Source organism: Mesorhizobium sp. CNPSo 4671, assembly GCF_057784245.1.
Genome location: NZ_JBWLUW010000009.1, coordinates 163,210 through 274,825, shown reverse-complemented (window position 1 = coordinate 274,825; position 111,616 = coordinate 163,210). Strand labels below are relative to the sequence as shown.

The window sequence follows — 111,616 nt, the reverse complement described above, 5'->3', positions numbered from 1 at the left end:
CGAAATGATCGCGGACTATGGCGACAGGTCGCTAGCCCGCACGATGGAGCGCGTGATGCTGGCAGCGCCCGGCCATTGGCACAGCCACTATCATGGTGATGAAGCGAGCCTCCATCTGCAGCGGCATTACAGCTACAGCGACCGCATTCGCTACTACTGGACCAACCCTGCCGCCGGCGTTGCCGTAGGCCGTCTGCTGGAGGTGCTCAACGGCGTCAACATTCCCGAAACGCTGATGCGGCAGTTCCTGCCGATGGTGCCGGCCGCGCTCGGGCCGGCGGGAGATCCAAACGCCATTCTTCACGACGCGATCGGTCAGGTGCTGGCCGATTACGAAGCGGCTTGCCGCGGGCACATCGCCTGAGTCCTTTTGCCCCGTCCTCTCGTCGACTTCACGAGGGAGGCGCCATCACCCCTCTGCTGCCCGCGCCAGTACTTTGTCCCGAGTTGGTTCGCACGGCTCGCCCGCCGGCGCGGCGGGTTTGTCGGCGGCCGGCCGACGGCCAAGCGATCCCGCGGTCAGCAGGCTGAGGATGATGAACGGTATGCCGATGCCAAAGGCCGAGCGGATGCCCCAATGGTCGGAGACGAAGCCAAGCAACGGCGGGCCGAGCAGGAAGGCGATGAAGGAGATCTGCGACAGCGCCGCTACATTGATCGCCGCCGGCCGGTCCGTCCGCTGGGCGGCGGCCGAGATCGCCAGCGGGAAGAGCGCGCTGGTGCCGATCCCAAGAAGAGCAAAGCCCAGCATGGACACGAACGGCATGGGCGAGAAGAAGACAAGCATCACGCCGGCCGCCATCAACGCCAGTAGCACCCGCGCCACGCCGTTTGGCGAATGGCGATCAACGAAACTGTCGGCGAAGAAGCGCGTGGTTGCCTGGGAAAAGGCGAACAGCGCCACGGTGAAGCCGGCGACGAAGGGACCTGACTCGAACACTGTGCGCATATAGATCGCCGACCAGTCGATGCTGGCGCCTTCCATCAGCATCGCCGAGAGCGTCACGGCGACAAGGACGAGGATCGGCAATGTCGGTCTTGCCAGCACGGGTGCCTTCTCGCCGGTGCCGGCAAAGCGGCTCGGCGCCGGCTGGTAGCCGCCGAGGAACAGCGCCATCGAGATCGCTACGATCGGCACGATCAGCGCCAGATGCAATTGCGGCGATATGCCGAGATGCGCAAGTGCCGCGCCGAAAAGGCCGGCGCCGAAAAACCCCATGCTCCAGAACGAATGTGCGCGGTTCATGATGCGGCGCTTGACCAGGAATTCGGTCCGGTCAGCCTCGACATTGAGCATGATCTCGACGCTGCCGATCATCAGGCCGACCGGAAAGAGCATCAGGAACAGCGCCAGCGGCCCCGGCGCATGCACCGCGATCGCATAGGCAAGCGCCAGCAGCGGGACCAAAGCGAGCAGCGCACGGCGGAAGCCGACGCGCTCGAGCAGCGGCGTTGCCAACGTCAGCGCCGTCAAGGTGCCGATCGGCGTTCCGATCAGGCTGAGGCCGAGCGTGCCGTCCTCGATGCCCATGGCCTGCTTGATATCGGGCAGCCGCGGAAAAATGTTGCCCATGGCGAAGGAATAGATCGCGAACCCGGCATAGACGCGGTGTTGCGGGGCAAGGTTGAGGGCGAAGCGCATCGCGGTGCTTTCAAAGGAAGAGAGGCGAGCTTGTCCGGCAGCCCGGTTGGTCACTCCTTGCATAAACGTGCAGAACATGCAAGAACGTGCAATCGGAAATAGGAGCAGGCAATGCTGACCGACCAACGGCACCAGCTTATCCGCGACCGCCTCGCGGCGGAGGGGAGTGTGCTGGCTGGCGAGCTGGCGAGCCGCTTCGGCGTTTCGGAGGACACGGTGCGCCGCGACCTCAGGGAATTGGCGAAAGCCGGGCACTGTCGCCGGGTCTATGGCGGCGCGGTTGCGGCCGCCCCCTTTGCCGCGGCCCCCATCGGTCTGCGCGGCGGCCATGCGGTCGAGGAGAAGGCGCGGCTTGCAAACACGGCCGTGGCGTTGCTCGCGCGCGGGCAAGCCCTGTTCATCGATGGCGGCAGCACCAACGCCGCCATCGCCAAGGCCATTCCACGCGACCTCGAATTGACCATCGCGACCAATTCGCTCGGTGTTGCCTCGGCGCTGTCCGATCATCCTCTCGTCGAACTGACCGTGCTCGGCGGCAGGTTTGTTCGCGACCTCGGAACGTGCGTCGGCGCCGACACGCTGGCCGCCATTGCGCAGCTTGGCGCCGATCTGTTTTTCCTTGGCTCGTGCGGCCTGGATGCCTCACGCGGTGTGACGGCATTCGATTCTGCCGAGGCCGAGGTTAAGCGGGCCATGGCCAGGAACAGCGCCGGCATCGTCATCGCCGTCACCAACGACAAGCTGGCCACTGCGGCGCCTTATCGCGTCGCCGGGGCGGAGGCGATCCGCCATCTGGTGGTCGAGAAGACAGCATCGCCCGTGATCCTTGCCGATTTCGAACGCCAGGGCGCCGAAATCCACTTCGCTTGAACACTTGGCGGCATCCGGGCACCGGGATCGCCTGCTTGCCTTGACAAAGCCGGTCTCTCATGCGCTTTTCGCGCAAATTTTGGGCCGGGCTTGATGCTTTGGCCTGCCACCCAGCATCCCGGACTTTACCAATGACAATGCACCGTTACCGCAGCCATACCTGTGCCCAGTTGAGAAAGAGCGATGTCGGCTCTTCCGTTCGCCTGTCGGGCTGGGTGCATCGCGTGCGCGATCATGGCGGCCTGCTGTTCATCGATCTGCGCGACCATTATGGCCTGACCCAGATCGTCGCCGATCCCGATTCGCCTGCCTTCAAGGTCGCCGAGACCGTCCGCGGCGAATGGGTCATCCGCGTCGACGGCGAGGTCAAGGCGCGCTTGCCCGAGACCACCAACGCCAATTTGCCGACCGGCGAGATCGAGATTTTCGCCCGTGAGATCGAGGTCCTGTCGGCGGCCAAGGAATTGCCGCTGCCGGTGTTCGGCGAGCCGGACTATCCCGAGGATATCAGGCTGAAATACCGCTTCCTCGACCTGCGCCGCGATACGCTGCACAAAAACATCGTGGCGCGCACGAAGATCATTGCCGAGATGCGCAAGCGCATGACCGATGTCGGCTTCACCGAATTCTCGACGCCGATCCTGACGGCTTCGTCGCCGGAAGGCGCGCGCGACTTCCTGGTGCCTTCGCGCATCCATCCCGGCACCTTCTACGCGTTGCCGCAGGCGCCGCAGCAGTACAAGCAGCTGATCATGGTGTCGGGCTTCGACCGCTATTTCCAGATCGCCCCCTGCTTCCGCGACGAGGATCCGCGCGCCGACCGTCTGCCTGGCGAATTCTACCAGCTCGATCTCGAAATGAGCTTCGTCGAGCAGGACGACGTGCTCAATACGATGGAGCCCGTCCTCCGCGGGGTCTTCGAGACCTTCGCCAACGGCAAGCCGGTGACGCAGAAATTCCAGCGCATTCCCTATGATGTCGCCATGCGCAAATACGGCTCCGACAAGCCGGACCTGCGCAACCCGATCGAGATGCAGGCCGTCTCCGACCATTTCCGCGATTCCGGCTTCAAGGTATTCGCCAACATCCTGGCCAACGACCCGAAGGCCGAGGTGTGGGGCATTCCGGCCAAGACCGGCGGCAGCCGCGCCTTCTGCGACCGCATGAATTCCTGGGCGCAAGGTGAGGGTCAGCCGGGGCTGGGCTATATCTTCTGGCGCAAGGAAGGCGAAAAACTCGAAGGCGCCGGTCCGCTGGCCAAGAACATCGGCGAGGAGCGCACCGAGGCGATCCGGCAGCAGCTCGGCCTTGCCGATGGCGACGCCGCCTTCTTCGTCGCCGGCGATCCGAAGAAATTCGTTTCCTTCGCGGGTGCCGCGCGCACGCGTGCCGGCGAGGAGCTGAACCTTGTCGACCGCGAACGCTTCGAATTGTGCTGGATCGTCGACTTCCCGTTCTTCGAATGGAACGAGGAGGAGAAGAAGATCGACTTCGCCCACAACCCGTTCTCGATGCCGCAAGGCGGCATCGATGCGCTGAACGGCGAGGATCTGCTCGGCATCAAGGCGTTCCAGTACGACATGGTCTGCAACGGTTTCGAGATCGCCTCAGGCGGCATCCGCAACCACCTGCCCGAAACCATGGTCAAGGCGTTCGAGACGGTCGGGCTGGACCGTGCCACGGTGGAAGAGCGTTTCGGCGGCCTCTACCGCGCCTTCCAGTATGGCGCGCCGCCGCATGGCGGCATGGCAGCCGGCGTCGATCGCGTCGTCATGCTGCTGGTTGGCGCCAAGAACCTGCGCGAGATCACCATGTTCCCGATGAACCAGCAGGCCTATGATTTGCTGATGAACGCGCCGTCGGAAGCGAGCCCGCAGCAGCTTCGCGAACTGGCACTGCGTGTCGCGCCGACCAAGAAGGACGCCTGATCGCGAGTTTCTGCGGTACTTTAAAAAACCGGCAGAACCGATTCTTTCGATTCGATAATCCAAAAAAAAGCCCGGCATCGCTGCCGGGCTTTTTCTTGATCTTGAGGTCGCTTCGCTCAGTCCTCGTTCGCCTTGACGCTGACACCAAGCGTCTTCGGCAGGTCGAGCGGGTTGGACATGGCGCCCGCCATGATCAGCGCGAACGGCACCGATGCCGGCGGTTCGGCCGAGATTTCGAGGCTCTTCGGATCGTCGAGATATTTGCTGACCGCCGCAGTCACCTGCGCCGTCAGTTCCGGATTGTTGAGCTGCGCCATGCCGAACGGCACGATCGCCTTGGCCTGGTTGGCGATGTCCTTAGCCGACATGCCTTGCTGCTTGCCGACATAGTCCAGCACCTTGCCGGTCAGCGAATCGTCGTCGAAGCGGATCGAGGCGCTGTTGAAGGAAAGCTGCTGCAACAGGCCGAGCATGGCCATGCCTTGCGCCGAATTGTCGGCGCCTTCCGGCTGCGCGGCCATCTTCTTCTGCATTTCCTGCAGCGACTTGATGAAGTCCATCGTGTAGCCGCCGAGGTCGAAGGTCATGCCGAGCGTGCCGGCATTCTCGACGGAGATGTCGTATTTCGACAGCTCCATCTTGCCGTCCGAAGGCTGCCAGTTGCCGGCCATCTCAAAATTGCCGGAGATGTTCTGGTAGCCGAGCGCGTCGATAACTTCCTTGGACTTGGGATCGTCGACCAGCGACAGATCGGCGGTGAACTTTTCCGTGTTGCCGGTGAATTCCATCGCCTTGCCGTCCGCGGGCGGCGTGATCTGGATGGCAAGCCCGTCCATCGAGAAGGCGGTCTTGTCGGCGACCTTGACCGTCATGTTGGAGAGTTCAGCCGATTTGTACATCATCAGCGAGCCCAGCGGGCCGGTGGCGCCATCGGCCGGAACGGTCATGTCGTGGATGACGAAGGGGCTGAGATTGAGGGTGACGCCGTCCTTGCTGTGTTCGAAGGCCGAGGTCGAGACGGTGCCGATGTCGAAGCCGCCATTGGCCGCGGTCACGTTCTCGAGCTTGACGTCGCCGATGGTGAGGGCTTCCTTTTCCGCCGCCGGCTTGATGGCGACGCCCTGCAGCACCATGCTGGTGTTGTCGCCGGTGACGCCGGTCCAGGAGATGTCGACGCCCTGGGCTGCCAGCGCCGCCTTAAGCCGGTCGGCAACCGCGGCATCCTGGGCAAGGGCCGCATTCAGCGGCAGGGTGAACAAGAAGGTCGAAAGAGCGAATTTCCGGAGAGTTGAGCGTTTGATTGTCATCGCAAGGTCCCTGAGAGTGTCCTGAAATTGTTTTTCAATTCTTCGCGCCATCACCATTCCGTGACGAACTGGACGGGAAAAAGGCGTGTCCCGGCACAATGGTCAAAAATCGCGGTGAAAGGCAAACCCCATCCGAATGCTATTGGAGAATGCAGTGAATTTGGCATGAAGGTCGGGCCGTAGAGCGTTACCGTGCTTCGCAATAGATGTGGCATGTAACAGACTGATGTTGGCCGGCAAGCTCGACTTTGCTGTTTCCTGTTGCAGAACAGCGCACAAGTCGTCCGGTCCTGTGCGCGCCTCTTGCCGCGAATCACCCGCTCGGCTAGTCCCAGCCCATGGGAAAAAGGCTTTTGCCGCCTCAAGATGGCGGTGGCGATCACATTGAACCGGTCGATCTTAAGAAGGCGCTGGAAGAGCGCTATCTTGCCTATGCGCTGTCGACCATCATGCACCGGGCGCTGCCCGACGTTCGTGATGGGCTGAAGCCGGTCCACCGCCGCATCATGCACGCCATGCGCCTGCTGCGCCTCAACCCTGATCAGGGTTTCGCCAAATGTGCCCGTATCGTCGGTGAGGTGATGGGCAAGTTCCATCCGCATGGCGACCAGTCGATCTATGATGCGCTGGTGCGGTTGGCGCAGGATTTTTCGATGCGCTACCCGCTGGTCGACGGGCAGGGCAATTTCGGCAACATCGACGGCGATAACGCCGCCGCCATGCGCTACACCGAAGCACGCATGACCGACGTGGCGACTGAACTGCTCGCCGGCATCACCGAGGACGCCGTCGACTATCGGCCGACCTACAATGAAGAGGACGAGGAGCCGGTGGTGCTCCCCGGCGCCTTCCCGAACCTCCTGGCCAACGGCTCGTCCGGCATTGCGGTCGGCATGGCGACATCGATCCCGCCGCACAATGCGGCTGAACTCTGCGACGCGGCATTGCACCTGATCGAGCATCGGGACGCCCCGGTGGCCAAGCTGATGGAGTTCGTCCAGGGCCCGGATTTCCCGACCGGCGGCATCATCGTCGACAGCCGCGCCTCCATCCTCGAAGCCTATGAGACCGGACGCGGGGGTTTTCGCGTGCGGTCGAAGTGGAGCCAGGAGGATCAGGGCAGGGGCACCTGGAGCATTGTCGTCACCGAAATCCCTTATAGCGTGCAGAAGGCGCGGCTGATCGAGAAGATCGCCGAGCTGTTGATGGCGCGCAAGCTGCCGCTGCTCGAGGACATCAGGGACGAAAGCGCTGAAGACATCCGTGTCGTGCTGGTACCCAAGAGCCGTTCCGTCGATCCGGGTATCCTGATGGAATCGCTGTTCAAGCTCACCGAGCTTGAAAGCCGCTTTCCCCTCAACATGAACGTGCTGTCGCGCGGCAAGGTGCCTAACGTGCTGTCGCTGAAGGGCGTGCTGCAGGAATGGCTCGATCATCGCCGCGACGTTCTGATCCGCCGCTCGAAACATCGCCTGGGCGAGATCGAAAGACGGCTGGAGATCCTTGCCGGCTACCTGATCGCCTATCTCAACATCGACGAGGTGATCAAGATCATCCGTGAGGAGGACGAGCCCAAGCAGGTGATGATGGCCCGCTGGGATCTCACTGACACCCAGGCCGAAGCCATCCTCAACATGCGCCTGCGCGCTTTGCGCAAGCTGGAAGAGTTCGAGATCCGCAAGGAATTCGACGGCCTCACCACCGAGAAGAAGCAGATCGAGGCGCTGCTGGCGTCCGATGCCAAGCAATGGTCGACGATCAAGTGGGAAGTCACCAGCATTCGCGACAAGTTCGGCCCGGAAACCGAGCTCGGCAAGCGCCGCACCCAGTTCGCCGATGCGCCCGAGCACGATCTGACCGACATCGCCCACGCCATGATCGAGCGCGAGCCGGTCACCGTTGTCGTTTCGGAAAAAGGCTGGCTGCGGGCGATGAAAGGCCATCTGGCCGATCTCTCGACGCTGACCTTCAAGGAAGGCGACAGCCTCAAGCTCGCCTTCCACGCGCAGACCACCGACAAGGTGCTGGTCTTCACCACCGGCGGCAAGTTCTACACGATCGGTGCCGACCGGCTGCCCGGCGGGCGCGGTCATGGCGAGCCGATCCGCATCATCGTCGACATGGACAACGACCAGGACATCGTCACCGCCTTCGTTCATGATCCGAAACGCAAGCTGCTGCTGGCCTCCTATGACGCCAACGGCTTCATCGTGCCGGAGGAGGAAGTGGTCGCCAACACCCGCAAGGGCAAGCAGGTGATGAACGTCAAGGCGCCGGACGAAGCCAAGCGCTGCGTACCGGTGACCGGCGATCACCTCGCCATCGTCGGCGAGAACCGCAAGATGCTGGTGTTCGCGCTTTCGGAAATTCCCGAGATGGGCCGCGGCAAGGGCGTGCGGCTGCAGAAATACAAGGATGGCGGCCTGCTCGATCTCAAGCCGTTCACCTTGGAGACAGGCCTGTCCTGGCAGGATTCGGCCGACCGCACGTTCACCCGGTCGCGCGAGGAACTGGCCGAATGGATCGGCGCCCGGGCCTCGGCGGGGCGCATGGTGCCGAAGGGTTTCCCGAGGACGGGGAAGTTTGGGTAGCGGCCGTCCTTTCCTCCTCCCCTTGTGGGAGAAGGTGGCCGAGCGAAGCTCGGTCGGATGAGGGGTGCTCCAGGGAACACCAACGTCTCACTCCGCTGGAACACCCCTCATCCGTCTCGGCGCTAACGCGCCGATCCACCTTCTCCCACAAGGGGAGAAGGACGCTGCACATCATCATTTGGAGTATCGTCACGATTGCTGCACTATATCAGTGCATAACGGGGAAGGGTGTTTGAGAGAGACGGGCGTTTGAAGGAATCCAAAATCCAGAAACCGGAACGGCAGCAGCGCCTGTTCGGCCTGTCGACGCCGCTGCGGTCGGCTGTCATTCCGCCGCTGTCGGCGGCGCGCTGGCTGCTGGTGCTGATCGTCGCCGCCGGCGTCTATTTTTTCCACGGCTTCCTGTTCCCGGTGCTGGCCGCACTGGTCATCGCTTTCGCCAGCTGGCCGCTTTACCAGCGGCTGCTGGCTGGTGTCGGCGGCAACCGCACCATCGCCGCCACTCTGGCTATCCTGTTCATCCTTGCGTTCCTGGTGATACCGATAGCGCTTGCCGGCACCTATGCCATCAACGAGGTGCGCGAGTGGGTTGGCTGGGCGATCGAGACCAATCGGCACGGGGCCGTGACGCCGCACTGGATCGCGACCATGCCTGTCATTGGCGACTGGCTGAACGAACAATGGACGACCAATTTTGGTCATCCCGGCGGCATTGGTGAGCTGATCCAACTGGTCAGCGGCGCCAATATCGGCAGCATCTATCGCGGCGCGCTCGCCGCCGGCGGCAGTGCCTTTGGGCTGCTGCTGACGTTGCTGTTCATGATGATCGCCCTGTTCTTCGCCTATCGTGACGGCGAGCATTTCGCCGGCCAGGTCGACCGCCTCGGCGAGCGCATCCTGCCGACGCGATGGGAGCGGATTTCGCGTGTCGTGCCAGCGACGATTTCCTCGACGGTGACGGGCATGACCGTCATCGCCATCGGCGAGGGGTTGGTGCTGGGCATTGCCTACTGGCTGGCAGGCGTGCCGTCGCCGGTGACGCTTGGCGCCCTGACCGGCGTCATGGCGCTCATCCCCGGCGGGGCGCCTTTGTCCTTCACCCTTGTCTCGATCTACCTCGCCGCCAGCGGCTCGCCCATGGCCGGTCTGGCGCTGTTCCTGTGGGGCGCGGTAGAACTGTTCATCGTCGACAAGACACTGCGCCCGAAGCTCGTCGGCGGGCCGATAAAACTGCCCTTCCTGCCGACTTTTTTCGGCCTGATCGGCGGCGTCAAGACGATGGGTTTTCTCGGCCTGTTCATCGGCCCGGTGCTGATGGCGCTGCTGGTCGCCATCTGGCGCGAGTGGCTGCGCGAGGTGGAACTGGTCGACGAGATCGCAGCCGACTCGGCAGCCGAGATCGAAGCCGGTCCGCAGATCGAGATCCTGCCGGAACCTGGCGTGGCGAAGAAGGCCAGCGCCTGATCCCGAAAGCTTTGTTCTAGACTGGATGATGCACCGCGAGATCGGGTCGGCGCCTGCGGCCATCATGCAACTGCCAGAGCGAATGGGCGACCAGCGTGACGATCAGGATCGCGCCGCCGATCAGGCTGTTGCGGGTCGGTGCCTCGGCAAAGATCATCCACACCCAGACCGGCGCCAGCACGGTTTCGAGCAGGTAGAACATCGCCACTTCCGGCCCCGAAATGTATTTCGGCCCGGCGGCAAGGCAGAAGAACGAGATCGGCATGATGACGGCGCCGTTGAAGATGATCCACCAGGGCGCGTTCACGTGAAAGCCTTCGCCTGACACCATGAGGGCGGCGAGCGCCATCGGCAGAAGGACGCCGACCAGCGAGGTGAAGCCCATGTCCTTGCCGCTGGCGCGCGAAATGGTGATGGCGACCGCGATGAAGAAGGCCGAGCACAGCGCCATGAAATCGCCGAACAGCTTGCCGGTGCCGACCGACCCGCCGACGATGACCAGCACGCCGAGGATCATGATCGACATGGCGATGATCGTCACCAACTGCGGCCTCTCCTTCAGGAATAGCCAGGACAGCAAGCCCGCGAACACCGTGTTGAAGGCCAGGATGAAGACCAGATCGGCGGTCGAGGTGTGATAGACGGCGGTAACGAAGGTGATCCCGGTCAGCCCATAGCAGATCGCCACGATCAGGCCGGACCAGCCGGGGATGAGCGGCGGGGCGTTGCGGCTGAGCGCCCGCCAGACCGACCAGATGACCATGGCGGCGACGAATGTGGTGCCGGTGCGCAGCAGCATGATGGTCCATGCGCCACCATCGGCGAGGCGGATCAACGGTATGTCGACGGTCAGCGTCAGCCCGCCGATCGCGGTTATCAGAAGGCCCTTCTGGTGATCATGGTGAGCGGACATGCAGGAACTTTCGCAATGAAATGCAGGCCGACGGCTGACCGGTGCAATGGCGCACTCTCTGCAGCCAACCGGCTGAAAGACCAGCATCCCCTGCCTTGAAACAGTTTTAAGCGCGGATCGTGGAAAAACTCAGCGTGAAACCGCTTCGTTGGTGTAGCGCTCCCAGCCCTTGGGGCCGAGATGCTCCTGCGGCATGAAGCGCATCTTATAATTCATCTTGCGCGAGCCGTTGACCCAGTAGCCGAGGTAGACATGGGGCAGGCCCATCGCCCTGGCGCGGGCGATGTGGTCGAGGATCATGAACGTACCGAGCGAACGCTCCTCGAATTCGGGATTGAAATAGGAATAGACCATCGACAGGCCGTCGGCCATCTTGTCGGTGAGCGCCACCGCGATGAGTTCGCCCTGACCCTTGCCGGTGATGAACGTGTCGGGTCCGCGCCGCCTGTATTCGATCACCTTGGTGTCGACATGGGTGTCCTCGACCATCATGGCATAGTCGAGCACCGTCATGTCGGACATGCCGCCGCGGCGGTGTCGGGCATCGAGATAGCTGCGGAACAGTGAATATTGTTCGGTCGAGGGCTCGGCATTGTGCATGGCGCCGACGAGATCGGAATTGTGCTGCAGCACGCGCTTCATATTGCGGCTGGGGACGAATTCCTGGGCCAGGATGCGCACCGAAACACAGGCGCGGCAGGTCTCGCAGGCTGGCCTGTAGGCGATGTTCTGCGAACGCCGGAAGCCGCCTTGCGTCAACAGATCGTTCATCTCCGACGCCTTGTCGCCGACCAGATGCGTGAACACCTTGCGCTCGAACTGGCCGTCGAGATAGGGGCACGGCGACGGCGCGGTCAGGAAGAACTGCGGCGACTGGGTCGGATGCTGCGTCATCTAAGTCTTGGAAACACTCCTTCGAGTCGCTCTACCTTTGGCGCGGAAAGCGAAAAATTCAACAGGATTGTGAAGGTGCGGGCAATCGGATGCCTTCACATTTGCGCCGACGAGGCAGGAGCGCTCCCGAAAACCGCCTTTAACGGCCGCTGCGGCTGACCACCGTGCCGAGCAGAAGGTCATGCAGCGTGCGCTTGCGGTCGGAGAACAAGGTCACCAGCAGGACCAGCGGCGACAGGATTACGTTGCCCGCCCAGAACAGCACCGAATGGACGACCGCGGTCAGGCCGTCGATCGGCCGGCCGTCGAGACGGTCGAGGCGGATACCCATCATCTTCATGCCCGTGGTCGCCTGGTCGGCGCTGCCCAGCGTGTTCCAGATGTAGAGGATGGCGACGACCGGCACCAGGATGCCGAACAGCATCCAGCCAAGACCGAGGGTCAAAAGCCCGAGGAAGAACACCAGTATGGCGAAGGGAATGGTGAGCAGGGCGACGATGATGTAGTCGAGCACGAAGGCCAGGATGCGCCTCGTGCGCACGCCTTCATAGGCCCTGACATCGTCAAGCCTTGTGTTGATGATTTCACCGTCGAGAACGCGCGCGTTCATGTCATTTCCTCGTAACAGGGCCCGACTTAGGGTGCGGGCCGCTCGATGATGAAATGGTGAAGGCCTGTGCCGGAATCAAGGTCGGCGCTTTTGGGAGCGCAGGGATCGAGCGACGCAAGACACAATCCGAATCGGTTGAATTTGCCGCGCGGATGGCATTAGCTTGTTGCGGCGCAACAAAAGCACTCTGAAGCAGAGGCAGGGGACGGGGAAATATGGACTACGACATGCTGGTCATCGGCAGCGGCCCCTCGGGCCGCCGCGCCGCGGTGCAGTCGGCCAAGCTCGGCAAATCGGTGCTGGTGGTCGACCGCGGCCGGCGTCTCGGCGGCGTCTCCGTGCACACCGGCACCATCCCCTCGAAGACGCTGCGCGAGACGGTGCTCAACCTTTCCGGCTGGCGCGAGCGCGGTTTTTATGGACGCGGTTACAGGGTCAAGCAGGATATTTCCGTCGGCGACCTGATCGAGCGCCTGCACAAGACGCTCGATCATGAGGTCGAGGTGCTGCAGCACCAGTTTATGCGCAACACCGTCAAGAGCGCCCGCGCGGCGGTAAAATTTCTCGGCCCCAACAAGGTCAGCCTGACATCGGACAATGGCGACTACAGCGAAGTCGGCTTCGCCAATGCACTGATTGCGGTCGGCACCAGGCCACACCGGCCGCGCGACGTGCCTTTCGACAAAACCCGCGTCTTCGACAGCGACGAAATGCTGGAGCTTGACCGCCTGCCGCGCACGCTGACGGTGATTGGCGGCGGCGTCATCGGCGTCGAATATGCGACGATCTTTTCCGCGCTCGACGTGCCGGTGACGCTGGTCGAGCCGCGCAACTCCATCCTCGATTTCGTCGACCGCGAGATCGTCGACGATTTCATCCACCAGATGCGCGATCGCGGCATGACGATAAGACTGGGCAGCGCGGTGAAGGAAATCCGCTCCAAGCCCGAAGCCGCCGAGGTGGAACTGGCCGATGGCCGCACCATCCGGTCGGAGGTCGTGCTCTACGCCGCCGGCCGCACCGGCAATGTCGGTAGCCTGGGCCTCGACGTGGTCGGCATCGACGCCGACTCCCGAGGCCGTATCAAGGTCGATCCGCAGACCTTCCAGACCAGTGTGCCCAACATCTATGCCGCCGGCGACGTCATCGGCTTTCCGAGCCTCGCCTCAACCTCGATGGAGCAGGGCAGGGTGGCCGCCTGCCATGCTTTCGGCGTGACGTTGCCGCCGCCGCCGGAAACATTCCCCTATGGCATTTACGCCGTGCCGGAGATTTCAACCGTCGGCCAGTCCGAGGAACAGGTGCGTGAGAGTGGGGCCGCCTATGAGGTTGGCGTGGCGCGCTTTCGCGAGACCTCGCGCGGCCACATCATGGGCGTCAATACCGGCTTCCTGAAGCTGCTGTTCTCGATCGAGACACGCCGTCTGCTCGGCGCGCATATTGTCGGCGAGGGCGCCACCGAGCTCATTCACATCGGCCAGGCGGTCATCAATCTCGGCGGCACCGTCGACTTCTTCGTCAACAACACCTTCAACTATCCGACGCTGGCGGAAGCCTACAAGATCGCCGGGCTCGATGCATGGAACCGGATGGGGCGAGGGTAAGCCTTAACTGTCCATCTGGGCGAGCAGCGCAAGCATCACGTCGGCCGACGGCATCGGCAGCACCGCTTCGATCTCTGCCGGTCTGACGCCAGCGATGGCGTCGGCGTCACCCGCAACGGTGCCGAGCGGCCCGCGGAACCCGTGCTTGGACCAGGCGAGCTGTTGCAGCTTCGGGCTGGTCAGCGCCTCCAGCAGCCTGTCGACCGCCGAATCGATGACGATCAGCGGATGCGCGGAGTAGACGGTCGGTCGGGGATAGAGGATTTCCGGCTTGGCGCCAGCGCCGTCCTGCACCCTTTGCCAGCGTGCCGGGTCGGCGAGCGCCCATTCGACCAGCTGGTTTTCGTAGCCGACCACCATCGGCTCGGCGCCAAGGCCGCCGGCAATGTACTGGTCGAACAGTTTTCCCGACGACGACGATTTCAGCCCCATGCTGCGGAAGATCGCCTTGGCCTGGTCGCCGTGCTGCGCAAGCAGCTCCTGCGTCGCTACGTCGCCGCTCATCAGGCTCAGCACCAGGCCGGCGAACATGAAGCCGGAATTGGAGCGGTTGGGGTCGGTGGAGACGATGCGTGCCCGGCCATAAAGCTCGCCGATGCCGAGATCCGACCAGTTCTTGCCGGCCAGAATGGCTTCGAGAAAGGCCTTGAGGTCGAGTTGGTTATAGCCGCCCTTGGCGGCGACCGTGACCAGGCCGCTCTTCTTCAGCCCTTCGACAACCGGTCCCCAGGTATAGATGACCAGCGGCGAGTTCAGCACCACCTGGTCGTTGCGGATCGCGACACCGCTCTTGCGGGCGAGATCGACCATGATCGAGGAGGATGGCCACAGGAATTGCGGTTTCTGCGACAGAAGTGCTGCTTCCCGCACCATCTCGACCGAACCGGCGACACGTGCGTCCAACTCCAGCCCGTAGCCGCCCAGTGCATGGACAACATCCGGATCGACCAGGAACGCCTGCTTCTCGCCACCGATGAAGCCGAACAGATGCGCCTTGTTGCCTAGATAGCCGCGGAATTCGGGGCGGTCCTTGAGTGTCAGATAGCCGCCGGTGCCGGCGGCGGCCGCACCCAGCAGACCCAGTCCAAAGGCGCGGCGCGAAATGGCCATCAGCGACCAATATCCTCTTTGAGCGACTCCTGAATGAGTCGCAGGTCCACGTCGAGCGTGCCGAATTCGGAGTCGGCGAGGCTATCGGCATAGTGCACGAATCCGTCCTGAAGCTTGGTGATCACCGCGCCGACATTCGCCAGCCGCGCCTGACTGGGCGCGCGTCGGTTTGCCAGCGTCGCATAGCCCTCCGCCACCTCTGCCGCCTGCGGCACGTAGTAGGTGAGGAACCTTCGCACCGAAGGCGCGCTGTCGGGCTTGGCCTCGACCCTGGAAATCACATCGGCGGCGATGTCGGAGAGGTTCTTTACCTTCGCTTTCATCTCTTTGTCGGCAATCGTGCCTGCCGCCGCGGCAAGCCTATCCGCGGCCGGTTGGGCCTGTGCCAGAAGCTCGCGGGCGAACGCCACCCGGCTGCCGCCGATCGAATTCAGATCGAGGCCTTCGAACAGCTGGCGCGGTGCCAGCACGAACACCAGCCCGGCAAAGACAAGTGCTGCGATGATCGCCGATACCAGGAACGGAAAATGGGTGAGCAGGCTCAGCCCGACCAGCAATGCCGCCGAGACGAGGCCCGCCACGATCCAGTTCCAGTCGTTGCCGAACAAGCCACGCATCCTAGCCGCGCATCTCAGTTGTAGCCGCGGGCGGCGCGGAAGGCGCCCGCCAGATCGCCGCTGCCATCGAACACGCGTGCCGAAGTTGCCTTGGCAAGACTGTCGAGCTGGCTCTTGTCGGCATCGCCGAAGGTGATGCCGAACACCGGCACACGCACCGGTGCGTTGCGCCATTGCTGAAGGAAGAAGTCGGCGCTGCCATCCGTCCTGCCATCGGTCATGATGATGATCGCCGGCAGGTATTTTGGCAGATCCGGTGTCGCGGTGATCTGCTGCAGCGCCTGCTGGGCGCAGGCATACATATCGGTGCCGCCGCCCGCGCGCTGGTCGGCGACGGCAGAGAGCAACTGGGCTTGCCCGGCCGCATCGCCGGTTGCTGCGAAATTGGCGCGCACGACGCTGTCGAACGGCAGCACGAAGATGTGGTCGGACGGCGTCCACTGCACCAGCACCTCGCTGGCCTTTTCCGGCGTGAACAGGAATTGCGCGGCGGCCTGCAACTGCTTCTCGCCCTTGTCTTCCATCGAGCCGGAGAAGTCGAAGCACAGCGCCGTAAGCGACGGTTTGCGCAGGGCCTCCTGATAGAGGTCGAGCGCCTTGCGGATCACCGCCGGCTCCGGCATGCGGATCGACGTCACCAGTTTGCCCGGGTCGAAATTCCAGTCGGGTTCGGCCGCGGCCTGGATGGCCGAGCCGCCAAGCGGCAGCCGCCGGCCGGTGTCGGCGATGCGCTTGCGCACCGCGTCCGACTGCAGATAGGCGAGCAGATCGGTGAAGAATTTTTCGACGTCCGGGCCGCGCCCATGGTCGATGAAGCCGAGCGGCGAATCGCCGACCGCGACGCCGTCGGCCGGATAGACGGCGTAGAGCGGCTCCTTGCCCATCTGCTTCAGTTTGTCGTTGGTCTCCTTCAGCGTCGCCTCATAGTTCCACATCGCGTCGTAGACGGTGCCCTTGCCGGCGCTGTCGACATAGAGATCGGCAAGCCAGCCCGACGAGCCGGATGAACGTTCGACGCCCTGCAGCAGGGCGCTCACCGTTTCGCGCACGTTGGGATTGTCGAGATCGCCAGGCTCGATCACTTCCTTGCCGCCGAGTGCGCTGGACAGCATGGCGAGATAGGCACTGGCGCCGGAATTGGACTGCGTCGCCGACGTCATCAGGAATTTGAGCTGTCCGTCTTTCACCGCCGCCAGGATGTCCTTCATGAAGACCGGCTTGCCGACCCAGCCGAGCTCCGCGGCCTTGGATTTGCGCACGCCCACAATGACCGGCATCTGCGCGATCGAGGTCAAATTGCGCACTCTGCGGCCGCTATCGAACAGGTCGACCCAAACGCTCGAGGCCGGCCAGACCGCATCCTGGTCGAGGCCGGCAGGTCGTTGCAGGCCAAGGCCGATGTCGAGCGAACCTTCATAGGCAAAGGTGCAGGTCACGCCCTGCTTGGCGCAGAATTCCTGCACGATCGGCTCCAGAACCGTGTTCTCGGAGCCGGAGACGATCGAGAACTTGACGTTGCTCGAGTTGCAAGCGGCCAAAAGCACCGCGAAGACCAGCAACAGAACGGACGTCAGCGTCTTCGGCATGGCGGTTCCGATCAGCCTTGAGTCAGCGCTTTCTTCAGATCGAGCGTCATCTGGTCCATTTGCTTTTCAGCGTCGGCCCGCTTATGGCGGCCCTCCTGCTGGACCTTCAGCACACCTTGCACCGTATCGATGAGGTCGCGATTGGCCTGCGCCAGCGTCTCGACATCGACGATGCCGCGCTGCGCCTGCTCCTCGATGGAGATCGCCTGATCCTTCATCATCTTGGAGGTCTGGCGGATCATCTCGTTGGTGGCGTCCGTCACCGTCTTTTGCAGTTCGAGCGCCGATTTCTGGTTGGTCAGCCCAAGCAGGATGACCATTTTCTGCTTCCAGGCCGGCACGGTCAGCGCCGAGGTCGCCTGCAGGTTCTCGATCAGGGTCTCGTCGCCGGACTGGACGATGCGGATCTGCGGCAATTGCTGGATGCCAAGCTGGCGCGCCTGCACGAGGTAGAAGACACGCTTTTCCAGACGATCCAAAGCTTGCACCGCGTCCTGATAGGTCTGCGCCTCCAGCGTGCCGCCGACATCACCGCCGGTCTTATCCGCCGCGGCCTTCAGTTTCGGCAGTTCGTTGGTGCGATAGTCGTCGACGAATTTCTTGCCCGCCTGCACATAGGCATCGAGCTTGAGGATGGAATCTTTCGTCTGCTCGTGCAGATCGTCGAGCACGGCGATGTCGCGCCGCAGCGTGTCCTTGTGACGGTCGAGCTCGAGGCCGATGCGGTCGATCTGCCCGGCCACGTCCGCGTATTTTTCCTTGAAGCGCTCGAGCCGCGCCTTGAACGAGGAAAACAGATTGCTCAAAAACCCCTGATCCTTCAGCGAGGCCGGATCGAGGTTCTTGGCCTTCATGATGATATCGGTCAGCAGGTCGCCGGTGTCGCCGAGGTCACGGTTGCGCAACTGGGACAGGATCTTGTCGGCATAGTCGCTGACGGCCTGCTGGGCGCGGTCGCCGAACACCGAAATCGCCGCCCGGTCGCGCACGTCGATGCTGTTTTCAATCCTGGCGATCTCGGCCGGATTGGCCGCGATGACAGGCAATTGCGACGTGTCGTCGAGCAAAGTGACGCTGTTCTTGTCGGCCATGCAGACCTCCCCTCAGTGAACAGCATCTCGATAGACCGGATGTAACAGGTATATGTCGCCGCTGTGGACAACTGAAGGCCCGGGCCATTTCGTTGGTGAATAGTTGCTTTTGTCGCACTTATTCTGTCGCTTCCGGTCCCGAAACAGCCTGCCAGGCTCACCAGCGGCTCTGCCTATGCCGCGGCCGTCGATCCAGCCAGCCATTGCCTGACGATGGCGGCGTCCGGGTCGCCGATGTCATGGCCTGAGGGAATGATCCGGGCGTCTATCTCGGCGCCATGCTGGCTGAGCAGCGTCACCAGCGCTGGCGCGAAGGGCCCGTAAGTCTCGTCGGCGGCGCCGGCGATGATCAGCGTCCGTGTTCCCGCGAGGTCGATCGCCGGTAGCTGGTCTAGCACGGGCATTGGCCTGAGCAGCGCCGCCCTGCGGACGATGCCGGGATGGAGCAGCATTAGGCTGGAAACCAGATTGGCGCCGTTCGAATAGCCGAGAAATGTAGCACGGGTAAGATCGAGCTTGTGGCGCCTGGCGACTTCGCTTGCGAATGCCGCGAAGGCAGCGGTTTCGACGAGGATGCTCTTTTGCTCGAAGCGTGTCGGTGTGATGCGCTCGAACCAGCGGAAACCGCCGTCCTGGGGGATACGGCCACGCACCGCGACCAGCGTGGCGCCGGGTGCGATCCGTCTTGCCAGCGGCACCAAAGTGGTCTCGTCGACACCCGATCCGTGCAGCAGAAACAGGCATTCACGGCTGTCTTTGCCGGTGTCGTGAACGCGATAAGGAAAGGCCAGATCCTTGAGCAGCGGGCCGTTTTCGACGCTGTCGCCAGTCATCCCGCATCCTCTTGATTATATGAGGTTCCGCTGAATTTGCCGGCTTCAAAACGCAATATTTTCGTGCTCCGCGAAAGTTGATTGAACCAGGCGCATTCCGGCCCGTTTCTGCGCCGATACACTCCACGTGGAGGAATCGGAGCGGTGCGCCGGGGGTCGCATTGCTGGACATGAACAACCAGCTTTGAGGCCTTTTGTCGATGACTACCCCTGTTTTGTCGGATCGCAATTTGCGTATCCCGGATCGCAATTTGCGTATCCCCGAACGCGATACGCGTATCGATGTACTGCGCGCGCTCGCACTGTTCACCATTTTCGTCGACCATGTGCCGGGCACCGCGTTCGAGACCCTAACCTACAAGAATTTCGGCTTTTCGGATGCGGCCGAGGCGTTCGTGCTGATTTCCGGCATCTCGGTCGCGCTTGCCTACGGCACCAAGTTCCGGCCGGGTGGCCGGCTTCTGGCCACATTGAAGATGTGGCGGCGGGCGGGCATGCTCTACGTCGCCCATGTCGTCACGACGATGGTGGTGATCGCATTGTTCTGCGCCGTGGCGGTGTTCACCAGGCGGCCGGAACTGCTGAAGCTGATCAACATCGAGCCGCTGATGAAGAACACGCCGGAAGTGCTGGTGGGCATCGTCACGCTCGGCCATCAGCTTGGCTACAACAACATCCTGCCGGTCTATGCCGCGCTGCTTTTGATGGCCCCGGTCTTCGTACTGTTCATCAGCTATCGGCCCGTCGCTGCCCTGGTCGCGTCCGGTGCGCTGTGGCTCATCGCCGGCATCTGGCAGATCGCCCCGCCCAACTATCCCGAGCCCGGCTTCTGGTTCCTGAACCCTCTGTCCTGGCAGTTCTTGTTCAACATCGGCTTGGCCGCCATGCTGCATGTCAGGCGTGGCGGCGTCATTCCGGTCAACCGCTGGCTGGTCGGCGCGGCCGCGGCCTATGTGGCGACGGCGCTGGTCTGGGTGCACAGCCCGCTCTGGGGGCAGATTACCTGGTTCAAGCTGCCCGTGGTCATCGGCGGCTTCGACAAGACCTTCCTGTCGTTGCCGCGTCTGTTGCACATCCTGGCGGTCAGCTACCTCGTCGTCGCCTTGCCGGCGCTGTCGAACCTGTTTCGCACCAGCCCGGACCATCCGCTGGCGATACTCGGCAAGCGCTCGCTGCCGGTCTTCATCGCTGGCACGGTGATCGCCATGGTCGCTCAGGTGATGAAGCTGATCAATCCGGGTGGGCTTGCCTACGACACCTTGCTCCTGTCAGCCGGCATCGCCATGCAGTTCGCGCTCGCCTTCTATCTCGAATGGCTGTCGACGATCGGCGGCGCGGGTAAGGTCCGCGCGGCGCAAAAGGAAGTCGCGCCGGTGCGTGCGCCTTTCGGCATCTCCGCCGTGGCGAGGGTCAATCGCTGAGGCGCGTGCGGTTTCAGCCGCGAGGCGAAGCCGACGAGGCGCGCACGATCAATTCGACCGGCAGTTGCCGGCGATTTGTCGTGCCGTCATTTTCCAGAATCGCCTTGACGGCGAGACGGCCCATCTCGGCAATCGGTTGGGCGATGGTGGTCAGTGGTGGCTCGGATGCTGCGGCTTCCGGAACGCCATCGAACCCGACGATGGAGACGTCATTGGGGACGTTCAGCTTGCGCGCGCTCAGCCATTCGAGCGCCGCCAGCGCCATTCTGTCCGACATCGCCAGGATCGCCGTCGGGGGGTGGGCAGAGCCGAAGATGATCTCGAGTCCCGCCTTTGTGCTGGCCGCATCGTTGGCGGTTGCGTAGACGGGCACACTGGATGTGTCGATGCCGACCCGCGAAAGCTCTTTGAAATAGCCGGTGAGGCGGTCGCGCGTTCCCGCATAAACCGCGGTCTGAACCTGCTCGGGTGAAACCAGGCCTGTCCTGCCGTCGACAAAGGGCAACGCCAGCACGGCAAAGCGGCGGTGTCCAAGATCGGTGAGATGGCGCGCCGCCATGGCGGCACCGGCGACGTTGTCGATGCCGATCGCAGCGACGGCGCCATCCTCGGAGTCCAAGTCGAGCGCCACGAAGGGCAATTTGCGCTCACGTGCAAGTTCCACCAGGCGCGAACCGCCTTCGATGCAGAAGACGATAAAGCCGTCGACCAGGGCGCTCTGGATGTTCCAGGCGAGCTGTTCGTTGTTGGCGGCCGAAACCAGGGAGATGCCGGCTCCCGTCGCGTCGCAGGCCTGCGAGATGCTCGCCATCATGACGCGGGCGAAGGGATCGTCGAAGAAGTAGGAGAGGGGCTCGGCCGTGGCGACGCCGATGGCATTGACCTTGCCCGCCCGCAACAGCCGACCCTTGGGATCCGGCCCGCCATAGCCCATTGCCTCTGCCGCCGCCTTGACCCGTTCGCGGACTTCCTCGCGCACGATCTCGGGGCGGCTGAAGACATTGGATGCGGTGCCGTGCGAAACCCCTGCCGCCTTGGCTATGTCGGCCAGCCGGACGGGTCTTCGATTGCCTGCGGTGAGTGACGCCATTGTGCGTGCCTCCTGACATGCATTTAGCACGTTCCGGATTTGCATCTAGCACTTTCGTTGGATCGATTCAAATTTTGCTTGACTGGAGATGCTTGGAGGTCTAGGTTTGAATCGATCCAAAGTGGTGGATTTGTTCTACGAAACGACCTAGGCGAGGTGCATCCCGGCAATTATCTGTTCGAAGACATCTGTCGCAACGACTGGAGCATCGGGTCGGGTACCAACAGGTCCAGACGCCGGGGCAGGACCGACCCATGGATTCGCGACCTTCGCTTCCTGGTGGAGCGCAAACGAAACTGATCGACGCGTTATTTTCTCGCCGATTGGATCGATTCAATGGAGAAAAACCATGCATCCCATCAAGCATCTGTTCGAGGACATCTATCGCAACTACTGGGGCATCGCGCCGGCCGCCGAGCGGCCGGTGGTGCGGCGCCTGACGAAGCCGGCCGCGCGCAATCGCGATCTCTGGGTTCGCGCTGAACGTCCGAGGGACTGATCCCAGCGGATTTGGCCTTAGGGGCGCGGACGGGCCAGGGCAGAAATAGCTATCCCCAGCCAGCCGGCGATGAGCAGGGTGCCTCCGATCGGCGCCGACATCGGAAACAGTCTCGATCCCAGGAAATCGCGGGCGAGAAGGTCGCCCGCGAAAAGCAGAAGCCCGGCAAGCAGGATGACGCTCGCGATTCGCAGAAAGCGATTCGCGCCGATGAGGCCGATGGCCAGGAAAACCGGCGCGTGCATCAGGAGGAACGACGCCGCTGTGCCGATGAAGGCACCGCCGAGATGCGCGGCCGCCGCCGACAGCGCCACGCCCGCCGCGCCGACGAGACCGCCGGCAAACACGAGGACACGGCTGGGTTCGGCGGAATTCATGTCGGCTGGTTCCCTCTTGCAACGATCTGGAGCCTCTTAAGGCTCACTCGCTTCCAGCGCCATATGGCGTGTGCGCCGCGATTGGACAATCCAGTTGTAGACGGCGCCGCCGGCCATCAGCACCGATGTGGCAAGAAATACCGAGCGCATGCCGAAATGACCGCCGACGAAGCCGCCGGTCAACGGTCCCGCAACCTGCCCGACATATTGCGCCGAGATCGCCAGGCCAAGCACGTTGCCGCCGACGCCATCCGGGATATTGTGGCGGATGACGCTGGTGATGCAGGGCAGCAGGCCGCCGAGCGCCAGGCCCATCAGGAAGCGCAACCCGATCAACTGCCAGCCATTGGTGACGAAGGCTTGCGGAATGAGGAGCAGGGCAGAGACGGCCAACGCCCCGACGACGACGTTCCAGTGGCCGACGCGGTCAGCAAGCTTGCCGAGCCAGGATGCCGACAGGATGGTGCCCAGCGCTGCCGCCGACATCACCACGCCGGCGACCATCGTCACCCGGCTCTGATCCTCGATGAACTGCTGCACATAGACGGTGATGATCGGCTCGATCGACATGGTGGCGAAGGCGAGCAGCGTGCCGGTTATCAGCATGGCCACGACCGGTCGCTTGTCGGGGATCTGCGACCAGCCGCTTTTCGGCTTCGCCGCCGACGCGGCTTTGGCCGGCTTCGGGCGGGGGGTCTCCTTGATCAGGAAGGTCGTTGCCAGGAAAGCCAGGAAGATCACGCCGCCGGACAACAGGAAGGTGGCGCGAATGCCGATCACCGGCGGCAGCGCGCCGCCCAGCAAAGGGCCGACCAGCGAACCGGCCGTGATCCCTGCCGACAGGACGCCCAGCGCCCAGCCGGAGCGCTCCTTCGGCGTCTGCATGGCCACCAGTATGGTCGACCCCGACGAATAGCCGCCGGCAAAGCCGATCAGCAGGCGCAGCAGCACCAGTTGCCACACCGTCTCGACCATGCCCGTCAGCGACATGCAGATCGCCATGCCGAAGCTGGCGCGCACCAGCATCACCTTGCGGCCGTAGCGGTCACCCAACCGCCCCCACAGCGGCGCGACCAAGGCTGCGGCGAAGAAGGTGGCGCCATAGGCGATGCCGGACCACTGCACGATCGCCGCATGGCCCTGCGCGCCGAGCTGTTCGACATAGAGCGGCAGGAAGGGCAACAACAGCGTCATGGCGATGAGCGTGCTGAACGAGCCGGCGAAGCAGACGGCGAGATTGCGTCGCCAGTGGATGTTGTAACCGCTCTGTTGCGTGTCTTCCTGTGCCATGTCCTGCCTGCTCGATATCAGCGCTTGTTGCGGATACCATTTTGGGATACCAGATTGGTATCCGTCATGAACTCCAACCCGGCTGCTGTCAATGCGGCTTCGGAATAAGGAAGCGCGATGTCGCAGATGCAGAATGTCGAACGACAGTTGCGCGAGATGATCCTCGGGCTGGAGATCGGTCCAGGCGAGAAACTGACCGAGCGCTGGATCGAAGGTCGCTTTGGCGCCTCGCGCACACCGGTCAGGGCAGCCCTGCTGCGGCTGGAGACCGAGGGGCTTGTGAGCAGGGATGGCCGCGGCTGGACGGTGTCGCCCATCAATCTCGCCGAACTCGAACAGATCGCGGTCTATCGCGAAGCGGTCGAGGTCGCGGCCCTGCGGCTGACATGCACGCACGCCGACAGGAGCGCCATCGACGTTATCGAGGCGATGCTCGATTCCTGCGACGAAAACACTGCGCGGGAGGAATGGCATCGTGTCGGCATGGATTTTCACATCGAACTGGCGCGCCTGTCGGGCAATGAATTCCTCTTCAGGGCCGTGCGCGATGCCATGACGCGCCTGTCGCGCGCCCGCTGGCTGGAGGTGCGCGACGAGGCAGCCCTTGGCCGCGCGTGGGCCGAACATCGCGCCATTCTTGCGGCCACGCGCCTTGGCGATGCCGAGGAAGCGGCGCGTCGGCTCTCAGCCCATATCGTCGGCAGCCGCGATCGGCTGGTGACGTCGCTCGCCAACGACCGACGCGGTCTTCGCGCCAGGGGCTTTGCCGTCGTGGCCGCTTAACGCAGGTGCAAGGGCAGGGCGCTCGGCGGGCAAAAGAGGCGGCGTCTGACGCGAAGCACACTTTCGGCCTCGCTTCGCGGATGCCGATGGCGTAAGAGCGGCGATGGAAAACAACCGATTTGAAACACCCGTGACCGTCAAGTCCGTCACGGCAGGAAGCACCCAGCTCCTGCGCACGGCCCGTGAGGCTTCCGATTACCTGCTCAACAGCTGGCCCGGCAAGCGCAGCCCCAAGCATCGCGCAGCGCTGCAGGCCTGCCACGACGCGCTGGCCGGCGACAAGCCGGCGATGAACGCCCGCCGCGCCTTCATCGCCGCGGCGCGTGAAGTGGACGTTTTTGTCAGCGACAAGGCGCCCGCCTGACGCAGGGCGACAACCTGGATTGAGGCAAGGCCCGCATATGCGGGCCTTTTGCCGTCATTCCGCGGTTTCGGTCTCGACCTCGCCCTCGGGCTTTGAACGTTCGCGCTGGGCAACCTTGGCCGCCAGCTTCTCGGCCTTCTTCGCCGCCTTCTGCCGGTCGCGTTCCTTGCGTTCCTGATCGTAGTTTGGTGCTCGCGCCATATCGGCTCCTTTTGTCCTGCCTTGCGGCTCTGACCCTGCCTAGGAGCATTAGCCGTCAAACACAACAGCTGAAGCGACAGTGCGGGCGCAGCCTCGGAAATCCGAGGGGGGGCTTGCCAGATCGGCGCCACAATGATGTAGGAAACGCCGGGCGCCAGCGAGTTGAGAGCTGCCTGTTTGTTTTTATCAAAGTGAATCATGGCCTCAATCGCGCGAACGTCGGCAAAGGTTTTCTATTATGCGCGAAACGCCGCGCGCGATATCGTTCCACAAGCCCTGTTCCGCCGCAGGCTGGCCGTTCGCCTGGAAAAGGCGAGGCTTTGCGATGAAGCGGCGCGCCGACGGTTGAATTACTACAACAAGCTGCAGGATGGTTTCGCGCCCAGCGCCAATGCCATGCGCATCAGCAAGCTGCCCTTCACGCCGACCATGTACTATTACGACCTGAAGGAATTCGCTCGCTACTTCGACCCCGGATTGCTCATCGACATCGAATTCGGCGACGTCAGGAATGTGCCGAAGGTGCCGACGATCGTGAAGGACCGGCCGATCCGTGATGACGACAAGAACGCGGTCATCATGAAGCTCGACAAGTTTCGTCACTTCCAGATGCCGGCCGACGCCATCCCATTCGGTGACAAACTGCCTGCGGTGGTCTGGCGCGGCGATCTCAACAATCCGATCAGGACACGGTTTCTGCAAGCGGTGCGCGACCTGCCGTTCTGCGATGCCGGCTCGCACAAGCCCAACGCGCCGGCCGAATATGCCAAGCCCTTTCTCAGCATCGGCCAGCACCAGCGCTACCGCTACATCGTCTCGCTCGAAGGCAATGACGTGGCGACCAACCTCAAATGGATCTTGAACTCGAAGTCGCTTTGCCTGATGCCGCCGCCGACCTACGAGACATGGTTCGCGGAGCGGCAGCTCGAGGCCAATGTCCACTATGTTCCGCTCGAACCTGATTTCTCCGATGTTGCCGAACATGTGGCCTATTTCGAACGGAACCCGGCCAGGGCAGAACGCATAATCGCGGCCGCGAATGCCTATTGCCGGACATTCGCCAACGAACAGACCGAACAGGCGATCTCGCTTCTGGTGCTCTACAAATATTTCGTTCTGAGCGGCCAGCTCAAACCGGATGCCGAGGTCTGGCGCTATATAACTGGCTAGTTGCCGGTCCCCTCGTCGAAGCGGGTCGTCATGCGCTGGATGACGACGCGGCCGGTGCAATACCTGGCACAACGACGCGCGAGCGTGGCGCGGGAACAAACTCGGCCGTCGCGTGTTTTGGTCGCGTTTGTCCTGATCAACGTGAACCATGGTCAGCCTGAAACGAACGACGCAGAAGGTTTTCTATTATGCGCGAAACGTCATGCGCGATGTCGCCCCCCAGGCACTCTTCCGACGAAGGTTGGCCGGCCGCCTGGAACAGGCCAGGCTCTCGGACGAGGCCGTGCGCCGGCGGTTGAACGACTACAACAAGCTGCAGGCCGCCTTTGCGCCCAGCCCAGATGCTGTGCGCATCGACAACATGCCGTTCGAACCGAGCATGTACTATTACGACCTGAAGGAGTTTGCCCGCTATTTCGACCCGGCATTGCTCCTCGACCTGGAGTTCGGCGACGTCATCGGGGTGCCGAAAGTGCCGACGATCGTCAAGGATCGGCCCATCCGTGACGACAACAGCAACGCGGTCATCCTGAAGTTCAACAAGTTCCGCCACTTCTACATGCCGGCCGACGCAGTCACCTTCGCCGACAAGCTGCCGGCCGTGGTCTGGCGCGGCGATCTCAACAATCCGATCAGGGTGCGGTTTCTGGACGCGGCGCGTGATCTGCCGTTCTGCGATGTCGGTTCACACAAAAGAAGTGCACCGGCCGAGTACGCCAAGCCCTTTCTCAGCATCAGCCAGCACCTGCGCTACCGCTACATCGTCTCGCTCGAGGGCAATGACGTGGCGACCAACCTCAAATGGATCATGAATTCGAACTCGCTCTGCCTGATGCCGCCGCCGACTTACGAAACGTGGTTCGCGGAGAGCCAGCTCGAAGCCAATGTCCACTATGCGCCGCTCGATCCGGATTTCGCTGATCTCGGCGAGAAAGTGCGCTATTTCGAACGGCATCCCGCCGCCGCTGAGCGCATCATCGCCGCGGCCAACGCCTATTGCCGGAAATTTTCCAATGAGCGAGACGAGCAGGCGATCTCCCTGCTCGTGCTCTACAAATATTTCGTGCTCAGCGGCCAGATCGAACCCGATCCCGAACTCTGGCGCTTCATCGAGGGCTAACGCTACTCCGCCTAATGATCAGATGACGCTGCGGTCGAGAACCATGTCGGCGGGGCCGAAGCGATCCCTCGCCGTCAGCTGCTGGTGCCAATAGGGGTAGAGTACGGGCGGTCGGCTGACCGCGTCGAGGCGCCGGCGTTCCTCAGGGTTGAGCCCCAGGCTTGCGGCCGCGAGATTGTCCTTGAGCTGGGCGTCGTTGCGGGCGCCGATCACCAGCGAGGAGACGGCGGGGCGGCCGAGCAGCCAGGCAAGCGCCACCTGTGCTGCCGACACGCCGCGGGCCTTGCCGATCTCGACCAGTACATCGACGATCCGCCAGAGCCGGTCCTCGTCGCGGATCGGCGGTTCCGACCAGCCGGCGAGCTGCCGTGCGGTCGGGCTGTCGCGGTGGTATTTGCCGGACAGCAAGCCGCCGGCGAGCGGGCTCCAGACCAGCACGCCCAACCCCTGGTCGACTGAGATCGGCAGCAACTCGTATTCGGCCTCGCGGGCCTCCAGCGTGTAGTGGATCTGCTGGGTGACGAAGCGCTGCTGGTGACGGCTGTCGCTGATCGAGAGCCCCTTCATCATCTGCCAGCCGGACCAGTTGGAGCAGCCGATATAGCGCACCTTGCCCTGGCTGACCAAAGTGTCGAGCGCGGCGATGGTTTCCTCGACCGGAGTAAGGCCGTCCCACTGGTGGACGAAATAGATGTCGATGACGTCGGTCTTCAGCCGCTTCAGGCTCTTCTCGCATTCGCTGATCAGGTGGTGGCGCGACAGACCTTCGTCGTTGGGCCCGCTGCCGATCCGCATGCGTGCCTTGGACGCGATCAGCACGTCGTTCTTGCGCTTGCCGCCGAGTGCCTCGCCGATGATCTCCTCCGACAGCCCGTTCGAATAGACATTGGCGGTGTCGATGAGGTTGATACCGGCGTCGATGCACATGTCGATCATGCGCTTGGCTTCGGTAAGATCGCTGTTGCCGACCGCAGCGAAGGGCCCGGTGCCGCCGAAAGTCATGGTGCCCAAAGTCAGCGTCGAAACCTTCAGGCCCGAACGGCCAAGGGTGCGGTATTCCATGTCGGTCCTCGCGATTGTGTTGATGGGGGGCGCCGCCCAGGGCGCCCGAATGCGACCAGGCATTTGTAGGACAATTTGGTCGCCTTGTCGCCATGCCAAGACGACGGATCGATCGTACCTCGCGGGATTTGTGGCGGCGGCAATCGCGCTTGGGCTGCAATAAAACCGTCACTGCCTGCCTATATTGAATTCGGCTAAGGTGTTTCCATTCCCGGCCGCAGGCCAGCAGTTTGGGGTGCCGGACATCAACCGACAGGCTTGCAAGCGGAGCGACCGATATGACCGAGCTAAGACAGAATTCTCCCGCGAAAGACTGGCTCGAAGCCGAGCTCGCAGACACGCTCGACGAAGATTACGAACTCGAAATGTCGGAGCCAGCGCTGTCGATGGAAATCGCCAAGATCTACAAGAACGCGCATCCGCCTTCGATCGACCGCATGCAATATTTCCGCGACCTGATCACCTTGCAATCCGAGCTGATCAAGCTGCAGTCCTGGGTCGCCTACCACAAGAAGAAGCTGGTGGTGATTTTTGAGGGCCGCGACTCCGCCGGCAAGGGCGGCGTCATCAAGCGCATCACCCAGCGGCTCAATCCGCGCATCTGCCGCGTCGTGGCGCTGCCGGCGCCGACCGAGCGCGAGAAGTCGCAATGGTATTTCCAGCGCTATGTCCCGCATCTGCCGGCAGGCGGCGAGATCGTGCTGTTCGACCGCTCCTGGTACAACCGCTCCGGCGTCGAGCGGGTGATGGGCTTTGCCGATGCGGGCCAGGTCGAGGAATTTTTCCGCGACGTGCCGGAATTCGAGCGCATGCTGGTGCGCTCGGGCATCACTGTCGTGAAATACTGGTTCTCGATCACCGACGAGGAACAGCAGATGCGCTTCCTGATGCGTATCCATGACCCAATGAAGCAGTGGAAGCTGTCGCCGATGGATCTTCAGTCGCGCGTGCGCTGGGAGCAGTACACCAAGGCCAAGGAAGAAACCTTCGCCCGCACCAACATTCCCGAGGCACCCTGGTTCATCGTTGAGGGTAACGACAAGAAACGGGCACGGCTGAACTGCATCGATCATCTGCTCAAGCAGATGCCGTATGAAGAGGTGCCGCACGAGGAGATCACGCTGCCGGAGCGCGTCTTCAACCCCGAATACGAGCGCCAGACGCTGCCGCGTGAGCTTTACGTGCCGGAGAAGTATTGAGCACTTTTTCTTGCTCCCCGTTTCACGGGGAGAAAGAGCTGTAATTACGTCCGCTTGATCACCACATGCGTGGCAAGTGCCGTCGCCACCTGCTCGGTGCATTGATAGCCAAGCTTCAACATATCCAGGCCGGCGAAAAGGTGCTCGCCCCTGCCAAGCAGCACCGGCGAGATTGCCAGATGCATCTCGTCGATCAGCTTCTCCTGCAGATATTGCCGGATGGTGGCGACGCCGCCGCCGATCCGTACATCCTTGCCGCCGGCCGCCGCCTTCGCCTGTTCAAGCGCCGAATGGATGCCGTCGGTCACAAAATAAAACGTCGTGCCGCCTTCCATCGTGATCGGCGCCCGCTTGTGGTGGGTCAGCACGAACACCGGCACATGGTAGGGTGGGTTGTCGCCCCACCAGCCTTTCCAGCTGTCATCGGGCCATTCGCCGCGGATCGGCCCGAACATGTTGCGGCCAAGGATCCAGGCGCCGACATTTTCGAAACTGCGCGCCGCGAACCCCTCGTTGATATCGGTGGTGCCACCATCTTGCCCGAGCACCATCTTGCGGAAGGTGGGGGTGTCGACAAACCACTTGTGCAAGGATCCCCCACCGATGCCGAGCGGGTTTTGCAGATCCTGATCGGGACCGGCACCATAGCCGTCGAGCGACAGGGTGAAAGCGTTGACGCGCAGCTTGGACATGAAAGCCTCCTCGATAGCCAGTTGTATTTTGCAATTGGTCGTTTCTAGCAAACTGATTGCGAATTGCAAGCAGTATCTTGGTGGTGAACGGAGCGCGTCAACACTTCGCCGCCAGGCGATATCAGGACTGTTTCGTGGCGATCGGTTCGGATGACAATTGGCGGCCGCGGGACGGCCGCGCCGACGAACGGGTCGATGACTTCGACCGTCAGCCGTCCGTCCAGGCCGGGCCTTCATATTGCGGTAGTCCTTGCCGGTGCGGGCTGCCGGCCGCCTGTCAGCGCAAAAAATCGCCGGTTGGCAAATGAAAAGCTATTCCATCGACAGGATGAGATTGCGCACGACGGGATAGATCTCGCGCTCCCAACGCTTGCCGTTGAAGACGCCATAGTGGCCGACATTGGCCTGCAGGTGATGGCGCTTCAGATGCGGGCGCAGCGATCGGCACAATTCATGGGCGGCCGAGGTCTGGCCCAGCGCACAGATGTCGTCACGCCCGCCCTCGACAGTGAGCAGCGCGGTGTTGCGGATCGCGCCCGGATCGACCCGGCTGCCACGGAACGTAAACGCACCGGTGGCCAGTTCTGCCTTGTGGAACACACGGTCGATGGTTTCGATATAGAATTCCTCGGTGAGGTCGAGCACGGCCAGATACTCGTCATAGAAAGTCTTGATCTTCTCGGCCTCGGCGATCTCGCCGGCCACCAGATGGTCATGCAGTTTGCGGTGGGCTTTGGTGTGTCGATCCATGTTCATGGCCATGAAGGCGGCAAGCTGCAGAAAACCTGGATACACCCGGCGTCCGCCGCCGGCATGGCGCCACGGCACACGTGAGATGACGGCGCCTTGAAACCAGGCTAGCGACTTGCTGACGGCGAATTCGTTGACCTTGGTCGGGCTCTCCCGCGGATCGATCGGCCCCGCCATCAGCGTCATCGAGCGCGGTGTCGCCGGGTGCCTGTCCTCGGACATGACCGCGACGGCAGCAAGCGCCTGAACGCAGGGCTGGCAAACCGCCAGTATATGCGCGCCCGGGCCAATCGCCTGCAGGAAGCGGATGATGTAGTCGACATAGTCGTCCACCCCAAAGCGGCCGGCCGCGAGCGGCACGTCGCGAGCATTGGCCCAGTCGGTGATGTAGACCTCATGGTCAGCCAGAAGCGTTTCCACCGTACCGCGAAGCAGCGTCGAGAAATGCCCCGATAGCGGGGCAATCACCATCACCGGGGGCTGGCGTGTATCCATATCCTTGGCGAAGCGCAGAAGCTTGCCAAACGGCAGGTCGAGGGCCGTCTCGACGCTGACCGGCACGTCGCGATTGCCGACCCTGACGGATTTGATATCGAAATTCGGTCGCGCATGGGTGAGCTTGAAGCGGCCGATCATCTCCAGCCCGGCGGCCAGGCGCTGTTTCACGCCGTGGCCTGAAAACATGCCACCCATCGTCACGCGCATCAGATCGGCAAAAAAGCGCGTCGGACCGATCAGATCGTCCTGTAGCTGGTAGGCCTGGTACAGCATCGAATACGTCCCATTCCCAGCGGCCATGCGGCAGTGCAAAAAAACTAGTGCAAAATTTTGTGCATTGCGAGAGGATTGTTGCCGGCAAAGGGCTCGGAGGGTCGACGGCATGACGAAGGCGGCCAAGAACAAGGTGGCCATGAGTAAGGCGCCCGTGGCAAAGGCGACCACGGCGACATTGACGATTTCGTCGAAGAATTATTCGTCCTGGTCGCTGCGTGGCTGGCTGCTTTGCCGCATGGCCGGGATGGAGTTCGAGGAGAAGCGCATCGATATCGATGATCCCGTGCAGCGGCAGGAATTGCTCTTGTTGTCGCCATCGGTGCTGGTGCCGCGGCTGACCCATGACGGAGTGACGGTATGGGACACGCTGGCGATCGCCGAATATCTGGCCGAGACCATGCCCGGCGCGGGGCTCCTGCCGGCCGACCGCGTGGCGCGCGCGCATTGCCGCGCGGTGTCCGGCGAGATGCATTCAGGCTTTCATAATTTGCGCTCGGCGCTGCCGATGAGCCTGAAAGCCAGGCACAAGAGCTTCAAGATCTTTTCCGGCGCGCGGCCGGATGTGGAGCGGATCAAGACGATCTGGTCCGAATGCCTCGATACCTATGGCGGTCCCTGGCTGTTCGGCGCGTCGCCGACGGTGGCCGACGCGATGTACGCGCCGGTCTGTACCCGTTTCCGCACCTATGCGGTCGAACTCGAAGCGCCGCTCACCACCTATTGCGACACCATCTTCGCTTGGCCGCTGATGCAGGAATGGACGCAAGACGCCTTGGCCGAGCCCGAGGACATCATCGAACTGGACGTGGAGTTCTGAAGCCAACCGGGCCGTTGTAGAGCGGGGCCGGGCTGTATAAGGGCGCGCTGCTACCCCTTCAGCATCTGCGCCACCTCAGGCGCGAAATAGGTCAAGATGCCGTCGCAGCCGGCACGCTTGAAGGCGAGCAGCGATTCCAGCATCGCCTTTTCGCCGTCGATCCAGCCATTGGCGCCCGCCGCCTTGATCATCGAATACTCGCCCGACACCTGGTAGGCGAAGGTCGGCATCTGGAATTCGTCCTTCAGCCGGCGGATGATGTCGAGATAGGGCAGGCCGGGCTTGACCATCAGCATGTCGGCGCCCTCGGCAATGTCTTGCTCGGCCTCGCGCACCGCCTCGTCCGAATTGGCGTGGTCGATATAATAGGTCTTCTTGTCGCCCTTGAGCAGGCTGGCGGTGCCGACCGCCTCGCGATAGGGGCCGTAGAAGGCGGAGGCGAACTTCGTCGCATAGGACATGATCGCCACGTCCTGAAAACCATTGGCGTCGAGCGCGTCGCGGATGGCGCCGATGCGGCCGTCCATCATGTCGGACGGCGCGATGATGTCGGCGCCCGCCGCCGCCTGGATGACGGCCGCCGCCGCGACCTGTTCCACCGTTTCGTCGTTGACGATGATGCCGTCGCGCAGGATGCCGTCATGGCCATGGCTGGTGAACGGGTCGAGCGCGGCGTCGGTGATAATGCCGATCCCGGGCACCGCGTCTTTGATCGCGCGGGTGGCGCGGTTGATGATATTTTCCGGGTCAAGGATGTGCGAGCCGGTCTGGTCACGCAGGCCCAAGTCGACATTGGGGAAGGTGGCGAGCGCCGGAATGCCGAGCTTGGCCGCGCGTTCGGCCTCCTTGACGGCAAGGTCGACAGACAGGCGGAAGACGCCGGGCATGGCTGCGATCGGCTCGCGCACATTTTTGCCCTCGACGACGAAGATCGGCCAGATCAGATCGTCGACGGTGAGCCGGTTCTCCTGCACCAGGCGGCGCGACCAGTCGGCCTTGCGCATGCGGCGCAGGCGGCGGCTGCCGGTGATGTCGTCGACGCTACGCGCGCCGGCTGGCTTTGTCGGGGTGAATTTGTTCATCGCCAAAAACTCTCTTTCGGCGGCTTTTACCACGAGCCCTTGGTGCTGACCAATGCGACACGATTGTGCCAGGCCGGCAGAAGGGACGCTGTCCCGCCAGCCTATCCGTTCAAGGCCGGCCATTGCCGGAAAGAATCTGTGCAGCACCTCCGATTGCCACACGGAATGCCTCGTCGAAGCTGACGCCGCGGACCTGCCAGCGATAGGTCTTGCCGTGATCGGCCAGCCGCCAATCGGCGATCCAGCCGAGTTCCTTGTCACTCCAAACGATGCTGCCGGCGAGTGCCTGCGCGCCACCGGCCTGTTTGGCCAGCAGGTCCAGCCTTGCCATGTCGTCGGTGCGCAGTGCATTTTCGTTCAGATCGGCCAGCTGTGCTGCCTTCGGAAACACCACATGCATCAACAGCGGATCGGTGGCATTGGCGAAAGACTCGCGCATCGTCTTGCCACGCTCCTCCTCTACGCTCAGCACGAAATGCCGGGCGCCCTGTTCGGTGGCGAGAAAGACGGCGAGCGTCGGTCGCTCGCCAAGCCAGGGCTTGCTGCCGAGCGAAGCCAGCAGCTTGTCGACCGTGGCGGGCTTGTAGAGACAGGTCAGATCATGCGGCCGGTCATGCGTGCCTTGCTCGTCATGGATCGGGATGCCCTCCAGCCGGTCGTGGTAGCGGAAAGAATCGACGAAACTGCCGGCCTTGTCGCGCAGAGCGGCCATTTCGGGTTTCTCTAGCAGCCGTTGGTCGCCTGAAACCCTGATCAGGACCCGGTCCAGGCAATCCCTGAAGCCTATCTGGCGGTTCACCTCGCCCTGGCCGGTGACTATGGTCTGCGACTGGTAGAGTTCGTCGGTCGTGACGGCGACTGCCGGGCGCGATGCAAGGCCGAAAATTATCAGCCCGATCGTCAAGAGTGCGGCACGAAGAAATCCGGGCATGGCCAACTGTCCCCCGAAGCCGCCCGCGCCGCCGTATCGGCGTGTCGCTTGCAACGGTGGTGATCTTCGTAGCATCGGGCACCACTGGCCGCCAAGACTGCGGGAACAGGCTGCTGCCATTGACGCACCCATGCGCCGCCTTTAGCACTTCAGTCCCGCAGGCGCGGGGGAGGGATTCTCTGGCGATGGATTTTGGTGGAGGCGACGAAATTCGCTTCGAGCGATTGGGTCGAGCCGGTGTCGTCACACTGACGCGGCCGCAGGCGCTCAACGCCGTCACCCATCGCATGGTCCAGTCGCTGGGCCAGGCCCTGTATGCCTGGGAGCGCGATGACGGCGTGGACGTCGTCATCGTGAAGGCCGAGGGCAGGGCGTTTTCGGCCGGCGGCGACATCCTGCACATCTATGAGGCAGGCCGGGCTGGAAAGCCGCCGGTGGAGTTCTTTGCCGACGAGTATCGGCTAAACGCCCGCATCAACAGCTTCAAGAAACCCTATGTGGCACTCATCGACGGCATCGTCATGGGTGGCGGCGTCGGCATTTCCTTCCACGGCTCGCATCGGGTGATGACAGAAAATGCCCAGTTCGCCATGCCGGAGGTCGGCATCGGCTTTTTCCCGGATGTCGGCGCCAGCCATCTGCTGCCCGACCTTGGCGGTTCCTTCGGCATGTATCTGGCCCTGACCGGCAACCGCATCCGCTATGGCGACGCGCTGTGGTCGGGGCTGGCCACCCACACCATCAAGGCCGAAGACCAGGCAAGCTTCCTCGATCGGCTGGTGCTGACCGGCGATCCGGAGTCGGTGCTGCGTGGTTTCTTCGTCCAGGCAAAGCGGGAGACCGACAGGCCGGCGCTTGAGGCGATCTCTCGCCATTTTAACCAGCCGTCGCTGCAGGATGTCGTCCACAGTCTGGATCGCGCGGCAAGCGCCGATGAATTCGCGGCCAAGACGCTTGCGACGATCCGTATGCGCTCGCCCACCAGCCTTCGCGTCGCTTGGCGGCAGATCAGCGCCGGGCAGACCTTGTCGATGGACGAATGCATGAAGATGGAGTTCCGCATCCTCAACCGCATGCTTGCCGGTCACGATTTCTACGAAGGCATCCGTGCCGCCATCATCGACAAGGGATCGAAGCCGCAATGGCGGCCGGCAAGTCTCGATGCGGTCGGCGATGCGGACGTCGAGGCCTATTTCGCCCCGCTCGGTGAACGGGAACTCCAGCTATGAGCGAGGTGACGTCGCGACGCGTCGTACTGCAGCCCTCGACGGTCGAGGTCATCTTCGCCTGGTTCCAGCGCGTCATCGCCGGCTACTGCCTGCTCTTCGGCATCCTGTACTGGATCAAGCTGATCGGCTTCTACCCAGGCCCGCTCTGGCGCTTCGACCTGATGCCCGTGCATTGGCAAGTGGCGGCGGTGATGCTCGCCGTGTTTTTCCCCTTTGCCGCGGCGGGGCTCTGGATGCTGGCCTCCTGGGGCCCGGTGATTTGGTTCATCTGCGCGGTCACCGAGACCGTGATGTATGCCGGTTTTCCCGAACTTTTCGGCCATCGCCTGCTGATCGTCGTCTCGCACGCGGCGGTGGCGGTGCTCTACATCGTCTTTCGCGTCGTCATCTGGCTGCAGAAACGCCCCGTTCGGCACTAAGCCGTTGAAGGCATTGACGCCTTGGCAAGCACCGGATTTAAGCCCCGCGAAAGGTGCCTAAGCCTTTAGGTTAATTATCCTTACTCGGGTGACCGTTCGTTAAGCCTCTTTCGAAACCTCTTACCGGTAAGCTCTTGTTAGCCCTAGCGTTTAAGTCGAATTTTATGAGTATTCGATAGTGTCGCGATCAAGGTGAAAAACAAAAAATCACCAGGGCGACAAACGAGAGGCAAAGACAATGATCAATTCGCGTCCGGCGGCGAAGACCGCTAACGTTTCCGACGATCGCCGCGAGGCTATCCGTTCCCTGTACATGGAATCGCTGCAGCTGGTCGAGCGGTTGCACCGCCGTCTGCTTGACGTGATTAAGGACGAGTTCGACCGCAACGGCCGTTCCGACATCAACGCCATCCAGGCGCTGCTGCTCTTCAACATCGGCAATTCCGAGCTGACCGCCGGCGAGCTGCGCTCGCGTGGCTACTATCTCGGCTCGAACGTCTCCTACAATCTGAAGAAGCTGGTCGATCTCGGCTTCATCAACCACCAGCGTTCGCGCATCGACCGCCGTTCGGTCCGCGTCTCGCTGACCCCGAAGGGCAATGAGGTGGCCGACGTCGTCGCCGGTCTCTATGAGCGCCATGTCGGCTCGATCGAGCAGGTCGGCGGCATCAACACCGACGAGTTCAAGCAGATGAACCGCGCCCTGCAGCGGCTCGATCGCTTCTGGAACGACACCATCGCCTACCGGATGTAAGCGATCCACGAACGGCAGCCGTGCCGCAGAAGCACGGCCCGAACAGCGACCTTCAGTCAGGGGCCGGTGCCGAAAAGCACCGGCCCTTTTTCTGATCATGGATGGCCGGCCAGGCGTTCAGCGGGTCGTCACTTGAGCAATGCCGTTGCACCCGGAGCCCGTCGGCCTCGACTTCTGCCGCACGCTTTGCTTTCGTCCCCGCAATGCCTAATGTCGCCGCCCAAGGGAGCAAGATGGGTCGAAGGTGCTTTGTCAAAATCTGTTCGGTCGCTGCGGTGCTCTTGCTGGCGCCGGAAATGGCCTTCGCTGAGGAATGGTGGAGAGATTCCTTCGCCACGGAAGGCAGCAGTCCCTGCGACAACAATGACTCCAGGGTGACGTTCACCGACAAGTCGGTGGAAATGTGGGAAGTTTGGTGCACGCTCGACAGGGTCCAGAAGCTCAGAGGCCTGGACGCCGTCATCCTGGACATGACCTGCTCGGACGACGAGCAGAGCGTCGAGAAGAGACGCGCGCTGTTGCTCAAGCTCGAGGACAACAAGATATTGCGGTATCCCGAGAACGAGGTTCTGCAACGGTGTTCGGAGCTGGCGGCCAAGACCGGCTTAAAACCCTAGCCGGGACGATGCGGTTCCGGCGTGCTGCGTCCCAGCGCTGACAACGCTGCGACAATGTGGGTTCGGTACCGAAAAACCACGCCTCGTTCATTTCGCCATAGCGGGGCGGCCCAAATTGGGCGCAAGGCCACGTTGCCGCCATATTCCAGTGGAACCGAGGGTGGCAGTGATGCTGCCGTGAAGACCATGCGTCCACCCGCAACCGTATCGCGCCTCGTGCGTTTCTCACCAATGTGATACGGGCCATGGTTGGCTAATTGTTAAGATTGCCAATTTTAGAGTGCGGGCGAGATCGCCCGATGATTGACGCAGCAAATGATCGAACCGCTACCTATGTCTGGAACGTCCATGAGAACCAGCCGCCGCTTTTTCCTTTCCGGAGCCTCGTTGCTCGCCGCCGCCATGGTGGCCGGCCGTGCGAGTGCGCAGGATGTGATCGGGGATATCCTGAAATCCTCGGCCCGCGGCAATTGGGACGACCAGTTCGACGCCCGCGCCAGCGAAGGCGGCAAGGTGGCCTCGACGCTGCCGATCTTCAGCCCGCAGACCGTCGCGTTCACCGAGCAGGCGGTCGCGCAATATCAGAACATTGTCGGGCAGGGCGGCTGGGTAGAGGTTCCCGCGACCAAGAAACTCGAACTCGGCGTCGATGATCCGGACGTGGTGCCGCTGCGCAAGCGCCTGATGGTTGCGGGCGATCTGTCGCAGAGCGCCGGCATTTCGACGGCCTTTGATTCCTATGTCGACTCGGCCGTCAAGCGGTTCCAGTTGCGCCATGGCTTGCCTGCTGACGGCTCCATGGGCAAGTACACCTATGCGGCGATGAATGTTTCGGCGCAGGTCCGGCTCGGCCAGTTGCAGACCAATCTGCAGCGGCTGAAGGAGAAGGCCGGCACGCTGGGCAGCCGCTATGTGCTGGTCGACATTCCGGCCGCGCAGATCGAAGCGGTCGAGAACGACCGTGTCGTGCTCCGCCACACCGCTATCGTTGGCAAGATCGATCGCCAGACGCCGATCGTCAATTCCAAGATCAACGAGATCATCGTCAATCCATATTGGAACGCACCGGTCTCGATCGTGCGCAAGGACATCATTCCGCTGATGCGGAAGGATCCCAACTATTTGAAGAACAGCCATATCCGCCTGTTCGCGCCGGATGGCAGCGAAGTCGATCCGATGAATGTCGACTGGTCGACGGATGATGCCGCCAAGTACCGGTTCCGCCAGGATCCCGGTTCGGAAAACGCCATGGCGTCGGTCAAGATCAATTTCCCGAGCCCAGACGGCGTCTACATGCACGACACGCCGCAGCAGAGCCTGTTCGGCAAGATGATGCGCTTCGATTCCTCGGGCTGCGTGCGCGTCCAGAACGTGCGCGATCTCGTAACCTGGATCCTGCGCGACACGCCCGGCTGGGATCGCCAGCATTTCGAGGCGGCAATCAAGACCGGTCAGAACACGCCCATCCAGGTCACCAACCCGGTGCCGGTGCACTTCCTCTATCTCTCGGCCTGGTCGACCGGACCCGGCGTCGTGCAGTTCCGCGACGACGTCTACGCGCTCGATGGCGCCAGCGAGCTCCAGATCACGTCTTCGCTCTAAGCGACTGATAATTCTAGAGAAAGGCCGCCGAAGGGCGGCCTTTTTGTTTGCGGAAACGTTAGATCAATCGCTGATTGACCAGCCGCGCCACTGCTTGCGCGCGGTTGACGGCGCCGAGTTTGCGCCTGGCATTGTCGACATGGAAGCGCACCGTCGCTTCGGCAATGCCGAGAATAACCGAGATTTCCCAATCCGTCTTGCCTTCGGCGACCAGCGCCAGGCTGTCGCGCTCGCGCACCGTCAGCCGGACGGTGGCGGTGGGCGGTGGCGTCGTCAGGTCCATCAGCCGTTCCGTCAGCACGAGGCCGGCCATCTGGATGGCAAAGTTCTCATCCGCCGTGAAGTCGCGTTCGTGGAAGCCGAGATGCAGCGAGGCGATAGTGCCGTCCGCGCCATAGGAGGTGGAACACAGCGCGTCATTGATCCTGGCCTCGCTGAGCGCCTCCCAATAGACGCCGAACTGCGCGCTGTCGCGCGGGGCAAAGTCGGAGAAGCGGTAGCGTGTGCGGCTCTCGCGGATCGCGCCCAGCAGCGGGTTGCACTCGAAGCAGACATAGTCGAACGCTGGGCTGCCCGGCCAATCCGCCGGCGCCAGCCGCGTGATAAAGCCGCCTGCCGCCCAATGGCTGGCGGAAGTCAGCGTCGATGATGGCCTCCGGTAGAGACGGGTCTGCAGATAGGAGGCACCGAAGCTTTCCATCGCCGCGAAATAAGCGGTGCTTGCACGCTCGGCCGTTTCCGACGCCAGGGCCGGTTCGCCATGTGCCATGATCCGCGACAGCATCGATCGAACCCCCGCTCGGCAGCCGTGATCCAGCGTGGCACAGCCGAATATGACCCGCAAGGCTGCATCCCGGCGAAAGCCATGTGTCAACTCCGCGCTATCGGGAGGTTGATGCTGGACCATGCTCGCGTATCCAGAGAAGGAGCGGCGCTGGCTTTCGGCATTCGTGCCCGAACGTCTGGCATTGACGCTCTGCATACGCACACCGACCGTTGGGGGGGCCGGCGTGCGGCCGGCCACCTGGTGCCCCTAGGCAGCTTTGCGCTGACGCGAGGTGCCGGCCTTTTTCTGCATCGGCTTGATGCTGGCCATACGGTCTGCTGCCGTCTCGGCCATCGCCGCGCTGCAGCCTGTCTGGACGCGACGCCGATGATTGCGCATGGTCCGGCAAACAGCCGGAACCGCACCATGCAAACCGCGATCTTCATTCTCGTCGTGCTCGTCTTCGTCGCCGTTTCCGGGGCGCTGGTGCGGCTGGTGCGGGTGCCGTTGCCGGTCCTGCAGATCGCGATCGGTGCTGCCCTTGCCTGGCCGGTGCGCGGCATCCATGTCGAGATCGATCCCGAACTCTTCCTGCTGGTGTTCATTCCACCGCTGCTGTTCAGCGATGCTTTTGGCGCCCCCAAGCGCGAGTTGATCGCATTGCGCGGGCCTATCCTCGACCTTGCCATCGGCCTCGTCTTCTTCACCATCGTCGGTTTCGGCTATGCCTTGCACTGGCTGGTGCCGAGCATTCCGCTGGTCGTTGCCTTCGCGCTCGCGGCCGTGCTGTCGCCGACCGATGCGGTGGCCGTCTCCTCGATCGTCGACAGGAACGTCGTCCCGGCGCGGCTGATGCACATTCTGGAAGGCGAGTCGCTGCTCAACGATGCGTCGGGCCTTGTCATGTTCCGCTTTGCCGTCGCGGCGGCATTGACCGGCAGTTTTTCCCTGGCTGCGGCCTCGCTGAGTTTAGTCTACGCCGTGGCGGTCGGTATCCTGGCTGGCGTGGCGGCCTTGTTCGTCGCCGCCAAGGCGCTGCAACTCTTGAACCGCATCGGCGGCGTGCCGGCCGAGGCACAGGTGCTGATCACTATCCTGCTTCCCTTTGTCGCCTATCTCGGCGCCGAGAATTTTGGCGCCTCGGGCATCCTGGCGGCGGTGACCGCCGGTCTGTTGACCGGGAGCACCGGCATATTCCGCTTCCTCGGCGTCTCGGCGCGCATGCAGACGATCTCGCTGTGGACGACGTTTTCCTTCGTCTTCAACGGCGCGCTGTTCATCGTGCTTGGCCTGCAGCTACCCGAAATCATCCGCAAGGTGCCGCCCGAATTGTCCAGCCGCCATTGGCTCTTGGAGCCGGTCCTGACGGTTCTGCTGCTGACGCTGTGCCTGATAGGCCTGCGCTTCGTCTGGATCTGGATCGGCGACATCGCGGCGGGTTTTGCCGCGCGGCTCGGCAAGCGGCAGGCCGAACCCCTCGGCCTGCGCGTGCGGCTCGCCGGATCGGTGGCCGGCGTGCGCGGCGCCATTACGCTGGCCGGCATCTTGTCGCTGCCGCTGGCCTTGCAGGATGGGTCGCCATTCCCGGCCCGCGACCTTGTCATCTTTCTCGCCGCTGGCGTCATCATGTGCTCGCTGGTGATCGCCAGCCTTGCCTTGCCTTTGATTGCGCGCGGCCTGGTCGAACCTGGCGAGGATGCGGGTGCTGCCGAGGAGCGCCGGGCGCGTGTCGGCGCTGCCAATGCGGCAATCGCGCGCATCGAGAGCATCGCGGGCAGCAGCGACGATGACGGCGAGGTGCCCAGCGCCAGACTTGTCGCCGGCGAAAATATCGTCGCCGGCTACCGGCGCCGCATCGCCACCTCCGACGAGGCCGATGAAGCCCGAGCCGAGGCGCGCGAGGCAGGGCGGGTGGAGCTCGAAATGCGACTTGCCGGCATCGAGGCCGAGCGCACTGCGGTGCGCGCCATGCTTCAGCGCGGCGAGATCAATGATCATACGGCGCGAGCGCTGTTCACAGAGATCACCCTGACGGAGGCCCTTTTGAACGGCAGGCAGCAGCGGAAATAGAAGCGGCGATGCCCAGGGGCTGTGGATTTGCAGGCTCTGCCGCAAACCGGCCAGCAAATTTCGCGCTGCAAACGTGGCGGGTCGAAAACAACTGTGTTAATGGCGCGGCAATGCGTGTCGCCCAAAAGTGCGCAGCGGTTTTGGGGCAACGCTATGCATAAATAAATTGCCCCGAACCGGAGGATTTCAGGCCATGGCAACAGCAGCGGCAGCGTCGAACAAATTCGAATCCTTCTTCGAAACCACGCTGGAAGACGCCGATCCGGAGATTTTCGGCGCCATCCGCAACGAACTCGGTCGCCAGCGCCACGAGATCGAGCTGATCGCCTCGGAAAACATCGTTTCCCGCGCGGTGCTTGAGGCGCAGGGGTCGATCATGACCAACAAATACGCCGAGGGCTATCCGGGGAAGCGCTACTATGGCGGCTGCCAGTTCGTCGACGTGGCGGAGGAACTGGCCATCGAACGGGCGAAGAAGCTGTTCGGCTGCAATTTCGCCAACGTCCAGCCGAACTCCGGCAGCCAGATGAACCAGGCGGTGTTCCTGGCTCTGCTGCAGCCCGGCGACACCTTCATGGGCCTCGACCTCAATTCCGGTGGCCATCTCACCCACGGCTCGCCGGTCAACATGAGCGGCAAGTGGTTCAAGGTCGTCTCCTATGGCGTGCGCAAGGAAGACCATCTGCTCGACATGGACGCGATCGAAAAGACCGCGCATGAGACCAAGCCGAAGCTGATCCTGGCCGGCGGCACCGCCTATTCGCGCATCTGGGACTGGAAGCGCTTTCGCGAGATCGCCGATGCGGTCGGCGCTTACCTGATGGTTGATATGGCACACATTGCGGGCCTCGTCGCCGGCGGCGTGCATCCGTCGCCGCTGCCGCACGCGCATGTGGTGACGACCACCACGCACAAGTCGCTGCGCGGCCCGCGCGGCGGCATGATCCTGTGCAATGACGAGGACATCGCCAAGAAGATGAACTCTGCGGTGTTCCCCGGCCTGCAGGGCGGTCCGCTGATGCATGTCATCGCCGCCAAGGCGGTGGCCTTCGGCGAGGCGCTGAAGCCAAGCTTCAAGGTCTATGCGGAGAGTGTGGCCGCCAATGCCAAGGCGCTGGCTTCGAGCCTCAAGGAGACGGGCCTCGACATTGTCTCCGGCGGCACCGACAACCATCTGATGCTGGTCGATTTGCGCCCCAAGAACGCTACCGGCAAGCGCGCCGAGGCAGCCCTTGGCCGCGCCAACATCACCTGCAACAAGAACGGCATTCCCTTCGACCCGGAAAAGCCCTTCGTCACCTCTGGCGTGCGCCTCGGCACGCCGGCCGGCACCACGCGCGGCTTCGGCCAGGCCGAGTTCCGCGAGATCGGCAAGCTGATCGCCGAAGTGCTGGATGGTCTCAAGGTCGCCAATTCGGACGAGGGCAATGCCGCGGTCGAAGCGGCGGTCAAGGCCAAGGTGGTGGCACTGACCGATCGTTTTCCGCTCTATCCTTATCTCGGTTGAACGATCCTTATCTCGATTGACCGGGCGCGAAGCGTCATCTCTTATTCGCCGGCGATGCGTCACCCCTGATCGGGTGACGCATGGAACTGGAGACTTGATGATGCGTAATTTTCGTCCCGCCTCACTCGGCGTCGTGGGCTGGCTGGCCGTTTGCGGGTCTGCCTTGGCGCAGACGCAGCCCGCCCCAGAGACGCCTGCCACCGCCACCTTCGGCAAATGGACAACCATTGTTGACGTGCTCGACACCGGCCAGGATGCGAGCAAGACCTGTGCGGCTTCGACGGCGTTCTTCGATGCGAGCGGCAATTCGGGGACGCTGACCTTGTCGATTTCGACCGGCGACGCGCTGCCGCCGGATGCCTATCCGGCCATCATGCTCACCGTTGACAACAAGGCGCTGCCGACGGGCAAGAAGATCGCGGCGACGTTCGGCGATCCCGGCGTCAAGGTTTCGGCGACGGTCTATTCCAACAATGCCGTCATCGGCCGTCCGAGTTGGACGGTCGACAATCAGGCCAAGACCAGTCTCGCTCTGCTGCGAGCCATGCGCCAGGTCATCTCGCTCGATGTGACGTTCGGCAAGGACGTTGTCGCCAGCATCCCAATGGATGGCTTCACCAAGGCCTACCGCAACCTCGGAACGTCCTGTGGCTTTCCAACCAAGGACGTCGCGCCGTGACGCGGACGGCCGAGTCGGAATAGGGAGCTGCGCATGGACATTGTCTGGAAGGGCGTGGTCGGCGGGCTGGTGACCGCACTGATCGTCTGGCTGTCCAAGCGAGGCAATGTCCTGCCCGGGATCCTGCCGCTGGCGCCGACCTTTGCCGTCATCGCCTTGCTCGCCGTCGGCGCCAAGGGTGATCCGGGCGGTTTTCGCGATGCCTGCCTTGCCGGCATGAAGACAATTCCCGCCTATCTTGCATTCCTCGGCGCCTGCTGGCTGTTCATCGACAAGGCCGACTATCGCCTGGCTGTCGTTGGCGGCATCGCCGTCTGGCTGGTTGCCGCGCTGGCAATCTTCCTCGCTCCTCGCTATCTCTGAAGAAACGGAACTGCTTCAATCCCGGTCGGAAAGGCTCTAAGCCTTTCGCCTCACCAGATTCGCGAACCCAAGGCTTTTCATGCGCTGTCCCTATTGCCAGTCCGAAGATACGCAGGTGAAGGATTCGCGCCCCGCCGAGGATGGCGCGGCGATCCGCAGGCGGCGTGTCTGCCCCGATTGCGGCGGCCGGTTCACCACCTTCGAACGCGTGCAGTTGCGCGATCTTGTCGTGGTCAAGAAGTCGGGCCGGAAAGTGCCGTTCGACCGCGACAAGCTGTTGCGCTCGGTCGAGATCGCGGTCCGCAAGCGCAATGTCGACCCCGAACGCATCGACCGCGCGGTGACCGGCATCGTGCGCCAGCTCGAAAGTTCCGGCGAGACGGAAGTGGCTTCCGGCGAGGTCGGCCGGCTGGTCATGGAGGCGCTGAAATCGCTCGATGACGTCGCCTATGTGCGTTTTGCCTCGGTCTACCGCAATTTCCGCGAGGCCAAGGATTTCCATGAACTCCTGGGCGAGTTGAAGGGCGACGAAGACAAGAGCGAAGAGGACGCCGGCTGAGCATGGCAGCATTGCAACCGAGCGGGGCCGAGCAAGCGGCCCTTGATCGTCGTTTCATGGCCGCGGCCCTGCGGCTGTCGCGCAGGAATGCCGGCCGCACCTCCACCAATCCTTCCGTCGGCACGATCATCGTGCGTGATGACGGCGCTGGGCCGATGATCGTCGGCACCGGCGTCACCGCTGTCGGCGGCCGGCCGCATGCCGAGACCGAGGCGCTGGCCGAGGCCGGCGAGTTGGCGCGTGGTGCCACGGCTTACGTTACTTTGGAGCCGTGCGCGCATCACGGCCGCACCCCGCCTTGCGCCAATGCGCTGGTCAATGCCGGCATTGCGCGCGTCGTCGGGGCTGCCAGCGATCCGGATACGCGCGTCTCCGGCAAGGGCTATGCCATTCTGCGCGCCGCCGGCATCGAGGTGGTCGAGAAGGTGCTGGCCACGGAAGCCGCCGAGCAGATGGCCGGCTATCTCATTCGGTCGCTCAGGAAGCGCCCGGAAGTGATTCTGAAGCTTGCGCTTTCCAGTGATGGCAAGATCGGCCGGGAAGGCGCCGGCCAGGTCGCGATCACAGGCGATATCGCACGCCGCGAAGTCTATCTGATGCGGGCCGAGGCCGACGCCGTTCTGGTCGGCATCGGCACGGCGCTGGAAGACGATCCGGCGCTGACGGTCCGCTTGCCGGGGCTGGAGAACCGTTCGCCGGCGCGCATCGTGCTCGACCGGCAGATCAGGCTGCCGGAGGCCTCGAAACTGGCCTCCGGCGTGGATCGCGTGCCGCTCTACGTTGCCGCTTGCCTGGAAGCCGATCCGCAGCGCCGTGCAGCGCTCGAGCGCGCCGGCGTGCGCTTCATCGGCACCGAAACGCATGAAGGCGGCGTGGCATTGCCGGAATTGCTCGAGGATCTGGCGGCACTCGGCATGGCAAGCGTGCTGGTCGAGGGCGGCGCCAAGGTGGCAAGCGCTTTCCTGGCCGATGGGCTGGTCGACCGCATCGTGCTGTTCCAGGGGCCGGAAGCAATCGGCGAGGACGGCATTGCATCGCCTATCGACGCTGATCATATCCCGGCTGGATTTCGCAAGCTGCGCGAGATGCGGTTCGGCGAAGACAACTACGCCGAATGGGTAAGAGACCTCTAGACCATGACCCCGAAAAGTGGGACCCGGTTTTCGGACAAGGTCATGGTCAAAACGGGAAGATAGCATCGATGTTTACCGGAATTGTCACCGATATCGGCACCGTCGCGGCCGTCAAGCCGCTCAGCGAAGGCGTCGGCTTGCGCATCGATACCGCCTATGATCCCGAGACCGTCGCCATCGGCGCCTCGATCTCCTGCGGCGGTGTCTGCCTAACGGTCACGGCGCTGCCCGAACATGGCTCGAACGCGCGCTGGTTCGAGGTGGAAGCCTGGGAAGAGGCCTTGCGGCTGACCACGGCCTCGAACTGGAAATCCGGCACCAAGGTCAATCTCGAGCGGGCGCTGAAGATCGGCGACGAACTCGGCGGCCACATCGTGTCAGGCCATGTCGACGGGATGGCCGAGATCGTTGACCGCAAGGACGAGGGCGACGCGGTTCGCTTCACGCTGGAGGCGCCGCGCCATCTGGCGAAATTTATCGCGCCGAAAGGCTCCGTGGCGCTCGACGGCACCTCGCTCACCGTCAACAAGGTCGAAGGCACGCGCTTCGACGTGCTGCTGATCCACCATTCGCTGACCGTCACCACGTGGGGCGAGCGCAACGCCGGCGACCGCGTCAATCTCGAGATCGACACCATGGCCCGCTACGCCGCGCGGCTGGCGGAGGCGGCGAAAGAGGGGCTTTGAGTGCTACGGGCCTGAGCCTTGACCTCGACTTAATCAATTTCAATCGCTATGATTAAATCTGATTGTGAGGCTCAGATGGATACAAAAGTAATTACCGCTCACGTTCCGCTGCCGCTAGCGGAAAAGGTAGACCAGCTAGCTGCTCGCCTTGAGCGCCCGCGCGGTTGGATTGTCAAACAAGCTCTTTCTGCGTGGGTGGATTTGGAGGAGGAGCGCCGACGGCTGACGCTTGAAGCATTGGCCGATGTGGATGCAGGACGGGTCGTCGACCACCAGGCTGTGCAGGCGTGGGCTGAGAGCCTTGGCACCGACAAGCCACTGCCGGTGCCTCGTTGATAGAGTTGAAATGGACTAACAAGGCTTTGTCCGACTTGGTCCGGCTCCATGATTTTCTCGCGCCGGCAAATGGCCCGGCAGCCGCCCGTGCGGTGCAGTCGCTTACTGCCGCGCCGGCACGGTTGGTGGAGTATCCGCGTATCGGCGAGAAACTGGAAGAGTTCGAGCCACGAGAGGTGCGCCGCATTTTGGTGGGTAGCTACGAAATTCGCTACGAAATACAGGACACGACAATCTCTGTGTTGCGCCTGTGGCATACACGAGAGGATCGATAGGACAGGCGTCTGTCCCAATCTTCCGCTTGCGATCAATCCGGCTTCGGCCTAAGTCACCGGCAACCCCCCCGGAGATTTTTATGGCAGGCACATCCCAACACGGCAAAGCCTTCATTCGTCCGAAGGCGAAGGCGCATCTGCTCATTGTCGAAGCGCGCTTTCACGACGACCTTGCCGACGCGCTGCTCGACGGCGCGACAAGCGCGCTCGATGAAGCGGGCGCGACCTACGACGTCGTCACCGTTCCAGGTTCGCTCGAAATTCCCGCAGTGATCACCTTCGCGCTGGACGGCGCAGCGGAAGGCGGCACAAATTACGATGGTTTTGTTGCGCTCGGCACCATCGTCCGTGGCGACACCTATCATTTCGACATCGTCGCCAACGAATCCAGCCGCGCGCTGATGGACCTGTCCGTGCAGGACTCTGTCTGCATCGGCAATGGCATCCTGACCACCGAGAACGATTCGCAGGCCTGGACGCGGGCCAAGCGCTCGGAAGGCGACAAGGGCGGCTTTGCGGCGCGCGCGGCGCTGACCATGATTGCGCTCAAGGAACAATTGGGAGCGCGATCGTGAGCGAACCCGCTTCGCCCGGACAGCCCGCGGTACGCCACGCCAACAAGCGCGGCGCCGCCCGTCTGGCCGCCGTGCAGGCGCTTTATCAGATGGATGTCGCCGGCAGTGGCGTCTTCGAGATCACCGCCGAGTATGAGGCATTCCGCCTTGGCAAGGAAGTCGACGGCGCGCTCTATCGTGAGGCGGACGCGCAATGGTTCCGCGCCATCCTGACCGGCGTCGTCGAGAATCAGAAGACCATCGATCCCGTCATCCGCCAGGCGCTGACCGATGACTGGCCATTGTCCCGGCTCGATTCCACGCTGCGCGCCATTATGCGCGCCGGCGTCTATGAACTGATGAAGCGCGAGGATGTGCCGGTGGCGGTTATCGTGTCGGAATATGTCGACATCGCCAAGGCCTTCTACGAGGAAGACGAACCGAAGTTGGTCAATGCCGTGCTCGACCGCGTGTCACGCCGGGTGCGCGGCGAGGGGCGCGGCAAGGACGCATCGTGACATCAATCGCCGTCGGGACGGGCAAGGAGGCGCGGCGCACCGCTTTGATCCTCGCCGCCTCGCAGGCCATTGTCGGCTCGGCAGCGCCCATCGCCATCTCCATGGGCGCGCTGGCCGGGCAATATCTGCTCGGTGCAGACAAATCGCTGGCGACAGCGCCGATCACCGGCTTCAACATCGGCGTGGCACTTGGCGCTTTACCGGCCGCGGCCATCATCCGCAGGCTGGGCCAGCGCGGCGGCTTCATGACCGGAACCGTTGTCACCGCGCTTGGCGGCCTGATTGCCACACTGGCACTTTTCCACGGCAGTTTCTGGCTGTTTGCCTTCGCGCTGCTGGTGATCGGCATCGGTGGTGCCTTCGTCCAGCAGTTCCGCTTCGCCGCCGCCGACAACGCGCCGCCGCAGTTCAAGGCGCGCGCCATCTCCTTCGTGCTGGCCGGCGGCATCGTCACCGCCATCCTTGGGCCGCAGATCGTCATCTTCACCCGTGAATTGTTCGCGCCGGTGATGTTTGCCGGGTCGTTCGCCTCCATCCTGCCGCTGGCTGCGGTTGGCGCCATTATCCTGTCGTTTCTGCGGCTGCCGGCGAAGGCGGCGAGCAAGGTTGAAATTGCCGACGGTAATGCCCGACCCCTGTCTGAAATCGTCACCAGGCCGCGCTTCGTCGCCGCGCTGTTTTGTGCGGTCTGCTGCTATGCGCTGATGAGCTTCGTCATGACCGGCGCGCCGCTGGCCATGGTCGGCTGCGGCCTGTCGGAGGACGATGCGACGCTGGGTATCTCCTGGCACGTCATGGCAATGTTCGCGCCGAGCTTCTTCACTGGCTCGCTGATCCATCGCTACGGCGCCGAGCGCATCGTCGCCATCGGTCTGATCCTGCTCATCGGCTGCGCCATTGTCGCCTTGTCGGGCCTGGCACTGTGGCAATTCTGGACGTCGCTGATCCTGCTCGGCCTTGGCTGGAATTTCGGCTTCATCGGCGCCACCGCCATGGTGGCGGCCAGCTATCGGCCGTCGGAAAAGGGCAAGGTGCAGGGTTTCCATGACTTCGTCCTGTTCGGCTCGGTTGCCTGCGCCTCACTCTTGTCGGGCATGGTCTACAACGCGTGGGGCTGGGAGATGCTGAACTGGATGATCTTCCCCGTCGCCGTCCTGTGCTTCGTCGCGCTCGGCGCGCTCAAAATGACGAGCCTGCGCAAGGCGAGTGCCTGATCCCTAAACTTTTGTCCACCTGACATGATGTTGTCAGCATTGCTTCGGTTGGATTTGCCGCGCCGAAACAAAATTATTGCGCCTGTGCCTATTGTTATGAAACCGTGTGCCCCGACTGGCCGTTGAAGCCATGCTCATATGCGGTCACCGCATTCCGGTTCACAGCAAGAGGTTTTCACAATGTTTTCAGTCAAGGTTTTCGCCGGCGCGGCATTGGCGCTGGCCGTCACGGCGGTATCCGCCAGTGCTCAGGTGGTCGTCTCCTCGAAGATCGATACCGAGGGTGGCGTGCTCGGCAACATCATCCAGCTAGTTCTCAACGCCAACAACATCAAGACCACGGACCGCATCCAGCTCGGCGGCACGCCGGTGGTGCGCAAGGCGATCACCGCCGGCGAAATCGACATCTATCCCGAATACACCGGCAACGCCGCCTTCTTCTTCGAGAAGGCTGATGACCCCGCGTGGAAGGATGCCGCCAAGGCCTATGAGGCGGCCAAGAAGCTCGACTATGACGCCAACAAGATCGTCTGGCTGTCGCCGGCGCCGGCCAACAACACCTGGGCGATCGCGCTGCGCAAGGAAGTGACGGACGGGAACAAGCTCGTCACGCTGTCGGACTTCGGTAAATATGTCGCCGGCGGCGGCAAGGTGGTGCTCGCGGCTTCCGCCGAGTTCGTTAATTCTGCGGCCGCCCTCCCGGCTTTCCAGACCACTTACGGCTTCACGCTGAAGCCGGACCAGCTGATCACGCTTTCGGGCGGCGACACGGCGGCGACAATCGCCGCGGCCGCCAACCAGACCAGCGGCGCCAACGCCGCCATGGTCTACGGCACCGACGGCGGCATCGCGCCGTCCGGTCTGGTCGTGCTTGAGGACGACAAGGGCGTGCAGCCGGTCTATCAGCCCGCGCCGATCATCCGCGAATCCGTGCTCAAGGAACATCCGGAGATCGAGACGTTGCTGAAGCCAGTCTTCGCCAAGCTCGACCTCGTCACGCTGCAGGAGTTGAACGGCCGCGTGCAGGTCGGCGGTGAACCGGTAAAGGGCGTCGCCGAAGACTTTTTGAAGAAGAACGGCTTTCTGAAGTAGGACGATTCCGGCGTGCCGCATGCGTGGCGCGCCGGAACGACCGACGGGGGAGGGCGTGAACATCCGCTTCGACAAGCTCGGCGTGGTCATCGCCGCGATCGCGGCCTACGCGGCGTTCCTCGCCCCGTTCGCCACGTTCCGCGCCAACCGCATCGTTCCGGGCCATGCGCGTTCGATTCTCGAGGCATTGCCGGCAACGACAGGAGCACTGCTGCTTGCCATCATCGTCGTCGCCGCGCTCATAGCGCTGTTCAGGACGCCGCTTGTGCTGCGCCTTGCCGCCAGTGTCGTGGTACTGGTCGCGCTCGCACTGCTCGTCGGCGTCGCCGGCACATACTTGACGCCAGCCGGCAACACCTTTGCCAGAGTATCGCCGGCCTCCGGTTTCTGGATTCTCATCTTTGCCTTCACGCTTTTGCTGGCGGACGTGCTGACAAGGCTGAACCTGTCGCCCCTTGCACGAGTTGGCGTGCTTGTCGTTGCTGCTTTGGCGATCGGCCTGCTGTTGATGTCGGGAAGCTGGGACAATTTGTCGATCCTGAAAGAATATTTCAATCGCGCCGACAGTTTCTGGGCCGAAGGCTCCAAGCATGTGACGCTGGCGCTTGGTTCTCTGTTTGCCGCCGTGCTCGTCGGCCTGCCGCTCGGCATACTCTGCCATCGCGTCGAAAGGCTGCGCGCCGGCGTGCTCAACGTGCTCAACACCATCCAGACCATTCCTTCGATTGCATTGTTTGGCCTGCTGATCGCGCCGCTCGGCTGGATCGCCACGCATGTGCCGGGGGCGGCCGCGCTCGGCATTCGCGGCATTGGCACAGCGCCGGCCTTCGTCGCGCTGTTCCTCTATTCGCTGCTGCCGGTGGTGGCCAACACCGTGGTTGGCCTCGCCGGCGTGCCGCGTGCCGCCAACGACGCGGCACGTGGCATGGGCATGACCGACCGCCAGCGCCTGTTCGGCGTCGAGTTCCCGCTGGCCTTCCCGGTGATCCTCACCGGCATCCGCATCGTCCTGGTCCAGAACATCGGCCTTGCCACCATCGCCGCGCTGATCGGCGGCGGTGGCTTCGGCGTTTTCGTCTTCCAGGGTGTTGGCCAGACCGCGATGGACCTGGTGCTGCTCGGCGCGGTGCCGACCGTGGCGCTGGCCTTCGCCGCCGCCATCATCCTCGACGCCGTGATCGAAATGACCGCCACCAAGCGCAGGGTTGAAACGGCATGATCGAGATCGAAGGCATTACCAAACGCTATGACGCAACCACCGTCGTCGACGACGTGTCGATGGTCATCGAGCCACGCACGGTTTGCGTCATTGTCGGCACCTCCGGCTCCGGCAAGACGACGCTGCTGCGCATGATCAACCGGCTGGTCGAGCCGACATCAGGCATCATCAAGCTCGACGGTGTCGACAACAGCTCCGTGCCCGGCTACGAACTGCGCCGCAGCATCGGCTATGCCATCCAGGGCCACGGCCTGTTTCCGCATCGCACGGTGGCGCAGAACATCGCCACCGTGCCGGTGCTGCTTGGCTGGGACAAGGACCGCATCAAGGCCCGCGTCGACGAGTTGATGACGCTCTACCAGCTCGATCCGCAGGCTTACGGGCCGCGCTATCCGCACGAACTGTCCGGTGGGCAGCAGCAGCGCGTCGGCGTGGCCCGTGCGCTCGCCGCCGAGCCCAACGTGCTTCTGATGGACGAACCGTTCGGCGCGCTCGACCCGATCATCCGCACCAAGGCGCAGGAAGATCTGCTGGCGATCCAGAAGCGCTTCGGCACCACCATCATCCTCGTCACCCATGACATGGAGGAAGCCGTGCATATGGGCGACAAGATCGCCGTCATGGATGCCGGCAAGCTCGTGCAATACGCCAAGCCCGCCGAGATACTGGCAAACCCGGCCAGCAGCTTCGTCGAGACCCTGGTCGGCGCCAGCGAGAGACCGTTCCGGCTGTTGTCGCTCGGGCGAGTGCGTGACGCCGTGGAGAACGGCACCGCCGAAGGCGAAGCCATCCCCGGCGATGCCAGCCAGCGCGATGCGCTGGCTGAGCTCCTGTGGTCGGGCCGACCGGCGCTGCCGGTGAAAGGCACTGACGGCAAACCGCTCGGCCGCATCACGGTCGACGGGCTGGTCAAGCGCGCGGCGAGGCCGGCATGAGAGCCTGGCTGCCGGCGCTGCTGCGGCTTGTCCTCTTGGCGCTGCTCGTCGCCTTCCTCACCAATCCCGGCTGGTTCGAGCCGCTGCTGAAGCCGCTCACCGAAAACAATGCGCCGGTGATCTACAATCAGGGCAGCCTGCTGACCTTGACGCTGCTGCATCTACGCACCGTCCTGCTCGCCACCTTGGCCGCGACCATCGTGGCTGTTGCGCTCGCCATCCTGGTGACAAGGCCAGCCGGGGCCGAATTCCTGCCCCTGTCGCGCAGCCTGGTCAACATCGGCCAAACCTTTCCGCCGGTGGCGGTTCTGGCGCTCGCCGTGCCTGCTGTCGGCTTCGGTGAGTGGCCAACGCTGATCGCGCTGTTTCTCTATGGCCTGCTGCCGATCTTCGAGAATGCGTTGACCGGGCTGACGACGCTGCCGGCCAATGTCGTCGAGGCGGCGCGCGGCGCCGGCATGACCGGCTGGCAAAGGCTCACAAAGGTCGAGCTGCCGCTCAGCGCGCCGATCATCCTGGGCGGCATCCGGTTGTCGGTTGTCATCGGTCTTGCCACGGCCACCATCGGCTCGACGGTTGCCGCCAAGACGCTGGGCGAGGTGATCATCGCCGGCTTGTTGTCCAACAATCTTGCTTTCATCCTGCAGGGCGGCCTGATCGTGGCGGCCCTTGCCGTGCTGATCTATGACGGACTGTCGGCGGTCGAGCGCTATGCGGCGCGGCGGATGGGACGTGAGGCGGAGTAGTCCTTTGCGACGCTGATGATCGTGTCGGGCATGATCCCCTTGCGTCATTTCAATCGATCTAAATGAAGGACCGTGCCGGCAGGGTCGTCGCGGCTTTTGTCTTTTGGGCGAAAGCCGGGCAAAAATCGAACAATATCTTGACGTTCCGAGCCCTGTTTCGCATACACCGATGCGAAGAGGTGGATTCCGTGCGCGGATTCCGGTCTTTGTCTCAACGGCCCAGGGAGGGGTTCTTTTGGGCCAGCAATCGAGGAAAATTCGGCAATGACCATACTTTACGCCGTCATCGCCTGCGGCTTGCTTTCTGTCCTTTACGCCATCTGGGCGACACGGTCGGTCCTTGCGTCCGATCAGGGCAATGCACGCATGCAGGAAATCTCCGCCGCCATCCGCGAAGGCGCGCAAGCCTATCTGGCGCGCCAGTACACCACCATCGCCATCGTCGGCGTGGTCGTGCTTTTGCTCGCCTGGTGGCTGCTTTCGATCTCCGCCGCGGTCGGTTTCCTGATCGGCGCCGTCCTGTCGGGCGCCGCCGGCTTCATCGGCATGCATGTTTCGGTGCGGGCCAATGTGCGCACCGCACAGGCAGCCTCCAACAGCCTTGCCGCCGGTCTCGACATCGCCTTCAAGTCGGGCGCCATCACCGGCATGCTGGTCGCTGGCCTGGCGCTGCTCGGCGTGTCGATCTACTACCTTATCCTGACCGGCCCTATGGGCCTGCAGCCCAATGACCGTATCGTCATCGACTCGCTGGTCTCGCTCGGCTTCGGCGCCTCGCTGATCTCGATCTTCGCCCGTCTCGGCGGCGGTATCTTCACCAAGGGCGCCGACGTCGGCGGCGATCTCGTCGGCAAGGTCGAAGCCGGTATCCCGGAAGATGATCCGCGCAACCCGGCCACCATCGCCGACAATGTCGGTGACAATGTCGGCGATTGCGCCGGCATGGCCGCCGACCTGTTCGAGACCTATGCGGTGACGGTCGTCGCCACCATGGTGCTCGGCGCCATCTTCTTTGGCGGTACCGCCGCTCTGCAGACTGCGATGCTGTATCCGCTGGCCATTTGCGGCGCCTGCATCCTGACCTCGATCGTCGGCACCTTCTTCGTCAAGCTCGGCTCGAACGGCTCGATCATGGGCGCGCTCTACAAGGGCCTGATCGTGACCGGCCTGCTGTCGATCGTCGGCCTCGGCATCGCCACCTCCGCTACAGTCGGCTGGGGCGAGATCGGCACCGTTGCCGGCATGATCATCACCGGCAAGAACACTTTCATCTGCGGCCTGATCGGCCTCATGGTGACGGGTTTGATCGTGGTGATCACCGAATACTACACCGGCACCAACAAGCGTCCGGTCAACTCGATCGCCCAGGCGTCGGTGACCGGCCACGGCACCAACGTCATCCAGGGCCTTGCGGTCTCGCTTGAATCGACGGCGTTGCCGGCCATCGTCATCGTCGGCGGCATCATCTCGACCTATCAGCTCGCAGGTCTGTTCGGCACGGCGATCGCGGTGACGACGATGCTCGGCCTTGCCGGCATGATCGTTGCGCTCGACGCCTTCGGCCCGGTCACCGACAATGCCGGCGGCATTGCCGAAATGGCGGGCCTGCCCAAGGAGGTGCGTCACTCGACCGACGCGCTCGACGCGGTCGGCAACACCACGAAAGCCGTGACCAAGGGCTATGCCATCGGCTCGGCCGGCCTCGGCGCGCTGGTGCTGTTCGCTGCCTATTCGAACGACCTGAAGTTCTTTGCCGCCAATGGCGACAAATATCCCTACTTCCAGGGCATGGGCGAGGTCTCCTTCGACCTCTCCAACCCTTATGTCGTTGCCGGCCTGATCTTCGGCGGCCTAATCCCTTACCTGTTCGGCGGCATCGCCATGACGGCCGTCGGTCGTGCGGCAGGCTCGATCGTCGAGGAGGTGCGCAAGCAGTTCCGTGAAGATCCGGGCATCATGGCCGGCACCTCCAAGCCGAACTATGCGCGTGCGGTCGACATTCTGACCAAGGCGGCGATCCGGGAGATGATCATCCCGTCCCTGCTGCCGGTGCTGGCGCCGCTCGTCGTCTATTTCGGCGTGCTCTTGATCTCGGGTTCGAAGGCCTCGGCCTTCGCAGCCCTTGGCGCCTCGCTGCTCGGCGTCATCGTCAACGGCCTGTTCGTCGCCATCTCGATGACCTCGGGCGGCGGCGCCTGGGACAACGCGAAAAAGTCGTTCGAGGACGGTTTCGTCGACAAGGACGGCGTCAAGCACCTCAAGGGATCCGAGGCGCACAAGGCCTCGGTGACCGGCGATACGGTCGGCGATCCCTACAAGGATACGGCTGGTCCGGCGGTCAACCCGGCGATCAAGATCACCAACATCGTGGCGCTCCTGCTTCTGGCCGTGCTCGCGCACGGCTGAACGGAGCCAGCGGTCAGACAGAAACCCGCGGGGAGCGATTCCCGCGGGTTTTGTTTGGCTCCGCTCAGGTACGCTGCCTCAGTCGCCGTTCGGCTCGGCGCCATCGCTTTCGGCAAGCCCGCGGTAGCGGGCCAGCAGGTCGTCCGGTCCTGGTTCCCGTTCAGGCATGGGCGGCAGGCCGCGCACCTTTCTCAGGCCGGGCATATAGGAATCACGTCCGTATTTGCGGCGAAATTCGACGGATCTCGGATGGATGCCGCATGCGGCCCAAAGCCTGCGTTTCAGATAGCTGGATTTCTTCAAGGGGCGAGGGGCCGTGGCTGCGGCAAGAACCTTGATGCGCAGGTCGTTCGGCATTCGCATGGCGTCGATAAGTTCTTCCTGTTCCACCGCCGTGTCTTCGACATAGCTGCCACTGCGCTGGCCGGAGAAGATGCTGAGCACCGTCAGGTGTGGCAGGGTCGCAATCACGGCCCCCTTTCGCCAGGCCCGGAAGAGCCAGTCCTGCGAACTTTCGCAGGCGCACTCGCTGGCGCGGCGCCAGGGGCCAAGCCAGTCCAGCGACGCCCGCCTGGCCATCTGTGCCGATCCGTATCCGGCTGTGATGACGGGATCGTAAAGCCCGCCCTTGCCCATCCCGTAGATTGAGGTCTTGAGAGGATCGCCTTTCATCCGAGCAGGTTCGATGATGGCGCCGCGCGCGATGACGATATCGGCGCCGGTCGCATCGATCCAGCCGGTCATCGCCGCGAGATGGTCTGGAAACCAGAGGTCGTCATGGTTGAGCAAGGCGACGAACCGGCCGCGTGCCCTGGCAAAGCCGATATTGTTGGGGCCGGATTGCTCGCCGAAATTAACCGGCAGGTTGATATAGATGACGCGCGGATCGTCGAATTCGGCGGTGAGCGCCGCTGTTTCGGGGCGACAGGCATCGCCAATCACCAGAATTTCAAAATCCTGCAAGGTCTGGCCCAGCACGCTGCGCAGCGCCTGTCGCAAGGCAGCGGGGCGGTTGTGGGTTGCAATCACCACCGAGACGAGCGGCGCGGTCTGCCCGGTTGCATCGGACCGGCCGGGTCGTTCCACGCTACACCAGTTTATAAGGGATGTGCTGCGTGTCCGGCGGCAGGCGCCAATGGTCCGGCGCGTCGTATGCATAGGCCTTGTCGACGAGGTTGAGCAGCAGGGCGATTTCCGGCCCGAGCGCCGTCACGCCATGCCACACGCCTGGCGGGATGACGACGATCGCCGGCCGCAAGGCGCCGACGATCTTGTGCCATACAGTGCCGAAGCTGGGCGAAGCCTTTCGGCCGTCATAGAGCGATATGCGCACACTGCCGGCACAGCAGAAAAGCCGATCCTGTGTCACCTTGTGTGCATGCCAGCCGGTCACCGCACCCGGATACATCGTGCGCTGGAAGACCTGGCCGACAGGCAATTGATCGAGATCCCATTCGTCCCGGAAAACTTCGGTAAGATAGCCGTTGGACGTCGCGACCGGTCTGATTTCCTTGATCTTGACGCCGTCGATTGCCGGTGGCTCGATGGCAAGCCAGTCCGGGCTCACGGTCTGCCGGTCAGGCGTCCCGGCGGCCATCCAGCCATCCGGCGCTACGCGCTCGCCACTGCTCATTCTCAAAATCCCAAGAACCCGCTGGATTTGATACGGGCTCGCCTCATCGCTGGCAAGCCGGGCTTGCCTTGGCCAAACAAAAACCCGTGAGATCGCTCCCACGGGTTTTCGGTCGCCCGAGATGTTGCTGCTTTCCCTGTAGGAAAGCAGGGTTTGATGATCAGGGAGTGCCGCCGCCGGGGATGCCGGGCGCCAGCTTGCTGGCGCCGTTGATGATCTGGCTGAGGAAGTTCTGGTCCTTGCCGCCAGTCGGCGTGGTGCGCGAGATGAAGTCGAAAATCTTGCCGTCCTTCAAGCCATAATTGGCGATCTGGGTGACGCGGCCATCGGCGCCGAAATAGACCGCCAGCACCTTCTGGTCGACGAGCCTGGGCTTGTCGAAGGCGACATAGCGCTTGCGCGTTTGCGAAATGTAATAAAACGCCTCATTGTCGAAAGTCGCGGTGGTCGACGGCGTGCCAAGCGCCAGAAGCACCTGCTCGCGGCTGGAACCGACGGGCACCGAATCGACGGCCTGCTGGTCGTAGACATAGCCTTGCGTGAACGTCTCGCTCGGATTGAGGTCGCCGATCATCTTGTTGGTGTGACACGCCGAAAGCGCCGAAACGACGAGCAGCAGCAAGATCGCGCCGGCAGGCCTGGACGAGAAGGTCGACTTGAAATTCAGCGCGCGCAACAACAATTCTCCATTATATCGCCGCAACTTGCGCTGGGCCGCAAAACCGGTAAACCAGCTTGCCTGCCGATGCAACAAGGCCAATTCAACAAACGGTCCCCGGAGACCATCCCCATGTTCCAGCGCCTTTTTGGTCGCGAACGCCACGCCAACCGCGCCATAACGGACGCGCTTTACGCACAAATCGTGGCGGCGGCGCGGCAGAGTGTATTTTATTCCCACTGGAATGTGCCGGACACGCCGCTCGGCCGTTTCGAGATGCTTTCATTGCATATGTTCCTGTTCCAGCATCGCTTGCGCGGCGAGGACGGCGTGGCGCAGGAGATCGCCCAGGTGTTGATCGACGAGTTCTTCCTCGACGTCGATCATTCGCTGCGGGAGCTGGGCATTGGTGATGTCGGCGTGCCCAAGCGCATGAAGAAATTGGCGAAGATGTTTTATGGCCGCACCGCCGCCTATGATGACGCGCTGGAAAGAAACGATCGCGACGGGTTGACCGCGGCTCTTGCCCGCAATATCCGGCCCGATGCCGGCACCTGGCCGGAGGCGCCGCAATTGGCCGACTATGTCGCCGACGCCTGTCGGCAGCTGGCCGCGCAGCCGTCCGAATCAATCGTGTCCGGCACGGCGGCGTTTCCGTTCGCCAGGGAGGCTGATCGATGAAGCATGCTGATCCGCTAAGCCCGGTTTCCTTTTTCGCGAATGTCGCCCGCCTGCCGCAGAAGGGGCTGCCCGTGGTGATCGAGGCTGACGCCGCACAGCGCGCCGCACTCGCCGAGGAGCACGGGCTGCTGTCGGTCGAAGCCTACCGCGCGGAACTTCTCGTGGCCTCCTGGAAGCGCAATGGCGTGAAGGTCAGCGGCCGCGTCGAGGCCGATATCACACAGGCCTGCATCGTCACGCTCGACCCCGTCGCGGCGCATATCGACGAGCCGGTCGAGGCGTTGTTGTTGCCCGAGGATTCCAAGCTTGGGCGGCAGGGATTCGAAGGCGGCGGTGAGATCCTGCTCGATGCTGACGGCCCTGACAGTCCCGAAACCTTCTCAGGCGACACGATCGATGTCGGGGCTCTCGCCGAACAATTCTTCGCACTGGCAATCGATCCCTATCCGCGCAAGCCGGGCGCGTCGCTGAATGCCGGCGGCGAGACCGAAGCGGTGGAGAATGAATTTCAGCAAAAACTGCGATCCTTGCTGGGAAAATCCTGAAAACCTTGCCCGCGATGGAAAAGTCGGTTGTGTGAAAAGCCAAAACCGCTATTTTCGCCGAACCTTCGCGACCACTAAAGCGACCTGCCGCATAACCGTGAGATAAATACCGCGTGATCAGGATTTCCATCGATGCCATGGGCGGCGATCACGGACCAGCCGTGGTCATTCCGGCGCTCATGACGGTCGCCACCCGCCGTCCCGACATCCGCTTCGTCATCTACGGGCGTGAGGAGTTGGTGCGTCCCGAACTGGCCAAGTTTCCCAAACTGGCCGAGGTGAGTGAATTCTTCCACTGCGAGATCGCCGTCAGGATGGACGACAAGCCGAGCCAGGCGCTGCGCCATGGCCGCTGGAAGTCATCGATGTGGAAGGCGGTCGAAGCGGTCAAGTCGGGCGCCGCGGACGCCTGCATCTCCGCCGGCAACACCGGCGCATTGATGGCGATGTCGAAATTCTGCCTGCGCACCATGGCCACCATCGAGCGCCCGGCGATCGCGGCGCTGTGGCCGACATTGCGCGGCGAAAGCGTGGTTCTGGACGTCGGCGCCACCATTGGTGCCGATGCGCACCAGCTCATTGATTTCGCCATTCTCGGCACCGGCATGGCCCGCTCCGTCTTCGGCATCGCCCGACCCACCGTCGGTCTGCTCAATGTCGGCGTCGAAGAGATCAAGGGCCAGGAAGAGGTCAAGGAAGCGGGACGCATGCTGCGCGAGGCCAACATGGCCTCGATGAACTATCATGGCTTTGTCGAAGGCGACGATATTGGCAAGGGCACGGTCGACGTGGTGGTGACGGAAGGCTTCGCCGGCAACATCGCGCTGAAGACGGCGGAAGGCACCGCGCGCCAGATCGCAGGCTATCTGCGCGCCGCGATGAGCCGAACCCTGATGGCCAAGATCGGCTATGTCTTCGCCAAGGGCGCTTTCGATCGCCTGCGCGAAAAGATGGATGTCGGCCGCTCTAACGGTGGCGTGTTCCTGGGGCTGAACGGCATCGTCGTCAAAAGCCACGGCGGTGCTGATTCGGACGGTTTTGCCGCCGCCATCGAGCTCGGCTACGACATGGTGCGCAACAATCTGCTGGACCGTATCGAGGCCGACCTGGACCTTTTTCATGCGCGCAACCCGCATGCCCTGTCATCTCGGAAATCCGACGTCGTTACCGACGCGAAGGAATAGGAAAGAACTTTGATCAGATCAGTCGTGCGCGGCACGGGCGCCGCGCTGCCCCGCCGCATCATGAAGAATGCCGATTTCGAAGGCATGGTCGAGACCTCGGACGAGTGGATCGCCCAGCGCACCGGCATCCGCCAGCGTCATATCGCGGCCGACGACGAGACGACGGCATCCCTGGGCGAGGCGGCTGCCCGCGCCGCCCTTGCCGATGCCGGGCTGACGCCGGACGATATCGACCTGATCGTGCTGGCGACGTCGACGCCCAACAACACATTCCCGGCCACCGCAGTCGAGATCCAGAACCGGCTCGGCATGCATCACGGCTTTGCCTTCGATATGCAGGCGGTGTGCTCTGGCTTCGTCTATGCGGTGACGACAGCCGATCTCTACATCCGTGGCGGCCTGGCCAAGCGCGTGCTGGTGATCGGCTCCGAAACATTCTCGCGCATCCTCGACTGGAGCGACCGCTCGACCTGCGTGCTGTTCGGCGACGGTGCCGGGGCACTGGTCCTGGAAGCAGGCGAGGGGGTCGGCACGATTGCCGACCGCGGCGTTCTGGCCGCCAGCCTGCGCTCCGATGGCGTGCACAAGGACAAGCTTTTTGTCGACGGAGGACCGTCGACGACGGGAACGGTCGGCCATCTCAGGATGGAAGGCCGCGAAGTCTTCAAGCATGCGGTCGGCATGATCACCGATGTCATCGAGGCAACCTTCTCGGCCGCGGGCATATCAGCCGACGATCTCGACTGGTTCGTGCCGCACCAGGCCAATAAACGGATTATTGACGCTTCCGCCAAGAAGCTCGGTATTGCAGAACAAAAGGTGGTGGTTACGGTCGATTTGCACGGTAACACCTCGGCGGCTTCGGTGCCGCTGGCGCTTTCGGTGGCCGTCGCTGACGGTCGCATCAAGAAGGGCGACCTCGTCCTTCTGGAAGCGATGGGCGGCGGCTTCACCTGGGGCGCCGTTCTGGTTCGCTGGTAAGTGTAGAACGGCTCGGTTTCGGTCCTTGACCTTGCCGGATCAATTACTTAGGCTCAGCCGTTGTTGTGCCGATTTTGTGTTTTGAGCTGATGGGACGGTCGCATGGGGGGAAAGACACTTACGCGTGCCGACCTGGCGGAGGCTGTCTACCGAAAGGTCGGTCTGTCGCGCACTGAATCCGCCGAACTCGTCGAAGCGGTGCTGGACGAAATTTGCGAAGCCATCGTGCGTGGCGAGACGGTCAAGCTGTCGTCCTTCGCGACGTTCCATGTCCGCTCCAAGAACGAGCGTATCGGGCGCAATCCCAAGACCGGTGAAGAGGTGCCGATCCTGCCGCGCAGGGTGATGACCTTCAAGTCGTCGAACGTCTTGAAGAACCGCATCTTGCGCTCGCATCAGAACAGCAAGGCCAAGGGCGGCAAATAGTCTCCATTGTACGGTTGAAAACCGGCCCCGCCATGACGCCGGGCTTGAATATTGTTTCACAAACCGCTGAAATAAGGCCCGATTCGGCAGCGTGGCCGGATTGGCGTTCCGCGTTGATCCATTCCACGCAAGTGGAATAAGCTTCTCTCTTTGTTGAAGCCTGATCTCGCTGAATACCGTTCCGGATCACGCTCCAGCGTGAGGATTTCGCCCATGGACAAGAGCCCTGACGCCTTCCGCACCATCTCAGAGGTCGCTGAAGATCTCGACCTGCCGCAGCATGTGCTGCGCTTCTGGGAGACGCGCTTCAATCAGATCAAGCCGATGAAGCGCGGCGGCGGCCGCCGCTATTACCGGCCGCAGGATGTCGAACTGATCAAGGGCATCCGCCACATGCTCTACGACCAGGGCTACACCATCAAAGGCGTGCAGAAGCTGCTGCGCGAAAACGGCAATCACTTCCTGGTCGCTATCGGCAATGGCGACATGGCCGCTGTCGAGGCGATCTCGCAGCGAAAGCAGGCCGATCAGGTGCCGCTGACGCCTGCAGCGCAGCCGCGCGGCGGCGATGATGAACTGGTTGGCCAGCCGAGGGTCAAGCCCAGCCGCCGCTTTTTCGGCCTGGGCAAGAGCGATGAGGAAGGTCCGGTTCAGCCGGACTCGTCGAAACTCTCGCGCGACAATCGCGCGCTGCTGCAGGAGGCGCTGTTCGACCTCCTGGAATGCAAGCGCCTGCTTGACCAGGTACGCTGACCGCCGCACGACGCGCTTTGAAGCCTCGAGGCCGGAACCCGCCTTCGGGTGAGGCGTTACGTTTCCTTCTGCAAGATATCGTTCTGCAAGATAAGGAAACGCATGATGGCATCATTTTCGACCCTTTCAGACATCGACCTCGAGAGGCAGGTCGCGGCTCTCTCAAGGGAACTCGCGGCGTTGCGCAAGGCGATGTCAAAGCGGGGTGGCGCTTATTATGAAGATGGCAGCGATGCCGCTCTCGACACATATTCCGACCTTGCTGGGCGTCTGCGGGATGCGATGCCGGCAATCCGCAAACAAAGCAGGGTGATCGAGAAATCGGCCCGTGATCACCCGGCAGCGGTCGCCGCCGTTGGCCTTGTGGTGCTTGGCCTGGTCGCCAGTTTGCTGTTCAGCCGGCGCTGAGGAGCGACCACAGTGTCCTTCCGTAGCAATGACGGCAAGAACAGCGGCCGCCTTTCGGAGCGGTCGCTGTCGTCTTTATCGAGGGCCACTTAGTTCTCGAACCTGGCGCGGAGCGCGTCGGCATAGAGGCGCACAATCCCCTTGTGGCGCCGGCGCAGGAAGGCGGATTGGTCGAGCCGCCAGAGCCGCTCGATCTCGCCGGCGAACGCCGGATTGGTGGTGGTGCCATAGCCGGCGCCGGGATAGACGACGATCTCGCCGGCGTAGAGGCAATTGTCGGTGACCAGGAAGTCGATGCGGATGTAGTCGAGGTTGCCGGCGATGACAGGGGCGATCGATATAGCCTGCCGGACATAGTCGAGAAGCCGCGCATTGACAGGCACCGCCTGGTCCTCGCGGGGATAGTCCGGATCGCGCCCGGGAAATGGATTGGCGTCACGGTCAAGAAGCAGCGAACGCCCCGCTGTCTTATCCTCGACCCAGGCATGCGTTATCACGCCACCGCAAACATGCACTTTGATGTCGGTGGCGATCCTTGCACCGGAGAGCGCCAGCCGCTCCTCCACGAAAACGGTGGGAACAACAGGCCAATAGGCCAATTCGCCATTGCGGCGGCCGTAGCGTTTTCGCAGCCAGTGCCTCGCCTTGGCGATGATCAGGCCGCGATTGGGGGCGCATCGGCAACGAATATGTTCATCGCGCAGCCGTGGTTTGTCTTGACGATGACATCGCCGGCCAGCAGCTCGAGAGGAATGTCGGCAGGATCGCGCCCGGACCAGAGCGTCCGTGGCAAGGCGAGGTCGGGGCAGGCGCTGCGGATATGGGCCTTGGCAGCGAGCTTGTCGGTCAGCGTCACGAACAGCGGGTTGCGGTCGACGATTTTTCGCCAGAGCAACATTTCGTGGTATGTTTTTGGCGCCGCCAGATTGGGCAGATAGCCGAGTTTCATCACGAACCGCACCGTCCTAGGCCAGCAGGATCGTCCGGCGAAATTCCACAGGCCCGGTTTGATGTCGGACCGGCAATGCATAACCAGGAGAAGACCAGCCTTGAACAAGAAGCCAAGGCTGGTCTTCTCGTTGACAGTCGGTATGCTTAGTAGGTCTTCTTTGCCATCTTCTTCACGTGGTGGTGGTGATGATGGTAGTGATGATGGTGGTAGTAGTGATGATGGTGGTGATGATGACGATGATGCTTTGCCATCGGGGCCGCGTCCGCGCTCGTCGCGCCGATGACCGGCGCCGTGAAAGCGAGTGCAACTGCAAGCCCGAGGGCCGAGAGCAGGGACTTCTTCATGGATCGTTTCCTTCTTTCGTCGGCGGATCTTAAAAATCGGGTCGATGGCCCGATCGCCGCGCATGGAATTACGCTCCTGATTTTTTTCGTCAGTATTTCCCGATTGTAGAATTTTGTTTCCCGCATGTTTCTAGGGAACCGGCTTCCCGACACTTTATTGTGAGGGCCGAAAAGCCGGCTCTTGCCGCTAATTTTGGCTACATCGGCGGGATCACGCCATTGTTTCCACCACGACGCGGCTGGAGCTCAGCGTGCCGTCGGCCTCGCGCTGGGCGGTAACGAAGATCGTCGCGCCTGGCTTGAGATCGGCCGACGTGGCTGAGGCGAAGGTCACGACGGGCGTGTTGTCGGGGATCGAAATCTTCTTGGTCTGCCCGTTGTCATAGGTCAGCGTCACGGCGCGTCCGCTTATGTCGGTAACATCGGCCACGGTGCCATTGGTCATGCGGCTGTTCGGCTGCAGGTCCCACGGACGGTCGCCCTCGCCAGTGCCTTTCAAGGCGGCTGGGAAGATCACCACTTCCAGTGCGCCGCTGCCGCCATCCGCTTTCGAGACGGAAGCAATGCCGAGGAAATCGCCCTGCTTGATGTCTTTTTCGGAGGCGCTGGCGACGCCCGAAATCTTCCAGCCGGTGTTGAGCTTGATCGCGGAGGTATCACCCTGGTGGGTTTTCACGGTCAGCAGCGAGGGCTCGAAACTGACCACCGTGCCGCGCACGCGCAGCGCGTCCGCCGCCTGGGCGCCGCCCACAGCGGCAACGGAAAGGCTGGAGATCGCGCCGAGCACGACCATGAATGTCTTGAAGTTCATTGCAGGGATCCTTCTGGGAACGGGCTGGCTGGAACCGGATGGTTTTCACCCAGCGCATCAGAACAACGAACAGGTGGGCCGAAACCTCCCCGCAAAAAGGTGTCGGGGTGTTCAAATGAACTTGATGGCGCGGGTGAGAGCGCCTCGCAGGCATTCGGTTCACGATAGCGTGACGGCTTTCGGCTCTTGGCAAATCGCTTTTGAGCGGGCATGTTCCTGCTCGTCTCAGGCAACACTCCATTTTGATCAAACTCTTTCAGCCACCGGAGTTGCCAATGCCCAACAATGCAAAAAGCCATGCCCTCTCCGAACCGTTAGCCAGTGAGATCGGGCCGGATTACACCACCCTCAGAGCCATGCGGGAAAGCCGCGGATACAGCGTGGAAGAGCTTTCCCTGACCTGCGGCCTCTCGGTCGGCGAGATCGAGGATATGGAGAACGGCCGGGCGGCCGATCCGTCGAAGCTGCGTCGTATCGCGTCCGCGCTTCGCATGCCCCAGGACGCCCTCATCGCTTCCGCCGCACCGACGCCGGCCGCACAAGGCCGACCCTTGGCATAGACCGGTACCAGGCACGCAGCAGAACCCGCCAAGGCCCGCTTGGCGGGCTTCTTGTTGATGTGACGGTGTTCTCCAACAGGCTGGGCTTGCCGATTTATCGATCGCGCGTGTTTATATCTGCGGCATCCAAATCTGCGCCAATCGCGCATACCCCTGCATCGTGTTGAACCGTGGGTTTTTCGATATGAGCCTGGACTCCGTTCGCGCCTTCTTCGCCGCTCATGCGCCCGACATCGAGGTCATCGTCACGCAAGCGAGCTCGGCGACGGTGACGCTGGCGGCGGAGGCGCATGGCGTGCTGCCCGCGCAGATCGCCAAGACCATCTGCCTGCGCGTCGGCGAGCGCACCATGCTGGTGGTGACCAGCGGCATCGCCAGGCTGGACAACCGCAAGTTCAAGGACCAGTTCGGCGGCAAGCCGCGCATGCTGGACGCGGAGGAAGTGGTCGCCGCCACGAGCCATCCGGTCGGCGGTGTCTGCCCGTTCGGCCTGCCGTCACCGCTGCCAGTCTACTGCGACGTGTCGCTACGCGAGTTCGAAGAGGTGGTGCCTGCGGCCGGTGCCACCAATGCGGCGGTACGGATTGCACCGCAACGGATGGTAGAGCTTACCGGCGCTGAGTGGGTGGATGTGTGCCAGGGTTAGAGGCCGGATCCCAAGCGCTGAAACCTGCAATGCAGGGCGCGATTCGCGGATTGGCTGATTTGGCTAAGGCGGACTTCGGGGGCAAGTCCTAGCTTAAAATGGTCGGAGTGGCCGGATTCGAACCGACGACCCCTTGACCCCCAGTCAAGTGCGCTACCGGGCTGCGCTACACTCCGGACCGGTCGCGATGTATCGTGATAACCCCGCCCGGGTCAACCGAAATTCGGCGTTTATTGCGCGGGTGTGGATGCGATCGCCGACGTGCCTGGAAATGCCGGCCGCAACAGTCGCTGATGGCGGTATTCCAGCGCGATCGCGCCCCAGATCAGGCCGAGCAGCAGATACATATGGCGCCAGTGGTCGATGTCGATGAAGGTGCCGAGCCCGATATTGCCGATGAAGGCTACATAGGCGCACAGGAGATAGGGCTGCCACGGCCGGTCGCGCAGCAGGATGCGAAACCCGGCGGCTATGGTCCAGCCGACCAGCGTCAGGAACGAGACGAAGCCGAGCCAGCCATAGTCCATCAGCATTTTGAGCCAGATGTCGTGCGTGTCTTCGCCGAACATCTTGCCGAAGACCAGCGGCCCGATGCCGAACGGACGCTCCATCGCCATCTGGAAGCCTATACCATAGCGGGCGAAGCGGCCGAGGCGCGCTGTGTCGTAGCTCTGTTCGAGATGCGCGCGGCTGGAGAACATCTCCGACACGCCAGGCAGCTGCAGGATGACGATGATGGCGATCGTCAGCAGGGATAGCGCGGCGATGGTCATGATCACCACGCGCAACCGGAACTTGCCACTGGCGCTTTGCAGGAACAGGCAGCCGGTGAGCAGCACGGCAGAGACGGCGAACATGCCCCAGGCGCCGCGCGAGAAGGAGAAGAAGATGCCCAATGTGATGATCAGCAGCGGCACCGCCAGCAGCGGCATGCGCGCGATCGAACCTGTCAGGATCAGATAGAGCAGATAGATGCCGGGCAGCACCAGGAACGGCCCGAAAACGTTCGGATCCTGGAAGGCGCCGGCGGCGCGGTCATATTTGGTGAACATCTCGGCGCCGGGGAAGGCATGGAAATAGCCTGCTATGCCGAGCAGCGACGTCGCCACTGCAGAGACGACATAGGCATTGAAGATCGGCCGGTAGAGGCCTGGCTGCGTGGCTGTCACGGAAGCGAAGAACACCGCGCTGAAGGCGAGAAACAGCGACACGGAGAGATAGAGCGGCGTGAAGGCGAGGTCCGCCATCTGTGTCATCGAGATCATGCCGCCGATGTTCATCGTCACCAGCAGCACCAGCAGCGGCATGGCCGCACGCGAAATCCGCAGGCCAAACAGAGCCCAGATGGCGATCAGCCCGGCCATGTAGATTTCGTAGGGCGCCGGCTCGCTGATGACGAAGCCGGACAGAAGGATGCCGACCACCACCGCACTGGAGGAAATCAGCGCGATCAGCTTGGCGTTGACCGCGGCTGGCGGCAGCTCATGGGAAATCGCGCTCAATAGGCGTTTTCCGTATTGAGCAGCCGGATCGGCGTCAGGAACAGGATTCTGAGATCGAACAGCAGCGACCAGTTCTCGATGTAGTACAGGTCGTATTCCGTCCGCATGCGGATCTTCTCGTTGGTGTCCATCTCGCCGCGCCAGCCATTGATCTGCGCCCAGCCGGTGACGCCGGGCTTGACCTTGTGGCGGGCGAAATAGCCGTCGACCACCTCGTTGTAGAGCAGGTTGTGCGACTGTGCGGCGATCGCATGCGGGCGCGGGCCGATCAGCGACAGAGTGCCCAGCAGTGAATTGACGAATTGCGGCAGCTCGTCGATCGAGGTCTTGCGGATGAAGCGGCCGACGCGGGTGACGCGCGGATCGTTCTTGGTCACCGTCTGTTTGGCGGTCGGATCCGACCGGTCGGTGTACATCGAGCGGAACTTGTAGACCTCGATGATCTCGTTGTTGAAGCCGTGCCGCTTCTGCTTGAACAGCACCGGTCCCTTGCTGTCGAGTTTTATGGCGATCGCGGTGGCCAGCATCACCGGCGAGAAGACTATGATGCCGATCAGCGAGAAGATGATGTCGAAGGCGCGCTTGGCGACCGAGTCCCAGTCATTGATCGGCTTGTCGAAAATGTCGAGCATCGGCACCGAGCCGATGAAGGAATAGGCGCGCGGGCGGAATTGCAGCGCGTTGGAATGCGCCGAAAGCCGGATATCGACCGGCAGCACCCAGAGCTTCTTCAACAGCTGCAGCACGCGCGTTTCGGCGGTGAGCGGCAGCGACACGATCAGCATGTCGATACGGGCGATGCGGGCGAATTCGATCAGTTCCGAAATGGTGCCGAGCTTGGGATAGCCGGCGACGATCGGCGGCGAGCGCTTGTCGGAACGGTCATCGAAGATGCCGCAGATGCGGATGTCGTTGTAGGGCTGCTTTTCGACCGAGCGGATCAGGACTTCCGCTGCCTTGCCGCCGCCGACGATGACGGCGCGCCGCTCCATGCGGCCATCGCGCGCCCAGCGCCGGATCAGTCTCGACATCACCAGCCTGAGGCCGAAGAGCAGGACGAAACCGACGACGAACCAGGTGCCGAACAACAGCCGCGAATAGTCCTCCGACATCTTCGTGGCGAAGGCCGTCAACGCCATCAGCGCGAAAGCGCCGGCCCAGACCAGCAGGATGCGGCCAAAATTGGCGATCGGCCGCATCAGCGAAACCACCTGATAGCAATCGGTGACGTCGAGCAGCACCACGGCAAGGAATGACGCGGAGGCGATCGTCACCGGATATTGCCAGGCGAGATAGTTGAAGAAACCGACAAAGTAGAAATAGACGCAGAGCCCCGAAAGGAACAGGATCCCGAATTCGACCATGCGCAGGACGCCGCTGACCATGATCGGCGACATCGTATCGCGCCGGTATTGCGATGCGACCTGCCGGGCAACGTCGTTCATGCCGCCGGGCACATCGCCATCGGTCGGGCTGTCGAATTTACGCACCGCTTCGGGTGAAAAGCGGCGCGCGGGGTCGATCTCATTCATTGGGCTTTCCGCAAGCTTCCCCTCGGTCAATAGCAAAAGAGAGCTAAGAAACCCTTGAAACAACGCGTGGCTTTGGAAGGGCTCGGGCGTTACCTGCCGAGCGCGGCGAAGTAGGCCTTCTCGATTTCGGCGGCCATGACGTCGGCGCCGAAGCGCGCCCTGAGGCCGGCGACATCGGGCATCAGCCTGCCATAGGCGGCAAGGCCGGCCAGCGCCTCGCTTATCTTGTCGGCGAGTTCGGCCGGATCGGGTCGGATCAAGGCAGGGGAGTCGGAACCGAAGATCTCCGGTATGCCGCCGACGGCGGTGGCGATCATGGGTCTCGCCGCGGCAAGCGTCTCCAGCACGATATAGGGCATGGCTTCCGCGCGCGAGGGAACGACCACCAGCGCCGCCAGCGCGAAGGCCTCCCTGGCCGGCATTGGCGGCAGGAAGCGGACATGGCCTTGCAGTCCCAGGCGCTCCACCTGCGCGTGGTAGCGCGGCAGGTCGTCGCCGTCGCCGACCATCACCGCGCTCAGCGCGCGGCCAAGCCGGGGGCCGGCGGTTGCCAGGGCATCGATGAAGATGTCGGGTCCCTTCAGGTCCCGCATCATGCCGATATAGAGCAGGTCCGCCGCGTCCGGTGCGATGAGTACCGGCTCGAATTCGGCGCCGCGCAGTCCGTTGTAGACCAGAATGTTGGGGATCGGCGGCTCGCCCACCTTCCTGCGATAGGTCCGCCGCTCGTAGTCCGAGACGAACAGCAGGCAATCGGTGAAGCGCGCCATGGAGCGCTCGAGCGCGAAGAACAGCTTCCCCGTGGCTGTCGTTTCGTCATAGTGGAGTGAGCCGCCATGCGGCGAATAAAGGCGGGCTACGCGAGACCTTGATACCCGCAACAATGAGCCGAACAGACGGGCATAGGCGCCACCCTTGGCGCCGTGCCCATGCAACACGTCCGGCCGCAATTCCTTGATGATCCTGTAGGTGCGCCGCGCCGAGGCGAGGTCGCCCGGGCCGACATGGCGCTGCATTGGCGTGCGATGGATGCCGAGCGCCAGCATGTCCTTCATCTGCTCGAACAGGTGCTCCTCGAATTCGCCGCCGGTGGTCGAATCGCAGACGATGCCGACCACATGACCGGCAGCGACCTGCGCTTCGGTCAGGTCGCGCACATGCCGGAAAATTCCTCCGACCGGTGAACGAAAGCAGTGGACGATCCTGAGCTTGTCCGCCACGTGGTGTCTGTCAGAACAGGCGTTCGCGGACGTAGACGGTATCTCCGGGCAGCAGCGGGTCGGATGTGACCACGCGGCCGGTCATCACCTTGCCGTTGATGTCGCGGGTGATGTCGACGCTTTCCTGGTTGGCACGCGGCGAGAAGCCGCCGGCAATGGCGATGGCTTTCTGCACGGTCAGGCCTGGCACGTAGGAATACTGGCCGGCAGCCCCCACTTCGCCCATGACGAAGATCGGCCGGTAGCGATCGATCTCGACCGAGACGTCGGGGTCGCGCAGATAGCCTTGCCGCAATTTGTCGGCGATTTCCTTTTCCATCTGTTGCGCGGTGTGGCCACGCGCCGGAATGGCGCCGACGAGTGGGAAGGAGAGGTAGCCGGACTGGTCGACACTATAGGTGTTGGTCAGTCCGTCCTGTTCGAACACGGTCACGCGGATGCGGTCGCCGGCGCCGAGACGGTAGGGTTGGTCGAGGACCTCGTGGAAGGCTGCCGGCGTCGGCCGGTAGCTGGAGCAGCCGGCGAGCATCGATACGGCAAGCAGAGCGTGAAAGAAGGAAGCAGTGCTTTTCATGACCGGATACGTACCTTCGACTGGCCGCTGCGGCGTCGCAGCAAACATCTGGGATCGGGTTCGTTATCATCCTGTTAGGGTTAATGGCCGGTAAAGGAGCCGGCCGATACCGCTCGCGCCAGCAAGGGTTTTGCCATTTTTATCGATTTTCTTGGGCGCTCGCAGTAATCCCTAACGGAGTATTACCGCGATCTTAACGGCTGAGTTACCATAGTTGTTTACGGTGCATCCTGACCCAGTTTCGGAGTAGGGATGCATGTCCGTTCAGTCCGCGGCCGCAGATGTCGACGTTGACCTCAGGCAGCTCTTCGCCAGCCTGGCGAGGAACTGGCTGCGCATATTGCTCTTCGTTCTGGTGGTGACGGGTCTGGCGTTTGCCTTCGCTTCGTTGGCGACCAAGCACTACAAGGCCCAGACGCAGGTGGAAATCGCCCCGCGCGAATCCGTCTACACCCGCCCGGCCGGCTCCAACAATGACGGCGACAAGCCGATCCTCGACGAGCAAGGCGTCGCCACCCAGGTCCAGATCATTTCGTCCAACGAAATCCTCAAGCAGGTGGCGCAGAAACTCGGCCTGGCGCGGCTGCCCGAATTCGACGAAACGATCAACATGTCGTCGCTGAGCCGCGTGCTGATCCTGCTTGGGCTGAAGAACGACCCGATGGATGTTCCGGCCGACGAACGCGTGTTGAAGAAGATGCGCGAGAAGCTCAACGTCTTTGGCGTTGAAAAGACCCGCATCATCGCCATCGAGTTCTCTTCCGAGGACCCCAAGCTCGCCGCCGCCATCCCCGACGCCATCGCCGCTGCTTATATTGCCGGGCAAGGCGCGGCCAAGAGCGAATCGAACACCGCCGCCGCGGACTTTCTGGCGCCCGAGATCGCCGACCTGTCGAAACAGGTCAGGGACGCCGAGGCCAAGGTCGCGGCCTATCGCGGCCAATCCGACCTGTTGATGGGCGGCAACAATGCCACCCTGGCCACCCAGCAGCTGGCCGAGTTGTCGACCGAATTGTCGCGGGTGCGGGCCAACCGCGCCGCGGCCGAAGGCACCGCCGACAGCGTGCGCAAGGCGCTGCAGAATGGTGGCTCTCTGGATTCGCTGCCGGAAGTGCTGTCGTCCGACCTGATCCAGCGTTTGCGCGAGAGGCAGGTCGAGTTACGCGCCACCATCGCCGACCTGTCGACGACGATGCTCGACAACCATCCGCGCGTTCGCGCCGCGAAGTCACAGCTCGCCGATCTCGACGCGCAGATCCGCAGCGAAGCCCAGAAGATCATGAAGGGCCTGGTGATGCAGGCCGATGCGGCCAAGGCGCGCGAAAGCCAGCTCATCTCCGACGTCAACCAACTGAAGGCAGCATCGGCACAGGCCGGCAACGAGCAGGTCGGTCTCGACGCGCTGCAGCGCGATGCCGCCGCCAAGCGCCAGCAGCTTGAACTCTATCTGACCAACTACCGCGAGGCGGCTTCGCGTCAGGACCGCAACTATGTGCCGGTCGACGCCCGCGTCTCCTCACCGGCTTCGGTGCCCTCCGAGCCATACTTCCCCAAGGTCGGGCCGATCGTTGGCGCGGCTGCGGCTGCTTCGCTGCTGCTGGCGGCCATATTCACGTTGCTCAGGGAACTCTTCTCGGGCCGCGCCATGCGCCCGGCCCCGGGCGCCCGTTTTGCGCCGATCGACGAAGTGGCGATGCCGCCCACTACTTACCAGGAGCAGGCAGCTCAGGAGCCATCCGTCCGCCTTGAGCCGGCAGTCGCCAGTGCCAATCATGATGCCGCCGGGGCGCCATGGCCCGAAACGGTGCCGGAACCGGAGATGGCGGTGCAGTCGCAGCCCGTTGCCACAGCCGCGCCTGCCGCCAAAGTGGAGGCCGTATCAGTCGCCGAGCCGGAGCCTGCCGTAGAGCCCGAGCGGTCGCGCTCGGTGCTTGGCGAGATCGACATCGAGAAGGCTGCCGAAAAGCTGATCGCCAGCGGCGCCGCGCGCGCCATATTCGTTTCGCCCGAAGGCGACGAGGCGGCCGCGTCGGCAATCCTGGTGGCACGCGAAGTGTCCGACGCCGGCCTGCGCGTCCTCCTGCTCGACCTGACCGCCTCGGGTGCGGCGTCGCGGCCGATGCTGGACAGCGGACTTTTTCCCGGCATCACTGATCTGCTCGCTTCGCAGGCACAGTTCAGCGACGTGATCCATGCCGATCTCTATTCCGACTGCCATGTGATTCCCGTCGGCACCGCCGATCCGGTTCGCGCCATGCGCGCCGCCGACCGGCTGCCGATCATCATGCAGTCGCTGACCACCGCCTATGATCTGGTGGTGGTCGAATGCGGGCCGGCCGATGCACAAGGCATCAGCCGCCTGGGCGGCCAGGCCACGGAAGTGTTCCTGTCCATGCTCGAGCCGGACGACGAAGTGACGAAGGCCGCGGTCAAGCTGATCGAGAGCGGCTACCCCGACCTGACGCTTGTGACGCCGCTTGGCCATGAGCCGCCAGGCACGCCGGGTCGGCGCTCCGCGGCCTGACGGCCGAGCCCTCGGCCTATCCCAGCTCCAGCGTCGTCACGCCGAATATTCTCTGGGCATCGAGCTTCGGCGGGGGCCCCTTGTACATGCGGGTGGTGCTGAAGGTCGGTGCGAAACCCGCTGCATCGAGCGCCGCGATGAAATCCACCTGGGTGGCCGGGACGTCGATATTCAGTTCGCCACCCTCGCATGCGGTTGCCAACTCCCCGAGCAAATCGAGCGCGGTCTGTACGTTGTCGGCGAAGAGCGGGCCGATCTTGAAGCCGCTGCGGCAGGATCGCGCCACTGCATAGCCGGCCGTTCCCCGCGATGTGATCGCCGTCAGGGCACGGTGTGGCGGCTGCAGCCATCGCTGCAGGAAAGAGCGCCGGGGCGCGGGAGAGCAAAGCGCGTCATATCCGAAGATGTCGGGCGTCGGCTGCACGGGCACCACGCGAGGCCGCCCGGCGCCGACGGGCGGGAACGGGGCGCGCCCGCTGTAGCGGATGGTCTCGTAGACCGACTCGAACCCCTTGCTCCGATAGTTGGCCTGCTGCTCTTCGACGCCGTCGAGGCCGATGGTGCGCCCGGCCAGCCTGTCCATGCCCGCGGTCCACACCGCTTTGCCGTAGCCCTTGCCGCGCACGTCCGGACGGCAGATGTAGAGGCCGATGAAACCGAAATCCCGTCCATAGGCCACCGCCGAGATCGCCGCGACCATGTCGCTGCCGACAAAGGCACCGATGAAACCCTCCGGATCCGCCGCCTGGAACATCGCCGCATCTTCGAGGCCTGGGTTCCAGCCCTCCGCCGCCGCCCAGTCGATGAGAACTCTCAATTCCTGAAGGGACAGCGTGCGGATGGTCGGTTTCATGTGTTACTCCGCGGCGACAGCTCCCGGCGAGAACGATTTCAGCACACCACGATAGGGCTTGGCCAGCGGGCTGGCATAGGCGCCGCGCTTCGATGTCGACAGGCCGAGCGCAATCAGCGCTTCGGCCTGCTTGATCGCGGCGCCGACACCGTCGATGACCGGCAGTCCGAAATCCACCTGCAACTGGTGGGCAAGATCCGCCATGCCGGCGCAGCCAAGCACGATGGCCTCGGCACGATCCTCTTCGACGGCCCGGGCGATCTCGTCGCGCAGCTTGCCAACCGCTCCTGATGCTGGATCCTCGAGCGCCAGCACCGGAATGTCGGCCGCCCGCACACGCGCCCGTCCCGCCATGCCGTAGCGCTGCACCAACCCCTCCACCGGCACGCGCGAGCGTTCGGTGGTGGTCACGACGGTGAAGCGTTGGGCGATGAAGGAGGCCATGCTGAGGGCGGCCTCGCAAATGCCGATGACGGGGATGCTGGCCATGGCGCGCGCGGCGTCGAGGCCGGTGTCGTCGAAACAGGCGATGATCGCCGCCCGGGCACCGCGGCGTTCGCCGGCGGCGATCTCCATCAAAAGGCCCGGCACGGCCAGAGCCTCGTCATAATAGCCCTCGATCGAGGCCGGCCCCGTCGACGAGGTGACGGCGACGATTTCGGTCGAGACGCCGGCGACTGCGCGCGCCGCCGCACCAATGGTCTCGGTCATGCTGGCCGTCGTGTTGGGGTTCACCACCAGAATCTGCACGGTCACGCTCTCGCCCGGCGGCGGCCGACATAGAGGATGGCGCCCAGCGTCGCCAGGATCACCAGGAAGGAGAACACGGTGGTCACCGTGCCCAGCGCGTAGAGCACCGGCGTCGTGACATTGGTGGTCATGCCGTAGATCTCGAGCGGCAGCGTGTTGAAGGTTCCCGAAGTCATCAGCGTGCGGGCGAACTCGTCATAGGAAAGCGTGAAGCCGAACAGGCCGACGCCGATCAGGCTCGGCGCGATCATCGGCAGCACGACATGGATGAAGGTCTGCCAGGAGGTGGCGCCGAGATCGCGCGCGGCTTCCTCATAGGCCGGCGAGAAGCGGTTGAAGACGGCGAACATGATGAGCACACCGAACGGCAAGGTCCAGGTCAGATGCGCGCCGAAGGCCGACGTATACCAGGCTGGGCGCAAGCCGACCTGCTGGAAGACCACGCCGATGCCGAGCGAAATGATGATGGAGGGCACGACGAGACTGGCGACCGCCAGATAGAACAGAGCGGTCGCGCCGCGAAATTTCTGCCGGAAGGCGAGCCCCGCCAGCAGCGACACGACGACGGTGACGATCATGACCATCAGGCCCAGCACCAGCGAGCGTTTGAAGCTGCCGCCGAAATCGCCGACCGCCTGGCGCTCGAACAGATTGGCGAACCAGTGCAGCGACACACCATTAAGTGGGAAAGTGAGGCCGCCGGTCTCGCCCTGGAAGGAGAGGATCAGGATCGCCGACAGCGGGCCGTAGAGGAACAGCACGAACAGCGCGAAGAAGGCGGCGAGCACGTAAAATTCGAGGGTGCGTTTTTCGTGGCTCACGTCAAAGCTCCCGGCGGATGTCGACGATGCGCAGGATGCCGGCGACCATCAAGAGCACCAGCACCAAAAGCACCACGGCGTTGGCAGCGGCGGCCGGATATTGCAGCAGCGACATCTGGTTCTTCATCATCAGCGCCACCGACGCGCTCTGGCCGCCCGACATCACCTGCACGGTGGAGAAGTCGGCCATGACCAGCGTGATGACGAAGATGGTGCCGATCGCCATGCCTGGCTTGGCCAGCGGGATGATGACGTTCCACAGCACCTGCCAGCCGGAGGCACCGGCGTCGCGCGCGGCCTCGATCAGCGAGCGGTCGATGCGCATCAGCGTGTTGAAGATCGGCGTCACCATGAACAACGTGTAGAGATGCACCATGGCCAGCACGACTGCGAATTCGGAATAGAGCAGCCATTCGATGGGTTTTGGCACAAGACCCATATGCACCAGCGTCGAGTTGATCAGCCCGTTGCGGCCGAGCACCGGGATCCACGAGATCATGCGGATGATGTTGGAGGTCAGGAACGGCACGGTGCAGACCAGGAACAGCACCATCTGCATGGCCGTCGTGCGGATGTGGAAGGCGAGGAAATAGGCAACCCAGAAGCCGATGAACAAGGTCAACGCCCAGACGATGGCCGCGAATTTGATGGTGTTGAGATAGGTCTTCCACGTGACCCACGAGCCCAGCACATCGGAATAGTTGGTGGTGAGAAAGTCAGGATACATGGCGGCGAAGTCGTAATCCCAGAAGGACACGACGACGATCATGATGATGGGCAAAAGCAGGAACGCGCCCAGGATCAGCGCCAGCGGAGCCGACTGCAGATAGGGCGTAACGGCACCGAGCGAAAAGCGGCGGCGCCGCTTGGTGGGGCTGGCGGCGATTGCGGGGCGTTCGAGCGCGACTGTCATCAATTCTCCCGGTGCAGGTTCGCGGTGCGGCCTTTCCTTCTCCCCTTGTGGGGTCCGAAGGACGGGGCGAGACCCGTGGCTCGCCCCAGGGCGGTGGCCTCACGAAGTGAGGTCGGATGAGGGGTGTTCCAGGGAAAGCCAACGTCTCACTCCGCTGGAACACCCCTCATCCGTCTCGGCGCTGCGCGCCGATCCACCTTCTCCCACAAGGGGAGAAGGGGAGAGAAGGCGGTGGCGCAGGCCCTTCCCTTACGCTGCAATGAACTCGTTCCAGCGCTTCACCATGTAGCGGTCCTCATCCATCACCGAGTTCCAGCAGGCGACCTTGCCCATGCGCTCCTCGAACGAGCCGCCATCGCGCACGGCGCCGGCCTTTTCCATGACGGTGCCGTCCGGCGCCTTGATCTCGCCCTTGGCCGGCTTGCCCTCGATCCAGTAGCCCCACTCGTCCTCGGTCATGAACTTCTTGGCCGAGACCATGTTGGCCGAGTAGTAGCCCTGGCGGTTGAGGTAGCCGCCGACCCAGCCTGACGTGTACCAGTTGATATATTCATAGGCCGCGTCGAGCTCGGCGCCCTTGAGATGGGCGGCGAGGCCAAGGCCGCCGCCCCACGAACGGTAGCCTTCCTTGAGCGGCTGGAAGCGGCAAGGGATGCCCTTGGAGCGCACGGCGGCCACCGCCGGCGACCACATGGACTGGATGACCACTTCGCCCGACGCCATCAGATTGACGCTCTCGTCGAAGGACTTCCAGAAGGCGCGGAACTGGCCAGCCTGCTTAGCCTTGATCAGGAAGTCGATCGTCTTGTCGATCTCGTCCTTGGTCATGTTGCCCTTGTCGGCATATTTGATGTTGCCGGTGGCTTCCATGATCATGGCAGCGTCCATGATGCCGATGGACGGGATGTTGAGGATGGCGGTCTTGCCCTTGAAGGCCGGGTCCATGATGTCGGCCCAGGTTGTGATGTCGCGGCCGACAAGGTCGGGGCGGATGCCCAGCGTATCGGCGTTGTAGATGGTCGGCACCATGGTGAACCAGTTGGTCGGCGCCTTGGCGAAGGTCTTGGAGTCCTGCGCCTCGACATAGCCGACCGTATGCGGCGCCGTGCCCTGGGCAATCACGCTGTCGGGGGTGAGCTTGCCGGTTTTGAACAGCGGCACCAGTTCGTCGTAATATTTCAGCTTGCTGACATCCATCGGCTGCAGCACGCCGGTGGGGAACACCTTCTTGCAGATCCAGTATTCGATGTCGGCGATGTCGTAGCTGTCGGGCTGGGTCACGGCGCGCTGGGCGGCGGCGTCGGAATCGGTCGCCGTCATCTCCAGCGTGATGCCAAGGTCGGCCTTGCACTTGTCGGCAATGGCGTTGAGGTTCGACACACCGGTGCCGAACTGCCGCAGCGTGATGTTGGACTGCGCCCAGATGGTCGGGAAGCCGGTGATGACGCCCGAGCCGGCGGCGAGGCCGAAGGCGGCGGCACCTGTCTTGAGCAGAGAGCGGCGCGAAATGCCAGTCTTGGTTTCTTTGGTGTTTGTCATGTCTATTCCCCTGTCTTGTTTTGCTTGGTTGGAGTCATGAATGAAGGCGGCCAAGGACGATCGCGTCTTGCGGATCCCAGGCGAGCGGTACGGCGTCGCCGATGGCGACGGGTTTGGCGAAGAAGTCGGAATCGTCGACGATGACGGTGAAGTCGTCGATGCCGGCACCGGTGACGGAAAGCTTCACCGTGGCGCCGCGGTACTCGATGTTGGCGACGATGCCGGTGAAGCCGAGGCCGGGCGAGGGCGCATCACCGATGCGCACATGGTCGGTGCGGATGGCGATGTCGATCGGCGCTCCCGCTTCCTGCGGTGCACCGCTGGCGGCGAGCGAGCCGCCGCCATTGACACCGAAAGTGACCATGCCGTCCTGGCTGCCGGTGACCCGGCCGGAGATGACATTGTGGTCGCCCATGAAGCGCGCGACGAAGGCCGTGGCCGGCCGCTCGAACACGTCGCGCGGCGGCGCCGCCTGTTCGATGCGGCCGTCATTCATCACCACGATCAGGTCGGCCAAGGCCATCGCCTCCTCCTGGCTGTGGGTGACGTGGACAAAGGTGATGCCGAGCGAAGTCTGCAGCTTCTTCAGCTCGGCGCGCATGCGGATCTTCAGGAACGGATCGAGTGCCGAAAGCGGCTCGTCGAGCAGCAGCGCTTCCGGGTCGGTGATCAGCGCGCGGGCGAGCGCGACGCGCTGCTGCTGACCGCCGGAAAGCTGCGCCGGGCGGCGCGTCGCATAGGCCTCCATCTGCATCAGCTTCAGCATGTCGAGCGCCTTGGCGCGGCGCTCACTCTTGTCGACGCCCTTCATCTTCAGGCTGAAGGCGACATTGTCGATGAGGTCGAGATGCGGAAACAGCGCGTAGGACTGGAACATCATCGCCGTGCCGCGCTTGGCCGGCGGCAGGTCGGTGACGACGGTGTTGCCGAGGCGGACATCGCCGGACGAGATGCTCTCATGGCCGGCGATCATGCGCAGTGTCGAGGTCTTGCCGCAGCCTGAAGGGCCGAGCAGGCAGCAATAGGTGCCCGCCGGTATCTTCAGGCTGATGTCCTCGACGGCGGTCGTCGTGCCATAGATTTTCGAAACAGACACGATGTCGATCTCGGCGGCTTTGGACATTCAGGCTTCCCCGTTTAGTCGCATTAACCAAAGCATCATGCGTGCCAATCTCGGGATGAACGGCCAAGTATTTGAATTGGCCGCGAAATCCTGATTCCTGCCTGCCGCTCACTGAACGGGCTGGCTTGTGCATTGCACAAATTATGGGCGATTGTCGGCGATCTGCACAAAAATCGTATGCAATCTTTTTTGCCTTCGTATCCACTTTGCCTCTCGTGCTCGCGTCACGAGTCGCGTTAGAAAGGGCGGAAAGAATTTCCATCATGAACATCGCCGACCAGATCTATTCTGCCACCGACAGCGCCACGCAGGACCGCGCCCAGGCGATCCGCGACCAGCTGCGCGACGCCATTGTCGACCGCCGACTGGCGCCGGGCACCAAACTGTCCGAAGGCGAGGTCGGCACGCTGTTCGACGTGTCGCGCACCGTCGCCCGCGCGGCCTTGCAGATGCTGTCCTTTGAAGGCCTGGTGCGCACCGAGCGCAACCGCGGCGCTTTCGTCGCCAACCCGTCGCCCGAGGAGGCACGCCAGGTGTTCGCCTCGCGCCGGCTGATCGAGCCTGGCATTGCCATCGCCGCCTGCGGGCGCGTCACATCAGCCCATATCGTCGCCTTCAAGGCGCAGCTTGACGAGGAAGGCCGCTTCATCGCCGAGCGCGGCCCGAATGCGCGGCGCTCCGAGATCAAGGCATCAGGCGATTTCCATCTGCTGCTGGCATCTGTCGCCGGCAATGCCATCCTGCAGCGCTTCATGGAGGAGCTGGTAGCGCGCTCGTCGCTGGTCATCGCGCTTTATGGGCGCTCTGGCGTGTCAGCCTGCGGGCACAGCGAGCATACGGAAATTGTCCGCGCGCTGGAAAGCAGCGATTGCGAACGGGCCAGCCAACTGATGCTGCACCACATCGATCATATCGAGGCCGATCTCGATCTGCGCGTCAGGGCCGGCCCTGCGCTCAAGGAAGCCCTCAATTTCTGAAAGTTAGCTCTCGTCCTCACCGGTCGCGGGCGCAGCCTGTCCGGCCGCCTTGCGGCGCAGCATCTTGGTCAGCTTCCAGATCGTCGGGCTGTTCTTGACGAAGGCCTTCAGCCGCGCGCCCTGGCGAAGCGTCTGCGCCAGCGCGCGACCCTTCAGCGTCAGCGGGACCAGCACCTCGAAATGCCGGGTTTCGATATCGCACCACTGCCGCTTGTAGGGCTCGTCGCCGACGGAGAAATCATAGACGGCAAAACCGGTCTCACAGGCTTCCTGGATGTTGTCGAAGAACAGGAAATCGCCGGGACTGCTGTGCGCGAGATCGTCCTCGGCGATCGCGCCGAACTCGCAGATCAGGCGCTTGCCGGAACGGCTCGACCCGGTGACGGCGCGCAGCTTGCCGGCAACCTCCAGCCCGTGCAGCACGAAAGACGGCTTGTCCTCGGCCAGGGCCTGCGTGAACAGCCCCCGGAAGAAGGCGCGTGTCCGGTCGTCGCCGAAGACATTGGCAATGCCCATCTTGCGAAAGCGGTGCTCCTTCATCTCGAAGAAGGCGTCGAGCTGCCTGTCCACCTCGTCCGGTGTGAGCGCCTCGATGCGCCGGTGGCTGCCGACGACCTCGAATTTGCGTGTCTGCGACCGATGCTTCTTGCGTTTTCGCTTGCCGCTGGCGCGCAGCAGCAACGCATCGAAGCCACCGGCAAGGTCGACGGCCAACGAGAGATTGGGGCTGGCGAAATGATCGAGCGATGCGAGCGGATTGGCGATGCCGTCGAGATCAGGCAGCAATCGTTCCAGCACGATGAGATCGATGTCAGGACGGGCCTTGGCGATGGCCGCAAGAACCGAGCGGACGGCGGCGCTATCCGCCCTGGCCAGCCATTGCGGATCGGCGGCGGCGAAATTGCCATTGGCGTGGCGGCCGCCCATGAAACGGGCGACCCGGAACGGACCTTGGCTGACGACCTCAAGCGCCAGCGCGAAGACCGGTTTGCCTTCAAGTGAGAGCGTCGCCACGACAAGATCGGGCTTGAGCTGCGCGCCCCAGTTCAGGATCCAGGTCGCGCCCTGTGCCGGTGCATGGAGCGCCGAGCGGCAGAACCCGGCATAGGCCGTGAGCCCTTCGGCCGCGGCAACGGAAACCGACAGCCGCTCGGCATCCTTCGGCAGGGCGCGTGGCGACGCCTCGGTCGCCGCGAGCCGATTGCCGTCAAATGACGCCATTGCGTCAACCATACCTCAATCCTTAAGGCGTATTGATCCCGATTTGGGGGGCGCTCAGGCGTATTCCGTGCTTGGATCAGCCTAGGCGCAAAAGGTGAATGAATGATCGACGGTGGGGAGGCAATCCGGAAGCTGGCGCTCAACGTCGCGCGCTATACCGGCCTCGCACCGCTGGCCAGGCCGTTTGTCGGCGGCATCGGCGCCATTCTGATGCTGCACCGCGTGACGGCGACACCCGAGAAGCCAGACAGCGTCAACCGGCACCTCAACATCGCGCCCAGTTTCCTCGACGCCGTCATCGCCGACATGAAGGCGGACGGCTATGCCTTCGTCTCGATGGACGAAGCCGTGGAGCGCATCAAGGCAGGCGGCAAGGGTGGTCGGTTCGCCACCATCACCGCCGACGATGCCTATCGAGACAACATGACCGAGGCCCTGCCGGTGTTGGAAAAGCACGGAGCGCCGATCACCATCTACGTCGCCCCGGGGTTGATCGACGGCACCGCCGATCTGTGGTGGGATGTGGCCGAGGACATCGTCAATGCGTGCGACCGCCTGACCTTGGCGACCTCGAACGGTCCGGCGGTGATCGATTGCGCGACCCCCGCCAGGAAGAGCCAGGCGATAAGCCGGCTGCATGCCTATCTCGCCACCGAGGTTCGCGAGGAAGATCTGCGCACCGTGCTGCGCGATCTGGCCAGCTCAAATGGCGTCGACGCGGACGCCTCGCGCCTGCGGACCCTGATGAACTGGGATGAGATCCGCAGTGTCGCTGCCCATCCGCTGGTGACGATCGGCGCGCATACGATCAACCACAGCAATCTGAAGCGGCTTTCCGAGGCCGATGCGCGGCACGAGATCGGGGCCGTGAGGGACATGTTGCGGGCCGAACTCGGCAGCGAACCCAGCCATTTCGCCTATCCCTATGGCTATCCCAGCGCCGTCGGCTGCCGCGAAGTCGGCTTTGCCCGCGACGCCGGCTATGTCTCCGCCGTGACGACCCGCCATGGCGTGCTGCGCGCCGAACATGCCGGCTTCCTGCATGCCTTGCCGCGCATTTCGATCAATGGCCGCTACCAGAACCTCGCCCATATCCGCACCATGCTGTCGGGCGTGACGACGCCGCTCGCCAATGCCGGCAAGATGGTCGTCACCATCTGATCGACAGGCACGCTCAGCGCTTCGCCCGCGGCTCCAGCATCAGCCACTTGATGATGCCCATCGCTGGCAGCACCCAGAGCAGGCCGCTGAACAGGAAGAACAGGAACTGCACCAACGCGCCCGATTCCGACAGCCGCGCGACCGCGAAGATCGATGCGACCAGCGCATAGATGATGACCAGTGCCACCAGCAGGAACATTCCGATCAGCTTTTTCAGGCGAATGGGCATGGTATGGTCTCGTTGATGGCTATCGCTTAGGCCGAACGCAAGACGCACGCAACCCGCGACATCAGGCGCGACGGCGTGCCGCGCTGCATGGTCTTGCCAGCACGGATGTGATGGTTCACCAATCCGCCACTTCAACCGGACGGGACAAGATCATGGCTGCCCTATCAGCCGCGGCGCCATATGTCGCCCGCGACCGCGACCTGCGCAACCGGGCGCTCGTGCGCGGCTGGCTTTATGTCGTGATGCTGGTGCTGTTTGCGCTGGTGCTGGTCGGCGGCGCCACGCGGTTGACCGAATCCGGCCTGTCGATCACCGAATGGCAGCCCATCCACGGCGTCATCCCGCCGCTCAACGATGCCGAGTGGCAAGAGGAATTCCAGCGCTACCAGCAGATCCCGCAATACACCGAGCTCAACAAGGGCATGACCATCGAGGCGTTCAAGTCGATCTTCTGGTGGGAATGGGCGCACCGTATCCTGGCGCGCAGTGTCGGCCTGGTCTTTGCCTTGCCGTTGCTGGTCTTCTGGGCAACACGCCGCATCGAGCGCGGCCTGGGGCCAAAGCTGGTCGGCATTCTGCTTCTCGGCGGCCTGCAGGGCGCCATCGGCTGGTGGATGGTGGCTTCCGGCCTGGTCGACCGAGTTTCCGTCAGCCAGTACCGGTTGGCGACGCACCTGACGCTGGCGGCGCTGATCTTCACCGCCACCATGGTCGTCGCGCGCGGGTTGGCGCCGCATTCCAAGCCCGCCGCCGATCGTTCGACGCAGCGCCTGGCCGGCTTCATCGTGTTGCTGGCGCTGATCCAGATCTATCTCGGCGGTCTGGTCGCCGGGCTCGACGCCGGCCTGAGTTACAACACCTGGCCGTTGATGGACGGCAAGATCATTCCCGGCGATCTGCTGATCCTCGAGCCGGCATGGCGCAATTTCTTCGAGAGCCCCAAGACGGTGCAGTTCGTGCATCGGCTCGGCGCCTATACGGTCTTCGCCGTCGCGCTCTGGCACATGATCGCCACGCATCGGCGGCTGCCGGGCTCAACCCATGCCCGCCGTGCGACGCTGTTGTTTGTGCTGGTGCTGGTGCAGGCCTCGATCGGCATCGGCACGCTGCTCATGCATGTGCCGCTGCATATGGCGCTCACACATCAGGGTTTCGCACTGATCGTGCTGGGCTTTGCCGCCGCACATTGGCGCGGTACCAAGGGTGCTTACCCCTTGCCGCACCGGATCGCGCTCAGGGCCTGATCCCTAGAGCAATTCCAGGAAAAGTGTGAAGCGGTTTTCCGTCCGGAATTGCGTCAAAACAAAGAGTTAGAGCAGTTAGCCGTTTCTATGAAACGGTGAACTGCTCGAGCCTATCGGCCCGTCACATCCAGAATTCGTTGGACTGCGTGGTTTTCTCGCCGTCGAATTCGGCCTGACGCACAGCGGCGGCGGACGGCGTTGATTGGCTTTGGGCGGCTTTCGCTGCCTTGTCGGCGTCGGCGGCTCTGAGCGCGTCAAGCTTGGCCTGGGCGACGGCGATATCCTGCCGCACCTGGGCGGCCTTGACCTCATCCGTGATCGCCTTGGCCTGGTCTTCCAGATCCTGGATCTGCTTTTCGAGCGCGGCCTCCTGGGCTGCATTGCTCGAGGAACTGGACGAGGAATACTGGGTTGCGGAGGAAGAACCCGAGATCGCGCTGACCATGACAGTTCCTTGGGGTGGGAGCCAGGACATGGTCAGTAGCCGATCATGGTGAACAATCGATTACTTCAGCTGTTCTCCGAGGTCAGAAATGCGCCCGCACCGTCCGGATCGCCTCGGCGATAGACAATTCGCGGTTCTCCTCGACCGCATTGTCGTCCTCGTGGTGCCAGGCCGCGGACAGGCAGCCATAGGCGATGGCATGGTCCAGTATCGCTGCCGGGGATTGCCACAGCGTCGCGGCAAAAACTTCAGCCATGTGCGCGATCCGCAGGGGATCGAGGCAAAGCGCGTCGCGGTCGAGCGGGTTATAGAACATGTTGGCGGCATCGAAACCGGGATCGCCGAGCACGCCCTTCGGATCGATCACCAGCCAGCCGCGCGGCCCATGCAGGATGTTGTCATGGTGCAGATCGCCATGCAGTGGCCTGATGTCATGCGGGTTGGACAGCAGCCGTTCGGCGATCGCCGCTGCCTTGACATAGAGGCTGACACGGCCAGCGTCGCGATCGGTTGCGGCCTTCCTGAAAAGGCTGGCGAACCGCTCCTTGAGCGGCTGAAGCTCCGGCGGGTAGGGGTCTTTCCCAGGCGAAAACAGTTTCGCCATCACCTCAGCTGCGATCGCGGTCGCTGCGTTGTCGCCCTGTTCATCGAGAACCCGCGTAAGCAGGGTTTCGCCGGCATATTCGAGCAGCATCGAGTGGCCGTCGCGGCCAAGCAGGCGCACCGCGCCTTCGCCGCGCCGCCAGGCAAGAAAATGTTCGCCGCGCAATTCGTCGGCGACATCGTCGAAAGGCTTCAGCGCCTTGACGACGGCCGGCGAGCCGTCCTCGCGAACAACCTTCCAGATGCGGCTCGAAAAGGTTTCGGCAATGAGTGCAGGCGCGCTGACTTTCCAGCGCGCCGGGAAGGCTGGTGCGTCCATCAAAGTCCGAGCATCAGGTCCATGTTCTGGACGGCTGCGCCCGAGGCACCCTTGCCGAGATTGTCGTAGACCGCCAGCAGCAGCGCTTGGGCGCGTTTGTCGTTGGCAAAGACATAGACCTTCATGCGGTTGGTGCCGTTGTAGATCTCGGGATCGATCTCCGGCATGCGCTCCAGATGCGCATAGGGCGCCACTTCGACCACGCCGCCCTTGATGGCGGCGAAATGGTCGGCAATGGCCGCGTGAAGCTCCGCACCTGTTGGTACATGGTCGAGGCTGCCGAGCTGCAGCGGCACCACGGTGATCATGCCCTGGGCGAAATTGCCGACCGCCGGCTGCATGATCGGGTCATGCGACAGTTTTGCATAGGCCCGCAACTCCGGCACATGCTTGTGCTGCAGGGTCAGGCCATAGGGCAGGAACTCCGAGGCGTTCTCGCCCTTGGCGACATAATCCTCGATCATCGGGCGTCCGCCGCCGGAATAGCCCGAAATGCCGTTGACCGCGATCGGGAGATCGGCGGGCAGCAGGCCTGATGTGACCAGTGGCCTGAGCGTTGCGATCGGTCCCTGCGGCCAGCAGCCGGGATTGGCGACGCGCTTGGCCGTAGCGATCGCCTTGGCCTGATCCTTGTCCATCTCGGCGAAGCCATAGGCCCAGCCTTCGGCGACGCGATGCGCGGTCGACGCATCGATGACCTTGGTGGTGTCGTTGGCGATCAGCGAAACGCTCTCCTTTGCCGCATCGTCCGGCAGGCACAGGATCGCGATATCGGCGGCATTGAGGAATTCGGCGCGCGCCGCCGTTTCCTTGCGGCGCTCGGTGGGAATGGAAATGATCTCCAGGTCGCCACGCTCGGCAAGCAGCGCCCGGATCTGCAGGCCGGTGGTGCCGTGCTCGCCGTCGATGAAGATTTTCGGTTTCATGACCTGATCAAATTCCCTGATATTCCAAGACTATATGCCGTTACCATGATTTACCGCGGCACCATTGTGATTGCCGTTGTTCATCTCTTCCTGCCGCGCCTTTCGCTCAGCCAGCAGGCCGAGATACTGCATGGCCACCATCGAGCCTGCGATCGCCGTTATATCGGCGTGATCGTAGGCCGGCGCAACCTCTACGACGTCGGCGCCGACAATGTCGACCTGATTGAGTTGGCGCAGCGTCGACAGGATTTTTGCCGAGGACGGGCCGCCGGCCACCGGCGTACCGGTTCCCGGCGCATAGGCCGGGTCGAGGCAGTCGATGTCGAAGGTCAAATACGTCTTCTTGCCGCCGGTGCGGTCGACGATGGCGTAGGCGATGTCGGACGCGCGCATCTCCTCGATTTCGTGACCGTAGAGGATCTTGATGCCGAACGTGTCGGGCGCGTGCGTCCGGATGCCGATCTGGATCGAACGGTCGGGATCGATGATGCCTTCCTTGACCGCGCGGCCGACAAAGGATCCGTGGTCGATGCGCTTGCCGTCATCCTCCCACGTGTCCTGATGCGCGTCGAACTGCACCAGAGCGAGCGGTCCGTGGATCGCGGCATGCGCCTTGAGCAGCGGCCAGGTGACGAAATGGTCGCCGCCGAGCGTCAGCAGGAAAGCGCCCGACTTCAGGATCTTGGCCGCCTCGCGTTCGATCGTGCCGGGGGTCTTCTGATGGTTGCCCGAATCGAGCAGGCAATCGCCATAATCGACCACCGCGAGGTGCTCGAACAGATCGCGCGAGAACGGGTATTGCGGGTCATTGTCGAGGATCGCCGAGGCGCGGCGTATAGCCTGCGGTCCAAAACGGGCGCCGGGTCTGTTGGTGACGGCGGCGTCGAAGGGAATGCCCCACACCACCGCGTCCGCCCCCTTCACGTCCTTGGTGTATTTGCGCCGCATGAACGACAGCGCGCCGGAATAGGTCGGCTCAAGGGCGCCGCCCGTTTTGGAGCGGGCGGTGAAGGCATGGTCGATGTTCTTGGTCGCCATTACTGGTCCTCGTTTTTCATCGGGGTGCAACAACTACAGAACCGGCATGGAAGATGCCAGTCACAGCTTGGGGAGACGAAATGGCCCCGCCCGGGTGCCACGGCAAGACAGGATTTGTACCATCATGACGCAGGCCGCGTTTCTTAATCCGTCCGATGCCGTGGTGTCGACCCATGCCGGCACGATAGCAGGCGAGCGCTTCCAGGTTCTCGATTCGTGGCGCGGCATCTGCGCGCTTCTTGTGGCGCTGTTTCATTTCCCGACCGCTTCCGCGATCTCGCAGAGCGCTTTCATCGGTTCGTCCTATCTTTTCGTCGACTTCTTCTTCGTCCTTTCCGGCTTCGTCATCGCCAGCAGCTACGGTGATCGGTTGAGCCAGCCGGCAGAGGTCGCCCGCTTCGCCCTGGTGCGTTTCGGCCGCATCTACCCGCTGCATCTCATCATGCTCGCGGCCTTTGCCGGGTTCGAGCTGCTGCGGCTGATGCTGCCGCAACTGCATGGCACTGGCGCCGCCGCCTTCACCGGCGGTTTCGACTTCAGGAGTCTGCTTGCCAATCTGCTTCTGCTGCAAGGGATGGGCTTCGAGGATCATCTGACCTGGAATGCGCCAAGCTGGAGCATTTCGGCGGAGTTCTTCGCCTATCTGCTGTTCGCTGGCGTGGTCTTCATCGCCGGCGCGCGTGCCTGGATATGGTTCGTCGCCGCCGCCGTCACCGCGCTGCTGTTCCTGCTCGGCTTCTCCACGCATCATATGGATGTCTCCTACGATTTCGGCTTCATCCGCTGCCTCTACGGCTTTTCGCTCGGTGCCCTGCTGGCCTGGTTTCAGCATGATTCCATTGCAGAGGCGCGACAGCTCCTCGCCAGGAACGGCCCGCGGCTGAGCTGGACCCTTGCCGAAATCGTCATGGTGGCGGTCATCGCCCTTTTTGTCTCGCTGGCGGGCAGCAATGATTTCGGCATCGCGGCACCCCTGGTGTTCGCGCTGGCGCTGTTTCTCTTCGCCCATGAGGGTGGCTGGATTTCCAGCTTGCTCAGAACGCCGTTCATGCTGACGCTCGGCGCGTTGTCCTACTCGATCTACATGGTCCACATCTTCGTCCAGGCGCGCCTGATCAACGTTGCCGGGCTCGTCGAGCGTAAGCTCGGCCTCGTCGGCGACATCGTGCTTCGCGGCTCGCCGGCGACCGGCTTTGGCGCCGGCTGGGCCGGGACCGTGGCGATCGTCGTCATGCTCGTCGCCACCATCGCCGCGTCATGGATCACCTGGCGCCTGGTCGAAATGCCGGCGATGGCGTGGTTCCGCCGGCTCTCGAAACGCATCTGACGCCGGCTTCTTGCGAAAGCCGCTAGCCGGCTTCGTTCACCCAGGTGTCACGGGCATCGCCTATTCCGGCTTCGATCCGGCAAGGAGCGATTCTCGATGCGGACAATCTGGCTGAGCCTTCTGCTTTCCACGGCACTTGCGGTCGCCTCCGGTCAGGCCTTGGCCGGCGAAAGCCGCGCCAGGCAGATCCTCGACCGCTTCGAACATGCCAATCAATGGCGCGACCATGTTATGGTGGCGGCGCATCGCGCCGGCAGCATGCAGGCCGGCAAGACGCTCTACGCCGAAAACTCGCTTGCCGCCGTCGAAGGCTCGATTGCCATGGGCGCCGAGATCGTCGAGGTCGACATCAGGCGCTCGAAGGACGGCGAGCTGGTCGTCATGCATGACAGCTGGCTCGACCGCACCACGACCTGCAAGGGCGAGGTGGTCAAATACACGCTGGCCGAACTCAGGACATGCCGGCTGGTGATCGAGGGCACCCGCGCCGTCACCGACGAGAGGGTTTCGACGCTGCGCGAGATGTTGATGGCAACCAGGGACAGGATCCTCATCAACCTCGACAACAAGCTCGATGTCGGCGATCTGGCAGGCATGATCGCGGTGGCGCGCGATCTGGGCATGGCCGACCAGGTCATCGTCAAGGAGAACCTCTGGAACCAGAGCAGGATCACCATGGTGAAGGCGGCCATGGCTGCCATCGGCGGCGGCTTCCAGTTCATGCCGATCCTCGCCGATGACGCGGTGCATGATGCCGGTTTCGCCGAAACGGTCGACCACGCCTTCTCGCCACGCGCGATCGAACTGATCAACTGGCGGGCGGGCGCCGAGATGCTGACCGAAACCGGCGGACCGCTGTTCAGCACGCGCATGCGCGCGGCGGCGGTGCGCGGGAACTGGCACATCTGGGCCGACACCTACGCCATCGTCAACAAGCCGGGCGGTTTTCTGGCCGGCGGCCGTGGCGACGAACTGGCGGTGCAGGCCAGCCTGCCGCGCGAGGCCTGGGGTTTTTGGGCCGATCGCGGCGCCACCATCATCCAGACCGACGAACCGAAGGCGGCCATCGACTGGCTGGCGGCGAACGGCTATCGCGTGCCTTATGCCGGGACAGGCGAACGCGTTGAGCCCGCCGCGACCGCCAGCATCAATTGAGCCAGAGCTACGAGCGCATGGTGCTGCTGTTCAACGGCGACGAACCGGGCGCACTTGCCTTGGCCCGCAGCACCTGGACGGATTGCAAGACGCGCGGATTCGAGGTCGCCTGGACGACCAGCCCGCGTGCGGGCATCTACACGTTCACGTCCGGCCGCCTGTCCTCGATCGAGGGCACGCCGGAAGCGCCGGTTGCACCGAAGCCGGCCAAGCCGAAGGCGAAGAAGAAAGCGGCGACGTAAGGCGCCGCACGCGTTAAGCAGCCTTTCGCCCCTTGATCGCCGTCGACCAGGCGTGAACCGTGATCGCTCCCGTGGCGCTTGCCGGCAGTCTGTCCTTTAGTCGGCGTTTCAGCTCCGCGCTCTCCGCATCCGACAGCTTCCCGACGATTCCGCTCGGGCTGCTCACGACCATGGATAGCCAATAATCGTCGAAGTCAGCGAAGGTGCGTTCGACGACAAGCTCGCGCGTCTCGACATCGCGGATGCCGAGCTCCGCCCAAAGCGCCTTCAGCGCCGCGAAACGCGAGACCTCCGCGCTCGGCGGACGTGCGGCCGGTTTGCCCATCGCGTCCATCTCCTCCCACAAATGCTGCGTAGGGGTGCCGCCGCGCATGACGTCCCAGGTGTAGGACGCGACAATGCCGCCGGGCTTGGTGACGCGGAGCATTTCCGAAGCGCCCTTGCGCGGGTCGGGGACGAAGAACAGCACCAGCGCCATCACCGCGACGTCGAAGCGGTTGGCGTCGTAGGGAAGGGCCATCGCATCGCCAATCGACAGCTCGACCTGCTTTGCCGAGATTTTTTGCCGAGCAGTCGCAATCTGCGCGTCGGAGGGATCGATCGCGCAAACGGACGAAGGGGCGGACTTCGCTAGAATGAGCTCAGTGAACGCGCCGTTGCCGGCACCGACATCAACCCAGGCCCGTCCGGAGTCCGGCGCCAGCCAGTCGAGAAACAAAGCCCCGGCGGATCGGCTCCAGGGAGCCATGAAGTGACGACATCTGAGATCTCCCTAAGAATTACCTATCCGAATATCCTTTGGACCGAAAAGGCCGGTCCCTGTTTCGTAGCATGGTGCCGCCGCCGCGCGCGACGGGCCGCAGCAAATTTGCCGAGCCTGACATTTTCCGGATGTGCAACAGGCGTGCATCTATCGCGACGCAAATCATTCCGCCGGATAGGATGCGCGCAATGCAAAAAGGCCGCCCGGAGGCGGCCTTTTCGATTGTCCAAAACTGCGGAGCGCTTAGCGCTTCGAGAACTGGAAGCTGCGGCGGGCCTTTGCCTTGCCGTACTTCTTGCGCTCGACGACGCGGCTGTCGCGGGTCAGGAAACCGCCCTTCTTGAGCACGGCGCGTAATGCCGGCTCGTAGTAGGTCAGCGCCTTGGAGATGCCGTGACGAACAGCACCGGCCTGGCCGGAGAGGCCACCGCCGACGACAGTGGCGACGATGTCGTACTGGCCCGAACGGTTGGAAGCGATGATCGGCTGGTTGAGGATCATCTGCAGGACCGGACGCGCGAAATAGGTCGCGAATTCCTTGTCATTGACGACGATCTTGCCGGAACCCGGCTTCACCCAGACGCGCGCGATGGCGTTCTTGCGCTTGCCGGTGGCATAGGCGCGGCCCGACTTGTCGAGCTTCTGGACGTGGACGGGGGCTGCCGGCTGGGTGTTGGTGTTGCCGGTGGCGGCGCCCAGTTCTGCGAGCGAGGAAAGCTCAGCCATCTTATGCGACCTTCTTGTTCTTGGAATTCAGCTTGGCCACGTCGAGGACTTCTGGCTGCTGGGCGACATGCGGATGCTCGGCACCTGCATAGACGCGCAGGTTCTTCATCTGGCGACGGCCGAGCGGGCCACGCGGGACCATGCGCTCAACGGCCTTCTCGACGACACGCTCGGGGAAACGGCCCTCGAGCAGCTGGCGCGCGGTGCGCTCCTTGATGCCGCCGGGGTGGCCGGTGTGCCAGTAATAGACCTTGTCGGTGAACTTCTTGCCGGTGAACACCACCTTGTCGGCATTGATGACAATGACATTGTCGCCGTCGTCGACATGCGGGGTGAAGGTCGGCTTGTGCTTGCCGCGAAGATGATTGGCGATGACAGTGGCCAGACGACCAACGACGAGACCTTCGGCGTCGATCAAGATCCACTTCTTCACCACATCCGCAGGCTTCTGCGAAAAGGTTGTCATGTTTTCTGCTCTCGGTTTGGACCTTCCCCAATCCACAAACGATAAGGAAGGCGTTTCTTGTTGCTTGGATTGGCGATGAGACGCTTGCCCGCCGCCAATAACAAAACGGCGGCCTTTGCGGGCCGCTGCTTCGTGAGGGCTTATAGGCGAAGGGGAACTGCGCGTCAAGCCGATGAAAAAGCTCTATAGCGGAGAAACAATAGCAAAAACAAAGATCTAGGTAAAAGGTATTATTTTACCACATCGCTGTTCCGCTTCGGCGGGATCGAATAGGTGCCCGTCGCGTGCGCGATCGTGTGCCCGTCCGGGCCGGCGACGATGTCGATGTCGAACACCATCAGGCTCTTTCCTAGCTTCAGAATGCGGCAACGGCCATCGATCGGCCCGGCCTCGGCCTTGCGCACGAAGTTGATATTGAGGTTGGTGGTGACCGAGAGTGCATCCGGCCCGGCGTGGCTGAGCACGCAGACATAGCCGCCAATGTCGGCCAACGTGAACAGGGCAGGGCCCGACACGGTTCCGCCGGGACGCAGATGCCGCTCATTGGCATTGAGCCGCACGACGCAGCCCCCGGGAAACACGTCGATCGCCTCATAGGCGGCGGAACTCTCGTTGAGTTGCGGAAACACCGTCGCCATCAGCGCATTGACTTGCGCTGCGGTCAGCACCGGCTTGAGATTGGTCTGGGCGGGCATGTCGGTCTCTCGTTTAGGGCCAAGCCTGTATGGGCGCGGGCGGGTGTCTCTGGCAACACCTTCACCCTGCTGGCGCAAGCGTTGGGTGTTGGATGAAACCCGATCCGATATTAGATAGTCTGCCAGTCCGACCGGAATCGCGGAGACCTTAGCCATGGCCGAAATCCTTGCCATCAAGCCTGCTCCTGTTGAAGGTCCGGTTGTCGCACAACTGGACAAGGGCGTGCTGCGTCTGACGCTCGCCAATCCGCCCGCCAACGCTCTTTCTCTCGCGGTGATGGCGGCGCTGACGGCGGAACTGGACCGCGCCAAGGCGGACAAGGCGGTTCGTGTCATCATCCTGTCGGCGGCGGGAAAAGTGTTCTGTGCCGGCCATGATCTCAAGGAGATGACCGCGCGGCGTGCCGACGCCGATCGCGGCAAGGCCTTCTTCGATGATACCTTTGCCGCTTGCGCCGCGCTGATGCAGGCGATCGTGCGTCATCCCTTGCCTGTCATCGCCGAAGTCGACGGTCTGGCGACCGCCGCGGGCCTGCAGCTGGTCGCCAGCTGCGACCTGGCGATCGCTTCGCACGAAGCGACTTTCTGCACGCCGGGCGTCAACATCGGCTTGTTCTGTTCGACGCCGATGGTGGCGCTGTCGCGCAACGTCTCGCGCAAGCAGGCGATGGAGATGCTCCTGACCGGCGAGACGATCGACGCGGCAACGGCCAAGGAATTCGGCTTGGTCAACCGCGTCGTGCCGCGCGAATACCTGAATCAGATTGTCACCAAATACGCGCAAACCATTGCTTCCAAATCATCTTTGGTGATCAAGATCGGCAAGGAGGCCTTTTACGCGCAGGCCGAAATGGGGCTGGCGGACGCCTATGCCTATACCGGCCGCGTCATGGTGGAGAACATGCTGGCGCGCGATGCGGAGGAAGGCATCGGTGCCTTCATCGGCAAGCGCAAGCCGGAATGGACGGACGAGTAGCCGTGCAACCGCGCATCTCCATCATCACGATCGCGACCGATGATCTTGACAGCGCGGTGCGCTTCTACGAGGCGATGGGCCTTACCCGCCATGCCGGCATCACCGACGGTGTCGCCTTCTTCCAGATGGGCGGGGCCATTCTCGGCCTGTTCCCGCGCGCCAGCGCCGAGGAGGATTCCGGCGTCACCTTCGCCAGGGCGCCTTCCGCCGTCTATCTTGCCTACAACACCCGCTCCGACGCAGAGGTCGACGAGGTCCTTGCCATGGCGGAAAGAGCCGGCGGGCGCATCGTCAAGCCGGCAGGCCGCGCCTTCTGGGGCGGCTGGTATGGCTATTTCGCCGATGCGGACGGGCATGTCTGGGAAGTGGCGCACAATCCGGCCTTCCCAATCGCGGAAGACGGCACGATTTCGCTGCCTAAATGATGATGATCACGTGATGGCCTACCGCAAGCAGCTGACGCGGCTGAAGGCGCCCTATCTCAAACGCATCCTGCTCGATCCCGAGCGCGTGGCGGACTGGGAAAAATACCCCTGGAACCTGCCACTGTTTCGCGGCCACGAATTCGAGCTCGAATTCACCACGCCGATCACCATCATCGTCGGCGAGAACGGCACCGGGAAATCCACCTTGCTCGAGGCGATCGGCGCGCTGGCCGGCTATGACGAGGCGGGCGGTGGCAAGGGCTACCGCCCGGTCGACCATTCCAGCGCCATCGACCAGAGCGGCGCCGCGCTGGCGAACACGTTCCGCGGCCACTGGCTGCCAAAAGTCACCGCCGGCTGGTTCTTTCGCGCCGAATCCTTCTATTCCGTCGCCCGCTACCTCGATCAGGCCGCGCTAGAAGATCCGTTCGGGCCACCGCCGCCGGACTTTTTGTCGTGGTCGCACGGCGAAGGGTTTATCCGTTTCTTCGAGGAGCGCTGCCGCAGGCAAGGCATCTACATCCTCGACGAGCCGGAAAGCGCGCTGTCACCGTCGCGCCAGATCGAACTGCTGAAGATGCTGCGGCGCATGGACCAGTCGGGCACCGCGCAGGTGATCATGGCGACGCATTCGCCGCTGCTGATGGCTTGTCCCGGGGCGCAGCTGTTTCGCATCAGCCGGTTCGGGCTCGAGCCCGCGGACTTTCGCGATACCGACCACTTCCGCATGTTGCGCGATTTCAGCAACGACCCGGATGGTTTTCTCGCCGAGGCGTTGTATGAGGACGAGGCATGAATCACGATAGCTACGACAACGCCTACATCGGCGGCATCCTCAACTCGGTGAAGACCATCGCCATGGTCGGCGCGTCGGCCAATGACGTCAGGCCGAGCTATTTCGTGCTGAAGTACCTGCTGGCCAAGGGCTTTTCGGTGTTTCCGATCAATCCGGGTCAGGCCGGCAGGGAGATCCTCGGCCGGATGACCTATGCCAGCCTCGCCGACATTCCTGAGCCGATCGACATGGTCGACATTTTTCGCGCCGCAACCGCGGTGCCCGGGATCGTCGACGAGGTGTTGCGGCTCGATCCCTTGCCGAAAGTCGTCTGGATGCAGCTGGGCGTGCGTCATGACGAGGCAGCCGCGCGTGCCGAGGCGGCCGGCATCAAGGTGGTCATGAACCGCTGCCCCAAGATCGAGTACGGCAAGCTGTCCGGCGAGATCGGCTGGACCGGCGTCAATTCCGGCGTGCTGTCGTCCAAAAAACCGCTGATGCGCCAGGGCTTCCAGAGCTTTGGCGTACGGCAGAAATAGGTAGCGGGAGAGAAGCGCAAAATTATTCCGGCTGACGCCGTATTATCCTGCGGTTTGGTCGAAGGTCCCACGCCGAAGGGTATTTTCTTCTTTGCTTTCCAGGCCGGGCTTCGCCAAGAATGCCCGGCGAATTTCAGAAGGTTCTCGAGGGAGGTTTTCAGTGACCCGTACGCCCGGTTTCAACACGCTCGCCGTCCATGCCGGCGCCAAGCCCGATCCGGCCACCGGCGCGCGCGCCACGCCGATCTACCAGACGACCTCCTTCGTCTTCGACGATGCCGACCACGCCGCCTCTCTGTTCGGCCTGAAGGCCTTCGGCAACATCTACACCCGCATCATGAACCCGACCCAGGCCGTGCTTGAAGAGCGCGTCGCGGCACTAGAGGGCGGCACGGCGGCCCTCGCGGTCGCATCCGGCCACGCCGCGCAGGTCATCGTCTTCCACAATCTCATGCAGCCAGGTGACAATTTTGTAGCCGCGACAAGGCTCTATGGCGGCTCGATCAACCAGTTCGGCCATGCCTTCAAGAACTATGGCTGGGAGGTGCGTTGGGCCGACACCAACGACATCTCGACCTTCGAAAGCCAGATCGACGACAGGACCAAGGCGATCTTCATCGAGAGCCTGGCCAATCCGGGCGGCACCTTCGTCGATATCGAAAAGATCGGCGACATCGCCCGCAAACACGGCCTGCCGCTGATCGTCGACAACACCCTGGCCTCGCCCTATCTGATCCGGCCGATCGAGCATGGCGCCGACATCGTCGTGCATTCGCTGACCAAGTTCATCGGCGGCCATGGCAATTCCATCGGCGGCGTCATCGTCGATGGCGGCACCTTCGACTGGTCGAAGTCGGGCAAGTACCCAATGCTGTCGGAGCCGCGTCCCGAATATGGCGGCCTCGTGCTGCACGAAACCTTCGGCAATTTCGCCTTCGCCATTGCCGCGCGTGTGCTCGGCCTGCGCGACCTCGGCCCGGCGATCTCGCCCTTCAACGCCTTCCTCATCCTGACCGGGCTGGAAACCTTGCCGCTGCGCATGCAGCGCCATTGCGACAATGCCGTCACGGTCGCCGGCTGGCTGTCGAACCATCCGAAGGTCGCCTGGGTGAACTATCCCGGCCTGCCCAGCGACAAGAACAACGCGCTGCAGAAGAAATATTCGCCGCTCGGCGCTGGTGCGGTGTTCACCTTCGGTCTCAAGGGCGGCTACGAGGCCGGCGTCAAATTCGTCGAGGCGCTGGAACTGTTTTCGCATCTGGCCAATGTCGGCGACACCAAGTCGCTGGTCATCCATCCGGCCTCGACCACGCATCGCCAGCTTTCCGACGAGCAGAAGGTCAAAGCCGGCGCCGGCCCGGACACTGTGCGGCTTTCCATCGGCATCGAGGACGTCACTGACATCGTCGCCGACCTCGAACAGGCGCTTGCCAAGGTCTGATCGGGGATGGCTGCGTTTCTTTCCGTCGACACCAAGAGCATCGAACCCGAATCTGGCGCGCCGGCGCCGGACCGGCTGATCTCGGGCGATCCGAAATTCCGCACCTGGAACGTCGAGGAACGGGATGGCGGCCTCTATGCCGGCATCTGGGAATCGACCCCCGGCAAATGGCGCATCGTCTATGACGAATGGGAGTTCTGCCACATCCTGTCCGGCGTTTCGGTGCTCGCGGAAGACGGCGGCGAAGCCCGCACCGTACGCGCCGGCGACAGCTTTGTGCTGAGGCCGGGATTCAAGGGCAGCTGGGAAGTGCTTGAAACGACTCGCAAGGAATATGTGATCAAGCTGTAGTCAGCCGATCAGATGGCGCGATCAATATCGCTGCCGGAAAATCCGTACCGGGCATCTGGCTCTGCGGCCACAAGTATTCGGCAGCCACCCAAAGTTGACTGCCGTTTAGCGCGCTCTTATAGGGACGTCGACAGGCGACAATGACTACCGGTGAACTTCCCGACCAAAGCGGAGACACGAAGTAGAGATCGCCAACAGCTTTCATGCCTCGAGGACGACAGTGAAGTGTTTGGTGATCAATCTTGACCGATCAGCCGATCGGCTCGCGGAAGTCACGGCAGAATTTGCCCGCATTGGAATTCCTTTCGAGCGTGTTGCGGGGATCGATGCGGCCACTGGGGCTCCTGTCATCGCCCCTCCGCTCACCGAGGCGGAAGTCTGCTGCTTTCTCAGCCATCGTCTCTGCTGGCAAATCATCGCGGACGGCCCCGATCGGTACGGCGTCGTCTTCGAGGATGATGTCGTCTTCAGCCACGACGCCGGACCCATGCTGGCCGATGGCAGCTGGATTCCGCGAGATGCGGACGTGGTCAAGCTCGAAACATTCTTTGTCCCGGTGAGGCTCGGGGGCCGGCATGTCCCCGTCAAGAATGGATACTCCGCAACGCGGCTGTTCGGGCAACATATGGGCGCATGCGGCTATATTCTTTCGAAAAAGGCCGCACAGAAGCTGCTCAAGAGCACCAGGCGCCTTAAGGCAACGGTCGATTTCGTGCTCTTCAGTCCAACCGAGATGACGACCGCGCGCAGCACGACCTACCAACTGATGCCCGCGCTCTGCGCCCAGGCCCAGTTCGTTGCGGAGAACGGCGGCCCCGCGACCTTGATCCAGTTCGCTCCGCCGCCGCCCAGAAACAAGCGTATCCTTGACAGGATCCAGGCAGAGGCGACGCGCGCCTTGGCGCGTCTTCGAAACAGGAACTTTTTCGCGACGCAGAAGGTCGACGCCGTGCCGCTGCGTTTTCCGCTGGCGATGCAAGCCGACATCGACCCCAACCCGATCCCGGCATTGGCATAAGCGCCTCCCGGAGGGGATCGCCAAACGAGCGTCGATGCGAACTCGTTTCAGGTGATTTGGGCGCCTGATTTCCGCAGGTCTACTTCGCCGGAAACTGGCTAAGACAGGCTTCCGATGCCTTGTCGTGCGCGGTCAGCAAGTCGGCGTCCTGTGCCTCGACATGGGCGTCCGATATCTCGTCGCGATAATATTGCGCCAGGAGGTCGAGCCCGTCCTGGCTGACGCCATAGGTCGGGATCTCCCGGGCGAGGCAGCCGCAAAGCGCGAGTGCGCGATCGGGCGAGCCGATCTTGTGGTTGGTCCGAATGAAATCCTGCGCCGGGCAGGCATCGAGAAATGCGCCGAAGTTCAGCTTCTGCTGAGGCTTATCGCCATGATCGAAATAGGCCGGCGGCCATTGGCTTTTGCCGCCCGCGACATCGCAGCCTGTGGCGACGTCCTGGGCACTTTTCGACAAAGCGAGCCAGGCATCCTCCTTGTCGCCGATGGGATACTCGACATCCTGCCCGGCAATCGAAGCCGTATAGGCATCAAGGTCGGCCTGTTTGAAGCCGACGACCTGAAATCGGTTGAACTGGCATTGGCATGCCGTGGCCGCCTGTTCCGCTTCGCCCTGGGCCGGCTGCTCGCCCAACTTGCTTTTCTGGCAGGCGGCCACGAAGGCTGCGCCATCGAGCGTCGAAGCTGGAAAAGTGGAAGTGTCGACATAGCGCGTTCCATCCCAACCAATCGTCATCGTGTCGGACTGGATGTCGAAAAAGCCGTTTCGCTTGAAGGGGCTGAGCGCGATCTTGTCCTGTGGCACCAGCCGCGCGCCGGGAATGTCTCCCAAAACCTCATCGTAGCTGTCGCCCTCCAGGACGAACAGGAAGTTGCCGCATTGGATGCCGTCGCAGCCCGGCGCGTAGCGGTAGGCGAAGATTTCAGGCAAGCCGTCGAGATTGAGATCGGCCTCGATAGCGAAGGACGCCAGCGGCAGGCCTTTCGATCCGGTCTGCCGTTCCAAAAGCCCCATCGCCATTTTCTGGGCGATGGCCATGCTGTTTTCCCAGGGAATGTTTTCCGGCTGTTGCTGGGCGCGTGCGACACCCAAGCAGACGCATAGCAAGGCCAATGCGAACGCCGTCGCCGGTCTCCAGAACAGTCTCATCGCGCAGCCCCAGGCCCGCGATCGTTCAGAAGCCGACGGCGAGCGTTTCCAACCCATGGAAGTGGTAAGTGTCGCGGAAGCGGGGCTGTTCGGCAAGATGCAGTTGCGGATGCCGTTCGAACAAAGTCTTCAGCGACACCTGCAATTCGAGCCGCGCCAGCGGCGCGCCGATGCAGAAATGGATGCCGGCGCCGAAGGACACGTTCTTCTGGTCGGTTCTATCAGGCCGGAAGGCCTGCGGTTCGGCAAAGGCGCGCGGATCGTGATTGGCCATGCCGAGCAAAAGCCCGATGGTCTGTCCCGGCTGCACGACGATCCCGGGCGCAATCTCAATCTCCTGATAGGCGTAGCGCATGAACATATGCAGCGGCGCGTCGAAGCGCAGGCATTCCTCGACCGTTGCAGCGGCCGCTTCCGCCGAGGTGAAGAAGCGGCCGGGATCGCCGCCTTGCGCCAGGATCGAGCGCACCGCATTGCCGGTCTGATGCACGGTCGCCTCATGGCCGGCATTGAGCAGCAGGATGGCCGAGGACACCATCTCATCCTCGGTCAGCCTCTGGCCGTCCTCCTGCGCCGAGATCAGCAGTGAAAGCAGGTCGTCTCCAGGGTTCTTGCGCCGCTCGGTGACGTAACCGCGCAGGAAATCGGCAAATTGGCCCGCAGCGCGATTGGCCGTCTCCTCGGTCTCGCGCGTGCGGCCATGGATGTACATGGCGACCATCTGATGTGACCAGTCGAGCAGTTGCGGCCCCATCTCGACCGGCACGCCAAGCATTTCGGCGATGATGGTGATCGGCAGGGGGGAGGCGAAGGCGGGCAAAAGGTCGACCGGTCCGGTCGGGTCAAACCGGTCGATCAACTCGTTGGCGAGCGCTTCGACACGCGGCCGCAGCCGCTCGACCTGGCGCGAGACGAAGGCGCGGTTGACCAGTGTCCTCAGCCGCGTGTGCACCGGCGGTTCCAGCTCGAGCATGGAGTTGGCTTCAATGCCGTCGAACGCCTTGAGATGGCTGCGATCCTGGCCGACGCCCCGGCTGTCGGGAATGCCGGCGGGGTTCTGGCGGCCGAAGCGGCGGTCGCGCAGCAGCCGGTTGACATCGTCGAAGCCGCCAAAGCACCAGAAGCCGAATTCGTCCCAGAAAAAGGCATTCGAGACGCCGTGCAGGAAACCATAGGCCTCGTACGGGTTCAGGAAGAAAGCCGGCTCGTGCGGGTCGAGCCTGAGGCGCCGGGTGGCTGGATCAAGGGCGAGGTAAGGGAGCGTCGATTTGGTCATGCCAGACCCATAGCGCGGCTTGCAGGCCTCATTCCAGACCGTATGTTGGCGCCCGCATTCCAAAATGAATTGAGCCAGCCGATACGGCCGCGGAAGGCCTGACGGGGTGACTGTGACCGTCGTCGGCGCGGGGATTGCCGGTCTCTCCACGGCCTCGTCTTTGGCCAAAGCCGGCCATAGCATGTCGAGGGTGGCAACGGCGATATCGCCGGCCTGAAGACGTGGCTGCGAACGGAGGAGGCCTGAGTGCAGGCCAGATCGCTGCGGCTCAGGCTATGCCATGCCCGTTAATCCTGGCAATGCCTGGGAATATGCACGCGCCGCCAGCCTGACGACCCTTCGCGCACCAGCACGCGCCGCGCCACGGTCTGGTAGGAGGCGGGAACGTCGATGATGCGTCTTTGCTCGGGCTGCACCAGCACTTCCTCGGCGATCCGGTCATATTGCGCCGGGATGACGACCCGCCGCGTGCGTTCAGGCTGGATCACCACCGTCTCGGCGACGCGTTCATAGCGTGCCTTATGCCAGATCTTGCAGAGCACCTTGCGACCATGGATGACGCGCCATTCCCAGGAATAGCCACCGTCGTCGACTTGCACCGTGTGATAGACGGTTCGTGTGACGGCGGGCACGACCTCGTAGGTCACCTGAGCCGGGACGGTCATCACCACGCGTTCACGAGTGCCGTAGATGGGCGGGGTGTAGTCGACCTGCTGGCCGGGTGGGTTGACCATCACGTCTTCATAGACCGTGTCGTAAACATCGGGCGTGCGGACCGGTTCGTAACACTCCACGGCGCGGCCGCCGGCAGCCGTCTGCGAAGTGGTGCCGAGCATGACCAGCCCGGCAACAGCGAAGGATGCGCTTCTCCTGAACATGACACTCCCCCTGTTTGAACCTTGCACACAAGTTCAACGTTGAATTGTAGGGGAAGCCGCCGCTGAGAAAAGCGGTATTGCCGCATTTCGTTAAGTGACGCGGTTAAGAAATTGCTACGTTGCGGACCGGTTCCGCCTGCTCCAGGCCGGCGCAGACGTCCGGCGATGCGAATCCTTGGCCGTAAAGCTTGATTCGACTTACCCAGATGGCTAGGACGGGTCGGCCTTGCACAAGGATGAGCCGGCATCCTATCTACGGAACAACGATCCAGAACCGATTCTGCCCGAGCGGCCAGCATTCCCGGCGCCGGAATCCCCACCGCGAGATAAGAGATAACCGATGAAGAACCCCGTCGAAACCTACATGAACCTCGTTCCGATGGTGGTCGAACAGACCAATCGCGGCGAGCGGGCCTACGACATCTTCTCGCGCCTCCTCAAGGAGCGCATCATTTTCATCACCGGTCCGGTCGAGGACGGCATGGCGACGCTGGTCTGCGCGCAACTGCTGTTCCTCGAAGCCGAGAACCCGAAGAAGGAAATCAACCTCTATATCAATTCGCCGGGCGGCGTCGTCACCTCCGGCATGGCGATCTACGACACCATGCAGTTCATCAAGCCGGCCGTTTCGACGCTCTGCATCGGCCAGGCTGCCTCGATGGGCTCGCTGCTTTTGACCGCCGGCCACAAGGACATGCGCTTCGCCACGCCGAACGCCCGCATCATGGTTCACCAGCCGTCCGGCGGCTTCCAGGGCCAGGCCTCCGACATCGAGCGCCACGCCATGGACATCGTCAAGCTGAAGCGCCGTCTCAACGAGGTCTATGTCAAGCACACCGGCAAGAGCTACGAGGAGATTGAACGCACGCTCGACCGCGACCATTTCATGACCGCCGACGAAGCCAAGGATTTCGGCCTCATCGACAAGGTCATTTCGTCGCGCGAGCCGGCTGAAAGTGCCGTGGCATAAGGGCTTGGTGGCAGTTGGATGACACCATCACGCGCTTTTGGCGTGTTTTGCGGCATTTCGGCCACAATTGGCTGTTCCCTCGACGGTCGGGATTGCCTACGTTAAGGCTATGTTGATTTTCGACGGCTTAGCTTTGTGTGGGGTTGCTGCGAATCATTGCCACGTTTTCTGATTTGTGTTTCGTACGGAATACGTTGCGGGAGCCGGGACACTGGCGGCGGCGGATTCCCGCGATAAATAGAGTATGCGCCCTTTCAGCCAGACCATCGGCGGGCGGCCATGAAAGGACAGGAAAATGAGCAAGGTCGGCAACAACAGCGGTGACTCGAAGAACACGCTTTATTGCTCGTTTTGCGGCAAAAGCCAGCATGAGGTGCGCAAGCTGATCGCCGGTCCGACGGTCTTCATCTGCGACGAATGCGTCGAGCTCTGCATGGACATCATCCGCGAGGAGAACAAAACCTCGATGGTGAAGTCGCGCGAGGGCGTGCCGACACCGCAGGAGATCCTCAAGGTTCTCGACGACTATGTCATCGGCCAGCCCTACGCCAAGCGCGTGCTGTCGGTGGCGGTGCACAACCACTACAAGCGCCTCGCGCATGCCGGCAAGAACAACGATGTCGAGCTGGCCAAGTCCAACATCCTGCTGATCGGCCCGACCGGTTGCGGCAAGACGCTGCTCGCGCAGACGCTGGCCCGCATCATCGACGTGCCGTTCACCATGGCTGACGCCACGACGCTGACCGAAGCCGGTTACGTCGGCGAGGACGTCGAGAACATCATCCTGAAGCTGCTGCAGTCGGCAGACTACAATGTCGAGCGGGCCCAGCGCGGCATCGTCTACATCGACGAGATCGACAAGATTTCGCGCAAGTCCGACAATCCCTCGATCACCCGTGACGTGTCGGGCGAGGGCGTGCAGCAGGCGCTTTTGAAGATCATGGAAGGCACGGTCGCCTCCGTGCCGCCGCAGGGCGGCAGGAAGCATCCGCAGCAGGAGTTCCTGCAGGTCGACACCGCCAACATCCTGTTCATCTGCGGCGGCGCCTTCGCCGGGCTGGACAAGATCATCTCGGATCGCGGCAGAAAGACCTCGATCGGCTTCGGCGCCATCGTCGCTTCGCCGGAGGATCGCCGCACGGGCGATGTGTTCCGTCTGGTCGAGCCCGAGGATCTGCTGAAGTTCGGCCTCATTCCGGAGTTCGTCGGCCGTCTGCCGGTCCTGGCGACGCTGGAGGACCTCGACGAGCCGGCGCTGATCCAGATCCTGACCGAGCCGAAGAACGCACTGGTCAAGCAGTATCAGCGGCTGTTCGAGATGGAAAATGTCGACCTGACCTTCCACGAGAACGCCCTGTCGGCGATCGCCAAGCGCGCCATCGAGCGCAAGACCGGCGCGCGCGGCCTGCGTTCGATCATGGAAGCGATCCTGCTCGACACCATGTTCGAACTGCCCGCGCTTGAAGGCGTGCGCGAAGTGGTGATTTCGGAGGAAGTGGTGACCGGCAGCGCCCGGCCGCTCTACATCTACTCCGAACACAAGGAAAAGAAGGGCAATGTCAGCGCCTGATATGGCACTTGACCCCATATTTTTGTGGAACGGCGCCGTTGCGGCGCCGTTTTGCTGTGAAGGGCACGCGGCCTTTGTCATGGAGTGGATTTGCAGGCGATGTTAACTCTTGATCTTTGCCCTGCTTGCATCCACCTAACACGGGAAGGCCGAGGTGCCCGATTTCTGTGCTGTAAAACTCCCGTCACAAACGGTGGTAGGCGGAACGATCCCCGGTCGTTAATATAAGATTCGCGGTTGGCCTGATGGTGGCCGCGACATGAAAGGTTGGACAATGGCCAAAATATCCAAGGCTCCCAGCGACGGCGTCTTCGCAGTCCTCCCACTGCGCGACATCGTGGTGTTTCCGCACATGATCGTTCCGCTCTTTGTCGGGCGCGAGAAGTCGATCAAGGCGCTGGAAGAGGTGATGGGTCAGGAAAAGCAGATCCTGCTTGCCACCCAGATGAATGCCGCCGATGACGATCCCGAGCCCGATGCCATCTTCGACATCGGCACGCTCGCCAATGTGCTGCAATTGCTGAAGCTGCCCGATGGCACCGTCAAGGTTCTGGTCGAGGGCGCTTCGCGTGCCAAGATCGTTTCGTTCACCGACCGTCCCGATTTCCATGAAGCCAGCGCCGCGGCGCTGGTCGAGCCGGAAGAGGAAGAGGTCGAGGTCGAGGCGTTGGCGCGCTCGGTCGTCACCGACTTCGAAAACTACGTCAAGCTGAACAAGAAGATCTCGCCTGAAGTGGTGGGTGCCGCCAGCCAGATCGACGACTATTCCAAGCTCGCCGACACGGTTGCCTCGCATCTCGCCATCAAGATCCCTGAAAAGCAGGAAATGCTGGCCACGCTCTCGGTCAAGGAGCGGCTGGAAAAGGCGATGGGCTTCATGGAAGCCGAAATCTCCGTCCTGCAGGTGGAGAAGCGCATCCGCTCGCGCGTCAAGCGCCAGATGGAGAAGACGCAGCGCGAATACTACCTCAACGAGCAGATGAAGGCGATCCAGAAGGAGCTCGGCGAGGGCGAGGACGGCCGCGACGAGGCCGCCGAGATCGAGGCGCGCATCAAGAAGACCAAGCTCTCCAAGGAGGCCCGCGAAAAGGCGGAAGCCGAGTTGAAGAAGCTGCGGACGATGTCGCCTATGTCGGCGGAATCGACTGTCGTGCGCAACTATCTCGACTGGCTGCTGTCGATTCCGTGGGGCAAGAACTCCAAGGTCAAGCAAGACCTGGCCTACGCGCAGAACGTGCTCGACACCGATCACTTCGGCCTCGACAAGGTCAAGGACCGCATCGTCGAGTACCTGGCCGTGCAGAGCCGTCAGAAGAAGCTGAAGGGGCCGATCCTGTGCCTCGTCGGCCCTCCCGGCGTCGGCAAGACCTCGCTCGGCAAGTCGATCGCCAAGGCGACCGGTCGCGAATTCATCCGCATGGCGCTCGGCGGCGTGCGTGACGAAGCCGAGATCCGTGGCCATCGGCGCACCTATATCGGCTCGATGCCCGGCAAGGTCATCCAGTCGATGAAGAAGGCGAAGAAGTCCAATCCGCTCTTCCTGCTCGACGAGATCGACAAGATGGGCCAGGACTTCCGTGGCGATCCTTCATCGGCGCTGCTCGAGGTGCTCGATCCTGAACAGAACTCGACGTTCATGGACCATTACCTCGAGGTCGAATACGACCTGTCGAGCGTGATGTTCGTGACGACGGCCAATACGCTGAACATCCCTGCGCCCTTGATGGACCGCATGGAGATCATCCGTATCGCCGGTTACACCGAGGACGAGAAGATCGAAATCGCCAAGCGGCACCTGATGCCGAAGGTGATCCGCGATCACGCGCTGCAGCCGAAGGAGTTTTCCGTCGGCGAGGATGCGATCCGCGCCATTATCCAGACCTACACCCGCGAAGCGGGCGTCCGGAGTCTGGAGCGCGAGCTGATGAAGCTTGGGCGCAAGGCCGTGACCGAGATCCTGAAGACGAAGAAGAAGACGGTGAGCATCACGGCGGCGAACCTTGCCGACTACCTTGGTGTCCAGCGTTACCGCTTCGGTCAGGTCGAGGCTGACGATCAGGTCGGTGTCGTCACCGGTCTTGCCTGGACGGAAGTCGGCGGCGAGCTGCTGACGGTCGAAGGCGTCATGATGCCCGGCAAGGGCCGCATGACGGTGACCGGCAATCTGCGCGACGTGATGAAGGAATCGATTTCGGCGGCGGCTTCCTATGTCCGCTCGCGCGCCATCGATTTCGGCATCGAGCCGCCGCTGTTCGACAAGCGCGACATCCATGTCCACTTGCCGGAAGGCGCTACGCCTAAGGATGGCCCGTCCGCGGGTGCCGCCATGGCGACGGCCATTGTGTCGGTACTGACGGGTATTCCGGTCAGGGCCGATGTGGCGATGACTGGCGAGATAACGCTTCGCGGCCGCATCTTGCCGATCGGCGGCCTCAAGGAGAAGCTGCTCGCCGCTCTGCGCGGCGGCATCAAGAAGGTGCTGATCCCGGAAGACAACGCCAAGGATCTGGCGGAGATTCCGGACAATGTGAAGAACGGCATGGAGATCATTCCGGTCTCACGCGTCGGTGAGGTGTTGCGGCACGCATTGGTGCGTATGCCGGAGCCGATCGAATGGGTCGAACCGGTCAATCCACCGGCCTCGACCGACAGCGCCGATGATGCCGGAAAGTCGCTTGCGCATTAGGTTTTTCCTAAGGTTGCAGTGCTCAAACGGAAAGCCGGGCCTCGCGCCCGGCTTTTTCATGTGAAAAACCCCGGATTTCCGGGCTTTTTCCGCTTTTTTCCTGCCTTTTCGACTTGGTTGCGGGAACGCTTCTTTCTAAAGTCCGTTTCCTGCCGGATGAGTCGTTAGTTCCGGTGTTCTCATGGAAGGGAATTTTTATGAACAAGAACGAACTGGTGTCCGCTGTCGCCGACGCCGCGAGCATTTCGAAGGGTGACGCGCAGTCGGCGGTCGATGCGGTATTTTCCGTGATCACCGGCGAACTGAAGAAGGGCGGCGATGTCCGGCTTGTCGGCTTTGGCAATTTCACCGTGTCAAAGCGTGCGGCCTCGACCGGCCGCAACCCGCAGACCGGCGCCGAAGTGAAGATCCCGGCACGCACCGTGCCGAAGTTCTCGGCCGGCAAGGGCCTGAAGGACGCAGTCAACTAAGCGCGTTTTTCTTTTTCAGAGACACAGAAAAGCCGGGCTCGCCCGGCTTTTCATTTTTGTGCCTGCGGCAGTGAATGACCGCCGCGTCATGCGGTCGGCGCATCAGCGCGCATCAGGCCTTCCTTCTTGAGGTCCGCCCAGAGCGCCGCCGGCAGCTTCGCGTCGAGCAGCGCGCGGTTGCTTTCGACCTCGCTTGGCCGCTGGCCGCCGGGGATCACCGAGACGACCGACGGATGCAGCGCCGGAAATTGCAGCGCCGCCTCGATCAGCCTGACGCCATGGCGCGTGCAGACCGCCTCGATGCCGGCGACCCGCTCAAGAATGTCCTTCGGTGCTTCGGAATAGTTGTAGTAGGCGCCGGGCTTCGGTCCTGTTGCCAGGATACCGGAATTGTAGGGACCGCCCAGCACGATGCCGATGCCGCGCTTCTGGCAAAGCGGCAGGAAGGATGTCAGCGCCTCCTGTTCGAGCAGCGTGTAGCGCCCGGCAAGCAGGAACAGGTCGAAATCGCCGCGCTCGGCCAGTGTCTGGGCAACCTGCCATTCGTTGATGCCGCCGCCGAACGCCTTGATCGCCCCCTGGTCGCGCAGCGACAGCAACCCGTAATAACCCGAGCGCATGAATTCCTCGATGCGCCGGTCGGATGCCTCCTTGCTGCCATGGGTGAAGATGTCGACATCGTGCACGAACAGGATGTCGATGCGGTCGACGCCGAGCCGCTCGAGCGAGGCTTCGAACGAGCGCATGACGCCGTCATAGCTGTAGTCGTAGACTTCCCTGCGCGACGGCGTGTCGAAGAACTTGCCGATGCCCGTGCGCTCTTCCGGCGGGCAGGCGCGCATGAGGCGGCCGACCTTGCTCGACAGCACATAGTCGTCGCGCTTCTTGCCGCGCAGGAAGGGGTTGAGGCGTGTTTCCGACAGGCCGAGCCCATAGAGCGGCGCTGTGTCGTAGTAACGGCAGCCGGTCGCCCAGGCGGCGTCGAGCGTGGCATTGGCATCCGCGTCCGAAACGGCGCGGTAGAGATTGCCGAGCGGTGCCGTGCCGAAGCCGAGCTCCGTAAAGGTGAGGCCGCCATTGCCGATGCGGTCGAAATGCCGTGTCTTCATGTCCTGCAGTTTTCCTGGGTTTGATCTGTCTGAGCTGATTTGTCTGACATGACACTATCACGCCTGTGGCCCCGCAAAAGCGTTGCGCGGCGTTGGACACGCATTTTCGCGGTTGCTAGCATGAACGAAATCAAGCTGTTCGTGGGAAATCGCAAGATGATTTCGAGGATGGGTGTGCCGTGAGCGACCGGAACGAAAACCTGTTCAAGACCGCGCTCGACGAACTCGGCGGCGTGCTGGCGCGGGTGGATGGCAGCCAAATCGACGCCGCTTGCAAGCTGTTGGCCGAAGCCAAACAGATCGTTGCCTATGGTTGCGGCCGCGAGGCCTTGCAGGTCAAGGGTTTCGCCATGCGGCTCTATCATCTCGGCCTGCCGGTCGCGGTGGTCGGCGACATGACCACGCCGCCGCTGGGGCCTGGCGACGTCTTCCTCGCCAGTTCCGGGCCGGGAGAAACCTCGACGGTGCTCACCTTGATGCGCGTCGCGCGCGATGCCGGCGCGACCAATCTGCTGCTGACCGCCCAGGCCGGCGGCAGCGCGGCAAGACTGGCCGACACCACGCTGCTCATCCCGGCCCAGACCATGGCCAATGACCAGGGACCGCAAAAAACTTCTGTCCTACCGATGGGTTCGGTGTTCGAAGGCGCGCTGTTCCTGCTGTTCGAGGTGATGGTGCTGAAGCTCAAATCCCTGAGCGGTGCGTCGCCCGAGGCCATGCGTGCCCGCCACACCAACATGGAATAGATCATGCGCTATGAACTGATGCTGCCGCACCAGATCCGCAAGGCGATTGCCGAGAATTGGCCGGTCGCCCTGCCACTCGGCGTGCTCGAATACCATGGCGAGCACATGGCCGTCGGCATGGACACTCTGGCCGTCATCAAGACGCTGGAACTGTTCGAGAAGGAGAGGGACATCGTCATCCTGCCGCCCTTCTACTATGGTGCGGCGAGTTACGCGGTGGCGCCGCCGGAAGGCACTGGCTCGGTGCAGGTCGGCGGCAATCAGCTGGCGCCGTTCGGCGAAGAACTGTTCTACAGCCTGCTGCGCATCGGTTTTCGCAACATCCACGCCATCGTCCATCACCAAACCGAGAATTTCGCCGCCGGCATGCCGACTGATCTCGCCTTCAAGACCGCCGGCCGCCAGGCGATCTTCCGCTTCCTCGAAAAGCAGCGCGGCGAGGGCTGGTGGGGCTCAAAGGACATGGCCGACTATTATGCCGAACACGCCGCAGGAGAAAACTTCTTCAACTGGGTGCAGGTGCATCCGCTGATGCCGGCGGCCATGAACGGCAAGTACCCGTTCGACCATGCCGGCATTGGCGAAACTTCGCTGATGCTGGCGCTATGCCCGGAGGCGGTGGATGCAGCTCACTTTGCCGACAATACCGGCTGGTATACGGCGAGCGCGAAAGACGCATCGGCTGAACTGGGGCAAAAGGGCGTCGCCATGATCATGGACCACCTGCGCGCGATCCTGAAGGCCTAACCCCGGCCTTTCGACCGCTCCGCCCGGTAGTCGGCGATCGACTTGTCCGGATCGCTCTTGGTGGCCACGCCCCAGATGAACGTGCCGGCGCCGGCTATCGCCAGGATGATGTAGAGGGCTATGCCAAGCGCCAAGTGATCGGCGTAAAAGCCCACCAGGGCCATGAGCAGGCCGCCGCAGAGCATCGCCAGCACAAAGCCCGCGATGACGGCGCGACCTTGCCAGGCGATCGGCATGACACCCTTGCCATAGCGGTCGCGGCCGACATAACCGACACGGATGTTGCGTGCGAACCAGTATTGGTTCGTCACTTCACGGCCCCCGCGGTCATGCCCATGATGAGATAGCGTTCCAAAGCAATGCCGATGACCGCCAGCGGTGCGATCGCCGCCGTGGCAAGGGCAGCCATCGACCACCAGTTGATGCCTTGCGAGCCGGTCTGGCTCGCCACCATGACGGGAATGGTCTTGGCATCGGTCGAGGTCAAAAGGGCGGCGAAAAAATACTCGTTCCAGCACAGCACCATCGCCAGGATGAAGGCGGCGACCATGCCCGGCAGCGCGATCGGCATGACGATGCGGAAAAACGCGCCCCAGATCGACAGGCCATCGACGAGAGCTGCTTCCTCCAGTTCGACCGGGATCGAATTGAACTGGTC

118 protein-coding genes, 1 tRNA gene and 1 pseudogene (2 of these 120 running past the window's edge) are annotated in these 111,616 nt (G+C 62.9%); 66 read left to right on the top strand and 54 right to left on the bottom strand.

The genetic code is table 11. From position 1 onward, the window contains the following. On the top strand, positions 1–364 hold the final stretch of the coding sequence (locus AC04SF_RS25150; protein WP_488479974.1) for a D-tagatose-bisphosphate aldolase, class II, non-catalytic subunit. The gene continues 917 nt to the left of window position 1, outside the view; 364 of the gene's 1,281 nt are visible here — the last part of the coding sequence; its start codon lies beyond the left edge, outside the window; it ends in the stop codon at positions 362–364. 45 nt (positions 365–409) lie between these two features. Here the strand turns inward: AC04SF_RS25150 and AC04SF_RS25145 are convergent, their stop codons facing one another. After that, the gene (locus AC04SF_RS25145; RefSeq protein ID WP_488479953.1) at positions 410–1,642 is read right to left on the bottom strand and encodes an MFS transporter; all 1,233 of its coding nucleotides are present in this window, start codon (positions 1,640–1,642) and stop codon (positions 410–412) included. A gap of 111 nt (positions 1,643–1,753) precedes the next feature. Here AC04SF_RS25145 and AC04SF_RS25140 point away from each other — a divergent pair, with 111 nt between their 5' ends. Together AC04SF_RS25140 and aspS are read left to right on the top strand one after the other, a co-directional pair. Next, complete coding sequence (locus AC04SF_RS25140) at positions 1,754–2,512, top strand: DeoR/GlpR family DNA-binding transcription regulator (RefSeq protein WP_488479952.1); 759 nt, start codon at positions 1,754–1,756, stop codon at positions 2,510–2,512. A 137-nt stretch (positions 2,513–2,649) separates the two neighbouring features. Further along, on the top strand, positions 2,650–4,440 hold the full coding sequence (gene aspS, locus AC04SF_RS25135) for an aspartate--tRNA ligase (RefSeq protein WP_488479973.1): 1,791 nt from the start codon (positions 2,650–2,652) through the stop codon (positions 4,438–4,440). A gap of 116 nt (positions 4,441–4,556) precedes the next feature. On the opposite strand, the gene AC04SF_RS25130 is transcribed toward aspS, so the two are convergent. Further along, complete coding sequence (locus AC04SF_RS25130) at positions 4,557–5,747, bottom strand: hypothetical protein (protein WP_096456933.1); 1,191 nt, start codon at positions 5,745–5,747, stop codon at positions 4,557–4,559. Between the two features lie 338 nt (positions 5,748–6,085). Here AC04SF_RS25130 and parC point away from each other — a divergent pair, with 338 nt between their 5' ends. Continuing rightward, positions 6,086–8,338, top strand: a complete 2,253-nt coding sequence (gene parC / locus AC04SF_RS25125; RefSeq protein ID WP_096456935.1) for a DNA topoisomerase IV subunit A — start codon at positions 6,086–6,088, stop codon at positions 8,336–8,338. A gap of 249 nt (positions 8,339–8,587) precedes the next feature. Beyond that, entirely contained in the window at positions 8,588–9,802 is a 1,215-nt protein-coding gene (locus AC04SF_RS25120) for an AI-2E family transporter (protein WP_488479951.1), read from the top strand. A 16-nt stretch (positions 9,803–9,818) separates the two neighbouring features. Here AC04SF_RS25120 and AC04SF_RS25115 read toward each other — a convergent pair whose 3' ends face one another. The 3 genes from AC04SF_RS25115 to AC04SF_RS25105 all read right to left on the bottom strand — a co-directional run bounded on the left by AC04SF_RS25115 (position 9,819) and on the right by AC04SF_RS25105 (position 12,219). Then, positions 9,819–10,715 carry a DMT family transporter gene (locus AC04SF_RS25115; RefSeq protein ID WP_488479950.1) on the bottom strand — a complete coding sequence of 299 codons (897 nt, stop codon included), beginning with the start codon at positions 10,713–10,715 and terminating at the stop codon, positions 9,819–9,821. 129 nt (positions 10,716–10,844) lie between these two features. Then, entirely contained in the window at positions 10,845–11,609 is a 765-nt protein-coding gene (locus AC04SF_RS25110) for an arginyltransferase (RefSeq protein ID WP_095201618.1), read from the bottom strand. 139 nt (positions 11,610–11,748) lie between these two features. Next, complete coding sequence (locus AC04SF_RS25105; RefSeq protein WP_202350609.1) at positions 11,749–12,219, bottom strand: RDD family protein; 471 nt, start codon at positions 12,217–12,219, stop codon at positions 11,749–11,751. A gap of 215 nt (positions 12,220–12,434) precedes the next feature. Here AC04SF_RS25105 and sthA point away from each other — a divergent pair, with 215 nt between their 5' ends. Further along, the gene (sthA, locus tag AC04SF_RS25100) at positions 12,435–13,823 is read left to right on the top strand and encodes a Si-specific NAD(P)(+) transhydrogenase (RefSeq protein WP_096456945.1); all 1,389 of its coding nucleotides are present in this window, start codon (positions 12,435–12,437) and stop codon (positions 13,821–13,823) included. A gap of 3 nt (positions 13,824–13,826) precedes the next feature. On the opposite strand, the gene AC04SF_RS25095 is transcribed toward sthA, so the two are convergent. The 5 genes from AC04SF_RS25095 to AC04SF_RS25075 all read right to left on the bottom strand — a co-directional run bounded on the left by AC04SF_RS25095 (position 13,827) and on the right by AC04SF_RS25075 (position 19,060). Next, entirely contained in the window at positions 13,827–14,933 is a 1,107-nt protein-coding gene (locus AC04SF_RS25095) for a hypothetical protein (protein WP_488479949.1), read from the bottom strand. Beyond that, a complete protein-coding gene (locus AC04SF_RS25090; protein ID WP_488479948.1) occupies positions 14,933–15,550 on the bottom strand; it encodes a 5-bromo-4-chloroindolyl phosphate hydrolysis family protein in 618 nt (205 codons plus the stop codon). The genes AC04SF_RS25095 and AC04SF_RS25090 overlap by 1 nt, the downstream gene beginning before the upstream one ends. Before the next feature lie 14 nt (positions 15,551–15,564). Then, positions 15,565–17,136, bottom strand: coding sequence for a substrate-binding domain-containing protein (locus tag AC04SF_RS25085; RefSeq protein ID WP_488479947.1), 1,572 nt, complete (start codon positions 17,134–17,136; stop codon positions 15,565–15,567). 11 nt (positions 17,137–17,147) lie between these two features. Beyond that, the gene (locus AC04SF_RS25080; protein ID WP_488479946.1) at positions 17,148–18,227 is read right to left on the bottom strand and encodes a toxic anion resistance protein; all 1,080 of its coding nucleotides are present in this window, start codon (positions 18,225–18,227) and stop codon (positions 17,148–17,150) included. Between the two features lie 173 nt (positions 18,228–18,400). Continuing rightward, complete coding sequence (locus AC04SF_RS25075) at positions 18,401–19,060, bottom strand: alpha/beta hydrolase (RefSeq protein WP_488479945.1); 660 nt, start codon at positions 19,058–19,060, stop codon at positions 18,401–18,403. A 200-nt stretch (positions 19,061–19,260) separates the two neighbouring features. Here AC04SF_RS25075 and AC04SF_RS25070 point away from each other — a divergent pair, with 200 nt between their 5' ends. Continuing rightward, positions 19,261–20,481: an OpgC family protein gene (locus tag AC04SF_RS25070; RefSeq protein ID WP_488479944.1), complete on the top strand. Its 1,221-nt coding sequence runs from the start codon at positions 19,261–19,263 to the stop codon at positions 20,479–20,481. A gap of 13 nt (positions 20,482–20,494) precedes the next feature. Here the strand turns inward: AC04SF_RS25070 and AC04SF_RS25065 are convergent, their stop codons facing one another. After that, a complete protein-coding gene (locus AC04SF_RS25065) occupies positions 20,495–21,571 on the bottom strand; it encodes a LacI family DNA-binding transcriptional regulator (RefSeq protein WP_488479943.1) in 1,077 nt (358 codons plus the stop codon). Between the two features lie 349 nt (positions 21,572–21,920). On the opposite strand from AC04SF_RS25065, the gene AC04SF_RS25060 reads away from it, so the two are divergent. After that, on the top strand, positions 21,921–22,070 hold the full coding sequence (locus tag AC04SF_RS25060; protein WP_096456955.1) for a hypothetical protein: 150 nt from the start codon (positions 21,921–21,923) through the stop codon (positions 22,068–22,070). A gap of 17 nt (positions 22,071–22,087) precedes the next feature. Here the strand turns inward: AC04SF_RS25060 and AC04SF_RS25055 are convergent, their stop codons facing one another. Both AC04SF_RS25055 and AC04SF_RS25050 read right to left on the bottom strand, forming a co-directional pair. After that, on the bottom strand, positions 22,088–22,447 hold the full coding sequence (locus AC04SF_RS25055) for a DUF423 domain-containing protein (RefSeq protein ID WP_488479942.1): 360 nt from the start codon (positions 22,445–22,447) through the stop codon (positions 22,088–22,090). A gap of 36 nt (positions 22,448–22,483) precedes the next feature. Further along, positions 22,484–23,737 carry an MFS transporter gene (locus tag AC04SF_RS25050; RefSeq protein ID WP_488479941.1) on the bottom strand — a complete coding sequence of 418 codons (1,254 nt, stop codon included), beginning with the start codon at positions 23,735–23,737 and terminating at the stop codon, positions 22,484–22,486. Between the two features lie 117 nt (positions 23,738–23,854). Here AC04SF_RS25050 and AC04SF_RS25045 point away from each other — a divergent pair, with 117 nt between their 5' ends. Both AC04SF_RS25045 and AC04SF_RS25040 read left to right on the top strand, forming a co-directional pair. Then, positions 23,855–24,520, top strand: coding sequence for a GntR family transcriptional regulator (locus AC04SF_RS25045; protein ID WP_488479940.1), 666 nt, complete (start codon positions 23,855–23,857; stop codon positions 24,518–24,520). A gap of 103 nt (positions 24,521–24,623) precedes the next feature. Beyond that, positions 24,624–24,884: a DUF982 domain-containing protein gene (locus tag AC04SF_RS25040; protein WP_027028494.1), complete on the top strand. Its 261-nt coding sequence runs from the start codon at positions 24,624–24,626 to the stop codon at positions 24,882–24,884. A gap of 54 nt (positions 24,885–24,938) precedes the next feature. On the opposite strand, the gene AC04SF_RS25035 is transcribed toward AC04SF_RS25040, so the two are convergent. Beyond that, positions 24,939–25,085, bottom strand: coding sequence for a hypothetical protein (locus tag AC04SF_RS25035; RefSeq protein ID WP_183458362.1), 147 nt, complete (start codon positions 25,083–25,085; stop codon positions 24,939–24,941). 198 nt (positions 25,086–25,283) lie between these two features. Here AC04SF_RS25035 and AC04SF_RS25030 point away from each other — a divergent pair, with 198 nt between their 5' ends. Beyond that, positions 25,284–26,255, top strand: coding sequence for a glycosyl transferase family 90 (locus AC04SF_RS25030; RefSeq protein ID WP_488479939.1), 972 nt, complete (start codon positions 25,284–25,286; stop codon positions 26,253–26,255). A gap of 148 nt (positions 26,256–26,403) precedes the next feature. Then, complete coding sequence (locus AC04SF_RS25025) at positions 26,404–27,375, top strand: glycosyl transferase family 90 (protein WP_488479938.1); 972 nt, start codon at positions 26,404–26,406, stop codon at positions 27,373–27,375. 18 nt (positions 27,376–27,393) lie between these two features. Here the strand turns inward: AC04SF_RS25025 and AC04SF_RS25020 are convergent, their stop codons facing one another. Further along, positions 27,394–28,437: an aldo/keto reductase gene (locus AC04SF_RS25020; protein ID WP_488479937.1), complete on the bottom strand. Its 1,044-nt coding sequence runs from the start codon at positions 28,435–28,437 to the stop codon at positions 27,394–27,396. Positions 28,438–28,715: 278 nt separating this feature from the next. On the opposite strand from AC04SF_RS25020, the gene ppk2 reads away from it, so the two are divergent. After that, positions 28,716–29,636, top strand: coding sequence for a polyphosphate kinase 2 (ppk2, locus tag AC04SF_RS25015; protein WP_044550210.1), 921 nt, complete (start codon positions 28,716–28,718; stop codon positions 29,634–29,636). Between the two features lie 44 nt (positions 29,637–29,680). On the opposite strand, the gene AC04SF_RS25010 is transcribed toward ppk2, so the two are convergent. Further along, entirely contained in the window at positions 29,681–30,328 is a 648-nt protein-coding gene (locus tag AC04SF_RS25010; protein WP_488479936.1) for a dihydrofolate reductase family protein, read from the bottom strand. Positions 30,329–30,640: 312 nt separating this feature from the next. Next, positions 30,641–31,849 (bottom strand): polyhydroxyalkanoate depolymerase, encoded by a 1,209-nt coding sequence (locus AC04SF_RS25005; RefSeq protein WP_488479935.1) that lies wholly within the window; start codon positions 31,847–31,849, stop codon positions 30,641–30,643. A 139-nt stretch (positions 31,850–31,988) separates the two neighbouring features. Here AC04SF_RS25005 and AC04SF_RS25000 point away from each other — a divergent pair, with 139 nt between their 5' ends. Beyond that, a complete protein-coding gene (locus AC04SF_RS25000) occupies positions 31,989–32,669 on the top strand; it encodes a glutathione S-transferase (RefSeq protein ID WP_488479972.1) in 681 nt (226 codons plus the stop codon). 50 nt (positions 32,670–32,719) lie between these two features. Here the strand turns inward: AC04SF_RS25000 and hemB are convergent, their stop codons facing one another. Together hemB and AC04SF_RS24990 are read right to left on the bottom strand one after the other, a co-directional pair. Then, complete coding sequence (gene hemB / locus AC04SF_RS24995; protein ID WP_488479934.1) at positions 32,720–33,751, bottom strand: porphobilinogen synthase; 1,032 nt, start codon at positions 33,749–33,751, stop codon at positions 32,720–32,722. A 109-nt stretch (positions 33,752–33,860) separates the two neighbouring features. Beyond that, positions 33,861–34,682, bottom strand: coding sequence for a DUF2066 domain-containing protein (locus AC04SF_RS24990; protein ID WP_488479933.1), 822 nt, complete (start codon positions 34,680–34,682; stop codon positions 33,861–33,863). A 185-nt stretch (positions 34,683–34,867) separates the two neighbouring features. Between AC04SF_RS24990 and AC04SF_RS24985 the strand changes: the two genes are divergently transcribed. From AC04SF_RS24985 to AC04SF_RS24965, 5 genes are all read left to right on the top strand, one after another. Then, entirely contained in the window at positions 34,868–35,911 is a 1,044-nt protein-coding gene (locus AC04SF_RS24985) for an enoyl-CoA hydratase/isomerase family protein (protein WP_488479932.1), read from the top strand. Then, complete coding sequence (locus AC04SF_RS24980) at positions 35,908–36,330, top strand: DUF6163 family protein (RefSeq protein WP_488479931.1); 423 nt, start codon at positions 35,908–35,910, stop codon at positions 36,328–36,330. Before AC04SF_RS24985 ends, AC04SF_RS24980 begins: the two co-directional genes overlap by 4 nt. Before the next feature lie 238 nt (positions 36,331–36,568). Beyond that, positions 36,569–37,084 (top strand): transcriptional regulator LdtR, encoded by a 516-nt coding sequence (gene ldtR, locus AC04SF_RS24975; protein WP_013896002.1) that lies wholly within the window; start codon positions 36,569–36,571, stop codon positions 37,082–37,084. A 296-nt stretch (positions 37,085–37,380) separates the two neighbouring features. Next, complete coding sequence (locus tag AC04SF_RS24970) at positions 37,381–37,701, top strand: hypothetical protein (protein WP_488479930.1); 321 nt, start codon at positions 37,381–37,383, stop codon at positions 37,699–37,701. A 348-nt stretch (positions 37,702–38,049) separates the two neighbouring features. After that, entirely contained in the window at positions 38,050–39,303 is a 1,254-nt protein-coding gene (locus tag AC04SF_RS24965; RefSeq protein WP_284278648.1) for a L,D-transpeptidase family protein, read from the top strand. A gap of 58 nt (positions 39,304–39,361) precedes the next feature. On the opposite strand, the gene AC04SF_RS24960 is transcribed toward AC04SF_RS24965, so the two are convergent. Continuing rightward, a complete protein-coding gene (locus AC04SF_RS24960; RefSeq protein ID WP_488479929.1) occupies positions 39,362–40,087 on the bottom strand; it encodes a helix-turn-helix transcriptional regulator in 726 nt (241 codons plus the stop codon). A 408-nt stretch (positions 40,088–40,495) separates the two neighbouring features. Between AC04SF_RS24960 and AC04SF_RS24955 the strand changes: the two genes are divergently transcribed. The 17 genes from AC04SF_RS24955 (at position 40,496) to AC04SF_RS24875 (ending at position 56,361) form a co-directional block, all read left to right on the top strand. Further along, the gene (locus AC04SF_RS24955; protein WP_488479928.1) at positions 40,496–42,139 is read left to right on the top strand and encodes a Na+/H+ antiporter; all 1,644 of its coding nucleotides are present in this window, start codon (positions 40,496–40,498) and stop codon (positions 42,137–42,139) included. Between the two features lie 193 nt (positions 42,140–42,332). Then, entirely contained in the window at positions 42,333–43,646 is a 1,314-nt protein-coding gene (glyA, locus tag AC04SF_RS24950; protein ID WP_019857608.1) for a serine hydroxymethyltransferase, read from the top strand. Between the two features lie 100 nt (positions 43,647–43,746). Beyond that, entirely contained in the window at positions 43,747–44,325 is a 579-nt protein-coding gene (locus AC04SF_RS24945; RefSeq protein ID WP_488479971.1) for an invasion associated locus B family protein, read from the top strand. Positions 44,326–44,358: 33 nt separating this feature from the next. Continuing rightward, positions 44,359–44,688, top strand: a complete 330-nt coding sequence (locus AC04SF_RS24940) for a GlpM family protein (RefSeq protein WP_488479927.1) — start codon at positions 44,359–44,361, stop codon at positions 44,686–44,688. Positions 44,689–44,767: 79 nt separating this feature from the next. After that, positions 44,768–45,247 carry a transcriptional regulator NrdR gene (gene nrdR / locus AC04SF_RS24935; protein WP_010915593.1) on the top strand — a complete coding sequence of 160 codons (480 nt, stop codon included), beginning with the start codon at positions 44,768–44,770 and terminating at the stop codon, positions 45,245–45,247. 2 nt (positions 45,248–45,249) lie between these two features. Continuing rightward, positions 45,250–46,380 (top strand): bifunctional diaminohydroxyphosphoribosylaminopyrimidine deaminase/5-amino-6-(5-phosphoribosylamino)uracil reductase RibD, encoded by a 1,131-nt coding sequence (gene ribD, locus AC04SF_RS24930; protein ID WP_488479926.1) that lies wholly within the window; start codon positions 45,250–45,252, stop codon positions 46,378–46,380. A 68-nt stretch (positions 46,381–46,448) separates the two neighbouring features. Continuing rightward, positions 46,449–47,066, top strand: a complete 618-nt coding sequence (locus tag AC04SF_RS24925; RefSeq protein ID WP_488479925.1) for a riboflavin synthase — start codon at positions 46,449–46,451, stop codon at positions 47,064–47,066. A 75-nt stretch (positions 47,067–47,141) separates the two neighbouring features. Continuing rightward, positions 47,142–47,402 (top strand): CopG family ribbon-helix-helix protein, encoded by a 261-nt coding sequence (locus tag AC04SF_RS24920; RefSeq protein WP_488479924.1) that lies wholly within the window; start codon positions 47,142–47,144, stop codon positions 47,400–47,402. Next, positions 47,402–47,677 carry a type II toxin-antitoxin system RelE/ParE family toxin gene (locus AC04SF_RS24915; RefSeq protein ID WP_488479970.1) on the top strand — a complete coding sequence of 92 codons (276 nt, stop codon included), beginning with the start codon at positions 47,402–47,404 and terminating at the stop codon, positions 47,675–47,677. The genes AC04SF_RS24920 and AC04SF_RS24915 overlap by 1 nt, the downstream gene beginning before the upstream one ends. An 80-nt stretch (positions 47,678–47,757) precedes the next feature. Then, positions 47,758–48,252: a 6,7-dimethyl-8-ribityllumazine synthase gene (gene ribH / locus AC04SF_RS24910; protein WP_488479923.1), complete on the top strand. Its 495-nt coding sequence runs from the start codon at positions 47,758–47,760 to the stop codon at positions 48,250–48,252. Beyond that, entirely contained in the window at positions 48,249–48,749 is a 501-nt protein-coding gene (gene nusB, locus AC04SF_RS24905; RefSeq protein ID WP_019857616.1) for a transcription antitermination factor NusB, read from the top strand. The genes ribH and nusB overlap by 4 nt, the downstream gene beginning before the upstream one ends. After that, a complete protein-coding gene (locus AC04SF_RS24900) occupies positions 48,746–49,963 on the top strand; it encodes an MFS transporter (RefSeq protein WP_488479922.1) in 1,218 nt (405 codons plus the stop codon). The genes nusB and AC04SF_RS24900 overlap by 4 nt, the downstream gene beginning before the upstream one ends. 180 nt (positions 49,964–50,143) lie before the next feature. After that, positions 50,144–51,055: a glycine betaine ABC transporter substrate-binding protein OsmF gene (gene osmF / locus AC04SF_RS24895; protein WP_096459183.1), complete on the top strand. Its 912-nt coding sequence runs from the start codon at positions 50,144–50,146 to the stop codon at positions 51,053–51,055. A 19-nt stretch (positions 51,056–51,074) separates the two neighbouring features. Continuing rightward, positions 51,075–52,274 (top strand): ABC transporter permease, encoded by a 1,200-nt coding sequence (locus AC04SF_RS24890; RefSeq protein WP_488479921.1) that lies wholly within the window; start codon positions 51,075–51,077, stop codon positions 52,272–52,274. Then, positions 52,271–53,209, top strand: a complete 939-nt coding sequence (locus tag AC04SF_RS24885) for an ABC transporter ATP-binding protein (RefSeq protein ID WP_488479920.1) — start codon at positions 52,271–52,273, stop codon at positions 53,207–53,209. Before AC04SF_RS24890 ends, AC04SF_RS24885 begins: the two co-directional genes overlap by 4 nt. Further along, on the top strand, positions 53,206–53,955 hold the full coding sequence (locus tag AC04SF_RS24880; protein WP_096457013.1) for an ABC transporter permease: 750 nt from the start codon (positions 53,206–53,208) through the stop codon (positions 53,953–53,955). The genes AC04SF_RS24885 and AC04SF_RS24880 overlap by 4 nt, the downstream gene beginning before the upstream one ends. A 264-nt stretch (positions 53,956–54,219) precedes the next feature. Further along, a complete protein-coding gene (locus tag AC04SF_RS24875) occupies positions 54,220–56,361 on the top strand; it encodes a sodium-translocating pyrophosphatase (RefSeq protein WP_488479919.1) in 2,142 nt (713 codons plus the stop codon). 78 nt (positions 56,362–56,439) lie between these two features. Here AC04SF_RS24875 and AC04SF_RS24870 read toward each other — a convergent pair whose 3' ends face one another. From AC04SF_RS24870 to AC04SF_RS24860, 3 genes are all read right to left on the bottom strand, one after another. Next, a complete protein-coding gene (locus tag AC04SF_RS24870) occupies positions 56,440–57,447 on the bottom strand; it encodes a glycosyltransferase family 2 protein (protein ID WP_488479918.1) in 1,008 nt (335 codons plus the stop codon). A 1-nt stretch (position 57,448) separates the two neighbouring features. Beyond that, complete coding sequence (locus tag AC04SF_RS24865) at positions 57,449–57,994, bottom strand: dTDP-4-dehydrorhamnose 3,5-epimerase family protein (RefSeq protein ID WP_488479917.1); 546 nt, start codon at positions 57,992–57,994, stop codon at positions 57,449–57,451. Between the two features lie 160 nt (positions 57,995–58,154). Continuing rightward, positions 58,155–58,670, bottom strand: coding sequence for an outer membrane protein assembly factor BamE (locus AC04SF_RS24860; RefSeq protein WP_488479916.1), 516 nt, complete (start codon positions 58,668–58,670; stop codon positions 58,155–58,157). Positions 58,671–58,784: 114 nt separating this feature from the next. Between AC04SF_RS24860 and AC04SF_RS24855 the strand changes: the two genes are divergently transcribed. The 7 genes from AC04SF_RS24855 to AC04SF_RS24825 all read left to right on the top strand — a co-directional run bounded on the left by AC04SF_RS24855 (position 58,785) and on the right by AC04SF_RS24825 (position 63,630). Continuing rightward, a complete protein-coding gene (locus AC04SF_RS24855; protein WP_488479915.1) occupies positions 58,785–59,333 on the top strand; it encodes a ubiquinol-cytochrome C chaperone family protein in 549 nt (182 codons plus the stop codon). Beyond that, entirely contained in the window at positions 59,330–59,878 is a 549-nt protein-coding gene (locus AC04SF_RS24850) for a YceD family protein (RefSeq protein ID WP_202350581.1), read from the top strand. The genes AC04SF_RS24855 and AC04SF_RS24850 overlap by 4 nt, the downstream gene beginning before the upstream one ends. Before the next feature lie 113 nt (positions 59,879–59,991). Beyond that, positions 59,992–61,062 (top strand): phosphate acyltransferase PlsX, encoded by a 1,071-nt coding sequence (gene plsX / locus AC04SF_RS24845; RefSeq protein WP_258584348.1) that lies wholly within the window; start codon positions 59,992–59,994, stop codon positions 61,060–61,062. Between the two features lie 9 nt (positions 61,063–61,071). Continuing rightward, a complete protein-coding gene (locus AC04SF_RS24840; protein WP_488479914.1) occupies positions 61,072–62,043 on the top strand; it encodes a beta-ketoacyl-ACP synthase III in 972 nt (323 codons plus the stop codon). A 102-nt stretch (positions 62,044–62,145) separates the two neighbouring features. Continuing rightward, positions 62,146–62,469 (top strand): integration host factor subunit alpha, encoded by a 324-nt coding sequence (locus AC04SF_RS24835; protein WP_010915609.1) that lies wholly within the window; start codon positions 62,146–62,148, stop codon positions 62,467–62,469. Positions 62,470–62,682: 213 nt separating this feature from the next. Next, on the top strand, positions 62,683–63,222 hold the full coding sequence (locus AC04SF_RS24830) for a MerR family transcriptional regulator (RefSeq protein WP_027046741.1): 540 nt from the start codon (positions 62,683–62,685) through the stop codon (positions 63,220–63,222). 105 nt (positions 63,223–63,327) lie between these two features. Further along, positions 63,328–63,630, top strand: a complete 303-nt coding sequence (locus AC04SF_RS24825) for a hypothetical protein (protein ID WP_488479913.1) — start codon at positions 63,328–63,330, stop codon at positions 63,628–63,630. An 89-nt stretch (positions 63,631–63,719) separates the two neighbouring features. Here AC04SF_RS24825 and AC04SF_RS24820 read toward each other — a convergent pair whose 3' ends face one another. From AC04SF_RS24820 to AC04SF_RS24805, 4 genes and pseudogenes are all read right to left on the bottom strand, one after another. Beyond that, positions 63,720–64,229, bottom strand: coding sequence for an ATP-grasp fold amidoligase family protein (locus tag AC04SF_RS24820; RefSeq protein ID WP_488479912.1), 510 nt, complete (start codon positions 64,227–64,229; stop codon positions 63,720–63,722). Between the two features lie 56 nt (positions 64,230–64,285). Further along, on the bottom strand, positions 64,286–64,582 hold the full coding sequence (locus AC04SF_RS24815; protein ID WP_488479911.1) for a hypothetical protein: 297 nt from the start codon (positions 64,580–64,582) through the stop codon (positions 64,286–64,288). Positions 64,583–64,725: 143 nt separating this feature from the next. Further along, a complete protein-coding gene (locus tag AC04SF_RS24810) occupies positions 64,726–64,926 on the bottom strand; it encodes a hypothetical protein (RefSeq protein WP_488479910.1) in 201 nt (66 codons plus the stop codon). A gap of 197 nt (positions 64,927–65,123) precedes the next feature. Next, positions 65,124–65,737 (bottom strand): annotated as a pseudogene (locus AC04SF_RS24805) (hypothetical protein). A 275-nt stretch (positions 65,738–66,012) separates the two neighbouring features. Here AC04SF_RS24805 and AC04SF_RS24800 point away from each other — a divergent pair. After that, entirely contained in the window at positions 66,013–66,297 is a 285-nt protein-coding gene (locus AC04SF_RS24800; RefSeq protein ID WP_488479909.1) for a helix-turn-helix domain-containing protein, read from the top strand. Between the two features lie 184 nt (positions 66,298–66,481). Beyond that, entirely contained in the window at positions 66,482–66,943 is a 462-nt protein-coding gene (locus tag AC04SF_RS24795) for a YbaK/EbsC family protein (RefSeq protein WP_488479908.1), read from the top strand. Positions 66,944–67,042: 99 nt separating this feature from the next. Here AC04SF_RS24795 and AC04SF_RS24790 read toward each other — a convergent pair. From AC04SF_RS24790 to AC04SF_RS24770, 5 genes are all read right to left on the bottom strand, one after another. Then, a tRNA-Pro gene (locus AC04SF_RS24790) sits at positions 67,043–67,119 on the bottom strand. Positions 67,120–67,173: 54 nt separating this feature from the next. Next, positions 67,174–68,445 (bottom strand): O-antigen ligase family protein, encoded by a 1,272-nt coding sequence (locus AC04SF_RS24785; protein ID WP_488479907.1) that lies wholly within the window; start codon positions 68,443–68,445, stop codon positions 67,174–67,176. Further along, on the bottom strand, positions 68,442–69,977 hold the full coding sequence (locus AC04SF_RS24780; RefSeq protein ID WP_488479906.1) for an undecaprenyl-phosphate glucose phosphotransferase: 1,536 nt from the start codon (positions 69,975–69,977) through the stop codon (positions 68,442–68,444). The genes AC04SF_RS24785 and AC04SF_RS24780 overlap by 4 nt, the downstream gene beginning before the upstream one ends. A gap of 89 nt (positions 69,978–70,066) precedes the next feature. Then, the gene (locus AC04SF_RS24775; protein WP_488479905.1) at positions 70,067–71,197 is read right to left on the bottom strand and encodes a glycosyltransferase; all 1,131 of its coding nucleotides are present in this window, start codon (positions 71,195–71,197) and stop codon (positions 70,067–70,069) included. Positions 71,198–71,207: 10 nt separating this feature from the next. Further along, positions 71,208–71,771: a polysaccharide biosynthesis/export family protein gene (locus AC04SF_RS24770; RefSeq protein ID WP_096459198.1), complete on the bottom strand. Its 564-nt coding sequence runs from the start codon at positions 71,769–71,771 to the stop codon at positions 71,208–71,210. Positions 71,772–72,027: 256 nt separating this feature from the next. Here AC04SF_RS24770 and AC04SF_RS24765 point away from each other — a divergent pair, with 256 nt between their 5' ends. Beyond that, positions 72,028–74,295, top strand: coding sequence for a GumC family protein (locus tag AC04SF_RS24765; protein ID WP_488479904.1), 2,268 nt, complete (start codon positions 72,028–72,030; stop codon positions 74,293–74,295). A 16-nt stretch (positions 74,296–74,311) separates the two neighbouring features. Here the strand turns inward: AC04SF_RS24765 and AC04SF_RS24760 are convergent, their stop codons facing one another. The 6 genes from AC04SF_RS24760 to AC04SF_RS24735 all read right to left on the bottom strand — a co-directional run bounded on the left by AC04SF_RS24760 (position 74,312) and on the right by AC04SF_RS24735 (position 80,294). After that, complete coding sequence (locus tag AC04SF_RS24760; protein ID WP_488479903.1) at positions 74,312–75,148, bottom strand: GNAT family N-acetyltransferase; 837 nt, start codon at positions 75,146–75,148, stop codon at positions 74,312–74,314. 3 nt (positions 75,149–75,151) lie between these two features. Continuing rightward, on the bottom strand, positions 75,152–75,898 hold the full coding sequence (locus AC04SF_RS24755; protein WP_202353795.1) for an aspartate/glutamate racemase family protein: 747 nt from the start codon (positions 75,896–75,898) through the stop codon (positions 75,152–75,154). Positions 75,899–75,900: 2 nt separating this feature from the next. After that, entirely contained in the window at positions 75,901–76,719 is an 819-nt protein-coding gene (locus AC04SF_RS24750) for an ABC transporter permease (RefSeq protein ID WP_488479902.1), read from the bottom strand. 1 nt (position 76,720) lies between these two features. Further along, positions 76,721–77,632: an ABC transporter permease gene (locus AC04SF_RS24745; protein ID WP_488479901.1), complete on the bottom strand. Its 912-nt coding sequence runs from the start codon at positions 77,630–77,632 to the stop codon at positions 76,721–76,723. Positions 77,633–77,881: 249 nt separating this feature from the next. Then, complete coding sequence (locus AC04SF_RS24740; RefSeq protein WP_488479900.1) at positions 77,882–79,171, bottom strand: ABC transporter substrate-binding protein; 1,290 nt, start codon at positions 79,169–79,171, stop codon at positions 77,882–77,884. 34 nt (positions 79,172–79,205) lie between these two features. Beyond that, complete coding sequence (locus tag AC04SF_RS24735) at positions 79,206–80,294, bottom strand: ABC transporter ATP-binding protein (protein ID WP_096457072.1); 1,089 nt, start codon at positions 80,292–80,294, stop codon at positions 79,206–79,208. A gap of 263 nt (positions 80,295–80,557) precedes the next feature. Here AC04SF_RS24735 and AC04SF_RS24730 point away from each other — a divergent pair, with 263 nt between their 5' ends. Next, positions 80,558–81,271 (top strand): GntR family transcriptional regulator, encoded by a 714-nt coding sequence (locus AC04SF_RS24730; RefSeq protein ID WP_488479899.1) that lies wholly within the window; start codon positions 80,558–80,560, stop codon positions 81,269–81,271. Positions 81,272–81,274: 3 nt separating this feature from the next. On the opposite strand, the gene AC04SF_RS24725 is transcribed toward AC04SF_RS24730, so the two are convergent. Next, a complete protein-coding gene (locus AC04SF_RS24725; protein WP_488479898.1) occupies positions 81,275–82,504 on the bottom strand; it encodes a GNAT family N-acetyltransferase in 1,230 nt (409 codons plus the stop codon). Positions 82,505–82,594: 90 nt separating this feature from the next. On the opposite strand from AC04SF_RS24725, the gene AC04SF_RS24720 reads away from it, so the two are divergent. Continuing rightward, on the top strand, positions 82,595–83,653 hold the full coding sequence (locus AC04SF_RS24720) for a polysaccharide deacetylase family protein (RefSeq protein WP_488479897.1): 1,059 nt from the start codon (positions 82,595–82,597) through the stop codon (positions 83,651–83,653). Between the two features lie 13 nt (positions 83,654–83,666). Here AC04SF_RS24720 and AC04SF_RS24715 read toward each other — a convergent pair whose 3' ends face one another. Continuing rightward, the gene (locus tag AC04SF_RS24715) at positions 83,667–83,882 is read right to left on the bottom strand and encodes a DUF2842 domain-containing protein (protein WP_023764097.1); all 216 of its coding nucleotides are present in this window, start codon (positions 83,880–83,882) and stop codon (positions 83,667–83,669) included. A 152-nt stretch (positions 83,883–84,034) separates the two neighbouring features. Between AC04SF_RS24715 and AC04SF_RS24710 the strand changes: the two genes are divergently transcribed. Continuing rightward, a complete protein-coding gene (locus AC04SF_RS24710) occupies positions 84,035–85,126 on the top strand; it encodes a COX15/CtaA family protein (protein ID WP_488479896.1) in 1,092 nt (363 codons plus the stop codon). Between the two features lie 121 nt (positions 85,127–85,247). Here AC04SF_RS24710 and AC04SF_RS24705 read toward each other — a convergent pair whose 3' ends face one another. The 4 genes from AC04SF_RS24705 to speB form a co-directional block, all read right to left on the bottom strand. Continuing rightward, positions 85,248–85,571 carry a hypothetical protein gene (locus AC04SF_RS24705; protein ID WP_258584315.1) on the bottom strand — a complete coding sequence of 108 codons (324 nt, stop codon included), beginning with the start codon at positions 85,569–85,571 and terminating at the stop codon, positions 85,248–85,250. Positions 85,572–85,653: 82 nt separating this feature from the next. Next, complete coding sequence (locus AC04SF_RS24700; RefSeq protein ID WP_488479895.1) at positions 85,654–86,493, bottom strand: aminoglycoside phosphotransferase family protein; 840 nt, start codon at positions 86,491–86,493, stop codon at positions 85,654–85,656. Then, on the bottom strand, positions 86,493–87,419 hold the full coding sequence (gene argC / locus AC04SF_RS24695; RefSeq protein WP_488479894.1) for an N-acetyl-gamma-glutamyl-phosphate reductase: 927 nt from the start codon (positions 87,417–87,419) through the stop codon (positions 86,493–86,495). Before argC ends, AC04SF_RS24700 begins: the two co-directional genes overlap by 1 nt. Before the next feature lie 30 nt (positions 87,420–87,449). Beyond that, positions 87,450–88,457 carry an agmatinase gene (gene speB, locus AC04SF_RS24690; protein WP_010915634.1) on the bottom strand — a complete coding sequence of 336 codons (1,008 nt, stop codon included), beginning with the start codon at positions 88,455–88,457 and terminating at the stop codon, positions 87,450–87,452. A gap of 124 nt (positions 88,458–88,581) precedes the next feature. Between speB and AC04SF_RS24685 the strand changes: the two genes are divergently transcribed. The 3 genes from AC04SF_RS24685 (at position 88,582) to AC04SF_RS24675 (ending at position 91,181) form a co-directional block, all read left to right on the top strand. Next, positions 88,582–89,784, top strand: a complete 1,203-nt coding sequence (locus AC04SF_RS24685; RefSeq protein WP_488479893.1) for an acyltransferase family protein — start codon at positions 88,582–88,584, stop codon at positions 89,782–89,784. A 96-nt stretch (positions 89,785–89,880) separates the two neighbouring features. Then, entirely contained in the window at positions 89,881–90,939 is a 1,059-nt protein-coding gene (locus AC04SF_RS24680; protein ID WP_488479892.1) for a glycerophosphodiester phosphodiesterase family protein, read from the top strand. Continuing rightward, the gene (locus AC04SF_RS24675) at positions 90,936–91,181 is read left to right on the top strand and encodes a hypothetical protein (RefSeq protein WP_488479976.1); all 246 of its coding nucleotides are present in this window, start codon (positions 90,936–90,938) and stop codon (positions 91,179–91,181) included. The genes AC04SF_RS24680 and AC04SF_RS24675 overlap by 4 nt, the downstream gene beginning before the upstream one ends. A 13-nt stretch (positions 91,182–91,194) precedes the next feature. On the opposite strand, the gene AC04SF_RS24670 is transcribed toward AC04SF_RS24675, so the two are convergent. From AC04SF_RS24670 to AC04SF_RS24655, 4 genes are all read right to left on the bottom strand, one after another. Continuing rightward, positions 91,195–91,899 carry a class I SAM-dependent methyltransferase gene (locus tag AC04SF_RS24670; protein ID WP_488479891.1) on the bottom strand — a complete coding sequence of 235 codons (705 nt, stop codon included), beginning with the start codon at positions 91,897–91,899 and terminating at the stop codon, positions 91,195–91,197. Positions 91,900–92,187: 288 nt separating this feature from the next. After that, the gene (rpsI, locus tag AC04SF_RS24665) at positions 92,188–92,670 is read right to left on the bottom strand and encodes a 30S ribosomal protein S9 (protein WP_027028580.1); all 483 of its coding nucleotides are present in this window, start codon (positions 92,668–92,670) and stop codon (positions 92,188–92,190) included. A 1-nt stretch (position 92,671) separates the two neighbouring features. Next, entirely contained in the window at positions 92,672–93,136 is a 465-nt protein-coding gene (gene rplM / locus AC04SF_RS24660) for a 50S ribosomal protein L13 (RefSeq protein ID WP_010915638.1), read from the bottom strand. A gap of 230 nt (positions 93,137–93,366) precedes the next feature. Further along, positions 93,367–93,831, bottom strand: a complete 465-nt coding sequence (locus tag AC04SF_RS24655) for a PaaI family thioesterase (protein ID WP_488479890.1) — start codon at positions 93,829–93,831, stop codon at positions 93,367–93,369. Positions 93,832–93,985: 154 nt separating this feature from the next. Here AC04SF_RS24655 and AC04SF_RS24650 point away from each other — a divergent pair, with 154 nt between their 5' ends. From AC04SF_RS24650 to AC04SF_RS24620, 7 genes are all read left to right on the top strand, one after another. Next, the gene (locus AC04SF_RS24650) at positions 93,986–94,807 is read left to right on the top strand and encodes an enoyl-CoA hydratase (protein WP_488479889.1); all 822 of its coding nucleotides are present in this window, start codon (positions 93,986–93,988) and stop codon (positions 94,805–94,807) included. Between the two features lie 2 nt (positions 94,808–94,809). Next, positions 94,810–95,232 carry a VOC family protein gene (locus tag AC04SF_RS24645; RefSeq protein ID WP_488479888.1) on the top strand — a complete coding sequence of 141 codons (423 nt, stop codon included), beginning with the start codon at positions 94,810–94,812 and terminating at the stop codon, positions 95,230–95,232. A gap of 13 nt (positions 95,233–95,245) precedes the next feature. After that, positions 95,246–96,028, top strand: a complete 783-nt coding sequence (locus AC04SF_RS24640) for an AAA family ATPase (RefSeq protein WP_488479887.1) — start codon at positions 95,246–95,248, stop codon at positions 96,026–96,028. Continuing rightward, positions 96,025–96,546 (top strand): CoA-binding protein, encoded by a 522-nt coding sequence (locus tag AC04SF_RS24635; RefSeq protein WP_488479886.1) that lies wholly within the window; start codon positions 96,025–96,027, stop codon positions 96,544–96,546. Before AC04SF_RS24640 ends, AC04SF_RS24635 begins: the two co-directional genes overlap by 4 nt. 160 nt (positions 96,547–96,706) lie before the next feature. Next, positions 96,707–97,987 carry an O-acetylhomoserine aminocarboxypropyltransferase gene (locus tag AC04SF_RS24630; RefSeq protein ID WP_019857664.1) on the top strand — a complete coding sequence of 427 codons (1,281 nt, stop codon included), beginning with the start codon at positions 96,707–96,709 and terminating at the stop codon, positions 97,985–97,987. Positions 97,988–97,993: 6 nt separating this feature from the next. Beyond that, complete coding sequence (locus tag AC04SF_RS24625) at positions 97,994–98,338, top strand: cupin domain-containing protein (protein WP_488479885.1); 345 nt, start codon at positions 97,994–97,996, stop codon at positions 98,336–98,338. Between the two features lie 232 nt (positions 98,339–98,570). Then, positions 98,571–99,356, top strand: a complete 786-nt coding sequence (locus AC04SF_RS24620) for a glycosyltransferase family 25 protein (RefSeq protein ID WP_488479884.1) — start codon at positions 98,571–98,573, stop codon at positions 99,354–99,356. A 79-nt stretch (positions 99,357–99,435) separates the two neighbouring features. Here AC04SF_RS24620 and AC04SF_RS24615 read toward each other — a convergent pair whose 3' ends face one another. Next, the gene (locus AC04SF_RS24615) at positions 99,436–100,395 is read right to left on the bottom strand and encodes a hypothetical protein (protein ID WP_488479883.1); all 960 of its coding nucleotides are present in this window, start codon (positions 100,393–100,395) and stop codon (positions 99,436–99,438) included. A 136-nt stretch (positions 100,396–100,531) separates the two neighbouring features. Then, positions 100,532–101,782 (bottom strand): cytochrome P450, encoded by a 1,251-nt coding sequence (locus tag AC04SF_RS24610; RefSeq protein ID WP_488479882.1) that lies wholly within the window; start codon positions 101,780–101,782, stop codon positions 100,532–100,534. Positions 101,783–101,888: 106 nt separating this feature from the next. Here AC04SF_RS24610 and AC04SF_RS24605 point away from each other — a divergent pair, with 106 nt between their 5' ends. Further along, entirely contained in the window at positions 101,889–101,999 is a 111-nt protein-coding gene (locus tag AC04SF_RS24605; RefSeq protein WP_488479881.1) for an NAD(P)-binding protein, read from the top strand. A gap of 70 nt (positions 102,000–102,069) precedes the next feature. Here AC04SF_RS24605 and AC04SF_RS24600 read toward each other — a convergent pair whose 3' ends face one another. Then, a complete protein-coding gene (locus AC04SF_RS24600) occupies positions 102,070–102,660 on the bottom strand; it encodes a hypothetical protein (protein ID WP_096457129.1) in 591 nt (196 codons plus the stop codon). A 340-nt stretch (positions 102,661–103,000) separates the two neighbouring features. Between AC04SF_RS24600 and clpP the strand changes: the two genes are divergently transcribed. The 4 genes from clpP to AC04SF_RS24580 all read left to right on the top strand — a co-directional run bounded on the left by clpP (position 103,001) and on the right by AC04SF_RS24580 (position 108,356). Then, entirely contained in the window at positions 103,001–103,630 is a 630-nt protein-coding gene (gene clpP / locus AC04SF_RS24595; protein ID WP_010915650.1) for an ATP-dependent Clp endopeptidase proteolytic subunit ClpP, read from the top strand. A gap of 295 nt (positions 103,631–103,925) precedes the next feature. Beyond that, on the top strand, positions 103,926–105,200 hold the full coding sequence (clpX, locus tag AC04SF_RS24590; RefSeq protein WP_488479880.1) for an ATP-dependent Clp protease ATP-binding subunit ClpX: 1,275 nt from the start codon (positions 103,926–103,928) through the stop codon (positions 105,198–105,200). A gap of 274 nt (positions 105,201–105,474) precedes the next feature. Beyond that, positions 105,475–107,886, top strand: a complete 2,412-nt coding sequence (gene lon, locus AC04SF_RS24585; protein WP_096457132.1) for an endopeptidase La — start codon at positions 105,475–105,477, stop codon at positions 107,884–107,886. 197 nt (positions 107,887–108,083) lie between these two features. After that, positions 108,084–108,356 (top strand): HU family DNA-binding protein, encoded by a 273-nt coding sequence (locus AC04SF_RS24580; protein ID WP_006201846.1) that lies wholly within the window; start codon positions 108,084–108,086, stop codon positions 108,354–108,356. A gap of 86 nt (positions 108,357–108,442) precedes the next feature. Here AC04SF_RS24580 and AC04SF_RS24575 read toward each other — a convergent pair whose 3' ends face one another. Continuing rightward, the gene (locus tag AC04SF_RS24575) at positions 108,443–109,465 is read right to left on the bottom strand and encodes an aldo/keto reductase (protein ID WP_202350555.1); all 1,023 of its coding nucleotides are present in this window, start codon (positions 109,463–109,465) and stop codon (positions 108,443–108,445) included. Positions 109,466–109,644: 179 nt separating this feature from the next. Here AC04SF_RS24575 and AC04SF_RS24570 point away from each other — a divergent pair, with 179 nt between their 5' ends. Both AC04SF_RS24570 and AC04SF_RS24565 read left to right on the top strand, forming a co-directional pair. Beyond that, entirely contained in the window at positions 109,645–110,211 is a 567-nt protein-coding gene (locus AC04SF_RS24570; RefSeq protein ID WP_488479879.1) for an SIS domain-containing protein, read from the top strand. Between the two features lie 3 nt (positions 110,212–110,214). After that, a complete protein-coding gene (locus AC04SF_RS24565; protein ID WP_488479878.1) occupies positions 110,215–110,958 on the top strand; it encodes a creatininase family protein in 744 nt (247 codons plus the stop codon). Here AC04SF_RS24565 and AC04SF_RS24560 read toward each other — a convergent pair. Together AC04SF_RS24560 and AC04SF_RS24555 are read right to left on the bottom strand one after the other, a co-directional pair. After that, on the bottom strand, positions 110,955–111,269 hold the full coding sequence (locus tag AC04SF_RS24560) for a hypothetical protein (RefSeq protein ID WP_488479877.1): 315 nt from the start codon (positions 111,267–111,269) through the stop codon (positions 110,955–110,957). The two genes, AC04SF_RS24565 and AC04SF_RS24560, sit on opposite strands and share 4 nt — an antisense overlap. Continuing rightward, on the bottom strand, positions 111,266–111,616 hold the 3' end of the coding sequence (locus AC04SF_RS24555) for a carbohydrate ABC transporter permease (RefSeq protein WP_488479876.1). It continues 567 nt past the right edge of the window; only the last 351 of its 918 coding nucleotides appear in the window; its start codon lies beyond the right edge, outside the window — the gene reads right to left on this strand; it ends in the stop codon at positions 111,266–111,268. The genes AC04SF_RS24560 and AC04SF_RS24555 overlap by 4 nt, the downstream gene beginning before the upstream one ends.

Coding starts and splice junctions, on each gene's coding strand:
- AC04SF_RS24800 (WP_488479909.1), top strand. CDS start 66,013: ATGCCCAACAATGCAAAAAGCCATGCCCTCTCCGAACCGTTAGCCAGT.
- AC04SF_RS24925 (WP_488479925.1), top strand. CDS start 46,449: ATGTTTACCGGAATTGTCACCGATATCGGCACCGTCGCGGCCGTCAAG.
- parC (WP_096456935.1), top strand. CDS start 6,086: ATGGGAAAAAGGCTTTTGCCGCCTCAAGATGGCGGTGGCGATCACATT.
- AC04SF_RS24920 (WP_488479924.1), top strand. CDS start 47,142: ATGGATACAAAAGTAATTACCGCTCACGTTCCGCTGCCGCTAGCGGAA.
- AC04SF_RS25130 (WP_096456933.1), bottom strand. CDS start 5,747: ATGACAATCAAACGCTCAACTCTCCGGAAATTCGCTCTTTCGACCTTC.
- AC04SF_RS24885 (WP_488479920.1), top strand. CDS start 52,271: ATGATCGAGATCGAAGGCATTACCAAACGCTATGACGCAACCACCGTC.
- AC04SF_RS24610 (WP_488479882.1), bottom strand. CDS start 101,782: ATGACCAAATCGACGCTCCCTTACCTCGCCCTTGATCCAGCCACCCGG.
- AC04SF_RS24890 (WP_488479921.1), top strand. CDS start 51,075: ATGCGTGGCGCGCCGGAACGACCGACGGGGGAGGGCGTGAACATCCGC.
- AC04SF_RS25025 (WP_488479938.1), top strand. CDS start 26,404: ATGGTCAGCCTGAAACGAACGACGCAGAAGGTTTTCTATTATGCGCGA.
- AC04SF_RS25065 (WP_488479943.1), bottom strand. CDS start 21,571: ATGGCGTCACTCACCGCAGGCAATCGAAGACCCGTCCGGCTGGCCGAC.
- AC04SF_RS25080 (WP_488479946.1), bottom strand. CDS start 18,227: ATGGCCGACAAGAACAGCGTCACTTTGCTCGACGACACGTCGCAATTG.
- AC04SF_RS24770 (WP_096459198.1), bottom strand. CDS start 71,771: ATGAAAAGCACTGCTTCCTTCTTTCACGCTCTGCTTGCCGTATCGATG.
- AC04SF_RS25110 (WP_095201618.1), bottom strand. CDS start 11,609: ATGACGCAGCATCCGACCCAGTCGCCGCAGTTCTTCCTGACCGCGCCG.
- lon (WP_096457132.1), top strand. CDS start 105,475: ATGGCCAAAATATCCAAGGCTCCCAGCGACGGCGTCTTCGCAGTCCTC.
- hemB (WP_488479934.1), bottom strand. CDS start 33,751: ATGAACAAATTCACCCCGACAAAGCCAGCCGGCGCGCGTAGCGTCGAC.
- AC04SF_RS25105 (WP_202350609.1), bottom strand. CDS start 12,219: ATGAACGCGCGCGTTCTCGACGGTGAAATCATCAACACAAGGCTTGAC.
- AC04SF_RS24965 (WP_284278648.1), top strand. CDS start 38,050: ATGAGAACCAGCCGCCGCTTTTTCCTTTCCGGAGCCTCGTTGCTCGCC.
- AC04SF_RS24780 (WP_488479906.1), bottom strand. CDS start 69,977: ATGAATGAGATCGACCCCGCGCGCCGCTTTTCACCCGAAGCGGTGCGT.
- AC04SF_RS24735 (WP_096457072.1), bottom strand. CDS start 80,294: ATGTCCAAAGCCGCCGAGATCGACATCGTGTCTGTTTCGAAAATCTAT.
- AC04SF_RS24970 (WP_488479930.1), top strand. CDS start 37,381: ATGGCCTTCGCTGAGGAATGGTGGAGAGATTCCTTCGCCACGGAAGGC.
- AC04SF_RS24825 (WP_488479913.1), top strand. CDS start 63,328: ATGGCATCATTTTCGACCCTTTCAGACATCGACCTCGAGAGGCAGGTC.
- AC04SF_RS24615 (WP_488479883.1), bottom strand. CDS start 100,395: ATGGCCATCGCCCAGAAAATGGCGATGGGGCTTTTGGAACGGCAGACC.
- AC04SF_RS24635 (WP_488479886.1), top strand. CDS start 96,025: ATGAATCACGATAGCTACGACAACGCCTACATCGGCGGCATCCTCAAC.
- AC04SF_RS24575 (WP_202350555.1), bottom strand. CDS start 109,465: ATGAAGACACGGCATTTCGACCGCATCGGCAATGGCGGCCTCACCTTT.
- AC04SF_RS25115 (WP_488479950.1), bottom strand. CDS start 10,715: ATGTCCGCTCACCATGATCACCAGAAGGGCCTTCTGATAACCGCGATC.
- clpX (WP_488479880.1), top strand. CDS start 103,926: ATGAGCAAGGTCGGCAACAACAGCGGTGACTCGAAGAACACGCTTTAT.
- AC04SF_RS24710 (WP_488479896.1), top strand. CDS start 84,035: ATGGCTGCCCTATCAGCCGCGGCGCCATATGTCGCCCGCGACCGCGAC.
- glyA (WP_019857608.1), top strand. CDS start 42,333: ATGGCAACAGCAGCGGCAGCGTCGAACAAATTCGAATCCTTCTTCGAA.
- AC04SF_RS25090 (WP_488479948.1), bottom strand. CDS start 15,550: ATGCGTGGCTTGTTCGGCAACGACTGGAACTGGATCGTGGCGGGCCTC.
- AC04SF_RS25085 (WP_488479947.1), bottom strand. CDS start 17,136: ATGCCGAAGACGCTGACGTCCGTTCTGTTGCTGGTCTTCGCGGTGCTT.
- AC04SF_RS24685 (WP_488479893.1), top strand. CDS start 88,582: ATGACGCAGGCCGCGTTTCTTAATCCGTCCGATGCCGTGGTGTCGACC.
- AC04SF_RS24625 (WP_488479885.1), top strand. CDS start 97,994: ATGGCTGCGTTTCTTTCCGTCGACACCAAGAGCATCGAACCCGAATCT.
- AC04SF_RS25145 (WP_488479953.1), bottom strand. CDS start 1,642: ATGCGCTTCGCCCTCAACCTTGCCCCGCAACACCGCGTCTATGCCGGG.
- AC04SF_RS24990 (WP_488479933.1), bottom strand. CDS start 34,682: ATGCCCGGATTTCTTCGTGCCGCACTCTTGACGATCGGGCTGATAATT.
- AC04SF_RS25045 (WP_488479940.1), top strand. CDS start 23,855: ATGTCGCAGATGCAGAATGTCGAACGACAGTTGCGCGAGATGATCCTC.
- ppk2 (WP_044550210.1), top strand. CDS start 28,716: ATGACCGAGCTAAGACAGAATTCTCCCGCGAAAGACTGGCTCGAAGCC.
- AC04SF_RS25035 (WP_183458362.1), bottom strand. CDS start 25,085: ATGGCGCGAGCACCAAACTACGATCAGGAACGCAAGGAACGCGACCGG.
- AC04SF_RS24720 (WP_488479897.1), top strand. CDS start 82,595: ATGATCGACGGTGGGGAGGCAATCCGGAAGCTGGCGCTCAACGTCGCG.
- AC04SF_RS24795 (WP_488479908.1), top strand. CDS start 66,482: ATGAGCCTGGACTCCGTTCGCGCCTTCTTCGCCGCTCATGCGCCCGAC.
- AC04SF_RS24880 (WP_096457013.1), top strand. CDS start 53,206: ATGAGAGCCTGGCTGCCGGCGCTGCTGCGGCTTGTCCTCTTGGCGCTG.
- AC04SF_RS24955 (WP_488479928.1), top strand. CDS start 40,496: ATGCAAACCGCGATCTTCATTCTCGTCGTGCTCGTCTTCGTCGCCGTT.
- osmF (WP_096459183.1), top strand. CDS start 50,144: ATGTTTTCAGTCAAGGTTTTCGCCGGCGCGGCATTGGCGCTGGCCGTC.
- AC04SF_RS25010 (WP_488479936.1), bottom strand. CDS start 30,328: ATGTCCAAGCTGCGCGTCAACGCTTTCACCCTGTCGCTCGACGGCTAT.
- AC04SF_RS25040 (WP_027028494.1), top strand. CDS start 24,624: ATGGAAAACAACCGATTTGAAACACCCGTGACCGTCAAGTCCGTCACG.
- ribH (WP_488479923.1), top strand. CDS start 47,758: ATGGCAGGCACATCCCAACACGGCAAAGCCTTCATTCGTCCGAAGGCG.
- AC04SF_RS24810 (WP_488479910.1), bottom strand. CDS start 64,926: ATGAAGAAGTCCCTGCTCTCGGCCCTCGGGCTTGCAGTTGCACTCGCT.
- AC04SF_RS24760 (WP_488479903.1), bottom strand. CDS start 75,148: ATGAAACCGACCATCCGCACGCTGTCCCTTCAGGAATTGAGAGTTCTC.
- AC04SF_RS24730 (WP_488479899.1), top strand. CDS start 80,558: ATGAACATCGCCGACCAGATCTATTCTGCCACCGACAGCGCCACGCAG.
- AC04SF_RS24740 (WP_488479900.1), bottom strand. CDS start 79,171: ATGACAAACACCAAAGAAACCAAGACTGGCATTTCGCGCCGCTCTCTG.
- AC04SF_RS24960 (WP_488479929.1), bottom strand. CDS start 40,087: ATGCTGTCGCGGATCATGGCACATGGCGAACCGGCCCTGGCGTCGGAA.
- AC04SF_RS24875 (WP_488479919.1), top strand. CDS start 54,220: ATGACCATACTTTACGCCGTCATCGCCTGCGGCTTGCTTTCTGTCCTT.
- AC04SF_RS25075 (WP_488479945.1), bottom strand. CDS start 19,060: ATGACTGGCGACAGCGTCGAAAACGGCCCGCTGCTCAAGGATCTGGCC.
- AC04SF_RS24745 (WP_488479901.1), bottom strand. CDS start 77,632: ATGACAGTCGCGCTCGAACGCCCCGCAATCGCCGCCAGCCCCACCAAG.
- AC04SF_RS24600 (WP_096457129.1), bottom strand. CDS start 102,660: ATGTTCAGGAGAAGCGCATCCTTCGCTGTTGCCGGGCTGGTCATGCTC.
- AC04SF_RS24725 (WP_488479898.1), bottom strand. CDS start 82,504: ATGGTTGACGCAATGGCGTCATTTGACGGCAATCGGCTCGCGGCGACC.
- AC04SF_RS24680 (WP_488479892.1), top strand. CDS start 89,881: ATGCGGACAATCTGGCTGAGCCTTCTGCTTTCCACGGCACTTGCGGTC.
- AC04SF_RS24705 (WP_258584315.1), bottom strand. CDS start 85,571: ATGGTCAGCGCGATCTCGGGTTCTTCCTCCGCAACCCAGTATTCCTCG.
- ldtR (WP_013896002.1), top strand. CDS start 36,569: ATGATCAATTCGCGTCCGGCGGCGAAGACCGCTAACGTTTCCGACGAT.
- AC04SF_RS24650 (WP_488479889.1), top strand. CDS start 93,986: ATGGCCGAAATCCTTGCCATCAAGCCTGCTCCTGTTGAAGGTCCGGTT.
- AC04SF_RS24985 (WP_488479932.1), top strand. CDS start 34,868: ATGGATTTTGGTGGAGGCGACGAAATTCGCTTCGAGCGATTGGGTCGA.
- AC04SF_RS24835 (WP_010915609.1), top strand. CDS start 62,146: ATGGGGGGAAAGACACTTACGCGTGCCGACCTGGCGGAGGCTGTCTAC.
- AC04SF_RS25030 (WP_488479939.1), top strand. CDS start 25,284: ATGGCCTCAATCGCGCGAACGTCGGCAAAGGTTTTCTATTATGCGCGA.
- AC04SF_RS24700 (WP_488479895.1), bottom strand. CDS start 86,493: ATGGACGCACCAGCCTTCCCGGCGCGCTGGAAAGTCAGCGCGCCTGCA.
- AC04SF_RS24865 (WP_488479917.1), bottom strand. CDS start 57,994: ATGAGCAGTGGCGAGCGCGTAGCGCCGGATGGCTGGATGGCCGCCGGG.
- AC04SF_RS24565 (WP_488479878.1), top strand. CDS start 110,215: ATGCGCTATGAACTGATGCTGCCGCACCAGATCCGCAAGGCGATTGCC.
- rpsI (WP_027028580.1), bottom strand. CDS start 92,670: ATGGCTGAGCTTTCCTCGCTCGCAGAACTGGGCGCCGCCACCGGCAAC.
- speB (WP_010915634.1), bottom strand. CDS start 88,457: ATGGCGACCAAGAACATCGACCATGCCTTCACCGCCCGCTCCAAAACG.
- AC04SF_RS25000 (WP_488479972.1), top strand. CDS start 31,989: ATGAGTAAGGCGCCCGTGGCAAAGGCGACCACGGCGACATTGACGATT.
- AC04SF_RS24580 (WP_006201846.1), top strand. CDS start 108,084: ATGAACAAGAACGAACTGGTGTCCGCTGTCGCCGACGCCGCGAGCATT.
- AC04SF_RS25140 (WP_488479952.1), top strand. CDS start 1,754: ATGCTGACCGACCAACGGCACCAGCTTATCCGCGACCGCCTCGCGGCG.
- aspS (WP_488479973.1), top strand. CDS start 2,650: ATGCACCGTTACCGCAGCCATACCTGTGCCCAGTTGAGAAAGAGCGAT.
- AC04SF_RS24765 (WP_488479904.1), top strand. CDS start 72,028: ATGTCCGTTCAGTCCGCGGCCGCAGATGTCGACGTTGACCTCAGGCAG.
- AC04SF_RS24655 (WP_488479890.1), bottom strand. CDS start 93,831: ATGCCCGCCCAGACCAATCTCAAGCCGGTGCTGACCGCAGCGCAAGTC.
- AC04SF_RS25050 (WP_488479941.1), bottom strand. CDS start 23,737: ATGGCACAGGAAGACACGCAACAGAGCGGTTACAACATCCACTGGCGA.
- AC04SF_RS24940 (WP_488479927.1), top strand. CDS start 44,359: ATGGACATTGTCTGGAAGGGCGTGGTCGGCGGGCTGGTGACCGCACTG.
- AC04SF_RS25070 (WP_488479944.1), top strand. CDS start 19,261: ATGACTACCCCTGTTTTGTCGGATCGCAATTTGCGTATCCCGGATCGC.
- AC04SF_RS24980 (WP_488479931.1), top strand. CDS start 35,908: ATGAGCGAGGTGACGTCGCGACGCGTCGTACTGCAGCCCTCGACGGTC.
- sthA (WP_096456945.1), top strand. CDS start 12,435: ATGGACTACGACATGCTGGTCATCGGCAGCGGCCCCTCGGGCCGCCGC.
- AC04SF_RS25095 (WP_488479949.1), bottom strand. CDS start 14,933: ATGGCCATTTCGCGCCGCGCCTTTGGACTGGGTCTGCTGGGTGCGGCC.
- AC04SF_RS24640 (WP_488479887.1), top strand. CDS start 95,246: ATGGCCTACCGCAAGCAGCTGACGCGGCTGAAGGCGCCCTATCTCAAA.
- AC04SF_RS24945 (WP_488479971.1), top strand. CDS start 43,747: ATGCGTAATTTTCGTCCCGCCTCACTCGGCGTCGTGGGCTGGCTGGCC.
- nrdR (WP_010915593.1), top strand. CDS start 44,768: ATGCGCTGTCCCTATTGCCAGTCCGAAGATACGCAGGTGAAGGATTCG.
- AC04SF_RS25055 (WP_488479942.1), bottom strand. CDS start 22,447: ATGAATTCCGCCGAACCCAGCCGTGTCCTCGTGTTTGCCGGCGGTCTC.
- AC04SF_RS25005 (WP_488479935.1), bottom strand. CDS start 31,849: ATGCTGTACCAGGCCTACCAGCTACAGGACGATCTGATCGGTCCGACG.
- AC04SF_RS25060 (WP_096456955.1), top strand. CDS start 21,921: ATGCATCCCATCAAGCATCTGTTCGAGGACATCTATCGCAACTACTGG.
- ribD (WP_488479926.1), top strand. CDS start 45,250: ATGGCAGCATTGCAACCGAGCGGGGCCGAGCAAGCGGCCCTTGATCGT.
- argC (WP_488479894.1), bottom strand. CDS start 87,419: ATGAAACCGAAAATCTTCATCGACGGCGAGCACGGCACCACCGGCCTG.
- clpP (WP_010915650.1), top strand. CDS start 103,001: ATGAAGAACCCCGTCGAAACCTACATGAACCTCGTTCCGATGGTGGTC.
- AC04SF_RS24715 (WP_023764097.1), bottom strand. CDS start 83,882: ATGCCCATTCGCCTGAAAAAGCTGATCGGAATGTTCCTGCTGGTGGCA.
- AC04SF_RS24830 (WP_027046741.1), top strand. CDS start 62,683: ATGGACAAGAGCCCTGACGCCTTCCGCACCATCTCAGAGGTCGCTGAA.
- rplM (WP_010915638.1), bottom strand. CDS start 93,136: ATGACAACCTTTTCGCAGAAGCCTGCGGATGTGGTGAAGAAGTGGATC.
- AC04SF_RS24850 (WP_202350581.1), top strand. CDS start 59,330: ATGAAGCATGCTGATCCGCTAAGCCCGGTTTCCTTTTTCGCGAATGTC.
- AC04SF_RS25020 (WP_488479937.1), bottom strand. CDS start 28,437: ATGGAATACCGCACCCTTGGCCGTTCGGGCCTGAAGGTTTCGACGCTG.
- AC04SF_RS24855 (WP_488479915.1), top strand. CDS start 58,785: ATGTTCCAGCGCCTTTTTGGTCGCGAACGCCACGCCAACCGCGCCATA.